The organism is Ruegeria sp. SATB045 (assembly GCF_059613525.1).
Genome location: NZ_JBXWSR010000012.1, coordinates 115344 through 230686, shown reverse-complemented (window position 1 = coordinate 230686; position 115343 = coordinate 115344). Strand labels below are relative to the sequence as shown.

Annotated in this window: 97 protein-coding genes, 1 tRNA gene and 1 pseudogene (2 of these 99 cut by a window edge); 43 read left to right on the top strand and 56 right to left on the bottom strand. The window is 56.7% G+C overall.

Annotation, left to right across the window (positions count from 1 at the left end; genetic code table 11):
* The 4 genes from AC2FNR_RS03000 to AC2FNR_RS02985 all read left to right on the top strand — a co-directional run.
* Window positions 1-72, top strand: partial view of an extracellular solute-binding protein gene (locus AC2FNR_RS03000; RefSeq protein WP_170355124.1) — the 3' end only. Its footprint begins 1053 nt before the window's first position; the window shows 72 of its 1125 coding nt (coding positions 1054-1125); its start codon lies off the left edge, out of view; it ends in the stop codon at window positions 70-72.
* Window positions 73-187: 115 nt separating this feature from the next.
* The gene (locus tag AC2FNR_RS02995; protein WP_496847942.1) at window positions 188-1300 is read left to right on the top strand and encodes an ABC transporter ATP-binding protein; all 1113 of its coding nucleotides are present in this window, start codon (window positions 188-190) and stop codon (window positions 1298-1300) included.
* 10 nt (window positions 1301-1310) lie between these two features.
* Window positions 1311-2231, top strand: a complete 921-nt coding sequence (locus AC2FNR_RS02990) for an ABC transporter permease (RefSeq protein ID WP_170355122.1) — start codon at window positions 1311-1313, stop codon at window positions 2229-2231.
* Window positions 2228-3481: an ABC transporter permease gene (locus AC2FNR_RS02985; RefSeq protein ID WP_496847941.1), complete on the top strand. Its 1254-nt coding sequence runs from the start codon at window positions 2228-2230 to the stop codon at window positions 3479-3481. The genes AC2FNR_RS02990 and AC2FNR_RS02985 overlap by 4 nt, the downstream gene beginning before the upstream one ends.
* A 24-nt stretch (window positions 3482-3505) precedes the next feature.
* Here the strand turns inward: AC2FNR_RS02985 and AC2FNR_RS02980 are convergent, their stop codons facing one another.
* The 10 genes from AC2FNR_RS02980 to AC2FNR_RS02935 all read right to left on the bottom strand — a co-directional run bounded on the left by AC2FNR_RS02980 (window position 3506) and on the right by AC2FNR_RS02935 (window position 14758).
* Window positions 3506-5425 (bottom strand): beta-galactosidase, encoded by a 1920-nt coding sequence (locus AC2FNR_RS02980; RefSeq protein WP_496847940.1) that lies wholly within the window; start codon window positions 5423-5425, stop codon window positions 3506-3508.
* Window positions 5422-6282, bottom strand: a complete 861-nt coding sequence (locus AC2FNR_RS02975; protein WP_496847939.1) for an SMP-30/gluconolactonase/LRE family protein — start codon at window positions 6280-6282, stop codon at window positions 5422-5424. The genes AC2FNR_RS02980 and AC2FNR_RS02975 overlap by 4 nt, the downstream gene beginning before the upstream one ends.
* Window positions 6279-6884, bottom strand: coding sequence for a 2-dehydro-3-deoxy-6-phosphogalactonate aldolase (locus AC2FNR_RS02970; protein WP_170355118.1), 606 nt, complete (start codon window positions 6882-6884; stop codon window positions 6279-6281). The genes AC2FNR_RS02975 and AC2FNR_RS02970 overlap by 4 nt, the downstream gene beginning before the upstream one ends.
* A complete protein-coding gene (locus tag AC2FNR_RS02965; protein WP_496847938.1) occupies window positions 6881-7774 on the bottom strand; it encodes a 2-dehydro-3-deoxygalactonokinase in 894 nt (297 codons plus the stop codon). Before AC2FNR_RS02965 ends, AC2FNR_RS02970 begins: the two co-directional genes overlap by 4 nt.
* A gap of 4 nt (window positions 7775-7778) precedes the next feature.
* A complete protein-coding gene (locus AC2FNR_RS02960) occupies window positions 7779-8543 on the bottom strand; it encodes an SDR family NAD(P)-dependent oxidoreductase (RefSeq protein WP_496847937.1) in 765 nt (254 codons plus the stop codon).
* The gene (locus tag AC2FNR_RS02955) at window positions 8543-10252 is read right to left on the bottom strand and encodes an IlvD/Edd family dehydratase (protein ID WP_353392030.1); all 1710 of its coding nucleotides are present in this window, start codon (window positions 10250-10252) and stop codon (window positions 8543-8545) included. Before AC2FNR_RS02955 ends, AC2FNR_RS02960 begins: the two co-directional genes overlap by 1 nt.
* 13 nt (window positions 10253-10265) lie before the next feature.
* Window positions 10266-11606, bottom strand: a complete 1341-nt coding sequence (locus AC2FNR_RS02950; protein WP_496847936.1) for an alpha-glucosidase/alpha-galactosidase — start codon at window positions 11604-11606, stop codon at window positions 10266-10268.
* 22 nt (window positions 11607-11628) lie between these two features.
* A complete protein-coding gene (locus tag AC2FNR_RS02945) occupies window positions 11629-12477 on the bottom strand; it encodes a carbohydrate ABC transporter permease (protein ID WP_170355113.1) in 849 nt (282 codons plus the stop codon).
* 1 nt (window position 12478) lies between these two features.
* Window positions 12479-13402, bottom strand: a complete 924-nt coding sequence (locus tag AC2FNR_RS02940; RefSeq protein WP_353392034.1) for a carbohydrate ABC transporter permease — start codon at window positions 13400-13402, stop codon at window positions 12479-12481.
* Between the two features lie 96 nt (window positions 13403-13498).
* Window positions 13499-14758: an ABC transporter substrate-binding protein gene (locus AC2FNR_RS02935; protein ID WP_170355111.1), complete on the bottom strand. Its 1260-nt coding sequence runs from the start codon at window positions 14756-14758 to the stop codon at window positions 13499-13501.
* Window positions 14759-14897: 139 nt separating this feature from the next.
* On the opposite strand from AC2FNR_RS02935, the gene AC2FNR_RS02930 reads away from it, so the two are divergent.
* The 8 genes from AC2FNR_RS02930 to AC2FNR_RS02895 all read left to right on the top strand — a co-directional run bounded on the left by AC2FNR_RS02930 (window position 14898) and on the right by AC2FNR_RS02895 (window position 24790).
* Window positions 14898-15704, top strand: coding sequence for an IclR family transcriptional regulator (locus tag AC2FNR_RS02930; RefSeq protein WP_496847935.1), 807 nt, complete (start codon window positions 14898-14900; stop codon window positions 15702-15704).
* On the top strand, window positions 15701-16759 hold the full coding sequence (locus AC2FNR_RS02925) for an ABC transporter ATP-binding protein (RefSeq protein WP_496847934.1): 1059 nt from the start codon (window positions 15701-15703) through the stop codon (window positions 16757-16759). Before AC2FNR_RS02930 ends, AC2FNR_RS02925 begins: the two co-directional genes overlap by 4 nt.
* A gap of 153 nt (window positions 16760-16912) precedes the next feature.
* Complete coding sequence (locus AC2FNR_RS02920) at window positions 16913-17872, top strand: dihydrodipicolinate synthase family protein (RefSeq protein ID WP_496847933.1); 960 nt, start codon at window positions 16913-16915, stop codon at window positions 17870-17872.
* A complete protein-coding gene (locus AC2FNR_RS02915) occupies window positions 17863-18795 on the top strand; it encodes a 4-hydroxyproline epimerase (RefSeq protein ID WP_496847932.1) in 933 nt (310 codons plus the stop codon). Before AC2FNR_RS02920 ends, AC2FNR_RS02915 begins: the two co-directional genes overlap by 10 nt.
* The gene (locus tag AC2FNR_RS02910; RefSeq protein ID WP_496847931.1) at window positions 18792-20030 is read left to right on the top strand and encodes an NAD(P)/FAD-dependent oxidoreductase; all 1239 of its coding nucleotides are present in this window, start codon (window positions 18792-18794) and stop codon (window positions 20028-20030) included. Before AC2FNR_RS02915 ends, AC2FNR_RS02910 begins: the two co-directional genes overlap by 4 nt.
* 9 nt (window positions 20031-20039) lie before the next feature.
* A complete protein-coding gene (locus AC2FNR_RS02905; protein WP_496847930.1) occupies window positions 20040-21065 on the top strand; it encodes a trans-3-hydroxy-L-proline dehydratase in 1026 nt (341 codons plus the stop codon).
* A 111-nt stretch (window positions 21066-21176) separates the two neighbouring features.
* Window positions 21177-22307, top strand: coding sequence for a tetratricopeptide repeat protein (locus tag AC2FNR_RS02900; protein WP_496847929.1), 1131 nt, complete (start codon window positions 21177-21179; stop codon window positions 22305-22307).
* A gap of 269 nt (window positions 22308-22576) precedes the next feature.
* The gene (locus AC2FNR_RS02895) at window positions 22577-24790 is read left to right on the top strand and encodes an NADP-dependent isocitrate dehydrogenase (protein WP_496847928.1); all 2214 of its coding nucleotides are present in this window, start codon (window positions 22577-22579) and stop codon (window positions 24788-24790) included.
* Between the two features lie 227 nt (window positions 24791-25017).
* Here the strand turns inward: AC2FNR_RS02895 and AC2FNR_RS02890 are convergent, their stop codons facing one another.
* The 12 genes from AC2FNR_RS02890 to AC2FNR_RS02835 form a co-directional block, all read right to left on the bottom strand.
* A complete protein-coding gene (locus AC2FNR_RS02890; protein WP_496847927.1) occupies window positions 25018-26124 on the bottom strand; it encodes a peptidoglycan-binding protein LysM in 1107 nt (368 codons plus the stop codon).
* Window positions 26125-26168: 44 nt separating this feature from the next.
* The gene (locus AC2FNR_RS02885; RefSeq protein WP_353392048.1) at window positions 26169-27431 is read right to left on the bottom strand and encodes a transporter substrate-binding domain-containing protein; all 1263 of its coding nucleotides are present in this window, start codon (window positions 27429-27431) and stop codon (window positions 26169-26171) included.
* 19 nt (window positions 27432-27450) lie between these two features.
* Complete coding sequence (locus AC2FNR_RS02880) at window positions 27451-28239, bottom strand: PP2C family protein-serine/threonine phosphatase (protein ID WP_496847926.1); 789 nt, start codon at window positions 28237-28239, stop codon at window positions 27451-27453.
* A gap of 3 nt (window positions 28240-28242) precedes the next feature.
* Window positions 28243-29259 carry an FHA domain-containing protein gene (locus AC2FNR_RS02875; protein WP_496847925.1) on the bottom strand — a complete coding sequence of 339 codons (1017 nt, stop codon included), beginning with the start codon at window positions 29257-29259 and terminating at the stop codon, window positions 28243-28245.
* A 207-nt stretch (window positions 29260-29466) separates the two neighbouring features.
* The gene (locus tag AC2FNR_RS02870) at window positions 29467-31608 is read right to left on the bottom strand and encodes a serine/threonine protein kinase (RefSeq protein WP_496847924.1); all 2142 of its coding nucleotides are present in this window, start codon (window positions 31606-31608) and stop codon (window positions 29467-29469) included.
* Between the two features lie 336 nt (window positions 31609-31944).
* Window positions 31945-33231, bottom strand: coding sequence for a dynamin family protein (locus AC2FNR_RS02865; protein ID WP_496847923.1), 1287 nt, complete (start codon window positions 33229-33231; stop codon window positions 31945-31947).
* Entirely contained in the window at window positions 33228-35270 is a 2043-nt protein-coding gene (locus AC2FNR_RS02860; protein ID WP_170754063.1) for a dynamin family protein, read from the bottom strand. The genes AC2FNR_RS02865 and AC2FNR_RS02860 overlap by 4 nt, the downstream gene beginning before the upstream one ends.
* A 67-nt stretch (window positions 35271-35337) precedes the next feature.
* On the bottom strand, window positions 35338-36183 hold the full coding sequence (locus tag AC2FNR_RS02855) for a hypothetical protein (protein WP_170754054.1): 846 nt from the start codon (window positions 36181-36183) through the stop codon (window positions 35338-35340).
* A 23-nt stretch (window positions 36184-36206) separates the two neighbouring features.
* Window positions 36207-36608 (bottom strand): hypothetical protein, encoded by a 402-nt coding sequence (locus AC2FNR_RS02850; protein ID WP_496847922.1) that lies wholly within the window; start codon window positions 36606-36608, stop codon window positions 36207-36209.
* Between the two features lie 32 nt (window positions 36609-36640).
* Window positions 36641-38344 (bottom strand): dynamin family protein, encoded by a 1704-nt coding sequence (locus tag AC2FNR_RS02845; RefSeq protein WP_496847921.1) that lies wholly within the window; start codon window positions 38342-38344, stop codon window positions 36641-36643.
* 8 nt (window positions 38345-38352) lie between these two features.
* Complete coding sequence (locus AC2FNR_RS02840) at window positions 38353-40365, bottom strand: dynamin family protein (protein WP_496847920.1); 2013 nt, start codon at window positions 40363-40365, stop codon at window positions 38353-38355.
* Window positions 40366-40368: 3 nt separating this feature from the next.
* Window positions 40369-40776, bottom strand: coding sequence for a hypothetical protein (locus tag AC2FNR_RS02835; protein ID WP_174821893.1), 408 nt, complete (start codon window positions 40774-40776; stop codon window positions 40369-40371).
* Window positions 40777-41072: 296 nt separating this feature from the next.
* Here AC2FNR_RS02835 and AC2FNR_RS02830 point away from each other — a divergent pair.
* Window positions 41073-41157, top strand: a tRNA-Leu gene (locus AC2FNR_RS02830).
* A gap of 35 nt (window positions 41158-41192) precedes the next feature.
* Here the strand turns inward: AC2FNR_RS02830 and AC2FNR_RS02825 are convergent.
* Window positions 41193-41435, bottom strand: coding sequence for a hypothetical protein (locus AC2FNR_RS02825; RefSeq protein ID WP_496847919.1), 243 nt, complete (start codon window positions 41433-41435; stop codon window positions 41193-41195).
* 1071 nt (window positions 41436-42506) lie between these two features.
* Here AC2FNR_RS02825 and AC2FNR_RS02820 point away from each other — a divergent pair.
* From AC2FNR_RS02820 to AC2FNR_RS02805, 4 genes are all read left to right on the top strand, one after another.
* Window positions 42507-43712, top strand: a complete 1206-nt coding sequence (locus AC2FNR_RS02820) for a YcaO-like family protein (protein ID WP_496847918.1) — start codon at window positions 42507-42509, stop codon at window positions 43710-43712.
* Entirely contained in the window at window positions 43709-45022 is a 1314-nt protein-coding gene (locus AC2FNR_RS02815; RefSeq protein ID WP_496847917.1) for a TfuA-like protein, read from the top strand. The genes AC2FNR_RS02820 and AC2FNR_RS02815 overlap by 4 nt, the downstream gene beginning before the upstream one ends.
* A 31-nt stretch (window positions 45023-45053) precedes the next feature.
* Window positions 45054-46355 (top strand): gluzincin family metallopeptidase, encoded by a 1302-nt coding sequence (locus AC2FNR_RS02810; RefSeq protein ID WP_496847916.1) that lies wholly within the window; start codon window positions 45054-45056, stop codon window positions 46353-46355.
* Window positions 46356-46494: 139 nt separating this feature from the next.
* Window positions 46495-47067: a pentapeptide repeat-containing protein gene (locus AC2FNR_RS02805; protein ID WP_170355087.1), complete on the top strand. Its 573-nt coding sequence runs from the start codon at window positions 46495-46497 to the stop codon at window positions 47065-47067.
* 54 nt (window positions 47068-47121) lie between these two features.
* On the opposite strand, the gene AC2FNR_RS02800 is transcribed toward AC2FNR_RS02805, so the two are convergent.
* The 6 genes from AC2FNR_RS02800 to AC2FNR_RS02775 form a co-directional block, all read right to left on the bottom strand.
* Window positions 47122-48867, bottom strand: a complete 1746-nt coding sequence (locus AC2FNR_RS02800) for an adenylate/guanylate cyclase domain-containing protein (protein WP_496847915.1) — start codon at window positions 48865-48867, stop codon at window positions 47122-47124.
* 110 nt (window positions 48868-48977) lie between these two features.
* The gene (locus AC2FNR_RS02795; RefSeq protein WP_496847914.1) at window positions 48978-49682 is read right to left on the bottom strand and encodes a GNAT family N-acetyltransferase; all 705 of its coding nucleotides are present in this window, start codon (window positions 49680-49682) and stop codon (window positions 48978-48980) included.
* A gap of 143 nt (window positions 49683-49825) precedes the next feature.
* Window positions 49826-50770: an ABC transporter substrate-binding protein gene (locus AC2FNR_RS02790; RefSeq protein ID WP_170355084.1), complete on the bottom strand. Its 945-nt coding sequence runs from the start codon at window positions 50768-50770 to the stop codon at window positions 49826-49828.
* A gap of 41 nt (window positions 50771-50811) precedes the next feature.
* Window positions 50812-51819 (bottom strand): ABC transporter permease, encoded by a 1008-nt coding sequence (locus AC2FNR_RS02785; protein WP_170355083.1) that lies wholly within the window; start codon window positions 51817-51819, stop codon window positions 50812-50814.
* Entirely contained in the window at window positions 51816-53342 is a 1527-nt protein-coding gene (locus AC2FNR_RS02780; RefSeq protein ID WP_170754014.1) for a sugar ABC transporter ATP-binding protein, read from the bottom strand. Before AC2FNR_RS02780 ends, AC2FNR_RS02785 begins: the two co-directional genes overlap by 4 nt.
* A 39-nt stretch (window positions 53343-53381) precedes the next feature.
* Complete coding sequence (locus AC2FNR_RS02775) at window positions 53382-54935, bottom strand: UxaA family hydrolase (protein WP_170754012.1); 1554 nt, start codon at window positions 54933-54935, stop codon at window positions 53382-53384.
* 84 nt (window positions 54936-55019) lie between these two features.
* Between AC2FNR_RS02775 and AC2FNR_RS02770 the strand changes: the two genes are divergently transcribed.
* The 8 genes and pseudogenes from AC2FNR_RS02770 to AC2FNR_RS02735 all read left to right on the top strand — a co-directional run bounded on the left by AC2FNR_RS02770 (window position 55020) and on the right by AC2FNR_RS02735 (window position 62115).
* A complete protein-coding gene (locus tag AC2FNR_RS02770) occupies window positions 55020-55757 on the top strand; it encodes a GntR family transcriptional regulator (protein WP_496847913.1) in 738 nt (245 codons plus the stop codon).
* A complete protein-coding gene (locus AC2FNR_RS02765; RefSeq protein WP_496847912.1) occupies window positions 55754-56806 on the top strand; it encodes an aldo/keto reductase in 1053 nt (350 codons plus the stop codon). Before AC2FNR_RS02770 ends, AC2FNR_RS02765 begins: the two co-directional genes overlap by 4 nt.
* Window positions 56796-57224 (top strand): RbsD/FucU family protein, encoded by a 429-nt coding sequence (locus tag AC2FNR_RS02760; RefSeq protein WP_496847911.1) that lies wholly within the window; start codon window positions 56796-56798, stop codon window positions 57222-57224. The genes AC2FNR_RS02765 and AC2FNR_RS02760 overlap by 11 nt, the downstream gene beginning before the upstream one ends.
* Window positions 57221-58051 carry an amidohydrolase family protein gene (locus AC2FNR_RS02755; protein WP_496847910.1) on the top strand — a complete coding sequence of 277 codons (831 nt, stop codon included), beginning with the start codon at window positions 57221-57223 and terminating at the stop codon, window positions 58049-58051. The genes AC2FNR_RS02760 and AC2FNR_RS02755 overlap by 4 nt, the downstream gene beginning before the upstream one ends.
* A gap of 1 nt (window position 58052) precedes the next feature.
* On the top strand, window positions 58053-59165 hold the full coding sequence (locus tag AC2FNR_RS02750) for a fumarylacetoacetate hydrolase family protein (RefSeq protein WP_496847909.1): 1113 nt from the start codon (window positions 58053-58055) through the stop codon (window positions 59163-59165).
* 13 nt (window positions 59166-59178) lie between these two features.
* Complete coding sequence (locus tag AC2FNR_RS02745) at window positions 59179-60681, top strand: aldehyde dehydrogenase (NADP(+)) (RefSeq protein ID WP_496847908.1); 1503 nt, start codon at window positions 59179-59181, stop codon at window positions 60679-60681.
* A gap of 105 nt (window positions 60682-60786) precedes the next feature.
* Window positions 60787-61446, top strand: a pseudogene (locus AC2FNR_RS02740) (fumarylacetoacetate hydrolase family protein); the annotation flags it as partial.
* Window positions 61432-62115 carry a helix-turn-helix domain-containing protein gene (locus AC2FNR_RS02735; protein ID WP_496848161.1) on the top strand — a complete coding sequence of 228 codons (684 nt, stop codon included), beginning with the start codon at window positions 61432-61434 and terminating at the stop codon, window positions 62113-62115. The pseudogene AC2FNR_RS02740 and the gene AC2FNR_RS02735, both read left to right, overlap by 15 nt.
* A 7-nt stretch (window positions 62116-62122) precedes the next feature.
* On the opposite strand, the gene AC2FNR_RS02730 is transcribed toward AC2FNR_RS02735, so the two are convergent.
* The 6 genes from AC2FNR_RS02730 to psrA all read right to left on the bottom strand — a co-directional run bounded on the left by AC2FNR_RS02730 (window position 62123) and on the right by psrA (window position 68704).
* Entirely contained in the window at window positions 62123-62773 is a 651-nt protein-coding gene (locus AC2FNR_RS02730; RefSeq protein WP_496847907.1) for a GNAT family N-acetyltransferase, read from the bottom strand.
* 262 nt (window positions 62774-63035) lie between these two features.
* Window positions 63036-63740 carry an NAD(P)H-dependent oxidoreductase gene (locus tag AC2FNR_RS02725; RefSeq protein ID WP_496847906.1) on the bottom strand — a complete coding sequence of 235 codons (705 nt, stop codon included), beginning with the start codon at window positions 63738-63740 and terminating at the stop codon, window positions 63036-63038.
* A gap of 105 nt (window positions 63741-63845) precedes the next feature.
* A complete protein-coding gene (locus AC2FNR_RS02720; RefSeq protein ID WP_496847905.1) occupies window positions 63846-64784 on the bottom strand; it encodes a substrate binding domain-containing protein in 939 nt (312 codons plus the stop codon).
* A gap of 12 nt (window positions 64785-64796) precedes the next feature.
* Window positions 64797-66245 (bottom strand): phosphonoacetaldehyde dehydrogenase, encoded by a 1449-nt coding sequence (phnY, locus tag AC2FNR_RS02715; RefSeq protein ID WP_496847904.1) that lies wholly within the window; start codon window positions 66243-66245, stop codon window positions 64797-64799.
* 13 nt (window positions 66246-66258) lie between these two features.
* Window positions 66259-67503, bottom strand: coding sequence for a phosphonoacetate hydrolase (gene phnA, locus AC2FNR_RS02710; protein WP_496847903.1), 1245 nt, complete (start codon window positions 67501-67503; stop codon window positions 66259-66261).
* Window positions 67504-67576: 73 nt separating this feature from the next.
* Window positions 67577-68704, bottom strand: a complete 1128-nt coding sequence (gene psrA, locus AC2FNR_RS02705; protein ID WP_496847902.1) for an iron-containing alcohol dehydrogenase PsrA — start codon at window positions 68702-68704, stop codon at window positions 67577-67579.
* A 202-nt stretch (window positions 68705-68906) separates the two neighbouring features.
* On the opposite strand from psrA, the gene AC2FNR_RS02700 reads away from it, so the two are divergent.
* Window positions 68907-69581 (top strand): GntR family transcriptional regulator, encoded by a 675-nt coding sequence (locus tag AC2FNR_RS02700; RefSeq protein WP_170356518.1) that lies wholly within the window; start codon window positions 68907-68909, stop codon window positions 69579-69581.
* A gap of 2 nt (window positions 69582-69583) precedes the next feature.
* On the opposite strand, the gene AC2FNR_RS02695 is transcribed toward AC2FNR_RS02700, so the two are convergent.
* The 7 genes from AC2FNR_RS02695 to AC2FNR_RS02665 all read right to left on the bottom strand — a co-directional run bounded on the left by AC2FNR_RS02695 (window position 69584) and on the right by AC2FNR_RS02665 (window position 77352).
* Complete coding sequence (locus AC2FNR_RS02695; RefSeq protein WP_496847901.1) at window positions 69584-70540, bottom strand: ABC transporter ATP-binding protein; 957 nt, start codon at window positions 70538-70540, stop codon at window positions 69584-69586.
* Window positions 70537-71514: an ABC transporter ATP-binding protein gene (locus tag AC2FNR_RS02690; protein WP_496847900.1), complete on the bottom strand. Its 978-nt coding sequence runs from the start codon at window positions 71512-71514 to the stop codon at window positions 70537-70539. Before AC2FNR_RS02690 ends, AC2FNR_RS02695 begins: the two co-directional genes overlap by 4 nt.
* Window positions 71515-71518: 4 nt before the next feature.
* Window positions 71519-72421, bottom strand: coding sequence for an ABC transporter permease subunit (locus AC2FNR_RS02685; protein WP_496847899.1), 903 nt, complete (start codon window positions 72419-72421; stop codon window positions 71519-71521).
* Window positions 72421-73428 (bottom strand): ABC transporter permease subunit, encoded by a 1008-nt coding sequence (locus AC2FNR_RS02680; protein WP_480868255.1) that lies wholly within the window; start codon window positions 73426-73428, stop codon window positions 72421-72423. The genes AC2FNR_RS02685 and AC2FNR_RS02680 overlap by 1 nt, the downstream gene beginning before the upstream one ends.
* On the bottom strand, window positions 73428-74522 hold the full coding sequence (locus AC2FNR_RS02675; protein ID WP_496847898.1) for a M24 family metallopeptidase: 1095 nt from the start codon (window positions 74520-74522) through the stop codon (window positions 73428-73430). The genes AC2FNR_RS02680 and AC2FNR_RS02675 overlap by 1 nt, the downstream gene beginning before the upstream one ends.
* Before the next feature lie 67 nt (window positions 74523-74589).
* Window positions 74590-76173 (bottom strand): ABC transporter substrate-binding protein, encoded by a 1584-nt coding sequence (locus AC2FNR_RS02670; protein ID WP_496847897.1) that lies wholly within the window; start codon window positions 76171-76173, stop codon window positions 74590-74592.
* A gap of 258 nt (window positions 76174-76431) precedes the next feature.
* Complete coding sequence (locus tag AC2FNR_RS02665) at window positions 76432-77352, bottom strand: LysR family transcriptional regulator (protein ID WP_496847896.1); 921 nt, start codon at window positions 77350-77352, stop codon at window positions 76432-76434.
* Between the two features lie 332 nt (window positions 77353-77684).
* Here AC2FNR_RS02665 and AC2FNR_RS02660 point away from each other — a divergent pair, with 332 nt between their 5' ends.
* The 5 genes from AC2FNR_RS02660 (at window position 77685) to AC2FNR_RS02640 (ending at window position 86669) form a co-directional block, all read left to right on the top strand.
* Window positions 77685-81338, top strand: a complete 3654-nt coding sequence (locus AC2FNR_RS02660) for a beta strand repeat-containing protein (RefSeq protein WP_496847895.1) — start codon at window positions 77685-77687, stop codon at window positions 81336-81338.
* A 61-nt stretch (window positions 81339-81399) separates the two neighbouring features.
* Window positions 81400-83157: a type I secretion system permease/ATPase gene (locus tag AC2FNR_RS02655; RefSeq protein WP_496847894.1), complete on the top strand. Its 1758-nt coding sequence runs from the start codon at window positions 81400-81402 to the stop codon at window positions 83155-83157.
* Window positions 83154-84524, top strand: a complete 1371-nt coding sequence (locus AC2FNR_RS02650; RefSeq protein ID WP_496847893.1) for an HlyD family type I secretion periplasmic adaptor subunit — start codon at window positions 83154-83156, stop codon at window positions 84522-84524. The genes AC2FNR_RS02655 and AC2FNR_RS02650 overlap by 4 nt, the downstream gene beginning before the upstream one ends.
* Before the next feature lie 134 nt (window positions 84525-84658).
* Window positions 84659-85423 (top strand): HAD-IIB family hydrolase, encoded by a 765-nt coding sequence (locus AC2FNR_RS02645; RefSeq protein WP_496847892.1) that lies wholly within the window; start codon window positions 84659-84661, stop codon window positions 85421-85423.
* Window positions 85424-85439: 16 nt separating this feature from the next.
* On the top strand, window positions 85440-86669 hold the full coding sequence (locus tag AC2FNR_RS02640) for a glycosyltransferase family protein (protein WP_496847891.1): 1230 nt from the start codon (window positions 85440-85442) through the stop codon (window positions 86667-86669).
* On the opposite strand, the gene AC2FNR_RS02635 is transcribed toward AC2FNR_RS02640, so the two are convergent.
* Both AC2FNR_RS02635 and AC2FNR_RS02630 read right to left on the bottom strand, forming a co-directional pair.
* Window positions 86653-88398 carry a sugar phosphorylase gene (locus AC2FNR_RS02635; protein WP_496847890.1) on the bottom strand — a complete coding sequence of 582 codons (1746 nt, stop codon included), beginning with the start codon at window positions 88396-88398 and terminating at the stop codon, window positions 86653-86655. The genes AC2FNR_RS02640 and AC2FNR_RS02635 overlap by 17 nt on opposite strands.
* 132 nt (window positions 88399-88530) lie before the next feature.
* A complete protein-coding gene (locus AC2FNR_RS02630) occupies window positions 88531-89148 on the bottom strand; it encodes a TetR/AcrR family transcriptional regulator (RefSeq protein WP_496847889.1) in 618 nt (205 codons plus the stop codon).
* 177 nt (window positions 89149-89325) lie between these two features.
* Between AC2FNR_RS02630 and AC2FNR_RS02625 the strand changes: the two genes are divergently transcribed.
* The 5 genes from AC2FNR_RS02625 to AC2FNR_RS02605 all read left to right on the top strand — a co-directional run bounded on the left by AC2FNR_RS02625 (window position 89326) and on the right by AC2FNR_RS02605 (window position 93863).
* On the top strand, window positions 89326-90255 hold the full coding sequence (locus AC2FNR_RS02625) for an AEC family transporter (RefSeq protein ID WP_496847888.1): 930 nt from the start codon (window positions 89326-89328) through the stop codon (window positions 90253-90255).
* A 103-nt stretch (window positions 90256-90358) separates the two neighbouring features.
* A complete protein-coding gene (gene fghA / locus AC2FNR_RS02620; protein ID WP_496847887.1) occupies window positions 90359-91192 on the top strand; it encodes an S-formylglutathione hydrolase in 834 nt (277 codons plus the stop codon).
* A 3-nt stretch (window positions 91193-91195) separates the two neighbouring features.
* On the top strand, window positions 91196-92644 hold the full coding sequence (sthA, locus tag AC2FNR_RS02615; protein WP_496847886.1) for a Si-specific NAD(P)(+) transhydrogenase: 1449 nt from the start codon (window positions 91196-91198) through the stop codon (window positions 92642-92644).
* Window positions 92641-93096: a YaiI/YqxD family protein gene (locus tag AC2FNR_RS02610; RefSeq protein WP_480868233.1), complete on the top strand. Its 456-nt coding sequence runs from the start codon at window positions 92641-92643 to the stop codon at window positions 93094-93096. The genes sthA and AC2FNR_RS02610 overlap by 4 nt, the downstream gene beginning before the upstream one ends.
* Window positions 93097-93242: 146 nt before the next feature.
* The gene (locus AC2FNR_RS02605; RefSeq protein ID WP_496847885.1) at window positions 93243-93863 is read left to right on the top strand and encodes an HAD family hydrolase; all 621 of its coding nucleotides are present in this window, start codon (window positions 93243-93245) and stop codon (window positions 93861-93863) included.
* Window position 93864: 1 nt separating this feature from the next.
* Here the strand turns inward: AC2FNR_RS02605 and AC2FNR_RS02600 are convergent, their stop codons facing one another.
* Complete coding sequence (locus AC2FNR_RS02600; protein WP_496847884.1) at window positions 93865-95100, bottom strand: MFS transporter; 1236 nt, start codon at window positions 95098-95100, stop codon at window positions 93865-93867.
* 147 nt (window positions 95101-95247) lie between these two features.
* Here AC2FNR_RS02600 and zapE point away from each other — a divergent pair, with 147 nt between their 5' ends.
* Window positions 95248-96306, top strand: coding sequence for a cell division protein ZapE (gene zapE / locus AC2FNR_RS02595; RefSeq protein WP_496847883.1), 1059 nt, complete (start codon window positions 95248-95250; stop codon window positions 96304-96306).
* A 74-nt stretch (window positions 96307-96380) separates the two neighbouring features.
* On the opposite strand, the gene AC2FNR_RS02590 is transcribed toward zapE, so the two are convergent.
* The 4 genes from AC2FNR_RS02590 to AC2FNR_RS02575 are packed head-to-tail and all read right to left on the bottom strand — an operon-like array spanning window position 96381 to window position 102620.
* Window positions 96381-97655 carry a bifunctional folylpolyglutamate synthase/dihydrofolate synthase gene (locus AC2FNR_RS02590; protein WP_496847882.1) on the bottom strand — a complete coding sequence of 425 codons (1275 nt, stop codon included), beginning with the start codon at window positions 97653-97655 and terminating at the stop codon, window positions 96381-96383.
* The gene (gene accD, locus AC2FNR_RS02585; RefSeq protein ID WP_496847881.1) at window positions 97652-98575 is read right to left on the bottom strand and encodes an acetyl-CoA carboxylase, carboxyltransferase subunit beta; all 924 of its coding nucleotides are present in this window, start codon (window positions 98573-98575) and stop codon (window positions 97652-97654) included. The genes AC2FNR_RS02590 and accD overlap by 4 nt, the downstream gene beginning before the upstream one ends.
* 59 nt (window positions 98576-98634) lie before the next feature.
* Window positions 98635-99531 (bottom strand): CPBP family intramembrane glutamic endopeptidase, encoded by an 897-nt coding sequence (locus AC2FNR_RS02580; RefSeq protein ID WP_496847880.1) that lies wholly within the window; start codon window positions 99529-99531, stop codon window positions 98635-98637.
* Window positions 99532-99533: 2 nt separating this feature from the next.
* Window positions 99534-102620 carry an ABC transporter transmembrane domain-containing protein gene (locus AC2FNR_RS02575; RefSeq protein ID WP_496847879.1) on the bottom strand — a complete coding sequence of 1029 codons (3087 nt, stop codon included), beginning with the start codon at window positions 102618-102620 and terminating at the stop codon, window positions 99534-99536.
* Window positions 102621-102861: 241 nt separating this feature from the next.
* On the opposite strand from AC2FNR_RS02575, the gene AC2FNR_RS02570 reads away from it, so the two are divergent.
* The 3 genes from AC2FNR_RS02570 to AC2FNR_RS02560 all read left to right on the top strand — a co-directional run bounded on the left by AC2FNR_RS02570 (window position 102862) and on the right by AC2FNR_RS02560 (window position 105626).
* A complete protein-coding gene (locus AC2FNR_RS02570) occupies window positions 102862-103623 on the top strand; it encodes a DUF6478 family protein (RefSeq protein ID WP_496847878.1) in 762 nt (253 codons plus the stop codon).
* Between the two features lie 10 nt (window positions 103624-103633).
* Window positions 103634-103993 (top strand): hypothetical protein, encoded by a 360-nt coding sequence (locus tag AC2FNR_RS02565; RefSeq protein WP_170755750.1) that lies wholly within the window; start codon window positions 103634-103636, stop codon window positions 103991-103993.
* Between the two features lie 88 nt (window positions 103994-104081).
* Window positions 104082-105626, top strand: coding sequence for an MFS transporter (locus AC2FNR_RS02560; RefSeq protein WP_496847877.1), 1545 nt, complete (start codon window positions 104082-104084; stop codon window positions 105624-105626).
* 14 nt (window positions 105627-105640) lie between these two features.
* On the opposite strand, the gene AC2FNR_RS02555 is transcribed toward AC2FNR_RS02560, so the two are convergent.
* From AC2FNR_RS02555 to AC2FNR_RS02525, 7 genes are all read right to left on the bottom strand, one after another.
* Complete coding sequence (locus AC2FNR_RS02555; RefSeq protein ID WP_480868216.1) at window positions 105641-106981, bottom strand: S41 family peptidase; 1341 nt, start codon at window positions 106979-106981, stop codon at window positions 105641-105643.
* A 6-nt stretch (window positions 106982-106987) separates the two neighbouring features.
* Window positions 106988-108118 carry a murein hydrolase activator EnvC family protein gene (locus AC2FNR_RS02550; protein ID WP_496847876.1) on the bottom strand — a complete coding sequence of 377 codons (1131 nt, stop codon included), beginning with the start codon at window positions 108116-108118 and terminating at the stop codon, window positions 106988-106990.
* Complete coding sequence (gene gpmI, locus AC2FNR_RS02545) at window positions 108115-109632, bottom strand: 2,3-bisphosphoglycerate-independent phosphoglycerate mutase (RefSeq protein WP_496847875.1); 1518 nt, start codon at window positions 109630-109632, stop codon at window positions 108115-108117. The genes AC2FNR_RS02550 and gpmI overlap by 4 nt, the downstream gene beginning before the upstream one ends.
* 89 nt (window positions 109633-109721) lie before the next feature.
* On the bottom strand, window positions 109722-111395 hold the full coding sequence (locus tag AC2FNR_RS02540) for a sulfatase-like hydrolase/transferase (protein ID WP_496847874.1): 1674 nt from the start codon (window positions 111393-111395) through the stop codon (window positions 109722-109724).
* A gap of 65 nt (window positions 111396-111460) precedes the next feature.
* Window positions 111461-111703, bottom strand: a complete 243-nt coding sequence (gene nqrM, locus AC2FNR_RS02535) for a (Na+)-NQR maturation NqrM (RefSeq protein WP_496847873.1) — start codon at window positions 111701-111703, stop codon at window positions 111461-111463.
* A 12-nt stretch (window positions 111704-111715) separates the two neighbouring features.
* Complete coding sequence (locus AC2FNR_RS02530) at window positions 111716-112741, bottom strand: FAD:protein FMN transferase (RefSeq protein WP_496847872.1); 1026 nt, start codon at window positions 112739-112741, stop codon at window positions 111716-111718.
* Window positions 112742-112807: 66 nt separating this feature from the next.
* Window positions 112808-112993 carry a hypothetical protein gene (locus AC2FNR_RS02525; protein WP_496847871.1) on the bottom strand — a complete coding sequence of 62 codons (186 nt, stop codon included), beginning with the start codon at window positions 112991-112993 and terminating at the stop codon, window positions 112808-112810.
* A 110-nt stretch (window positions 112994-113103) separates the two neighbouring features.
* Between AC2FNR_RS02525 and AC2FNR_RS02520 the strand changes: the two genes are divergently transcribed.
* The 3 genes from AC2FNR_RS02520 to tviB form a co-directional block, all read left to right on the top strand.
* Entirely contained in the window at window positions 113104-113628 is a 525-nt protein-coding gene (locus AC2FNR_RS02520) for a CBS domain-containing protein (RefSeq protein ID WP_170356554.1), read from the top strand.
* Window positions 113629-113713: 85 nt separating this feature from the next.
* Window positions 113714-114727, top strand: a complete 1014-nt coding sequence (locus AC2FNR_RS02515; RefSeq protein ID WP_496847870.1) for a GDP-mannose 4,6-dehydratase — start codon at window positions 113714-113716, stop codon at window positions 114725-114727.
* A gap of 5 nt (window positions 114728-114732) precedes the next feature.
* Window positions 114733-115343 carry the 5' portion of a Vi polysaccharide biosynthesis UDP-N-acetylglucosamine C-6 dehydrogenase TviB gene (tviB, locus tag AC2FNR_RS02510; protein WP_496847869.1) on the top strand. It continues 673 nt past the right edge of the window, so only the first 611 of its 1284 coding nucleotides appear in the window; the start codon lies at window positions 114733-114735; its stop codon lies off the right edge, out of view.

Sequence of the window (115343 nt, the reverse complement as noted above, 5' to 3'; positions counted from 1 at the left end):
CCGTGGCCGGCTGAGGCACCGTGGTACGCCGAAACCCGGACTGAGTTCGTCAACAAGTTCAAAAGCGCCTGATCGCTTTGAAACGAAGCCCTCCGCGATGTCGCGGGGGGCCATCCATCCGTGCGCTTTGGCGTGACGGACCCAATATCGGTGTGGTCCCTATCCGCACCAGACGGAGATACCTAAAATGAGTGCAGGGGTCGGTGTAGATCTGGAAAACCTGTGGATTCGGTTCGGCGATTTCGTCGCCGTGCGGGATGCTAATGTGAACATCAACGGGGGGGATTTCTTTTCGTTCCTTGGCCCCTCGGGCTGCGGCAAGACGACGATCTTGCGGGCTGTTTCCGGCTTTCTTGATCCCAGCGAAGGCAAGGTTCTGATCGGTGGCAACGACATGCGCGGGATCGGCCCGAACAAACGGCCCACTGCACTGATCTTCCAGAACCTCGCGCTGTTTCCGCTGATGAAGGTCTGGGAGAACATTACCTTTTCCATGGAAATAAAAGGTGCCAGCGCCAGAGAGCGCCGTAAACGCGCGGATGAGTTGCTGGACATGATCGCCTTGCCGGGGCAGGGCGACAAACTGCCTAGTGAACTCTCAGGCGGCCAGCGTCAGCGTGTGGCCATCGCGCGCGCCCTGTGCGCCGAACCCGACGTGCTTCTGTTGGACGAGCCCCTTTCGGCGCTGGATCTGAAGCTGCGCCAGCATATGCGCACCGAACTGCGCGAGATTCAGCAACGTGTGGGGATTACTTTTATTTACATCACCCACGATCAAGGCGAGGCGCTGACCATGTCCGACAACATCGCCGTGATGCGGGCGGGTGTGATCGACCAGATTGCTGACGGCAAGACGATTTACAATGACCCAAACACGGCTTTTGCGGCCTCATTCGTTGGGGAAAACAACGTGTTCCGAGGCAAGATCAAGCAGGTCATGGGGACTGAAGCCGTGATCTCGACCAATCGCACCGGCGATCTTGTAGCGCGGATTTCAACCGCCAATCAGGGTAAGATGCGCGAAGGAGATGAGGCAATGATGTTCGTGCGGCCCGAAGCTTTTGCTATCGCTTCCGATGACGCCCCGGGCGACCACTGCGTTACCGCACGTGTGAAGCATGAGGAATTCGAGGGCAACGTCTTCAACATCTTCACCGAAGGCGAGGGCGGCAAAGAGATCAAAGTGTCCCTGCCCAATGTCGGGCAGTCTTTCGAGGATCACACAGGCCAGACCATCCGGCTGGAATACGAGACCCGCAACGCGGTTCTGGTTCCGGCGGGTGAACTGGCGGCGGAATAGGGGAAATCGCATGCCCCGTTTCCTGAAAGAGTTTTTCAACCGCAACGGCACCGGCATGGGTCTGGCGATCCTGGGTCTGGTGATCTTCTGGACCATCGGTCTGATTATCCTGCCACAGCTGTCGATGCTCGACTTCTCATTCCGGCCGAATCTGCCCCCGCCCGAGATCGGCGGGCCAAAGGATGTCTACACGCTGGAGAACTACAAATACCTGATCTATGGCCCCGAGGGCGGCAGTCAGGACTATAACGCAGTCGATTTGCGGGTGTTCTTCCGAACTCTGCTCGCGGCGGTCTGCGTGACGATCTTCAACCTGATCCTGTGTTACCCGATCGCATATTATCTGGGGCAGTCCAAAGGCAGCCACATCCGCATCTTTGCGATCATGCTGATCATCCCCTACTGGATTAACGAAATCCTGCGTGCCTTTGCTTTGCGGATTATCTTTGGCGAGACAGGTGTGCTGAATACCTTGTTCATGGGGCTGGGCATCTGGGATACGCCGTTTGACTTTATCCGCAACGATATCGCGCTCTATGCTGGGCTTGGCTATGCCTACATCCTGCTGATGATTTTCCCGATCTATAACGTGATCGAAAGTCTGGACCACAATCAGATCGAGGCCGCGCGGGATCTGGGTGCGCCCTGGTGGCGTATTCACTGGCGGGTAGTTATTCCTTACGCCAAGCCGGGGATCAGCTCGGGCTGTACGATGGTGTTCATGCTGTCGGCCGGTGCGCTGGCCGCGCCGCAGATTCTGGGCGGGCCGTCCTCGCTGTGGTTCACGCAGCTGATCTATCAGCAGTTCAACGATAATAATGACTGGCCGCAGGGGGCCGCCTACGCCATCGTGCTGCTGGTGACCTGTATCCTGTTCGTGCTGGCCGTGATGCGCTTGTTCAAGGTGAATATGGGGGATATCGGGAAATGAACCTGTCCTTCCTGCGTATCAGCATCTGGGTCTATCTGGCGATCTTCTTCCTGTATCTGCTGGGCCCGCTGGTGATCATGTCAGTCACAGCCTTCAACTCGTCCGCATTCCCACGGATGACCCCGTGGGAATGCCTGACCTTCCAGTGGTTCGGAGAACTGTTTCAAGATCAGCGTATCCTGAACGGCATCAAGAACTCGCTGATCATCGGGGCCGGTACGGTGGTTTTGTCGGTTGCGATGGGGCTGGCGGGGGCGCTGATGCTGACCCAAATCTGGCCCAAGCTGCGCGCGACTTATTACACTATCATCATCGCGCCGATCCTGATCCCCGGCGTTGTGCTGGGGATTTCGACACTGGTGTTCTGGGACCGGATCAACCGGATGCTCGGGCTGGGCGCGGATAGTGTGTTGTCGAACGGCATCTTCCTGACGGTGATTGGCCAGTCCACCTTTATCGCCAGTTACTGCATGCTGGTGCTGGTGGCGCGTCTGCAGCGTTATGACGTGGCCCTGACCGAGGCCGCGCTGGACCTTGGTGCGACCCATGCGCAGGCATTCCGCAAGATCCTGCTGCCCTTCATGCGACCCGCGATTGCAAGCGCCGCAGTGCTGGCATTCCTCGCGTCGTTCGAGAACTACAACACGACCACTTTCACCTTTGGCGAATACCCGACGCTGACCATCGAACTGGCGCAAAAGGTGCGGTACGGAATCACGCCTTCGATCTCGGCTTTGGCCTTCATCATCGTGGCGCTAACTGTGTTCTTTGCTCTGCTGAATGAGGCCAAGCTGAAACGGCAGGAGCTGGTGGCTGCCGCGCGCAAGAACGCCACGGTCGAGGAATTGGCGGGCAAGATCAAGTTGCCCAGCTTCTTCGCGGGTAACGTGGCGGCCCTTTTGGTGGTTGTCTTCGGCGTGGCCACGATCACCGTGGTTGGTACCGCGACAGCCTATAACCCTGCGCAATGCATCGCCAACGTCAAAGAGCTAAAGCAGCTTGAGGCTGAGCAGCGTATTCAGGAACTGCGCAAGCAACGTGAAGAACGCCGCAAACAGCGCGAAGCGGAAGAGGCCGAACAGGGTGGTGCGCAATCAACGCCGAAACCGTCAAACAATAGCGGGTTTGGCAATGTGTTTGCACCGAACACGTTGGGCGGAGGCGACGAGGAGTCGAGCTCGGAGCCGCAGCCGTCGACAAACGGTGGGTTCGGCGGGGCCTTTGATCCGAACAGTCTGAAGACAGACTAGCGACGTCAATCACGCCCGCCGGGATTATCCTTCGGCGGGCGTTTCTTTCTCAACGATCAGTACATCACAGGCATCAATCACGTGCCCGTTCCATGTGACCGGTGTCGCGTTGTAGTTGATCAGGAACACGTGGTGTTCAGTCTCGCGGCGGCGCAGGCCACCGGGAACAGGATGCAGTTTCAAACCGGTATGTTGGGCCGCCATTTGAACGACGCGATCCCATAGAGGCTCATCGGGAAACCCAGCGAGGTACCAAAGGGTATCTGTACCTGTAAGCGCGGGGGTGCCATCTGCATGAGTCAACAAGGCCGGAGCTGTTCCCGACAACCGCTCAACCCAATGCTGGGTCGCACCACCACCTGTGACGTTTCGTTGGATCGACGGTGGCAAGGTCTCAATCAGATCAACTTCGCTGTCCAATCCGGTTAATCCGGGGCGGCCTGTGCTTGGGATCTGAAAATCGTGTGTGATCGCCCCACTGCGCGGTCCAAGGATCGCCAGAGTGCTTCCCTTTTGGATGCGATGTTCAAGGTCTTTGTCGATTGTCGCCAAGCCCGGTGCCAGAATGATTTTGTATCCGTTCTCTGGGATTGTGTCGGGTGAAAGGAAATCCACCGACAGCCCCGCCCGGCGCAGGGCGCGATAGGCCGAGAACACCAGCCGGAAGTAATCAAACCCAGCGCCTTGAGGCTGTGTCGCCCATGCCCAATCCGAGGCATAGTCGAACAGAATGGCAGCGTCTGCCCTTGTTTGGGCCACCGGACCGATTTCGGCTAAGGTGTCTGCAGTTTCCCGCGCTTCAGTTAATCCGGGGGCCGGGCGATCATTCGGCGTCAAAAGCCCGGCATGCATCTGTTCTTGTGCGAACGGTGCCTGACGCCAGCGGAAGTAGCTGACCACTTCGGCCCCATGGGCGACAGCCTCAAGCGACCAAAGCTTGACCATACCCGGCAGCGGCGCCGGGTTGTATGGGGCCCAGTTCACCGGGCCGGGTTGTTGCTCCATCACCCACCAGCGACCCCGCCCCACCGCGCGGTAGAGGTCGTGGTGGAAGGCTTGCATGTCAGGATCACCCTGTTGCAAAAAGGCGGTCTTGTGCGCCTCATCCTCCTCAAGACGGTCCGACAGAAAACCGATCGGATAGCTATCCCACGTGGCGATATCCAAGTCCTCGCCCACCTTGAAATGGTCGAACTCCAGCACGCGACCCATGTAATTGTGCAACAACGGCGCGTCGGTCAGCCCGCGTAACACGTCCACTTGTGCTTTGTTGAACACCACCACCTGATCCGAGCTGAACCGGCGAAAGGCCAGAACATGGGCGGGGTTGGGTTCAGTCACAGTCAGGTTGGGCAGGTCAATCTGGTCGAACCCGTCATATTCCATCGACCAGAACACATTACCCCACGCCGTATTTAACGTGTCAATCGAGCCATATTTCGCTTCAAGCCAGCTCTGAAACGCGACAAGCGCGACCGGGCTGTAGCTGAGGGTTGTGTCATGGCAGCCGTATTCATTGTCTATCTGCCATGCTGCGATGTGAGGGTTTCGACCATAGCGTTCGCCCATGATACGGGTGATCCGCGCGCATTCCGCGATATAACCTTCATGGCTAAAGCAGTAGTGCCTGCGAGAACCAAATTTGCGTGGGCTTCCATCCGGATTCATTGCCAGCATGTCAGGATGTTTCTCAATCATCCACCGCGGAGGTGTGGCAGTCGGGGTTCCCAGAACCACTTTCAGACCGGCTGCACCGAGTGTTTCAATGGCCCGATCCAGCCAGTCGAATTGCAAATCGCCTGGAGTAGGCTCCATCCGACTCCAGGCGAATTCGCCAATGCGTACCCAGGACAGCCCGGTCTCGACCATGCGGGCGGCATCCTCAGCCCAATTTTCTTCTGGCCAGTGTTCGGGGTAATAGCAGACGCCGAGTTCGGGAGTCATAGGATCACTCTGTGTTCTGGCTGTCCTTGCCCCGCATTTGGTGCGGCAAAGGTCATACCGTTTGTGGGATGGTTTCTAAGCGTTTCGGCATCCAGCCCTTGGCGCGCGGTTGTGCAGAAAAGGGTTGTCAAATCGTCGCCTCCAAACGCCGGGCATGACGTATGCGCCGCGTCAAAGGTCACGGCTTTCAGGAACTGCCCGTCAGGAGAATACACTGCGACGCGATGCGCACCCCATTGCGCGATCCATATCTGGCCTTCGGTATCTACCACCGCGCCGTCAGGGTTCAGGTGATCATCGCGCAGGTCAAGGAAAACGGTGCTGTCGCCTTCCGGCCAGCCAGTCTGAGGGTTCAGCGACCAGCGCATAACCTGTTTGGTCATTGTGTCAGAAAAATAGGCACAGGATCGGTCCGGCGCGAAACAGATGGCGTTAGAGATCGTGACATCTGGCACCAAACGGCGGACTTCGCCGCGCCAGAACCGATAGATCGATCCAGCCCCATGTTCCGCGTTCTTGCCCATCGTTCCGATCCAGAACCCGCCCCACGGATCAGCCCGGCCATCATTCGAGCGCGTTATGGAATTCTCTGCCTCTAGTGTTGCGATCAACTCTTTTTCGCCAGTGTCCAGGCTGAACCGCCACAGGCCGGTTTCAGACGCAATAAGCAGCACGCCCCGGGTGACCCACCCTGCGGCTGAGACATGTTCATCGAATTGCCAGCTTTGGGGCACACCGTCACGTTGCGTGAGCAGCCGTTTGCCAAGAATGTCGAACCAGAACAGCTGTCGCCGACCGGGGTGCCACAGCGGCCCCTCGCCCAGCTCGCAGGGGCGTTCGTCGTAGACGGAGTTCATCCAACCGCCTTGTCATAGGCCGCAACGATCTTGCGGGCGCGCTCGGCAATCTCGGACACTGACATACCCGGTTTGAACAGGGCTGATCCTATGCCGAACCCATCTGCGCCGGCGTTGATCCACTCGCCAAAGTTTTCAGGGCCTGCGCCACCGACGGCGAAGACTTGTGTGCCTCCAGGCAAAACGGGGCGCAATGCAGCCAAACCCGCGGGGCCTGCCATTACGCCGGGAAACAGCTTAAGGCCGGTTGCCCCGGCCTTGAGAGCATTGAACGCTTCGGTAGGTGTATAGATGCCAGGCCAGCTTTGCAGGTTCAGACTGACCGATCGTTTGATGACATCGATGTCGCAGTTCGGTGAAACGATCAGCTTACCTCCGACAGCGGCCACGGCCTCCACTTGATATGTGGCCAAGACTGTACCAGCGCCAATCAGGGATTTTTCGCCGTATTTGTCGGCTAGAATCCCGATGCTATCGAGCGGGTCGGGAGAGTTCAGCGGAACTTCGATTTTGTCGATGCCAGCGTCGATCAGGGTGGCGCCTACATCTGCAGCTTCGGTAGGACGCAGCCCTCTGAGAATGGCGATGATGGGTCTGCTCATGCTGTTTGCCTCGTGCGGTTCCGGGCTTGCCGCAGACCCTCCAGAGTGGCCTGGGTATTGTTCGCAATTTCAGCAAATGCGCCCTGCTGTTTAAGCGCGTGCGCATAGATTTTAGAAAGGTTGTCGGCGCCGATGATTGCGATTTGTTGCCCCAGCCAGTAGGGGCGCGTGGCGGCCAGTTCTGCCCCGATGAGGTAACCTGACAATCGCGCGCGCGCGGCGCCCGGATCATCTGCGTTCAACAAATCCGATGCGCGCAGCCCAAACAAGCGCGCCGCCATCTGTTCGGGTTTCGACAGGGTGTCCGCCGTGGCCTCGGCAAAAGCGTCCAGATCCCAGCCGTCACTGACTGAGTGTCTGAGAACAGATTGCTCACTAAGCAGACTGAACATCTCGCCTGTCATGAAAGTTCGGAAGCTGACGACCTCGTCGGCGCTGACTTGGACCCATTTGGTATGCGTTCCGGGCAGGCATATCACACCATCCCAGTTCTTGCGCCCAGACAGGAAACCAGCGATTTGCGTTTCCTCGCCACGCATCACATCTGGCGGGGCAGCCTGTTTCAGGCCGGGCACCACAAAAGCGCGAATGCGGGGGTCTGTATTTGGTACACGAATAGGCGTTTCAGGCACCGGGGCCGTTGGCACGGCCGAGTAGGGGGCCTCAACCCAACCCTGGCGCGCACCGACCATGCCGCAGGCGACGACATCGACCGGTGCGTCCCCTAACCAGTCATCGATCAGTTCCAACAGCGCGTTTTGAAACCCATCTTTCGGAAGCTTACCCATCCCTTTGTCGGATTGAGCCTGATCCAGAACGTTGCCGCCCTGCATGGCCCAAACCCGCAAGTGAGAGGTGCCCCAATCCGCTGCAATCCATTCAATACTCATGCTGCTACCCCGTTACCACGACGCCGCCATCTACCACCATGCACTGTCCGGTCATGGCGCGGCTGGCGTTTGAGGCCAGAAACAAGGTAGGCGCAATCATGTCTTCGGGGGTCAAGTGCTCCTTGAGGCACTGCCGTTCCATGTGGGCGGCCAGATCGTCGGGCGTGGCCCACATATCCAGCTGTTTTTGCGTCAGAACCCAGCCGGGGGCTAGGGCGTTGACACGGATGTTCTGGGGCCCGAGCTCACGCGCAAGCGACCGGGTCATGCCGGTGATACCGGCATTCGCGGTGGTGTAGATGGGATAGCCCCCATTCCCCATCATGTAGCTGATGGAGCTGAAATTGATGATCGCCCCGCCCGCCGTCATCTGCTGCGCGGCCTGCTGGCAGGCAAAGAAATAAGCCTTCAGGTTGACTTCGATCATCCAGTCCCAGAATTCGGGCGTGGTTTCTTCAAGCGAGTGGCGCTTGTCATTGGCAGCGTTGTTGACCAGCACGTTCAGGGGGCCATGTGCCTGGGCGGCCTGTTGCATGGTGTCGTGCAGCAAGTCGATATCGGTCATGTCGCCTTGCAGGAATAAGGGTGCGCGGCCGTGCTTGTCGCGCATCTGCTCGACAAATTCGCTGGCGTCTGAGCGTCCGATAAAGGCTACATTGGCCCCTTGAGCCATAAACCCATCGGTCAGGGCTGCACCCACGCCGGACCCACCGCCGGTGATGTAGACCGAGGCCCCGTTCAGGTCGTGGAAGGTGGCGGGTTGGGTCATCAGTGGCTCTCTCGGGTGACAAGGCGGGTGTCTTTGCCCACCAGAAAATCAAGATCCGCGCCCTGATCGGCTTGCAGCACATGGTCGATGTAAAGCCGGGCATAGCCGCGGGTGTAATGCGGATCGTCCGGTTGCCACGCGGCGCGGCGGGCGTCCAGCTCCTTTTCATCCACCAGCAGTTCCAGTTCGCCATTGCTGGCCGATACACGGATGCGGTCACCGGTCTTGACCAACGCCAGCGTGCCGCCCGCCTGCGCCTCGGGGCTGACATGTAGGATGACGGTGCCGAAAGCGGTGCCCGACATGCGCGCGTCCGAGATGCGGATCATGTCGCGCACGCCTTCTTTGACCAACTTGGCCGGGATCGGCATGTTGCCGACCTCGGGCATGCCCGGATAGCCCTTGGGGCCGCAGCCCTTGAGCACCAGAATGGTCTCGGGCGTCACTGGCAGATCATCGCGGTCGATATTGGCCTTCAGGTCTTCGATGCTTTCAAAAACATAGGCTTCGGCTTCGGTTTCCAGCAATTCATCTGTCGCCGCCGAGGGTTTCACGATGGCTCCGTTGGGCGCGAGGTTGCCGCGCAAGACCCGAAGCCCCGCCGCAGGTTTGACCGGATCGTCAAAGGGCCGGATAACATCGGAGTTATAACACTCAGCACCGTCAAAATGGGCCGAGATATCCTTGTTCAGAACCGTTTTCGCTGGCCGCAGGAAGGGTTTGAGTTCGTTCAGCACCACCGGAACACCACCGGCATAGCAGAAATCCTCCATCAGGTATTGCCCCGAGGGCATACAGTTCACCAGCAGCGGGATCTCTGACCCGATTTCAAAATCCTTCAGCGTCAGGTCCACGCCGACGCGACCCGCCAGCGCCAGCAGGTGAACCACCGCGTTGGTCGACCCGCCCACCGCAGCATTGGTCAGGATAGCGTTCTGGAACGCCTCTTTGGTCAGGATATCCGAGGGTTTGAGGTCTTCGTCCACCATCTCGACAATCCGTTTTCCGGTCAGATGCGCCAGTGCCATACGGCGCGCATCAACGGCGGGCAGAGCGGCATTGGTGGGCAGGGACATGCCCATTGCCTCAACCAAGGACGCCATAGTGGAGGCCGTGCCCATGGTCATGCAGACACCCTTACTGCGCGACATGCCGGATTCTGCGTTCATGAAATCCTGCAGGGTCATTTCGCCCGCGCGGACCTCTTCCGAGAACTTCCACACATCCGTGCCCGAGCCGATATCTTTGCCCTTGAACTTGCCGTTCAGCATCGGGCCGGAACTGACCACAATCGATGGCAGATCGACCGAGGCCGCGCCCATCAACTGGCCCGGCGTGGTCTTGTCGCACCCGCCCAGCAGGACAACACCGTCAATGCCATAGGCGCGGATCGATTCCTCGACATCCATGGCCAACAGGTTGCGAAACAGCATGGCGGTGGGCTTCATCTGGGTCTCGCCCAGCGACATGACCGGGAATTCGACAGGGAAGCCACCTGCCTCCCACACGCCGCGTTTGACGCCTTCAGCCAGATCGCGCAGACCCGAGTTGCAGGGTGTCAGTTCCGACCATGTGTTGCAGATGCCGATGATGGGGCGGCCATCAAAAGCGTGGTCTGGAAAGCCCTGGTTTTTCATCCACGAGCGGTGGATGAACCCGTCCTTGTCCAGCTTTCCATACCAGTGTTCTGATCGGCGTTTCTTGGTCATTTGCGAAGCCCTTTCAAGCGGCTTTGGCGGGCTGGCACCAGTCCGGCAACCAGTCGGAATGCGCGGTCAGCAGATCACTGACCAGATGGCGGATCTGGCGCAGGTCCAGCTCGGCGGCGGTGTGGGGGTCCATCATCGCGGCGTGATAGATGTGTTCGGGGTTCTGGTCGAGCAGCGCGCGGACTGTCAGTTCCTGCACGTTGATCTGGCTGCGCATCAGCGCGATCAGTTGCGGCGGGATGTCGGTCACGACCGAAGGCTGCACACCGTTGCTGTCCACCAGACAGGGGGTTTCGACCGCAGCGCCCAGCGGCAATTGCGGGATTTGGCCCGTGTTGGGCAGGTTGCCGTAAGCGACATAGGGCGTGTCAGTGACAATGGCGTTCATCAGGTCGGCGGCGAATTCATGGCTGCGGGTCACGTCGATATCGCGCCCATCCGTCAGGGTCTTGGCCTGTTCCTGCCAAGCGGCGACCTGCTCCTCGCAGCGGGTGGGATATTCGTCCAGCGGGATCGAGAAATGCTCGATCAGGTCTGGGCGTCCGTCCTTAATGAACCATGGCACATATTCGGCCAGATGTTCAGAACTTTCAGTGCAGAAATACCCCAGATGATCCATCACCTCATACCGCACCTTGTTGGGGCATCGCGGCATAAGCAGCGGTGGCTTCGGAATTTGCCCACTGGCATATCCTTGCCGCAAGGCGGGGTAGAGGTCGCGCCCCTGATGCTCTAGCCGCAGGAAGAAGGCAACGTGGTTCACCCCGGCGACCTTGTAACGGATGTCGTGCTTGGGCAGATCCAGATCATGGGCCAGCTCTTCGACTGTGTTCTGGACCGAATGGCACAGGCCTACATGCTTCAGCGCCGGAAATTGCTCGGCCAAGGCCCAGGTGTTGATGGCCATCGGGTTGACATATTGCAGTAGGGTGGCGTTGGGGCACAGCTGCATCATGTCCTGTGCAATGTCCCACAGCACAGGCACCGTGCGCAGCCCGCGCATGATGCCGCCTACGCCCAAAGTATCGGCAATGGTCTGGCGCAGGCCGTATTGTTTGGGAATTTCGAAATCCGTTACCGTACAGGGTTTGTAGCCACCGACCTGAAAGGCGGTGATCACGAAATCTGCACCCTCCAGCGCCGCACGGCGTTCGGTGTGGGTGGTGACACTGGCCCCTGTGCCAACTGATCGGATCATGGCGCGAGCGACGACCTCGCTTTCGGCCAGCCGGTTGGGGTCGATGTCCATCAGGGCAAAGTGGCCGTCGGCCAGAGATGGGGTCAGCAGCGCGTCACCCACGATATTGCGCATGAAGATGGTCGAGCCCGCGCCGATAAAGGCAATCTTTACCATGTTGCAAACCTCTGATTTGATGTCATTTCACGGCCCCCAGCGTCAGGCCTGCGATGAAGTGTTTCTGCATCAGGAAGAACATGGCCACAGGCGGCAGGGCGGCGACGATCGAACCCGCGCTCATCAGTTGGTAGGCTGCGCGGAACTGGGCGTTGAAGCTGGTAATGCCCGCCGTGACCGGCTGGCTTTCGGCGCCTTGGGTCAGCACGACGGCCCAGAAATAGTCGTTCCAGATGAAGGTGAAGATTAGCACGCTGAGCGCGGCAATCGCCGGTTTCATCAGTGGCAGGACCACGTACCAGAAGATGCGGACCTCGCTGATGCCTTCAACCCGCGCGGCTTCGATCAACTCGAACGGCAGGGCGCGGATGAAGTTGCGCATGAACAGCGTGCAGAACCCGGTCTGGAACGCGATGTGGAACAGCACCAGCCCGGTTTTAGTGTTATAGAGGCCAAGTTCCAGCGTCAGGTCGCGCACAGGTACCATCAGGATCTGGAAGGGTACGAAATTGCCGGCGACGAACAGAAAGAAAATCCACAGGTTCGAGCGGAACTTGTAGATGCCCAATGCAAAACCGGTCATGCAGCTGAGCGCCACCGCGCCGATCACGGTGGGGATGGTGATCAGGAATGAATTCAGCAGGTAGCGCGGCATGTCGGAATTGAAGAACACCTGCCCATAGTTGACTGCGCCCTCAAAGCTGGAGGGCAGGCCCCAGTAGTTTGCATTGGTGAAGTCTGCCGCCGGTTTGACCGAAAACAGCGCCACCGCCAGCAAGGGCCCCAGCCACAACAGCAGGGCAATGGGCAGCATGGCCTGATAGGTGATCTGGGCCGCGCGGGGTTGTTTTTCTATGGGTTTGGGGAACATGTCAGTGCCCCCTTTCTTCGCGGTACATCGACCACAGGAAATAGGCGATGAAACACAGCATGATCAGGAACAGGATCACGGCGATGGCAGCGCCATATCCCATGCGGAAGCCGTATTCGGACAGGGCGACCTCGAACATGTAATAGGCCAGTACGCGGGACGATCCGAACGGGCCGCCTTGGGTCATGATCGAGATCAGGTCAAAACTGCGCAGCGCGCCGATGATTGTGACGACAAAGGCGATGAAGGTGGCGGGGCGCAGTTGGGGCAGGATGATGTGCCACAGCATCCGCCAGCCTTTTGCACCGTCCAGACGTCCGGCCTCGATCTGTTCGGGGTCCACGGCGTTCAGGCCGGTCAGGTAGAGGATCATGCAATATGCCGTCTGCGGCCAGAGGCCCGCGACGATGATGCCATAGGTCACGAACCGCTCATCCCCCAGCACGTTCAGCGGACCTAGGCCGAAGAAGCCCAGAAACTCGTTCAGAAGGCCGAAGGTTGGGTCGTAGAACCATGTAAAGACCAGCCCCACCACGACCTGAGAGATTACGAAGGGGAAGAAGAACAGAGACTTATACAGGCGAATGCCCGCAACTGTCTGATTCAAAAATAACGCGATGAACAGGCCCGCCGGGATCGCGGCCAGATATAGGATCAGCCAGATCAGGTTGTTCTTGAGCGAGGTATAGAACGCATCCCGGTCGACCCATTCCCAATACAGGTCTTCGTAATTGCGAAACCCCACATATTCCGCCGCGCCCAGCCCGTCCCATTCGTAAAGCGACAGGTTGAAAGACTGAAAGACCGGGATGATCACATAGACCATGAAGAACAGCAGGCCGGGGGCCAGAAACAGCCACGGTGCGATACGCTGTTGGTTTCTATGGAACCAGCTTTCTTGTTCGGGAACGTCGACAGCGGACATTTTGGATCTCGGGGTTTGGTCAATGGAGTAAGGCGGGTTGGCACCCGCCTTACGCAGGTTCTGGATCAGAGCGGGCTTTGCCCCGCTCTGCCCGGATTAGTTGTCGTAAATACGCTGGCGTGCGCGTTCCAGCTTGGCCAGGATACGGTCAGCGTTGTCTGGCTTGACCATGAATTCCTGGAACCCTTCCATCGATACTTTGGCCATTTCAGCAGGCGCATCACGATCCCAGAACTGGGCAACGCCGCCGGGGCTGTTCGATGACAGCATGTTGAAGCCCTGCTGCAGGAACTTGTCATTGTCCACCGAGGATTTGGCGTTCACCGGCAACTGACCAAGGTTCGAACCGTTGTTGATTTCGGTCTGTTCATCAGCCGAGACCACAAAGCGCAGGAATTCACGTGCGGCTTCTTTGTTCGAAGCATTGGCAGGGATGTGGAACGTGTCGGTCGGCGCGTCCTCGGCCAGTTCAACGTCCGGGTTAATGGCCACGAACTGGTAGAAGTCCAGCTGGTCGTCGGACAGGCCTGCTTCACGCAGCGGCGCCACGGCGAAGTTACCCATCAGATATGCCGCTGCTTCGCCATTGACCATGAAGGGCAGGGCTTCTTGCCAGCTATAGGTCTGGTGATTGTCGATGAACGCGCCCATGTCGATCAGCTGTTTCCAGTTGGCGAAGGTCTGTTTGACGCGGTCGTCTTCCCAGCTGATTTCGCCATTGGCGAGCTGGTTGTGAAAATCGAAGCCGTTGGTACGCATGTTCAGATAATCGAACCAGCCACCTGCGGTCCAAAGGAACTTGGTACCGATCGTGTAGCAGGCGCGGCCTGAATCGACGATCTTCTGGCAGTTCGCCAGTTCTTCTTCCCAGGTGGTCGGCTCGGACAGGCCCAACTCATCAAAGATGTCTTTGCGGTAGTAAACGCCCCACTGGTAATAGGTATAGGGCACGCCCCACTGCTTGCCGTCGATGGTCATCGCACCTTTGGTCGAGGCAAGGTTTTCCGCGATCTCAGGCTCCGCCCACAGGTCCGAGACATCTTCGAACAGGCCAGCTTCGACATAGGGTTTCATACGGTTGGCCGCATACCAAGTGGCAACATCAGGCGTGTCAGCCGTCAGGAAGTTGCGGATCTGCGTTTTGTACGCCTCACGGTCGATCACCGTGGTTTCGATTTCCAGTCCGGGGTGCTCGGCTGCGAAACGGTCGATCATCGCTTCCATCGTCGCGCGGGGCGCCGGGTTCGATGTATCGAGGAAGATTCGCAGCTCGCCGGTCAGTTCGGCATATGCCGGAACAGCAAGTGCAACGCTCATGGCCAGCGCGGCCGTTGTGCGCTTGTAGATGGAATGCATGGTTTCCTCCCTTAGCTTCCATATGGTTCCATATTGTGGAACTCAGTTTTATATGTTGAAAACTACACATCGACTCGGTTAGTCTTGTCAAGACCCTCGTGGCCTCGGCCATTGGGTAAGTGGAGGAGAATGCGCGCCCGTGGCTGGTGACGGAACGATAGGTAAAGCTTGTGATGTGCTGGATCAGGTTGCGGCTTTCGCGCGTCCGGTTCGCTTTGGCGAATTGCTTGAACACAGCGATTTCCCAAAGGCCACGCTATATCGGTTTCTCCAATCGCTGACCAATCAGGGTATGTTGTCTTATGACCCCGACAGACAGACCTATGCGCCGGGGCTGCGTCTGGTGCGTCTGGCCCACGCAGCGTGGACCCAAAGCTCGCTCGCGCCGATTGCCCGGCCATTTTTGGACGCTCTTAGCCGTGAAACCGGGGAAACTGTTCATTTGGCGCAGCTGGATTCCGGTCAGGTTCTGTACGTAGACAAAAGAAACGCGACGCAGCCGGTCGAAATGTATTCGCAAGCGGGGAAGGTGGGTCCTGCCTATTGTACGGGTGTCGGCAAGGCAATGATGGCACATTTGGAGCCTGACCAACTGGCCAAAGCTCTTTCACAGCAGAGCTTTCACCGCTTTACAGACAAGACGCTCGCTTCCGAGCAGCTATTGTGTGCTGATTTGGTTGCGATCCGAGAGCGCGGATATGCTGTGGACGATGAAGAGCATGAGCCCGGCATTATCTGCGTTGCCTGCCCGGTCTTGACAGAAGGGGGGCGCATGCTGGGGGCGATCTCGATCACTGGGTCAACCGAGCGGATGAGTTTTGCCCAACTACAAGCTTGGGTGCCTCGGGTCCGCCGTGTGGCCGATCAGATCGGAGCTGAGGCGCAATCATGGCGGTTCCCGGAAACCCGCCCAAACGGAAATAGCGACAGGATGCAAGGGACATGACAGGGGTCACTCTGAACGGTGCGATCAAGCGATATGGCGAGACGCAGGTTATTCATGGAATCGATCTGCAGATCGAAGACGGAGAGTTTTGTGTTTTCGTTGGCCCTTCAGGGTGCGGTAAGTCCACACTGCTGCGGATGATTGCTGGACTTGAGGAAACCACCGAAGGCGAAATCCACATCGGCGCAAGAGATGTGACACATCTGGACCCAGCCAAGCGTGGCGTTGCGATGGTGTTCCAGACTTACGCACTCTATCCGCACATGACTGTGGCCGAGAATATGGGGTTCGGTCTGCGCATGAACGGCGTGGCGAAAGCCGAGATAAACCAAAAAGTTCAAGAGGCTTCAGCTATTCTGAAGTTGGATCAATACCTGAAACGGAAACCAAAGGCCTTGTCCGGCGGTCAGCGTCAGCGTGTTGCCATTGGCAGGGCCATTGTACGCGGTCCCGACGTGTTCCTGTTCGACGAGCCGTTGTCGAACCTTGACGCCGAATTGCGGGTCGAAATGCGGGTTGAGATCGCGCGCCTTCACAATGAAATCGGCGCAACCATGATCTATGTGACCCACGATCAGGTCGAGGCGATGACTATGGCCGACAAGATCGTTGTTTTGCGAGACGGTCGGATCGAACAGGTTGGTGCTCCGATGGATTTGTACCGCGACCCGGACAACAGATTCGTTGCCGGGTTCATTGGTTCGCCAGCGATGAACTTTTTGGAATGTGACGTGGTTGATGGCCGTGTAACGCACCCCGCGTTCAATCATCCTGTACCGGTGACGTCTTCTGTCCCCGCAAATGCGACGAAAGTGACGTTGGGGATACGGCCTGAGCACCTTCTGGTCGATCGTACAGGTGATACCTGCACCGTGGACCTGACCGAAGCGCTTGGCGGTGTCAGCTATTCTTATCTGTTGACCGCAAATGGCGACAAGCTGATCATCGAAGAGCGTGACGATGAACGCAGCAAGCAAGGCGCACGAATCGGAATCTCGTTCTCGGCCGAGCGGGCGATGTTGTTTGACAACCAAACAGGCGAACGGCTGCGATAGTCTTTGTAGATTTTGGGCTAGAAGGGCGTCGTGCATTGAGTTCGACGCCTTTTTAGCTATTTGAGTGTGGATTTTGTATCCAATATCCGATAACGCAAAGAAAAGCAGCGCATGCGCTGCGTTCTCAAACTTGTGTTTTCGAAGGATTGTCCGATGGCCACCAACGTTTTTACCGGCACTATGCCCGCGCTCATGACCCCATGCACAGCGGATCGCCAGCCGGATTTTGTCGCTTTGGTTCGCAAAGGACGTCAGATGATCGACGCAGGCATGTCGGCGGTTGTCTATTGCGGCTCGATGGGGGATTGGCCGCTGTTGACTGATGCCCAACGCATGGAAGGGGTAGAGCGTCTGGTCGCTGCCGGTCTGCCCGTCGTTGTCGGCACCGGGGCAATCAACACCAAGTCCGCTGTTGCCCATGCCGCCCACGCACAAAAAGTCGGAGCTGTGGGGCTGATGGTGATCCCACGTGTTCTGTCCCGTGGTAGCTCTCCGACTGCGCAGAAGAACCACTTTAAGGCGATTCTGAATGCCGCACCCGACGTGCCCGCGATTATTTACAATAGTCCCTATTATGGGTTCGCAACGCGCGCTGACTTGTTCTTTGCTTTGCGCATGGAACATCCCAACCTGATCGGTTTCAAAGAGTTCGGGGGCAAGGATGACCTTCGATATGCGGCTGAGAACATCACCAGCCAAGACGATCAAGTCACGCTGATGGTAGGGGTTGATACCGAGGTTTACCACGGTTTTGTCAATTGCGGTGCCACCGGCTCGATCACCGGGATTGGGACTGCATTGCCGCGCGAAGCGCTATTGCTGGCCGCGTTGTCTAAAAAGGCAGCCAAAGGCCACGCGGAAGCCCGCCAACGCGCACAAGAGTTGACCGAAGCCATTCATGTATTGTCCAGCTTTGACGAAGGGCCGGATCTGGTGCTCTACTACAAACACCTACTGGTTCTGAACGGGGAAGAGGAATATCGTCTGCACTTCAACGAAACAGATGAACTGACAGATGCACAACGCAACTATTGCGAACAGCAATACGCGCTGTTCGGTGCATGGTTCGCAAACTGGTCGAAACAGGGTGGAGTGATCGCTGAATGCATGTGATCGACAGCCATACCGGCGGGGAGCCCACGCGGGTCATCCTTGACGGCGCGCCGGATCTGGGGACTGGTCCATTGGCTGACCGTGCACGGAGGTTGGAGTCCGATCACAGAGAGTTCTACCGCTCCGTCCTTCTTGAACCACGTGGACAACCGGCAATGGTCGGTGCTTTGTTGGTTGAACCGGTCGACCCGACCTGCGTGACTGGTGTGATCTATTTCGACGTGGATGCGGTGTTGGGCATGTGTGGCCACGGCACAATCGGGCTGGCGGTTACACTGGCTCATCTGGGTCGCATTGATGTCGGAGAGCACCGAATTGAAACTCCTGCCGGTGTAGTGGCGGTTACTCTGCATGACGAAAACACTGTGACAGTCAGAAATATCGAAAGCCGACGGGTCCATAGTGACGTGACAATAAGCGTACCGGGCCACGGTGAAATCGTGGGCGACGTTGCCTACGGGGGCAATTGGTTCTTTATCGTTGATCCCAGCCCGATCCCCGTAACGTCTGACAGAATTCGCGCGTTGACCGATCTGACTGTTGCCATCCGCAAGGCGTCGATCGCTCAGGGCATCGGGGGCGAAAAGGGCGAGCTGATTGATCATGTCATCCTTCAGGACACGCCAATCGAGCCGGACCTTCACAGCCGCAACTTTGTGCTGTGCCCGGACGACAATTACGACCGTTCGCCTTGCGGGACGGGATGCTCGGCCCTGTTGGCTTGTATGGCGGCAGATGGTGCTTTGGTCCCAGGCGAGGAAATCGTTCAACAAAGCATTATTGGTAGCACGTATCGCCTGTCGTATCAGCCTGGCAAAGAAGGTGGAGTTATCCCTTCGATTACCGGGCAGGCTCATATAATGGCTCAGGCCAATTTGATTTTTGCCGCAGCTGATCCGTTCCGCAACGGCATTCAGTTATGAGTCAGCAAGTTGTTGTCATTGGGGCCGGAGCCATCGGCATCACAACCGCGCTGGAGTTACAGCGCCGGGGACACTCGGTGCTGGTGCTGGACAAAGACGGAGTCGCCGCGCAAACCTCGGCCGGAAATGCCGGGGCTTTTGCCTTCCCCGAGGTCGAACCGCTGGCGACTCCAGGCATCATGCGCAAAGCGCCGAAATGGTTGCTGGACCCGCTGGGCCCGTTGTCGATACCTCCAGCCTATGCGTTCAAGATTGCACCTTGGATGTATCGCTTTTGGCGGGCTAGCCAGCCGTCGCGCTATACGGATTTGTTGGGCGCGCAGTCGAACCTTATGAAGATTTCCAGCGCCGCTCTGGAGCGACTGATCCCTTCTGTCAATGGCGAAGAGATGATGCAGCGCGATGGGCAACTGCAATTGTATGAGTCCCAGACCGAATATCGCGCCAGCCTGCCAACCTGGGATCTTAGACGCGCGCACGGAATCGAATTTGAACTGCTTGAGACACCCGAGGCGATCGCCGAGAAACAGCCGGGACTTAGTCGACGGTTCACCCATGCTGGTTTCACCCCAAACTGGCTTAACGTGATCGACCCAAAGCAGTGGGTCGACCGTTTGGCCAAATCGTTTCGTGAAAGGCAGGGGCGGATCGAAACGCGCAATATTCGCGCGTTGACTCCGTTAGAACATGGTGTGCGGATAACCGTTGACGACGGGACACTGGACGCAACAAAAGTTGTTGTGGCTGCGGGTGCCTGGTCGCATCATCTGGCGCAAACACTGGGCGACCATATCCCGCTAGAAACCGAGCGCGGCTACAACACAACCTTGCCACCCGGCGCTTTCGATCTGCGGATGCATCTGACCTTTTCAAGACATGGGTTTGTCGCCAGCCGCATCAACGGCGGCGTGCGCATTGGTGGTGCGGTCGAATTGGGTGGGCTGACTTTGCCTCCTAATTTCAAGCGCGCCGACACGCTGCTGAACAAAGCGACTCAATTTCTGCCGGGGTTGAACACGGCGGGGGGAACGCAATGGATGGGCTTCAGGCCGTCCCTGCCGGATAGTATCCCGGTCATTGGGGCGGCTGCGCACGCACCTGATGTCATCTACGCCTTTGGGCATGGGCATCTGGGGCTAACTCAATCGGCGGGTACGGCTGAACTTGTAGCAGGGCTGGTCGACGGCGATGAACTGCCCATCCCGATGACGCCTTACGCGGCTACTCGATTTTAGAGAGGTCAAATGCGCAGCGTCAAAACACTCCACGTCATATCGGCCCATGCAGAGGGTGAAGTGGGTGACGTCATCGTAGGGGGTGTGTTGCCCCCGCCCGGAGATACCCTGTGGGAACAGCGCTCGTTCGTTGCGCAGGATCAGACTTTGCGCAATTTTGTTCTCAATGAACCCCGCGGTGGTGTCTTTCGCCACATGAACCTTTTGGTGCCGCCCAAACATCCCGACGCGGATGCCGCATTCATTATCATGGAACCCGAAGATACGCCGCCCATGTCCGGTTCGAACGCGATCTGCGTTGCCACCGTTTTGCTGGACAGCGGTATGATCCCGATGCAAGAGCCGGAAACGCATCTGACGCTGGAAGCGCCAGGAGGTCTGGTCCGGGTTCGTGCTGAATGTCGCGATGGCAAAGCCGAACGTATTCATGTTCGGAACCTCCCCAGTTTCGCGGACAAAATTGCCGCTACACTGGATGTGCCCGGTGTGGGGGAGCTGGTCGTTGACACAGCATATGGCGGCGACAGCTTTGTCGTGGTCGACGCGGCGACATTGGGTTTTGATATCGTAGCGCACGAGGCTCGGGATCTCGCGCGCATTGGGGTAGCGATTACCAATGCTGCGAATGAACAGCTGGGTTTTACCCACCCTCAGAACCCGGATTGGACCCATATCTCATTCTGTGCGTTTTGCGGCCCGGTTCAAGCGACTCCGACTGGCTTGACCGGAAAATCTGCCGTGGCGATTCAACCGGGCAAGATCGACCGCTCGCCAACGGGAACGGCTGTCTCGGCTCGAATGGCCTTGATGGCCGCCAAGGGAGAACTGGCTGTTGGTCAAACATTCGAGGCCGTTTCGATCATTGGTTCGCGTTTCACAGGCTGCGTTACCGGGCATGCGGATCTGGAAGGCAGACCTGCTATTATCCCCGAGATCAGTGGCCGAGGTTGGATCACCGGCACCCATCAGCACATGCTGGATCCCGATGACCCATGGCAAGGCGGGTATCGGTTAAGCGACACTTGGGGCGTTTAGACGACACTGTGCCTTGCAGGCATCACGTACGATCTGTTGCACGGCTCAAACCTTTTTAGCGGCAGGCCTCATTACTACCTTAAGGAGAGTTGTCTCTGCTAAGGGATACTCATGAAAATTCGAATTGCCGCCCTGTTTTTTGTCGCAACCGCGCTGCTGTTATCAGCAAACGCGCCGTCTCGATCCTCGGTCAATTATTCCGAGCTCTCGTTGACTTGTTTCGGCGGCAAGGCAAAGCACACCGAGGCAGTGTCTGCGTGTACGACACTGTTGAATGGGAACGGAGCCAACGAGGCCAATCTTAATGCGCTTTTTAGATTCAGAGGGTGGGCGTATCACCGCGACCGGCAATTTGACATGGCGGTTGCGGATTACACTCGTGCTTTGGCCGTGTATCCCAATGACGCAAATTCACTCTTAAGACGCGCGTTCGCCTATAACGCCCTTGGTGACACTCAGGCGGCAGCAGCGGATTATGACAGCGCGTTGCAGATAGATCCTGACAGTTTGTTTGCCCTGTACCGCAAATCCAGTTTTGACAGACGGAACGGGCGCCCGCACGCTGCAAGGCGCGGGTTGCAAGCGGCCCTGAAGATCGACTCGGGCTATGGCAAGGCGGGTTATGAGTTGCTGGATCTAAGCTATGAATTGAACGGCTTTGACGGGGTTGAGGCGTTCCTAAAACAGGCCAAGGATCGCTGGCCGGACGAAGATTGGGTGTATTTCTCTCAACTGCTTTACGACCTGAAATACACCGGGAACCACGACAGTGCGCTTGAGGCAGCACATAACCTTGCGCGGCTAGAGCCGGGCAAAGCTTCAGATTTGTACTGGCCGGCTTTGGTTCATCTCAAGATCGGTGATGAGAACAAGGGGATCGAATATATTAAGAAGATTGCCGTCCTTCAGAAGGGTGACGTCGAAAAAGATAAGGGCATCTTTTTCACGCGATGGTATGACGCAGCGATTGATTGGTATATGTGGCGCGGCGAAAGAGAGTTGCTATCGAGCGGTCGGCATTTTGCTTTGGCAGGCAGGCCTGACTTGGCGAAATCAGAATTGGAATCGGCGCTGCAAAGGTTCGGATATGCCGGGCGAAAGTGGGTTTTGAACTGTTTGTTTGCCCCGGCTGGCGTTTCCGTTCCATGGGCGGCTTATGCCGGGTCCGAAGATCATTTGGATCAGTTGGTCCAGGACTACGTCCAGCGAGTTGCCTGGGACATGAGCTTCTTCCAACTTTAGAAACCGGTATCGGAATCGACTGACCAATAGTTGCGTTTTTTCCATCGGTTTGTGTTTTTGTCGTGTTGGATGCGGAACAATCGACCTACCCGTGTCAATTTGCGCCCCAGATAGGGAATTGATCCCAAGGCGATCCTGATTTAAGGGAGGCCCTGTCAAATCAGAGTCACCGTTGGGGCGGTAATCTTGTCGCGCCCCGCTTTGGCCACACAGAAGTGGCCAGCTCTTGGAACGCACGCCCCGAAAGGCTTTAAAAAAGGTAAAAGAATATGGCAGATAAATCAGACTTCGACATATTGTATACCATTGTAGACGAAGCGCCCGAACTGGCCAGCGCCTCGTTCCTGCCCATCATTCGCAAATTCGCATCCGCCGCGGGCGTGAGCGTTGGAACCAAGGATATTTCTCTGGCCGGGCGCATTTTGGCGACCTTCCCTGAGAACCTGACAGACGCGCAACGCATCACCGACGATCTGGCCGCTTTGGGTGAGCTGGTGAAGACGCCAGAGGCCAATGTGATCAAGCTGCCCAACATCTCGGCCTCGGTCCCGCAATTGGTAGCCGCCGTCGAAGAGCTGCAATCGCAGGGTTACGACATTCCGAACTATCCCGAAGAACCCTCGAGTGACGCAGAAAAGGCCATTCGTGCGCGCTATGACGCCATCAAAGGTTCGGCCGTGAACCCGGTTCTGCGTGAAGGTAACAGCGACCGTCGCGCCGCAAAGGCCGTGAAGAACTACGCCCAGAAGAACCCGCATTCGATGGGTGAATGGGTGTCGGACAGCAAAACCAAAGTGTCGTCCATGTCCGGCAATGATTTCTACGCAAACGAGAAATCGGCCACCATCACCGCCGCACAGGCAGGCGATGCCAAGATCGAATTCGTGGGCAAAGACGGCACCACCACCGTTCTGAAAGACGGCTGGCCGCTGGCCGAGGGCACCGTGGCCGACGCGACATTCATGTCCGTCAAAGCTCTGTCCGCGTTTCTTGCTGAGGCCATTGAGGACACGAAAAAAGACGGCACAATGTTCTCGCTGCATATGAAGGCCACGATGATGAAGGTCTCGGACCCGATTATCTTCGGCTATGCGGTTAAGGCGTGGCTGGCTCCGGTGTTTGACAAATTTGGTGCTGAGCTGGATGCGCTGGGTGTGAACCCGAACTCGGGCCTTGGTGATCTGCTGGAGCGGGTCAAAGACAATGCCGAGATTGTAGCCGCCATCGACGCGATTAAGGCCGACCGTCCGTCCATGTATATGGTCGACAGCGACAAGGGCATCACCAACCTGCACGTACCGTCGGACGTGATCATCGACGCCTCAATGCCCGCCGTGATCCGCGCGGGCGGTAAAGGCTGGGATGAGGCCGGTGCCAAAGGTGACACCAACTGCGTGATCCCCGACCGTTGTTATGCACCCGTCTATGACGAGACGATCAACTTTTTCAAAGCCAATGGCGCACTGAACCCGGCCACTGCCGGTGCGGTCGCCAATGTGGGCCTGATGGCGCAGAAGGCTGAGGAATACGGCAGCCACCCGACCACGTTCCAGGCACCTGCCGACGGCACTATCCGAATCGTTCTGGCCAATGGCGAGACGCTGCATTCGCACGACGTCGAGCAGGGCGATATCTGGCGGTCCTGCACCGTCAAGAAAGCCCCGATCGAGAACTGGATCCAGCTGGCCATGGACCGTCAGCGCCTGACCGGGTCCGAAGCGATCTTCTGGCTGGACGCCAATCGCGCCCATGATGCTGAACTAATCAAATACGTCACACCGGCGCTTGAGGCGGCAGGCGTGGCTGACAAGTTCATGATCCTGGCCCCGCGTGAAGCGACCCGTCAATCTCTGGAGACGATCACCACAGGCAACGACTCGATTGCGATCACCGGAAATGTGCTGCGCGACTATCTGACCGACCTGTTCCCCATTCTGGAACTGGGCACCTCGGCCAAGATGCTGTCCATCGTCAAACTGATGAATGGCGGCGGCCTGTTTGAAACCGGTGCGGGCGGTTCGGCCCCAAAACATGTGCAGCAGCTGGTCGAGGAAAGCCACCTGCGCTGGGACTCGATGGGTGAATTCTGCGCGCTGGGTGAATCGCTGAACTTCCTGGCCGACAGCAAAGGCAACGCCAAGGCAGGCGTTCTGGGTGCTGCGGCCGAGGCCGCAACGCAAGGTATTCTGGATCACAATCGCTCGCCCAGCCGCAAAGTTGGCCAGCCCGACAACCGCGACAGCCACTACTGGTTCGCCCGTTACTGGGCTGAGGCTTTGGCCGCGCAATCGGACGATGCCGAACTGGCCGCCGAATTTGCACCATTGGCGACGGCACTTGCAGACGGAGAAGAGACGATTCTGGCGGAACTGGCATCCGCGCAAGGCAGCGCTGCTGATCTGGGTGGTTACTATCACACCGATCCGGCTAAGACCGCAAAGGTTATGCGCCCGAGCGCAACTTTGAACGGTTTGATCGATTAACATCGGTTGGCCCGCGTTATGGCGTGAGGCGCAAAGAAACTAGAAAAGTAAAAGGGGCCGACCCCCAAAGTCGGCGCCTTTTAGAGTGAGTGGAGAGTTCGAAACCTCACCTGGTGTGTTAGCTGCATCCTGTACTTCCAGAAAAGTCTGGTAATTGGAGGATTCCTTTTAGGGCTTGGTGATCTAAGAAAGGGCGGGTTTTTCAACCAGCCCTTTCTTGTTTAGCCTTAGTTGGACGCTGCGTTGAGCTTTTCGTTCTGCTCGCGCAACGTATCCGAGATGATCGCGTACCATTCGCCGGATTCACGCATCTCATTAAGACCCTTGTTCATCATCGCGATGTATTCACGAGCGAACGGGTTGGTGCGGTGCGCCAGGAAGCTCATCGACGACAGTGTTGAGACATAGGGGTTTTCTACGATGTCGCTCGAGGTCAGGCCCATGTCTTTCATGGTCGCAGCGAACAGTTCCACTTCGAATGCGGCGACATCTGCAGTACCGGTCAAAACCGCATCCAGGCATTCGCGTGCCGAGTTTGGTTGAACCACAGTTGTGTTGTCGTAGTTCAGGCCAACTTCTTCAAGAACGACCATGCTCCAACCCTGCATACGGCAGACAGTTGCACCTTCGAAATCTTTGAAAGTGGTGGCGTTTGTGTAGTCACTTTCGGGCAAGGTATAGAAGCCGCCAACCACATCATAAACCGGCACCGAGGCCACGAATTGCGTACAACGTGCTTCGGTTTCGGAGGACCATTCATAGGTGCGGTTCGTGCAATCCGGCACAGTCCAGGCGATCGAAATGTCAAACGCGCCGAGTGGCAGCAGAGTTTCCAGGTGCGAAGACCAGTCATCGACAAAGCTGACAGAATAGTCACGCTGGTTGCCCGCACGTTGTAGGCTGGTTGTCGCCAGACGGGTCATAATGCCGCCGCCGCTCAGGCCTTCCGTGGTGAAGGGCTCCCAGCCGTTGCCCGCAACCATTTTGATGGGAGGCGCATATACGTTCGAACGTTTGACGCTTGCCGCGCGTTGTTCTTCGGCTGCAATAATCTCTTGCGCGGACTGACCGTTGGGAAGGCTGCCATCTTCACAGGGCAGAGCCAGAACAAGGCCGGGTTCCAGAGCGTTCGGGTTGGTGATGATGTTGCGGTTCGCGTTGAAGATCGGCTGGTAGTTCGATGTGCCATAGGCTGCGATTGCAATGGTCGCCATCGTGTCGCCATCGGAAACGGTGTAGTTTGTGCAGGCTTCCTGTGCCGCGGCAGCTCCGGCGCTCAGGGCAGTGACGGCGGTGGCCGACAGCGCAACTTTCTTCAGATCAATATTAAACATGTCCTCATCCTCCAGACATTATTGTTGTTAGGCCAATTGGGGCCTTAGCCATTTTCCATTTGATACCGCAGAGCGTTTGACACGATGTCGCGCCACTCTCCGGATTGCTGCATGATCGCCAGACCCTGGTTGAGCGTCTCAAGGATCGCTTCCCCATCCGGATTATCTTTGTGGGTCATGACGTTAAGCGACTTGATCGCCGCAAGGTTGGGGTTTTCGATGATGCGGTGTTCGTATCCCAGGCGCGATATCGCCTCGACAGCCAGGTGGGCTTCGATTGCGACGATATCTGCGCGGCCTTCCATGACTGCATGGAAACAGTCGTCAGGGGACACTGGGCGCAAAAGTGAGATTGCGGGTTCGTAAAGGCCAACTGCGTCCATATGTGACAACGTCCAACCTTCGGGGCGGCAGATCGTGGTGCCGGCGAAATCAGCATAGGTCAGGGTCTGCTCATAGCCAGAACCTTCGCGTGCGAAATAGGTGTCGACCACTTCGTAGAATGGGTTCGAGAAGTCGTAGGTTTCGCAACGGCTGCGGTCTTTTTCCGACAAGGCCGCGGGTTCGTCGCAATTCGGTCGCGACCAAGGGAAGGTTGCGTCAAAGGCCAGTGTCGGCATCAGAAGGTCCAGATGCGAGGACCAGTCGTTGACGAACTGGATCTTGTATCCCTGTTCCGGCGCTGCACGTAGCATCGCGGTTTCCACAAGGTTTGTGTATAGCCCCCGATGCGGCAGAGCTTCGTCTGTGAAAGGTGCATAGTTGCCGCCGGTAATCAGCAACAGCTGACGGTCGCGAATTTCAGGCTGCTCGCTTTCATCCGCATCCCGGATCAGCGCGGCCGCTTCGGCGCGAGCAGCTTCAATTTCCTGCCGGGCTGCAGCTTTGGCTTCCAAAACCGCTTCCTGGCTGGCTTGCTCGGCTTCCGCCTCTGCTGCCGCGACGCGCGCTTCAGCTTCAGCAATGGCCTTTGCAGCACGTTCCTCTGCGGCCTTGACCAGTTCGGACGCCATCTCGGCGGCCATTGCCTCAGCCTCGGTTGCAGGGGGTGTGGGGGCCCGGCCTACATCTTCAAGACAAGGCAGGGTTAGTACGTCACCCACACGAATTATGTTCGGATTGTTCCCGATTACATCGCGGTTGGCGTCAAAGATGATGCCAAAATCTTCGGTCGAATAAACTTGAATAGCCAGCTCGCGCAGACTGTCGCCGCGCTGAATTTCGTAAGTCGAGCACGCCTCTTGCGCCGAGACGGTGCCGGTCGCAGCCGCAAGAGCCAGGCTGGAGATGATCAGATGAGGTCTCATGTGTCCTGTCGCTTTGCCTTTAATCGTTTCTTGTCAGTTTCAGAACTGCGATGGACGCATTGTCCTGATCGGGGTCGTTTTTGTCGCGCAAGCCGCGCCACAGCGCGTCTGCGATATCTTGTGCCAAAGCCTTCGACTGCGTCTGCAGGATGTGCTCAATCTCGGGGTTGCTAAGATACTGAAGCCCATCGCTGCCAGCGATCAGTACGTCTGATGTGGTCAGTTCCAGCGGGAGTTCAGGGCAATCCACTTTCGGGATAGCGGCACCCATGATGACCGAGGTCAATTGGTTCCGATCCGGGTGCGACAGCGCCTCTTCTCGGGTCAACTTGCCCTCGGCCTGTTGCGCGTCGATGATCGGCGCCATCGAGTGATCTTCGTTGACTTGCCGCAACATTCCGTCCCGAAACAAGTACAAGGGGCTGTCGCCAATCGAGATCCAAAAAACCCGCTGTTCCAAAAGCAGGATGCCCAGCATGGTTGAACCCATGTTGAACCCCTCACCCTGTTCTTCGGAATGCTGTGCCACGGCGGCATTGGCCTGCATGGCGGCCAATGGCAACGCGTCGATCAGCGCACTCTCGGACGGTACGGTTTCTTCCAGTTCAGCGTCCAGCGCCTCGCGCCATGCGGTTATGACAAGTTCTGATGCTACATCGCCCGCCGCGTGCCCTCCCATGCCATCGGCGACCACGATATACCCGGCTCCCGCTGCATCGAACATGCGCGCAGCGACCGCGTCTTCCTGCGATTCACGCCGACCCTGATCTAGGATCAGCGCAATGTCATATGCCGGGGTTGCCAGCATCTATCAGGTGTCCCGCCAGTCAAAGCCATCATCGCAGAAGGCCGCGAACCGAACTGAGGTTTCGCTGATGCGGATCAAGTCGCCGCTGTTCAGCGCTACGGTGCTAAGGACGGGCTTGCCGTTCAGGCGCACCAGATTGGCCTTGCCGCCATGACCCAGATAGCATTTGCGATCTTCGGGGTCATAGGCGATGACAGCGTGGTTGCTGCGGGAAATGCCGGTGTCGCCAAAGTCCAGCTGAATGGCCTGATCGTCGTTGCGCCCGATTTGCATCAGGCCCTCTGTCAGCGTTATGCAGGCTCCGCGTCCTGGGCCGGCCGTCACAACCAACCAACCAACCGGGAATGTTTGCTGCGCGCTTTCCGTCTTGGCCACTGGTTCGGATGTTTCCATCAGATCCTGCACATGCGTGTCGGCACGCTCAAAGCCCAAGAAGGTGGTTTTGACCCGTCCACGACGATCCGATTGTACCGGTTGCGGGGCGGGAGGTGTCTCAACCACCTCGGCTGTGGTTTCTTCTGACTGAGGCGCCAGAGGTCCATCGACCACTTCCGCGGTAACTTCTTCGATCTGGGCTGAGGGTTCCTCGGCAACGACTTCGATCACGGGTTCCGAAGTGGTGGCGTCGACCAGAACGACCTCGGTTTCGGCAATGGTTTCCTCGGTGGCGACGTGGAGCGTTACAATTGGGTCTTCTTCAACCTGTTCTGGCTCAATCTCGTCTGCAGGCTCGTGCGCTTCGGCAACAACTTCAGACAGGATTTTGTCATCCGATGCGTCGGCCACGGGTTCATTCTCTGCGAACTCTGGCATGTCCTCTTCGGGAAGCAGATCTTCTGTGTCTTCGTAGCTACCCGATGACGGCATGTTGTTACCCGCCAGTGCGACTCGCAGCGCATTGAAATCCGCAATCGGTTCGGGTTTGTCAGCGCTGACCTCGGCGACCTCTTCGGTTTCGGGTTCTTTCGGCTTGCCGGCACCTTCTAGAAGCCGGCTCAGAGGGCTTTTGTATTTGAACATGGTGACGACACCTTTGCTTCTGTGCACGGGACTTCAGTCCCATGGGGCTGCTACTCACCTTCGCGCAGGTCTGCGCAATGGCACTGATGATTGGAAACCGTAGTCACTGTTACTTTCCGCGACGGGCCGGGCCCCGACAGAGATGTACGAACTTGCGCACGTTCCTCAGCAAACACACACTGGCGGATACAAAATGAACCGGGTGAATTACTCCTGCGCTAGTTGCATGACGGCATCGGTTTGGGCTCCGTTGCGCAAAACGGTCAGGCGGGCTTGTGGCTGGTTCTCGGCGACCAGAGCCGTCAGCATTGCATCCAGGCTTTCAGGGCCATCCAACACATTTCCTGTCTGCGCTTCCGATACCAAAACATCGCCTTCGCGCAGTCCGCCTGCAGTCTCAGTCGGTACTGTCTTAACTATCGTTGACCACCCCTGGCCGTCTGAATTTCGGATTGTCAGGCCATAGCCGTTTTCCAGGCCGACCATACGCATTGCCGGCAATGCCAAAAGGCCGTTCATCGCTCTTTTTTCACCCAGCGGACGATACCGAGCTGTAACGCGGATATAGCCATCGGGGTCGACGTTCAGGTCGTTCAACACCTGTGCTGCAAAACTTGCGTCGGACTGTACTGGCTCTCCGTTGAGGGTATAGATTGCGGCGCCACGTTCGACCCATTCGCCGATCACCGACATATCTTGAGTCGGGTCGATTCCAGTGACGGCGATTACATTGCCAGTCGAGACACGCCGTTTGGAAATCTGAAATGGGATTTCCACGTCCCAATGCGAAAAGGCGAATTGAACCTCGGCAAGGGTAATTGGGGTGTCATCCGCAGGGGCAGGGAGTTTGGCTGTCTGGGCTTCTGCCTCTTGTGTGACAGCCAGTTCAGCCAGGGTCTGCTCGACAGGTTCCGGCTCTGACTCCACCTGCTTGGGTGTTTCTTCGATCGCGACGTTGACTGCGTCGTCTATTGTGGCTGGTTCTGCAACTTCGGCTTCATCTATAGCGGCGGGTTCCGGGATCTCGGCGGCCGCCTCAATCTGCGCGAGGGCGACCTCGGGGTCGGTTGGCTGTATTGCAGGCTCGTCTTTGCCCGACATTGCGAAATAGCCGCCCGCGGCTAGGGCAATAGCAACAACCGCAACACCGGCCATCATTTTAGCCCCGCCGCCTGAGCCGTTCTTTACGATCGTGTCAACTGCGACCGGAGGCTCCTCGGGTGCTTGAAAAGTCGCCAGTTCGTCCTCTTTCTTGTCTTCATGACCCAGGGCGATGTCAGGATTACCCGCAAGCAAGGCTGTCACGACAGCCTCGGCGTTTTCGCTTTCTGCTTTGACCCGAGCTTTTTCTGCCTCTTCGTCCAAACGATCCATCGCGACGATGACGGAAACAGGGCGATATTCAAACGTATCGAACATCACGCCGGGGCCGCGGAACATACGCAACCAGTCCAATGCTGTTTGCAGACGGTCCGTAGCGTGAACCTCCATCGCTTTGTCGATCGCTTCCAAGAAGCCGTCGGGATATCCCTTGTACCGTCCCGACAGAGGAAGGTACGGATCTTTGGTGCCAATGTTGAATGCGTTCAACCGGGATTGCCCATCGACCGGACGCTCGCCACTGATCGCGTGATACAAAGTCGCTGCCAGTACATAGAGATCGCTGCTGGGGCCTTGTTCTGCCCCGCGTACGTAAAACTCATGCGGAGAGTAGCCGTCTTTGATCACCCGCAGTGTCAAAAGCGCAGCAGACTGGTTCGCGGCCTGCTCGCGGGCGGCGCCAAAATCGATCAGTTCAGGTTCACCGTTGCTGTCAATCAGGATGTTGTCGGGCGAGATGTCGCGATGCAACATTCCACTTTGGTGGATGAATGACACCGCCGACAACATTTTCTCGGTTACCTGAACAATAAAGTCAGGTCCGGCGTTGTTGTCGGGATTCTCGACGTAGTCCAGAAGATCGCAACCCTGGATGAAGTCCATTGCAATGTAGGCGGTGTCGTTGTCTTCGAACACCTGATGCACGTCGACAATATTGGGATGGACCAGCCGTGCGTGATTGCGGGCTTCCTGAATGAACAGATCAATGATTGCGCGCAAGTCTTCTTTTTGCCGGGGGTCGATGGGTTCGACCGCATCACCGTTACGCTGGCAAAGAGCGCCCGGATAGCATTCCTTGATCACGACCTCACGGTCCAGGCTGTTACGCGCCAAATATGTGATCCCAAAACCGCCATTGCTGAGAAACCGCAGGATCTCGTACTGGCCGCGCAATAGCTTTGCGCCCGGTTGCAGACCTTCAATTTTAGGTTCGTCGTGCGTCGCATCGACAGCCTGATTATGGCTCATTTCTTCCCGCCCATTCTAATCATTTTGCGGCCGCATTTTTGCTGAAACAGCGCGTCAACTCACAAACAAACACAACCGCAGGACAACTAAGAATGTTAGACGATTCAAATTTGACTTTATTGGGGCCGCCTCATGGCTTCACTGAGAACGGGAAGGTGCAATAATCAACATCTGGTGGTGCGCTAAGGCAGAAATCTAAATGTTGATGTGTTGGTGCAAAAGAATGCGGACTGAAGGCCGGTTTTGGAATGATTGTTCACTGATTCCGAAACAATGAACGCATGATTCTTGACACGACGAATCGCAGCTTAAAGGCACAATCCTAACGTGATTGCGTTAAGTGCCGGTACGCGGTTGTGATGACTCAACCCGGCTGCCTGCCCAAGCGAGGTTATCGCTGAGCTGGGCCAGAATACTTACCGCATCCTTCAAAGGCGCATCGCCGCTTTCAAATTGCAGCAGCAACAGCAAATCCGTGGCTTTTTCGAATTCAGCTGGAATCCAATCGGCCTGCGGATCTATTTCTCCGCCCTGTTCCAAACGTTCGGCGAAATCCTCGACGATTTCTTGGCAACTGGTCAAAAAGGCCGTGGGTTCAATTTCGGAGGATTCTCGCAAGTCCTCATAGATACTGGCGATCGCGGCAAGCCAGTCTTCAAGGATCGGATTTTCCAGCGGTGGCAGCGCGGATTCCAGGACCGCCTGCATCTTGGCTGTGTCAGGCTGCGCTGGTTCGGGTTCGTCAATATCCAGCGTTTGCAGATAGGGTAAAAAGTCGTTTTCAAGATCTCTTTGCGCAGCGGAGATGTCATGCAGGCGGCGGTTTGACGCGATTTCCAATACCTGTTCGGCCAAGTTCTGCCCGCCGCAAGTTTCCCAAAGGGCGAAGTCTGGTTCGGGTTCCTGCGCCATGGCCCGTACTGCCACCGGCGTACCAATTGGCACCACCGAACGGAACGTTTCGCCGTTTTCCTTGTTCAATCGCGCAAGGACCCGGTCCAGCGCATCACGGACAGGTGGCAAATCGGCATGCGTTACGGCAAGCAAACTGTTAGCGCGCAGTTCCTGAGGAACCTGGGACCACAGATGGCGCTCGGTCTCACGCCAGGCGTGGGTCCCGTTGGTACACCAGATCGCGCAATCGACGAATTTCAGCAAATCCAGTGTTGGCTTGTAACTGTCGTCCAATGCGCCGGTTCCAGGCAAATCAAACAACGAAATCTCCTGCAGGGCAGGGGTGTTAATCCCCACAGAGATAAAATCTGGATTTTCCTGAGCCGCCTTTTCCAGCGCAATACCGGAATACACTTTGGGTTCCTTGCCCCACCACCCCACTGTCGTTTCAGGAGTTTCGGAATAGGCAACGATCACCAGCGGCAGTTTCAGATGCTGCGGGCCGGTCGGTAGAATGTCGGCACCCGCCAGCATATTGGCAAGGCTGGATTTCCCGGCACCAAATTCTCCGGCGAAGCCGATATTGACCGCGTTCGAAAGGCGCTCGGCATGGGCCAATGCGCGATTGCGCATTTCGTCCAGCTTGGCGTCAGTGGGAAGGTCTTCAGTCGCGGTCAGAAAGTGCTCAAGCTTACGCACTTCCTTCTCGGTTCCCGGAAATTCGATCATTCAGCTGCCTCAGGTAAAGTCTCGTTCGCGGCGTCAGCTCCGAAAACGGTGTCCAGTTCGTCTGCAACACGCCGGGCATTGTTATACGCCTCTTGCGCTTCGGCCTTGGCATTTGTTTCGCTTGAACCAGAGCGACTTTCAAGGTGCCCTGCCAAAAGTGCCATGTAATGATCCAGAACTGTGTTCAACCGCTCAAGCAAGTCACTGCGAGCAGTGTCGACCAGATCATCCCCGATCATTTCAAATTCCTGAACGATCATGTTCTCAGCGCGGGTAACAACGCTTTTACGCGAAATCAGGCGCGACAGCCATGTCACGCGCAGCTCAACCGTAATTCCGCGTGTCAGCGCCGTTGTGTCAGGCCGGAACCACCGTACAGCGCTTGTGTTCATTCGGTTGTCGGTCTGATCCTGCCAGCCGGGCAGGGCGCGCAAGGCGGCGTTGCTTTGCATGTCGATCGCGTATAATTCACTGAGCATTCGCTGGCGAATAACCTGAGTGGCGCCTTGGACTAGTTCGCGCATACGATCGCGCAGCGGGCCGAAATTCAGTTCCGTCTCGCCGCCCTTTGCCAGCAAGGGTGAATCCCCATTGGGTCCACGCACCACGTCCGATACCGCTTCGGCCACTGTATCGTCCATGACACCGCGCAGATTGGCTAGAACTTCATCCATTCCGTCGATGATCTCAGACGTCTTGTCAGCCACTTTCGCGCGCAACCCGGCCAGAGTTTTGTCGTTGTCATCTTCGCTTTCCGGTTTGCCAGAAATTTCTTCCTCGATGGCCCGCAGATGCGCACGAGACCGTTCCAACTCTCCCTTGGCGAAACTGTCCAAGTGTTGCCATGCCATACGAAGCTGTTCATCGCGCGGGCCGTGGGTCAAAGCGCTGGTAACGTGGCGACGCAGATCGGGAAGCCCAGATGCGATCATCGCAGCAAACCTAAGGACGCCTTCGCGGCTGATCGGACCGGGACCTTGTTTGATTTCTTCAACACCGTCCAGATATTGCTTCATCTGTTCGGGATGGGCGCGAAGCCATGCAAGGACGTGGTCATGGTTGACGCCAGTATCGTCGCCCGTAAGCGCGTAGTGGGCCCACTGCGCACTGCCCATCAGCACATCGATGTCCGAATTGCCAAGCGCCTTGTCCAGCCCATCTATTACGTCGGCGCGCACCTTGACGGCATCCTCTGCACCACCGCCCAACTCGTCCACGCGGTTGATAAACACTACGATTTGACCCAGTTCGAGCGCCTGCATCAAGCGGAACAATTTCAGGTCCGCCCGTGACAAGGCTTGGTGCGCCGACAATACGACAACGAAAAAGTCTGATTCTTTAAGGTACTGGCGCGAAATTTCTTCGCGGATCAAAAGCGGGTCGTTTACTCCGGGCGTGTCCGTGACTGTCAGCGGAAAAGGAAAATGGCCGATGTCAAAATAGACCTCAGCCTTTCGGGTAATGTCGCTGTATAGACCGCGGTCCGAGCCGGGGTCATGGTTCCCGTCGTCAGTCGGGTCGTCGCCTGCACAAACGTACCGCGCCAAATCGTCGGTCGTCAGATTATCGAGGTCGTGGTGCTGACCCAACAGGTCCTTGTAACTCATACCCAGACGCAGTTTGGCGCGCGCTTTCATCGCATCAACCTGCTCTTCGATCATCTCGCGCTTATAACTGTCCTCGTCATCGGGGAACATATTGCGCAGCTCTTCACCTTCGGCGATCAGAGATTGCCACTGCCGGTTGTCAAAGAAATGAAACTCGGCCCCTCTGGTGCGGCCCGAAGGATGCCCGAAATGCATGTCGGTAATGACCGTCGTCCAAGGATTCACATCCGAAGGCAGAAACTCTGCCTGACCGGTGAACCCGTTAATCAGCCGCGATTTGCCCGCTTTGATCTGCCCGACAAAGGCAATAGAGGGCTTGAGATCCGTAAGATCAGCGACAATACGGGAAATAAACTGACGTGTTTCTTCGTTGCTTAGACCTTTCAGATCTTCGGCAACCCTTATTAATTCGCGACGTTGATTTTCACTCATAACATTTACCCTGGTTACTCGAACTCACAGATTGAATTCGCCGAAAATTTGAACGTTTCAGGCTCGGTCATCTGCCTGAGCCTGTTAGAGACTTCCACAAGTTTACCGCGGCACCCAGTTTGCGGCTTTCATGGATCACAATAGCGGTCTGTTGACCATCTTTGAGCGCGGCCAGCGCAGTTCCCTTGCCGCCGGCTGGTCGCATTACGATCAACTGAGGACCGCGATCGTCATTTGTAGAATCCTCGCTCCAACCGACTAGGTCTTTGACGAATTGTTCCAAAACGGTTTGGTCGGCGTAGGCTGGCTGCCCTGATGCACAAACGCCGTCGGTGTGGACGTCGAACTTATCCCCGATATGGATACGGCCAAGCGCGAAAGATGCCGCGCCGTCAAAGAACCCGCTCGTAAGTACAGACTGTTCGTCGGCTGGCACGTCGTCTGTAGCGGGCTCTGGCACGATTGAAACGATCGGTTCAGATGGCAGTTCGACCTGAAAACAGGCTTTCGATATCTCGCTGAAAGTGATGCCGACGTCGTCGGCTTCTAGCACGGCGTCTGGTTGCAACGATATCAAACTCAGCGGTCCAGGAGCTGACGCGATATCCGTAACGATTTCGGCCAGTTTCTTAGCCAGTGTATCACGCGGTTGGGTTTCGAAGTCAGGGGCGATCCCGGTTCGAACGCGAAATACATCCGTCACCCTAGAGCTGTTCACTTCGATAGCCAGGCAATCGCCATTTGCCGCTGTAAACTCCAGACGGCGCGGTAGTATCGTTCCCCGAATGGTACGCAGGACCTGATCGCGCCGGGTCTGCGCTGAATCACCTGTCAACGTAACGGCGGGGTTCTGGCGTGCCACGGACGAACGTCCAATATCCTCGAGCAGGTCGAGTATTTCCGCATCCATCATACTGTGACCTCCTCTGGTCTCGCTCAAACCGCCGCCGTAACCGGCGCGAGGCTTAGATGTGATTTTGTAAGGGCCAAACCGATATTGGCGCTGCTGCGGCAGATGTAGCAGACAACGTGATCCGGGTACGCAGGAGTGCGCAGGAAGATATTGATCCGGTCGCCAGCCAATACCGCGATTTCGCCAAAGCCCTCTTCCTGTGTGTCTTTCGTTCCAATACTGCGCAAAAGCGCCTCAAACCCACGGACACCGCGCCCCTGAAACAGGTTGGCAACAGCAATTGCCAGAGTGTCCAGAACACTCTGATCTTGCGGGTCGGGCGCATGAGCACCCAGCAACATGCCCGTTTCCATATCGACATACCCGGCTGCGATGCAGTCGGGTATGGTCTCGGTGGCTGTGATCAAAGCGGCTTCGATTTTCATCTTATGTACTGCTTTTCTAATTCAGAAACCTGTTACAATACATGCCACTCGGCCCCGCCGTTTTTGTTTGCCTCAGGCAATGGCGTCACCGTGGATTTGGTGCCGCGCGCAAAGTGTTCCGCCGCGATCTGATCGTATTCGTCCAGGAAAGACATGAACATTTTTTTCAAACCTTCGGCGTCCTGCGGCAGCTCCTCATCTTCAGAGATCTCGCGCCACATGGCGGCGGCGCTGAGAGGAGAGCCCGCGGGAGCGTTCAGTACATCCTCCAGTCGCTCCTTGTGGACCGGTGGTTCCGACCCGTTCGGCAGCGAAACGACCTGCATATCGATCAACCCCGAGGTCTCGGGTTCTGGCTCGAACTCTTCGCTATGTTTCGTCTGCTCGGCCATGAGCGCCGTGATAGAAGAAACCGATGTTTCAGCGAGTGTTTCTTCTGCAGCTTCCCGAGTATTTTCCGTCTGTTCAGGTGTCGCCGACAGTTTATCTTCAAGCGAAACCATAAAGGTGTCGGAAACGTCTTCATCCTGTTCAGCGTTTTCAGCCGCGACCTCTGCGACTAAGTCTTCGTCTTCGAAGTCCTCTTCATCCAACAGGTCATACTCATCTTCGTCGGACGTGTTTAGCGGTGCATCGGTCAGATTCAGCGTAGGGCTCGGCGACTCGCGGAAGAAAGCGCGCAGATCGTCCTCTTCTTCCTGCGTGTCCGCAATCGGTGCCGCGTCAACTGTACTGGTGGTCATCTCGGCCCTCAGGCGATCTGCCTCATCGGGCTCGATACGAGGAGCGCGTTCACTGTCGTCAGCGCGCAATTCCACGCGGGCAGGGCGCACGGGGAAACTGGTGACAACTTCGTCGCGATCCAGTTCGAATGGATCGACTTCCGGGTTCACCAACTGCAATGGAGAAGACTGGCCCTGCTGAATCTCGTCAACACGATCATGCAACGCCATGGGAGATAGGCTGTCGTCGATCTGGTACCGCGCCAGAAGATCGGCGCGATGGTCCATGATCTGTTCCGTAATCTCAAGGAAGCTGTCGACCATCTTGCCGCCGCCGCTGCGTGCCCAAAGCTCGGCATCGCCGCTTTTGTCGCGTGCGGTAATTGCATCACGAGCCGAGAACAAGATCGAACGATTGAACAGATGCCCGGCCTCGCGATTGACGCGGCGCAGGACTTTTTGGCGATCCTTGGGGCCCAACACGTCGGCACGCGTCACCAACAGTAACGAGTTATTCTGAAGCCGTTCTGGCAACGCCACCCATGTTGCGCGTTCGGTCTCGCGCCAGGCCTGGGTCGCGTGGGTACACCACAACACACCATTGGCCTGACCAACGGCGCGCCGCCAGACATCGTCCGAGATTTTGGGGTCCGAGATACCGGGCGTGTCAATTAGATCAACGGCCTCCAGAATGTCAGCTTCAAGGAAAATCCGAATGAACTGAGCATCGTTCACTCCGACGGTTTCCAGTTGATCCAACGTGATATCATCGCGCGAGCCATCGTCGCGCTGAACGTAAGCAGATTGATCGCCCCAGCTGAACCAAACCGGCGGCAGTTGAGTTGCCGTCACCTGCGTTGGCAGCGTGTGCGACCGCAGTAGAAAGTTCATCAAGGTGGATTTGCCGGCGCTGAATTCGCCCATAAGAGCGAAGATAGGTTTGCGGCGGGACCATTGCTCGACGCGTTCCCATGCCTTGGATGAAACGAAGCGGGTTTGTGAATCTTTTGCCATGTCGCTACTTATGCTGCCTCGTTGCTAAGATCTTTCAGGATATCGCCCAGGATATCGTCCCGCGATTTCTGGGGCGCCCCACCCGCCAACAGTGCTGCGTTTGGATTTGGAACGGCTTCGGCCGAGGCCGAAATGCTCAGCAATGTCTCTTTCTGCTCACGCAAGAAGTCTGACAGAACAGCACGGACATTTTCCAACACCGCAGCAACCTGGTTTTCTTCGATGTCTTTGGTGATCGAATTCGCCTCGGAAGCTATCAACCGCGTATAGTCCGCAGCATAGGCTTCGAACCCTTTACGACGCTGCCACCAACGACGCCACCATGTGCTTTGCAAATCCAGTGCGATGGTCCGGCCAATTCCCAATGGGGGCGGGACCCGTGGCACGATGGGGGCTTCGATGGCAAACTCGCCTAGATGATTGCCCAAGAGCTTCTGATACAGGGCTTCGACATCCGAGGCCGCGGTTGAGTACAGCGAACCGGCTTCCTTGCGCATCGAGCGTGCAAAGCTGAAATAGGCTGCTTTTTGCAAGGTGCGTAATCCTGCCGGATCATATTGCCACGTGCCTTCTTCTCCATTCTGCTCGAGATGAGAGATCAAAGAGTCCGTTGCACGTTTGACAAAATTGGATTCCGCCGACTTCAGACGTTCGATCACTTTGTCACGTAGTGACGTGGTCAGTTCCGCCACGTTCTTTTCGTATTGTTCGGTGATCTTTGCGATTGCCTCTTCGGTCGACACACCATCCAGGTCTCGGACAATGCCGTCGCTATTAGACAGGCTCTTGGCGACTGCAGTGGCGCGGATTTGGCTTGCAATATTGCGCGCCCTGTGGCGGACGCGCTCGAGAAGGCGGTTGCCTGCCCCCTCTGCGATCCGTTCATTCATGGCCAGCAAAAGGTCTGGCAAGCCCGAAAGCGCCCAGATTTTGTCGAGTGAGGGTGCCTGATCGCCAAACCCGGCGGCCAGATAGAAAGTGTTCAAAGCCTCGCGCGATTCCTCGGTCAGGATATCGGGATTCCCGGTGATCGCTGCCTCGGCCCAGAGCGCGCTGCCAAAAACGACGCTGGTGTTGGCGTCGATGTTGTTTTGCTTGAGCGTGTCTTGGATGCGATCTCGGATTTCCGGAACCTGATTTACAGGGTCCGCCAGTTCGTCAATTCGGTTGACGAAAAGGATAATCTGGCGGTTTTCAAACTGCGCGATAATGCGCATCAGCGCCATATCCATAGTTGTCAACGCCTGGCTTGCAGCCAGAACGACAACGCAGACTTCGGACCCCCGCAGGCTGCGCAGAGTGATCTGCTCGCGCACCATGAAGGTATCGTTCACGCCGGGTGTGTCGCAGAGCTTCAACGAAATGGGGTACTGCGGAATGTCCATGAACAGGTCAGCGGACTTGGTGACGTCGGCAAATCGTCCGGTTTTCGGATTGATGTCCGGATCATCCTCATCACCCAGACAGACATAGCGCTGGATAAGCTCTTCGTCGAAGTAGTCGTATTGGTGGCTTTGCCCTAGGATCAGGTCGAAATGCTTGCCCAAGCGTTCTTCTGACTTATCCTTCATCTCGCCGATTTGACGGCGGATATCGTCCATTTCGTCGTCTGCCCCAGCACGATTTGCCAGTTCGCCCAAACGACCACCACCGATCATCAGGTTGTCCCATTCTTCCTGCTCGAAGAACGTGAACTTGGACCGTGTATCGCCTTCGGTCCGGGTGTTGATGTTCAACGTCGTGACCACCGACGTCCACGGGTTTACATCAGAGGGCAACAGGGCAGGGCGCCCGGCCAAAATGTTCACAATCGAAGACTTGCCCGCCTTAACCTGACCAACCAACGTAACGCTGGCAGTGAAATTTTCGATCTTAGTTTTCAGCGTGGCAAGCCGGGCGGTCGAGCGCGCGTCTGCCACCTCAGTCAGCTGGTCGATCTGCGTCGTCAGCGCGGACATGGCCGACGTCATAGGCGTCAGAGCTTCGTTGCCAACGGACAAAAGATGGTCATTGCGCGCCATAGTTCAGCCTCCGGTTCCGGTCGCGGCGATATGGTGTGGGACCTGATCGGGCTGGGTGCTGGTCAGCGTATCGATGCGTGCGATCAGGTTCAAAGCATTCCCCAGTATCGCCGCTTCGTCGACAGGGGTGATTGTTTCATAGGCTCCGGAATCGGCAAGCACTTCGATCGAGCTGAAACACTCACTGTTTTCCAGGCAGGCAAGACGACGGCCGGTCGGGAAACCTGCGGATTTGGTCTTGGGCAGAGGCATCCGGGAATTGGCTAACAGGTAGTGGCCACCCGAATGGGTCCGCAATGAGATACCAAACCCTGTGTCGGGATGATCTTTGGTCAGGGTTTTGAGTTCACCAAGAAAACTTTCGCGTGCAAGACCAACGGCGTCTTGCTCAGTAGCAGCAGAGTTCATCATGTTGGTCACAGTTACGACCCTTTTGTTGAAGTTGAGCTGGAAACTCGTATGTGGCCCAGAGGCAAAAAGACTCGGTAAGTCCTCAGCCCCCATCAACTACTGGCAAGGCGGTGTTATTTTGACGCGAATAAGATTTTTTGGCGTTTGAATTGTGGCGCAAATGTGGTGCGTGAATTTCGTGCGTAGGATTCTTTGAAAATCGTGGAATAAACCTTTGCTCTGGATGAAATTCCCTCTCGCACTTGCTTTCAAGCTTTGCTATTCACCCGATCACTCTGACAGGTTCTGTCTAGGATGCGGGTGTGGCGAAATTGGTAGACGCACCAGATTTAGGTTCTGGCGCCGCAAGGCGTGGGGGTTCAAGTCCCTCCACCCGCACCAAGTATTCATTGTAATCATTAATTAAATTAGTGTTTTTATAGTTTTGGCCCCCGCTGTGGCCCCGCCTTTTCACACGCTAGGGGCTGAAAAACGGCGTCGATTTCTTCCACGTAGTAGAGCGGCCGGGCGCCGGCATGCGCGAAATGCGCCTTTACGAGATTCGCTTTAACCATCTCATGGAATTTGCGTCTGTCGAATGGCCAGCGGGTTGACCTAATGGCTTGAATGCCTGTCACGAACTTAGCTTCGTCTGTGATTATCGGTGTCTGAATCGTCATCCTTCCCCTCCTGTGTTGACTAGGGCGGCATCCATCGCCTTAGCGGCTCAAATGGTGGAGGGGCAGGGCGAATGAAGGACTTTGCCGAAGTTGTTGCCTCCTGGCCCACAGAGCTGGCAAAACTGGACCGCAGGGATCGCGCCATGATGACTACAAGGGCCTGTTTTGTGCTTGGTGATACCGAAAATTGGCTAAGGTCTCAGAACGTCCTTGCGCGCCTGTTGTCCGAAGAAGATTTGGCAGGATTGGCTTACATTTGCCTCAGATCGTTACCCACTGAGACCGCGTATGACGTAGCAGAGAGAGCCAACGGACACCACAGCGACTGGTTCCGCCATTGGACCTCAAGGTGCGTCAGAAGCGCTGAGTATCACGCTTCTATGGGCAGCTGGTGCCTCTGATACAGAGCTAAAGGCCGCAGCAATGGTTGCTGTAAAAAATGGCTCCAAGATCTCGTGGCGGCTTTGTGGGCTGGCTTAGAAAGAAGGGGCTGCTATGAACGCAAAGCACCAGAATTTGAACATGGCCGAAAGGTTGGCAACAACCAATGCTCAGGGTGTCGAGCGAGCTTTGGTAAAGAAAATGCTCGTCGGTTTGAGACGGGTTTTACCTGTTGCGGACAGGCAGCAATTCCACGGCAGGGCCGATATCAACTACTCCTGCGACTTTGTCGGGTGGGACAAGCGGTTACCGATTCCGATGACCTTGACCTGGAAAAAGTGGCCCGCCATTGGGGCCGTACGATGAGCCAGAAACTCGCTCATATCAAATCGACCCGAACTGTCCCATTGGCGCTGACATCAGACAGACACTCACATAGACTGAGCTCTGTTTGGGCCCATCCTCGTTTCAGTTGCTTTGAGCAAGGTAGGGTATTTGTGGCGACCCTAGTTTAGGACGTGTTCGCTTCCTCTCGCCAGATAGGCGTAATGATAGTTATGTTAAAAATCGTGACAACTCTGCTTGGCTCTACGTGTTACTGTTGACCGCTGATCTTTGATCAACCATCGTGTTTCATATTGATTTCAACATCATGTTAAACACCTGATTGGTTTGTTCTGGGTTCGTCTCATGTCCTTAAACTCACAGAAAAAATACATTTTGGACACGCATCGGGCGCGTGACCCTGAACAAACGCTCAGCTTGGTCAAGCCACACCTGAAGGCGATGGGTATTACGCGAATGGCCAACCTGACAGGTCTGGATCGAATAGGCTTGCCGACGGTTATGGTGACGCGACCAAACTCTCGGTCGGTTGCAGTGTCTTTAGGAAAAGGCTTGTCGCTTAGCGCGGCCCGGGCTTCAGGCGTCATGGAGGCGATCGAGTCCTGGCATGCAGAACAGATTCAACTTCCGCAACAGTTGGCCCGTTACAATGATCTGATCCGGCGGGCCTTTATTATTGACATTGACGCCCTGCCCCGTGTGACCGGAGGGCGTTTCGATCCAGATCAAGCTATTATGTGGGTTCAGGGCCATGAACTGAATACACAGCTAGACTGTTGGGTTCCTTTAGAGATGGTAGACACGGATTACACCAGTGCCCCAGTTGGAGGGCATTGCGCTTTTCCAAGAACCACCAATGGGCTGGCGTCTGGAAATACGGTGACCGAAGCAAGTTGCCATGCAATCTGTGAAGTGATTGAGAGAGACGCGACAACCCTCTGGCATCATATGGTAAATCCACGTCGGATAGATGTCAGGACAATTGAAGACGACCGATGCCAACAGGCTCTGAACATGATCTCACATGCGGGGTTGGAGATTGGTCTTTGGGACACGACGTCTGATGTTGGCATCGCTTGTTTTCGCTGTGTGATCTGCGAACCAGAAGGTAAGACCGGCCATATTGGCATCGGAGATGGGTGTCACCCGGATCGTGCGATTGCACTTTTGCGCGCGGTGACCGAAGCTGCGCAGACACGTCTGACCTATATCTCTGGGGCACGGGATGATTTGGATCCGTCAGAGTTTACTGATCAGGCAAAAATTGATCGGAGCGCTTTTGTACAGAACCTGATCAAAGAAACCTCTCCGCTGCAGGATTTTTCAGAGTGCGCCACCTACTCAACCGATTCATTTGACGAAGATATAGAATTGTTACTGAACCGTTTGCGCGAGGTTGGACTTGCTCAAACAGTAGTCGTCAATCTGTCTCGCTCAGAATTGGATATTTCGGTTGTCAGGGCGATTATTCCCGGTCTTGAGGCCCCGCATGATGACCCCGATTATGTTCCGGGACGCCGTGCGAACGCTGTTGGCGGTGCCCAGGCATGAGTGTCGTTGTATTTGTCGGCCCCACTCTGCCCCATGAAAGGATAGCAGAGTATTTGGAGGCCACGATACTCCCTCCGGTTCGGCAGGGGGATGTTTATCGGGCCGCGCGCGACCGACCAAATGCTATCGGGATTATCGACGGATATTTCGAAGGGGTGCCGTCGGTTTGGCACAAGGAAATTCTTTGGGCTATGGAGCAGGGTATACCAGTCTTCGGAAGCGCCAGTATGGGTGCGCTCAGGGCTGCAGAGCTGTCGGACATGGGAATGATCGGTGTCGGGCAGATTTTCGAAGACTACCGCGCGGATGTTTTGCAGGACGATGATGAAGTTGCCGTCCTGCATGGACCAGCAGAGCTTGGATATCCTGCGCTTAGTGTCCCGATGGTGTCGGTGCGTGCGACGGTGGCAAAGGCGGTGGCCGACGGGCTGGTGTCTTTGGCGAATGCTGATGAAATGCTAGGCGTGGCAAAAAGCATTCATTACCAGCAAAGAAGCTGGGCAAGTATCTGCCAGGCCCTCAGTCATCTTAAGGGTATCGCTGACTTCCAAGCTTGGGTGCAAACCGGGCAGGTCGATGCGAAGGCTCAGGACGCTTTTGCAATGCTTCGAAAGATGGCCGAACACTTGGCCAGATCTACCCCATCATTAGAAAACCCAATTCGAATGGAAAGGACGCTGGTTTGGAAGGGGTTGCGCGCCCGGGTTGATGGAGAAACAACCAACGGTCACGCGGTGTTGGATGAATTGCGTCTGAACCCTCAGCTTTTTTCCAGATTGCGCGAACGCGCCACGCTAAGCCTATTGGCGGAGGAAGCGGATGTGCGTACTGGAAACTCGCTAGACCGAGACGCGGTCATGCACCAAATGTCGCTCCACCGGGCCAGCGTGGGTCTGCCACGTCATTCCGATTTAATGCGGTGGCTCGATGACAACGATCTAAGTCTTGATAGCTACGAGGCCATGCTGATCGATAATACTCGAATTGAAGGGGCGATTGCCGATAGAAAAAACCGGATTGAGGTTCAGCTCATTTCTGAACTATGCCGTGCCGGCCGTTATGCCGAGTTTCGCGACCGGGCAAAAGAAAAGGCAGCCTTATCCCTCTCGACCAGCCAAATGGCGAACGCCGAAAGGTTGTCGATGGTGTTGTGGTATTTTGAAACAATACTTGACCGGGACATACCGGATGATTTTGACTCATACGCAGTTTCATTGGGACTTCCCGATCGGGATGCCTTGTTCGATTTGATAGAAGCCGAGTTTTTATTTTGCCATAGGACCGATAGCTCGTCGCCTTCTGACGCGTGACGGACCAGCGAACCAAGCGGGAGGGCGCATTATGAACTTACCCGAAGAAACGGAGAATGAGGAACCAGGCACTCGGTTTTTGCTTTTTCCACAGTCGCCTTTTCTCGAACCTGACGCAGAATTGGAACTGGTCGAGATATCTGCACCACAAGGCAGCATCGGTCCCGGACCTTCTGGTCCGCGTATGTACACGGTGAATCCGGTTGGTAAAACGACACCCTATGGTGCCATTGTTCCAGGTCCCAACGGACCGGGCATGTACCTACCCCCGTGGGATGGATATATACAACCGCCTGCAATGCCAGATGAACTGGGAAATTTCATCCATATCGACCCATCCGATCCGTCCTTCGAAGCGGCGCATCTTTTCGGTTCCGCTCATTTCACCATGGATGTGTGGCAAGGCTATTTCGACCGCCCCATCCCGTGGCATTTCGCGCGTGATTTCGACCGTTTGGAACTGTCTTTATTACCCAGCCTAGACAATGCTCATATTGGGTGGGGCTTTCTGGAAACCGGTGGAACACATGAGCACGGTAACGAATACCGACCCTACAGTCTGAATTTCGATGTCGTGGCGCATGAAATTGGTCACGCCATAATTTATAGCGTGATTGGAATGCCAGCCGATGGCGACGCTTCGGGCGAGTATTACGGGTTTCATGAATCCGCTGCCGATCTGGTCGCGCTGTTGGCGTCTTTGCATTTTGGATCAGTTGTTGAAAAGCTGTTGGAAAACACTCGGGGCAATCTCTACACATTCAACCGATTGAATCGATTTGCAGAATTGTCCGAAAACGCGCAAATCAGAACGGCGGCTAATAACAGATCCCTCTCGGAATTTTCCTCGGGTTGGTCCAGCGAACATGCCCTTTCTGAGCCGTTGACCGGAGCAATGTTCGACATTTTCGTCGACATCTATCACGAACGCCTTTTGCTACACGGTCTGATTTCACCTGAGGAAGAGGATCTGTCGGACCAATTGGAAGACTCGCCCGATTACAGCGCTATCATGCAAAACGTTTTTGACAAGCGATACGCGGAAAACCCCGAGGGTTTCCGCGTTGCCCTACTTGAGGCGCGCGACTACTTGGGGACCTATTTAGCTGATACCTGGAGCCTATTGGATGCTGATACTCTCAGCTATTTTGGTGTCGAAAAAGCACTAGTTATTGTGGATCAGGAAATTACCGGCGGCGCATTCCGGCAAATAATCGAGGGTAATTTTCGGATGCGCGATATCGGTTTGACGACGGCAGGTCCGCGCTTGCCGAACCCAGACGAAGACAGTCATGCCAATTCGGTTCGAACTTTGGTGCCGGATACAGAGTGAGTAAGTTCTTTTTTTTCAATTCAAATTATGGCATTTAGGAATAGGATGATTTTTTGGATTTGTTGGCCCGTCTATAATTTGGGTCGTGGTGGAGGGCGAGGTGGTTGGTGCATCTCGACCGCAATTGGGAGATGAGTTTATGGCGGAGACATTACTCAGTTTTTCAGAAGTGTTGATTTACGGAAGAGTATTGGAAGACTTAAGCTATACAGCAAAGTCGAACAACGGCCAGGGCAACAACAAGCATCTGGAAAAGCAATTGGGCGATGAAGGAAACAACAAAGCACAATTCGCAAAAATTTATGGGTTTGCTTACGAAGGCACATATTATGACCTTCCCGAACCTGTGATTTTTCTAGTGCATGGTGACGGTAAGGAAGTTGCAAAAGCAAACGTTCCAGACGACAACGCATCACGGGCCCCGAAAAACCCGTCTATTGGTGGGGTTGCAGCCGCAGACTATCAGGTTGCTGATGACATACGTGTTTGGAACTACGACAAGTCCGATCAGACCATGCGCATGGATGTGATGGCTGGCCAGTTCGAGCAAGTCCTACTGGATATCTATTTCGGCTTCGATAGCCCGGCGATCAGTGGCGCAAAGGTATCTGGAGCCAAAGTGAGCGGGGCTAAGGTAAGCGGTGCCAAAGTATCAGGCGCAAAGGTTAGCGGCGCCAAAGTAAGTGGGGCCAAAGTCCGGGGCGGCGACTGAGGGTCGCTTACGATCAATGTAACGAGGGCGCGCTCGTCGCGCCCTTTTTCTTATTCAGAACCCGGCCTTTTTCAATCCTTCGACAAAATGCTGGGTATCGTCTTCCAAACGGTCGGGCATAACCTTGGCCCACCGTTGCAAAGAAAAATTTGGATGCGCCTCACGGTGTTTGTCAGCAATCAACCGGGCCATCTCCATATTGCCCAACTGGGCGTGACTCGCTGCAAGCATTCGTTGACCTTCGGTTGGGTTGTTCATTTTGTTGACTGTTTCGATAACATCCTCGTAGCGGCGAAGGTTGTAATATGCCCCGCCAAGGTGCCACAGATACTGATCCGGGAAATACGGGTTCAGCCGCATTGCTTGTTGCAGATGGGTGATTGCTGTTTCGTTGTCGCCCGAATGCGCCAGCGCGTCGGCATAGTCCGAATGCATATCTGCATCATTTGGGTTCAGCGCCAAGGCGCGCTGGTATGACTGGATCGATGCATCGTGATCTTTGCGATACAGGTGGACATAACCCAGTTCGCCAAACCCACGCGCGTCAGTCGGGTCGAGCTCGATAGCACGTTGCGCAAATCTCAGAGCCTGATCCAACGCGGTGCTTGGGTCTTCTGTCCAGGAATACCGCCAGTCTATATTCAGGGTGCGCGACAGCGCCGCGGCCGCGCGGGCATACCCTTCGTCGCGTTCCAGTGCCGATTGATAGAAGCTTTGCGCCTTGCGATTGTCGTTTCGCGTGTACTTGAAGATGTGATGCTGCCCCTGAAGAACCGAGCTGTACGCTTCGAGGTCGGATGGCATCGCCTGGATCATTCGCTGCTTTTCATGGGACTCGATCATCACGGCGGTCGCTGCGACGATGCACTCGGTCACCTCATCCAATATGTCGAAAATATCGTCGATTCTGCGGTCGAACCGTTCCGCCCAAATCGTCCGTTCGGTGGTGGCGTCCACCAGTTCCGCCGAAATGCGAATTCGACTGGCCGACCGGCGGACGCTACCCCGCGCGATGTAGCGTACATTCAATCGCTGGGCGGCCTCTTTTGGAGGCATCGATTGTGCGTTGAAAAAGAAAGAGGAGTTTCGCGCGATTATGAAAAGGTTCCTGAACTTTGACAGATTCATGATGATGTCGTCGGTCATGCCTTCGGCAATCCAACTGTCGGATTCATCTCCGCCTTGGCTGCCGAAGGGAAGCACCGCAACGGACGGAGTGTCCGGTCGTTCCAGAACCTGACTCGTGGGCGTTTCCGGGCGCATGGTGCCGGCCATTGTCGCGCCTGCAACTTCGCTGCGCACACAATAGGTCGAGACAGGATTGAGTATGTTTTTTAACTGCTTGGGGCCCAGGAATTCGTAGCCGTACCGCAGCCTGTTGCAGACTTGGTCATAGACTGCAGAGCTGACGTAAACACGCTCGGGTTCTGCAATTTCCTGCAACCGCGCCGCGATATTGACATTGTCGCCGTGAATGCCGCGATCATCGATCAGAATTTCACCGAGATGAACGCCTGCGCGGAATTTGATTCGCTGATCATCTGTTCGAGTTTCGTTGTGTTGGCTTGCGATCCGATGCAGTTCGATGCCAAATTCAACTGCGCTTGTGGCCGTTTCAAATAAGGCAAGCAGCCCATCTCCACGTACTTCGACGACCCGCCCCTGATATTTTGCACAACATGTTTCAAGATGAGATAGTAACGATTTCAGAGCGTTATATGTGTCCAGCTCATTCTCGCTCATCAAGCGGGAATAGCCGACCACGTCGGCGAACAAAACAGCACCGAGCTTTTGCGTCATTGAAAAATTCGGACTAGAGGTATTCACAGGCAATACTCGTTTAATTGGTGCCAAATAGGCACCCGTTTCAACATATAGCAATTTTTAGTTTTTTCGACTGTCGGCTGTTTCTACCTTTCGCTGCCTGTTGCCAACCTGGGTGGCCATGACCAGTTTGATGAGGCCGATGCTCCCATTTCCACGACAGTATCCGTGGATAATTCCGAGGCGAGAACTTCTCTGTGCTGTATCCAGTCGTCCTTTAGGATGCCCACAACAATCATGTCGTGGAACTCTCCATCCGCAAACCAAGCTTGCCGCATTGTACCTTCGACCTGGCAGCCAATTCTACTGACAAGGTCACGGCTGCTGTGGTTGTCGGCGCGGTAATATGAAGTCAAGCGATTCAGGCCGAGTTGTCGGAACGCAAAGTCAACGATCATCGCGGTTGCTCGGATTCCAACTCCGTGTCGACGTGCGGACTTGTGTACAAACATTGCAACGACCGCGTCGCGATTGATATTCGAAATCCCCTCGAGACCAGCCATGCCCAAGGCTTCTTCTTCCTCGGACTCAACAATGAACCAGCATTTGCAGCCGGAACCTTCAGATGTGAAGGCATCTTTCCAACTGTCTTCAGTCTGGAGGCGGTTTTGGGGAATGCGGGATGTTCGATCAAACAGAGCGAGGTCTTCAATGTTTTGGAACCAAGGCGCGACGGTTTCTACATCAGCCCTTTCCAAAGGTCGAAGCCGAAACAGATTTTTCGATTTATCGGACACAGAAGCAATAACCTTTAACGTATAAAAACAACTATATCGGGAACAGTAGCACATTCCTTGCGCAATTTCTAAGTTTCATTGCGAAACTGGCAGCGATCGCCAGATCGATTCTTTAGTTTAAACTGCGTTTTGAAAATCCAAACGACATCCGGCCCGCCAAATTGGCGGGCCGGAAAAGTCACCGTGAGTGGATGGCTTTAGTCGTACAGAACGGCCGAGATTTTCGGATCATCCATGTTCGACGCGTCGTAGTAGTAGAAACCAGTGTCAATCAGGGCCGGGACTTCTTCACCATTCAGCGCGGAGACCGCTGCTTTTACAGTCTCGTAGCCGATGCCGACGGGATTTTGCGTGATCGCGCCAGCCATCAGGCCGCTTTTGATCGCATCCTTCTGCGCTTTGCCGCTGTCATAGCCAATGATGACCAGACCTTCGGTTCCCAGTTCCTGAACACCATTCACAACGCCAATGGCCGAACCTTCGTTGGTGCCAAAGATGCCGTCCAGATCAGGGTTGGCCGTCAGGATCGCTTTGGTAACTTCAGTCGACTTCAGGTGGTCGCCCTGACCGTATTGAACGGTGACAACTTCGATATCGGGATATTTTTCTTCGATACGGTTCACAAAGCCATCACGGCGGTCGATACCGGTCCGGCTGGTTTGGTCGTGTGCTACAACGGCGACTTTGCCTTTGCCGCCGATTTTCTCAGCCATTTTGTCGGCGGCCAGCCCGGCCGCAGCAAGATTGTCGGTGGTAGCTGTTGAAAGCGGGATGTCGCTGTCAACACCGCTGTCGAACGCGATGATCGGGATACCCTTGTCATTCGCCTGACGCAGCAGCGGGATAGCCGCCTGGCTGTCTAGTGCAGCAAAGCCGATGGCTTTGGGGTTGTTGGCCAGTGCAGCGGCCAGCATGTCGATCTGACGGTCCACCATGGTTTCGTTATCGGGGCCTTCAAAAGTAATGGTGACGTTGTATTCGTCTGCCGCCTGCTCGGCCCCGGATTTCACGGCCTGCCAGAACTGGTGCTGGAAACCTTTGGATACCAGCGGGATATAGATTTCCTCTGCAGTGGCCATCGAGGCCGGGGCTGCAAGGGTGGCAGCGCTCAGCGCCCCCAGAATGAAACGACGTGAAAACATGTTTTTCTCCTCCACAGTTGGTCGTTTGTTATTTGGTTTCTTCAGCCGGACTTTTTGCGCCGCGCCATGTCGGCATAGACCGCCAGAATGATGATTGCGCCGGTGACAACGGTTTGCCATTCCTGCGCCACGGACAGCACGCGCAGGCCGTTGGTCAGGACCGCCATGATCAGTGCGCCGATCAGCGTGCCTAGAATGGTACCGCGTCCACCCGACAGCGACGTGCCGCCGATCACCACGGCCGCGATGGCCTCAAGCTCGTATCCCAGACCCAGCGCAGGCTGCGCCGAGTTCAGGCGCGAGGCAATCAAGATGCCGCCGATGCCGCAGATTGCGCCCGCCAGAGCGTAAATGCGCATCTTCCAAGCGTCGGTGTTCACACCGGACAAGCGAACTGCTTCTTCGTTCGAACCCAAGGCAAAGGTGTAGCGGCCAAGAACCGTGCGGCTCAGGATGTACGACGCTGCAATCGCCACCAGGAACAGGATCAGCACGCCGTTCGGGATGGGCAGAGCCGGGAAGATCTCTCCGATCAGCGACCCGCGTGAGATCTGGTCAAAGCCCGGCGTGTCGTTGAAATAGATCGGCCGCGTACCTGAGATGACCAGCGAAAGGCCTTTCAGGATCAGCATCATGCCAAGCGTGGCGATGAAAGGCGGGATCTTCATTTTGGCAACGAAAGTGCCCGAGCAAAGCCCACAGAACGCGCCCGCCGCGATGGCTGCCGCCACGCCCAGCAGCAGGGGCATCCCCAGATAGGTCAGCACCACGCCTGCAATTACGGCGCAGAAGGTCATCAGCGTGCCCACCGACAGGTCGATCCCGCCGGTGATGATCACCAGCGTTGCCGCCACTGCCAGCACCCCGTTGACCGAGGTTGCCTGCAAAATGGCGATCATGTTCGAGGTCTGCATGAAGTTTGGCGACGCGATCGAGAAGCCGATCAGCAGCGCGATCAAACTGGCGAATGCCAGTAGTTTTTGATACGCGCCGCTGTCGGACAGTCCCGCGAGTGGTTTCTTCTTTTCAACGTCTGTTGCCGTGGTCATTGTGGTGCCCCCGTTACCTGCATCGCCGCCGCACGTTGGGTGGCCAGATGCATGATGTCTTCCTGAGTGGTGTCTTTTCCGCCGGGCAGAATGCCGGTCAGTCGGCCTTCGCACATCACAGCGATGCGATGGCTCAGGCGCATGATCTCGGGTAGTTCCGACGAGATCACGATGATAGTCTTGCCCTGCTCTGCGAGTTCTTCGAGCAGCTTGTAAATCTCGGACTTCGCACCGATGTCGATGCCCCGCGTGGGTTCGTCAAAGATCAGGATATCGCAATCGCGCAGCAGCCATTTTGCAATCACAACCTTTTGCTGATTGCCCCCTGACAGCAGTCGGACCTCTTGCACGTCCGAGGGCGTGCGAATGCCCAGCTGTGCGATATATCCCTTGGCCGTGGTGCTGATTTCACCGTCATTCAACACCCCTCCGGTGCCGGTGAACAGATCCATCGAAGCCAGCGCGATATTGTCGCGCACGTTCATGCCGGTGGCCAGCCCGAAATGTTTGCGGTCCTCGGACAGATAACCGATGCCCGCAGTCACGGCATCCTTGGGCGACTTGATCGAAACCTCTTGGCCATGAACGCGGATCGTTCCGCTGTCCTTCACATCCGCGCCGAAGATCGCGCGCGCAACCTCGGTCCGACCGGCCCCCATCAGGCCCGCGAACCCAAGAATCTCGCCCTTCTGGACCGAGAAGCTGACATCCTTGATCTCTTTGCCGCGATTTAGACCGGACACCTCAAGCGAAACTTCGGCGTCGCCAAGATCGGGCACGTCCAGAGGTTTCTCGTTCACCTCACGCCCCACCATCATGGCGATGATCTGGCTGATTGGTGTCTCAGCCGCGCCTACGGTGCCCACATATTCGCCATCGCGCATCACGGTGACGCGGTCGGCGATCTGCTTAAGCTCGTCCATTTTGTGACTGATATAGACGATGCCCACGCCCTCGGCCTTGAGGCGGCGAATGATCACGAACAGCTCGGCTATCTCGGCATCGTTCAGGGCCGCTGTGGGTTCGTCCATGATAAGAACCTTGGACCGGAAAGACAGCGCCTTGGCAATCTCGACCATCTGCTGTTTCGCAATGGTCAGGCTGCCTACCAATGTCTTTGGATCCAGCGACAGGTTCATCGAGGCGAAAATCTCGGCCGTCTGTGCGTTTAGCGCGGCCTCGTCCAGTCTACCAAAGCTCTTGCGGGGCTCTCGACCGATAAAGATGTTCTGCGCAACGGTCAGATCATTCATCAGGCTCAGTTCCTGATGGATGATACCGATGCCCAGATCCTGCGCTTCGCCGGGCGTGGTCGGGCTGACCGACTTGCCTTCGATCACCAGATCACCACCGTCGCGCTGATAAATCCCCGACAGGATCTTCATCAGCGTGCTTTTCCCGGCACCGTTCTCGCCCATAAGTGCGTGAACCTCGCCCGAAAACAGATCGAACTGCACTGTTTTCAGCGCGTGCACGCCGGGGAAATACTTTTCGATCCCCGTCATGTCGACCAGTTTTGTCATGTTCCCTCCCATGCTACCCTCATCCCCCAGGGTGCGTAATTACATTACCGCGCCGATCTGCCAGGGGACAAACTCGACCCCCCCAAATCCAAGCTCTTCGCTTTTAGTTTTCTCGCCCGAGGCAACGCGGATCAGAATTTCGAACAATTCCTCTCCTTTCGCCTCGATGCTGACCCCATCGGTGACGATGTCACCGCAGTTCAGGTCCATATCGTCGGCCATCCGTGCGTACATCTCAGAGTTCGTTGCCAGCTTGACGCAAGGCGTCGGCTGATAGCCAGAGACCGAACCCCGTCCGGTGGTGAACACGATCAGGTTTGCGCCTGAGGCCACCTGCCCCGTCACCGAACACGGGTCGAAACCTGGGCTGTCCATGAAGACAAAGCCCTTCTTGTCCACGATCTCGCCAAACTTATAGACGTCCCGCATCGGAGCAGTGCCGCCTTTGGCAACCGCGCCCAGAGATTTCTCGAGGATGGTTGTCAGTCCACCGCGCTTGTTGCCGGGGCTTGGATTGTTGTCCATCTCGCCGCCGTTGCGTTCGGTGTAGTCTTCCCACCACTGGATGCGCTCGATCAGCTTGGCGCCAACTTCGGGCGTTTCGGCGCGGCGAGTCAAAAGATGCTCGGCGCCGTATACTTCGGACGTTTCCGACAGGATTGTCGTTCCGCCGTGACGCACCAGCAGGTCGGATGCATATCCCAATGCAGGGTTTGCAGTGATGCCCGAATACCCGTCCGAGCCTCCGCATTGCATCCCTACCGTAATTTCGCTGATTGGCGCGGGTTCGCGCGTCACTTGATTGGCAAGTTCGGCAATACCCTTGATCTCGGCCAAGCCTCGGTCAATCGTGCGCCGCGTGCCGCCTTCGTTTTGAATAGTCATATAGCGCAGAGCACCATCGGGGCGGATCGGACGACCCCCCACCAGATCGGCCACCTGCATAACTTCGCATCCCAAACCGATCAGAAGAATACCCGCAAAGTTAGGATGCTGCGCATAGCCCGCAAGAGTGCGGAACAAGGTCGCGTACCCTTCATCCTTACCGGACATCCCGCAGCCTGTGCCATGCACAATCGGGACCACGCCGTCTACATTGGGAAACTCGTCAAGCATTCCGGATTTCTCGGCTGCCTCGGCGATGAACCGTGCAACCGAGCCCGAGCAGTTCACCGTGGTCAGAATCCCGATGTAATTCCGTGTTCCCACTTTGCCATCCGCGCGGTGGTAGCCCAAAAACGTCCGCTCTTCCGCAATTGCGGGTAACGCGGAGTTTGCGGACGCGTAGGCATAATCCTGTTGATGCGCGCCCATGCCCAGGTTGTGGACGTGAATATGGTCACCGGGCGCAATATCCGATTTCGCCTGACCAATGATCTGACCATAGCGGATCACGTTCTGCCCCTTGGAAATTGGCGCAACCGCGATTTTATGGCCTCGCGAAATCTGAGAGACCAACGGAACCGGCACGTCATTGGGCTGCTCGCCTGCTTGCAATTCACGCAGTGCGATAACGACATTGTCATCGGGGCTCAGCTTCACCGTATCGCGAGTCGGGGGCGTGAAAGCCTTTATTTCTTGATCTGCTTGCATCGTTTTCCTGCTTGCTTGCCAGTGATTGCTAAACTGCGATCACATACTTGTCAACTAACATGTTAGTATGCTAGATCAACTTTCATGAATAAGCCACAAGATATCGACGCGACGCTTTTGCGTGACATTTCATCGACCGAAGGTTCGTTGGCCAACCGTGTTTATTTGTCTATCAAACACGCAATCCTGTCTCTGGACTTTGCGCCCGGAGCGAACCTCAGGAAAGCGCCGATATGCGAACGGCTTGGCGTGTCCCGCGCGCCGGTTGCCGAAGCCATCGCGCGACTGGATGCAGAAGGGTTGGTGGACGTCGTTCCGCAATCCGGAACCCGAGTTTCTTATTTCTCGATGTCAGAGATACGCGAAGGCATGTTTCTGCGCGAAGCGTTAGAATTGGCGACAATTGCCAAAGTCGCCCGCGACCTAACCGAGGATCAGCGTCGCAGGTTAAGTCGCAACATGCGTTTGCAAGAGCTTCTGGTCGAGGATGAGGATATCTCGGGCTTTTATCAGGCCGATGAGGAATTTCATGCTCTGCTGATGGATTTCACGGGTTTCCACCGTTTGGCAGATGTTGCGCAGACCGTTTCCCTTCAGGTTAGCCGCGCACGTATGCTGCTGCTGCCGACGCCAGGCCGGATCGTTGAAACGCTTGATGAACACCGGTCGATATTCAACGCAATACTAGAGCGCGATGAAGACATGGCGCAGCAGGCCATGCGCCGCCATATGGGCCAGCTCATGCCTCGGATCGAAGTTTTGCGTCAGGAAAAACCCCACCTTTTCAACTTATCGCTCCAAACCGAACGAGAGGCAGGATGACCGCTTCAACTACAGAATTACTGAACAACCGCACGGCGCGCCCTGTACTATTGACCCGTATGGGTTTCGGTGGCGCACCATTGGGGAACCTCTATCGTAAGGTTTCCGACGAAGACGCCCAGGCGGCCCTGCAGGCGGCCTTTGATGCGGGTATCCGCTTTTTTGATACGGCACCGCAATACGGGCTTGGACGCTCCGAGCAACGCTTTGGCGAAGCAATCGCCCGCTTTGGACGCGAAAATATCCAGCTGTCGACCAAGATCGGGCGACTTCTGCTGGATTGTGAACCGCATGAAGTGACCCCTGAGGCTTTTGTTGACGTGCCGCAAAAGCGGATCGTGTTTGACTATACCTATGACGGAGTGATGCGTTCCTACGAGGCCAGTCGCGAACGGATCGGGGTGGCCAACGCGGATATTCTGCTGATCCATGACGTCTGCGTTTTCAGCCAGGGCAGTCAGGAGATGTCCGATGCCAAGGTGCGCGAGCTGTTTGACGGCGGCGGCTACAAAGCGCTGGTAGAGCTGCGTGACGCCGGTGAAATCGCAGCCATCGGAGCGGGCGTGAACGAATGGCAAGTTTGCGAAAAACTACTTGGTCTGGGCGATTTCGATGGCTTCCTTCTGGCGGGGCGCTACACCCTGTTGGAACAAGAGGCGCTGGACAGCTTTTTGCCGCTTTGTGAAAAGCGTGACGTAGGAATTATCCTGGGCGGTCCCTACAATTCGGGGATTCTGGCAACCGGTGCAGTGCCGGGCGCAAAATACAACTACGATGATGCACCAGAAGAGATTTTGCGGCGCGTCCGCAACATCGAAGCTGTATGTCAGGCGCACAAGACACCTCTGATCGCGGCGGCATTACAGTTCGTGTTGGGGCATCCGTCCGTCAAAACTGTGATCCCGGGCGCGGTAAACGCCGCAGAGGTGCAGGCCAATGTCGCGTTGCTAGATCGCGAGATTCCTGCCGGCCTTTGGTCCGACCTGCGGGGCGAAGGGCTGATCCGGCCTGATGCTCCACTTCCTTCGGAGGCCGCCGATGCTGCGTGACATCGACCCGATCCTGTCACCCGAATTACTGCACACCTTGCGTGCGATGGGCCATGGCGATGAAATCGTGATCGCGGACGCTAATTTTCCGGGAACGAGTACAGGACCGCTCTGCATTCGGGCCGACGGATCGTCGGCCAGTGAGATTCTGCGCGCAGTTTTGTCGGTGATGCCACTGGACAATTTTGTGCCGGACCCAGCGGTGACGATGCAGGTGGTCGGAGACCCCGATGCTGTGCCAGAGGCGGTCGCGGATTTTCAGCAGATCATCAATGAAACGGCAGACAACCCGGCTGTGGTGCAGGGTCTTGAACGCTTCGCGTTCTATGATCGCGCCGCAACAGCTTTTGCCGTTGTTCAGACAGGTGAGCGCAGGTTGTATGGCAACATCATCCTGAAAAAGGGTGTGATTGGATGAAGATCGACGCGCACCAGCATTTCTGGGCTTTGGCTCGGGGCGATTATGGTTGGCTCACTTCGGAACTGGCCGCGATTTATCGGGACTTTGGTCCGTCAGACCTAGCCCCTTTGATCGAAGCGGCCGGGATCGAGGGGACCGTTCTAGTACAGGCGGCGCCGACTGTGGCCGAGACGGAATATATGTTGTCTCTGGCTGACCACACGCCTTTTATCAAAGGGGTAGTCGGGTGGGTCGACTTCGAAGCGAAGGACGTGGCCGATCAGATCAAGGCGCTGTCCGCGCATCCGGCGCTTGTCGGTTTGCGGCCGATGATTCAGGACATAGCTGATCCCATTTGGATGTTGGACGACGCATTGTCTGCTGCGTTTTTTGCCATTCAGCAGAACGACCTGACATTTGACGCTCTGACTTTGCCCCAACATCTGGCCCCTCTGCGTCAGTTGCTGGCGCGCCATCCCGAGATGCGCGTGGTCATCGACCACGGCTCCAAGCCTTTGATACGCGATGGTGTGATCGACGGATGGGCTCAGGATATGGCGACCTTGGCGCAGGAAACCTCGGCCTATTGCAAATTGTCCGGCCTTGTGACCGAAGCAGCTGCGGATTGGAGCACTGACGACTTGCGCCCGTATGTTCAGCACCTCTTGGACACGTTCGGCCCTGAACGCCTGATCTGGGGCAGCGACTGGCCAGTTTGTACCTTGGCCAGCACATATCAGCGCTGGTTGGACACCACCGACACACTTCTGAGCGATCTCTCGGAAAACGAACGCAATGCGGTTCTGGGCGGTAACGCCGCCCGTGCCTATAACCTCAGGGACTGAAATGACTTCTCCTAAACTGGATTCAGACGGGCTGTGGCTCGGGCGTGTTGAACGCCCCGGTATTGGCCCTGCTGTCGTAACCCTGCGCGATGGTCAGGTTGTCGACATCACCTCGAAAACTGCGCCGACCGTGCGCGACATCCTCGAAATGGACGATGCCGCGGGGTACGTGCGCTCGGCTTCGGGCGAGACGCTCGGGCCGCTAGATGGGGAACATCAATGGCTGGCGCCTTGTGACCTGCAGGCGGTGAAAGCCTGTGGTGTCACGTTCGCCGGCTCTATGGTTGAACGTGTCATCGAAGAGCAGGCAGCGGGCGACCCGGCCAAGGCCGAAGCCATCCGCAAGCGCATTGGTGCCCGTATTGGTGACAGCCTGTCCAATATCGTGCCCGGTTCGGAAGATGCGGCACAGGTAAAGGCGGCGCTTATCTCGGAAGGTCTGTGGAGCCAGTATCTGGAAGTTGGCATCGGGCCAGACGCCGAAGTGTTTTCCAAGGCGCAGGTACTGTCCTCGGTTGGATTCGGTGCGGATGTTGGGCTCCACCCAATTTCGACGTGGAACAACCCCGAGCCCGAAGTCGTGCTGGCTGTGACGTCCAAGGGTGAAATCAAGGGGGCGACGCTGGGCAATGATGTGAACTTGCGCGACGTTGAGGGGCGCTCAGCCTTGCTGCTGAGCAAAGCCAAGGACAACAACGCCTCTTGCGCCATCGGACCCATGATCCGCCTGTTCGACGACAACTTTGATCTGGACGACGTGCGCAATGCCGAATTGACCCTGACTGTTACCGGCCCGGATGGGTTTGTGCTGAACGGAAATTCGTCGATGTCCCAAATCAGCCGTGATCCCGCGGATCTGGTGAAGCAAACCGTCGGGCGTCATCACCAATATCCGGACGGGTTCATGCTGTTCCTCGGAACGCTTTTCGCTCCGACGCAGGATCGTGACACTCCGGGTGGCGGGTTCACTCACAAGATCGGTGACGCTGTCACGATTGCAAACGACCAACTGGGCGCTCTGACCAATACGGTGCGCCTGTCGACGGAATGCCCGGAATGGACGTTCGGGGCGTCTCATCTGATGCGAAACCTGGCCCAACGCGGGCTGATTTAAGGAAAATTTGAACATGTTGACCGGAAAACACCTGATCGCGGGCGAATGGGTCGCGACCGACGCTTCTTTTACCTCGGAACCGGCGCACGGGCCCAGCCACGACTTTTGCGTGGGCACGCCTGCGTTGGTCGATGCAGCCGTCGAAGCCGCTGAAGAGGCATTTGCCAGCTTTGGTTGGTCTTCGCGTGCGGATCGCGCCGCGTTGCTGCGCAAAATCGCTGATGAGATCGACGCCCGCGGCGATGCCATCACCGAAATCGGAACGCAAGAAACCGGCCTGCCCGAGGCGCGTCTGCAGGGTGAGCGTGGCCGCACCGTCGGCCAGCTGCGCCTGTTCGCAGATCATATCGAAAAGGGCGACTATCTGGACCTGCGCCACGACCCGGCTATGCCGGACCGCGCGCCCCTGCCCCGCCCCGACCTGAAGATGATCCAACGCCCGCTGGGCCCCGTCGCCGTGTTCGGCGCATCGAATTTCCCGCTGGCGTTCTCGGTCGCGGGTGGGGATACCGCTGCGGCGCTGGCCGCAGGTTGTCCGGTGGTGGTCAAGGGCCATTCGGCGCACCCCGGCACGGGTGAGATCGTGGCGCAGGCCATTGATGCCGCGATCAAGGCGACCGGTGTGCATCCGGGTGTGTTCTCGCTGGTTCAAGGCGGTAAGCGCGATGTGGGCACTCGTTTGGTGCAGCACCCTCTAATCCGGGCCGTGGGTTTTACCGGCAGCCTTGGCGGTGGTCGTGCCCTCTTCGACCTGTGCGCGCAACGCGATGAGCCGATCCCTTTCTTTGGTGAGCTGGGCTCGGTCAATCCGATGTTCATCCTGCCTCAGGCCGCCGCTGCGCGCGGGGCCGAGATCGGGACGGGTTGGTCGGGTTCACTGACCATGGGTGCGGGGCAGTTCTGCACCAATCCGGGTATTGCCGTTGTGATCGATGGGCCGGATGCAGATGCGTTCCAGTCGGCGGCCGAAACCGGCCTGTCCGCTGTTGCCAACCAGACCATGCTGACAGACGGAATTGCCGCCGCTTATCGCGATGGCGTTTCGCGCGTTGCGTCCGGCACCGGCGTGACTCAGATCATTGGCACCAGTTGCGAAACCCGCGACGCGGCACCCTATCTGTTCACTGTCTCGGGCGACGATTGGCTGGCCGACCACAAGCTGCAGGAAGAGGTCTTTGGCCCTCTGGGTATAGTTGTTCGTGTTCGCGATGCCGACCAGATGCTGCAGGTGGCGCGCGCCATCGAAGGTCAGTTGACTTGTACCCTGCATTTAGACGCGGGTGATACAGCCGACGCACAGGCGCTGCTGCCGTTGCTAGAGCGTAAAGCAGGGCGTCTGCTGGCCAACAGCTTCCCTACCGGGGTGGAGGTGTGTGATACCATGGTGCATGGTGGCCCCTACCCCGCGTCGACCAATTTTGGTGCAACTTCTGTGGGCACGCTGTCGATCCGTCGCTTCCTGCGTCCGGTCTGCTATCAGGATATTCCTGTCGCGCTTTTGCCCGAGCAGATGTAACCGAAGGCAAGTCCGCCCGCTCCCATTTATGATGTATGTAGCAACCCATCTTTCGGGTGCCGCGGTCATCGGGGGCGGGTAATCACAGTTTAAAAGGATGGTGGAATGAAACTGCTGCGCTATGGGCCTGTTGGTCAAGAAAAGCCGGGGCTTTTGGACGGAAACGGCGCGATCCGTGATTTGTCGGGCGAAGTCGGTGATATCGCAGGCGCCGCGCTGAGTGATGACAGCCTCGCACGTCTGCGCGCGATCGACCCTGCAACCTTGCCGCTGGTCGAGGGCGACCCGCGCATCGGCGCGTGTGTGGGCCAGGTTGGCAAGTTCATTTGCATTGGCCTCAACTATGCCGATCACGCGGCGGAATCGGGCATGGATCTGCCCGCCGAGCCGGTGATTTTCTTCAAGGCCACATCCGCCATTATCGGCCCCAATGACACGGTCGAAATCCCCCGCAACTCGGTCAAGACCGATTGGGAGGTTGAGCTGGGCGTGGTGATCGGAAAAGAGGCCAAATACGTCTCGGAAGAGGACGCGCTGGACCATGTGGCGGGCTATTGCGTGGTCAACGATCTGTCCGAGCGTGACTTTCAGCTGCACCGCTCGGGGCAATGGGTCAAGGGCAAGTCGGCGGACACGTTTGGCCCCATTGGACCCTGGCTGGTGACCCGCGATGAGGTCGCGGACCCGCAAAACCTGCCGATGTATCTTGAGGTCAACGGGCATCGCTATCAGGGCGGCTCGACCAAGACGATGCATTTCGGCGTTGAGTTTGTGCAGGACGAGGGTGCTGAAGGGTGGGGTTTTGAGCCTGTCCCGGCCTCTTACGCCGGAAAAGAGTTTTACGAATTCCTCGTCAATCTACAGTTGGGCATCTACAACTCGCTGCACAGGGATGTCATGGGCGCTGGTTTTACCTCACGCCGTATCGAAGTCAGATATTCAAATGACAGCGCATACACCTTGCCGGCTGATGCAGCAGACGAGATCATTCTGAACGCAGGACGGAACCGGTTCCATGTCGGAGTGGAATGGTTGGATCATAAAGTCGAACTGGGAAACCAGTTGACTTTCAATCAGCTCGTTCGAATTTGCGAAAACGAACTGTCCGAGATCACCCAAAAAGACGGTGTCAGTGGTCAGGTCCGTCGGAGCTTGATTCAAAATGTTGCACTTTCGTCAAGTATGGATACCGTCGCTCAGAGCCTTGGTTTGACCAGTCGTACCCTCAGGCGGCACCTGAAGCGAGAGCAAACGACTTTTAGTGCAATTGTGGACGCTGTTCGAATGGAGCTTGCGCTAAAGTATTTGCGCGAAGCGACACTGAGCACCGAGCAGATCGCGCACGTTCTGGGGTTCTCAGAAACAGCTAGTTTCGTCCGCGCGTTCCGGCGATGGACCGGACGCACGCCTAAATATTATAGAATCTCACAATAAATGTGCTTTATGGGTTTGACCACGGAACGCCTATTGTGGGGCTGGGATCCGCAGAAGTTCGCAGCGCGTGCATAAACTGCGCCAAAGAATTTGGATGACCCTTCCGTTCAATCGTCCGTAAGAGTGAAGGCAATTCCATGCGATACAACAGTGTTTCGTCGCTTTCCACGAGGTCGGCATTCAACCCTTCGAACAAACCCTTGGCCTTATAGTTTCCGAACAGAACTTCAGCATGAGCGAGCTCGACCCCTAAAGCCAGACAGTCGAACACGGTGGCCGCCAGTAAAAGGTGGGATATGCCGTGACCGTGATAGTCGTCCAAAACCGTGCAAGCGATTTCGACATCCTTGTCTTGCGGGTTACCCCGGATTGCATGCACGGCGGCGATGGGCCGCCCATTCTGTTCAGAGTCTACGGCACCCCAAGCTACGTGCTTGTCGCCATCCACGTTGGCCAGAAGGTCCAAAACAGGTTCTGGGGCGTCGTGAAACGCAGAAAAGAAGCGCATGTATCGGGATTGGTCGGACAGATTATGGATTGCTTGCGCAATCAGATGTTTGTCGGAAATGCCCATTGGGCGCACGTAGATGCTGACACCGTTGTCCAACCTTGCCTTGAAGCCTCGGTCATTGTCCAGATGTAGGGAAGTTGAACCCATTGCGCCGCCGCTTTCGTTTGGTTCCCCGTTTTTCTTGTCTTCGCGGATCTTTCAAATCACGTTCTGTAATTTAGTCTTATGACGCATTTGGCAAACTTTTTCGAACTGACCTAGCGTTCCAGATGCTCTCTGTCCTGAGCTGTCAGTAGATTGTCCGATTATGCTTGTTTGATACATGAGTCAGCTATGCACCATGCGCCTCGTGCTGTGTGTTTGTGAGGTAGCAGGCGGGGTGCCCGGCACGTCGTGCCGGGCATATACGTCACACCCATGTGACGATATCGGCCATCTCGCGGCGCGTTTTGGGGAACATCGGACCATCCGCACGATAGCCGAACGCCACCATGACGGCGGGTTTGTGGAGGTTGGTATCAATCCCGAAATGATCGCGCAAAACAGCTTCGGTTTTGTCCAACTCGAACCCTTCGATGGGGCATGAATCAATTCCCATAAGCGCACCGGCGGTCATCATGTTGCCGAGAACGATGTAAGCCTGCCGCGCAGCCCATTTTTCGATATCCGCGTCGGTTTCCAATTTGAAATCATGCGCTTGAAACTTGGCGTAAGCCCCCCCGAGCATCTCGATGACTTCTTCGGGGAACTGTTTCACCTCGCGGTTGTGCTGGGCCAAATAATCCGACCCTGCTTTCATGGTTGCGCCGGTATGGGACAGGATGATCACGTAATGGCTTGCGGTTCCAAGCTGTCCGGCAGTACCATTCGTGGCGCCGTTCGCGCCCCAGGTGAAGTCACGAAACAGCTCTCGTTTCTCGGGTGATTGCACAACCAGCAACTGGAACGGTTCGGTCCCGAACGAGGTCGGCGACAGGCGTGCCGCTTCCAGAATTGTGTTGAATTCGCTCTCAGTGACTTTTCGCTCAGGATCGAACACTTTAGTTGCGTGGCGGAAATTGAAGGCGTCGATGATCTGAGTCTGAACATCGCTGGTTTCGATGAGGTCTTTCATGGAATGAGGCTCCGAATTGGTGATGAGCCGCATCTATGCCCTTCCATTGTCTGCCGCTATCTGCAGAATTCGGAAATGATAATCCCGTATACCGGAAGAATAGCTTCAGATCAGGTCGGCGTAGAGCACCTTGTTGGCGGCGATGATCCGAACACGCATGAAATCCAAAAACGCGCGGACTCGGGCATGCATCAATCGGCCCGGTGGGCGCACGGCCCAGATTTTCGAATCCGGCCAGGCGCGCAGATGTGGCAGAACCCGAACCAGACGCCCGGATCGAATATGATCTCCGGTCTGCCACAAGCAGGCTTTGTTGATCCCCAATCCGGCCAGCGTCCAATCCATCGCTGCATCACCAAGGCTGACGGTCGCGGGGCCAGACACGCGCACATCATGCATGGTGTCCGATTGATCAATCAGGTGCCAGACCTCGCGCGGGTGCATTGTCAGGCAAGCGTGATTGGCCAGGTCGGCCGCAGTTTCAGGCGTCCCTGCATGTTCCAGATAGGAAGGTGCCGCAACCAGTAGACGCGGATCATCGTCCAGTTTCTGGGCCAACAGGCTGGATGGGCCAAGATCGCCTAGACGAAACGCCAGATCGTACCCCAGTTCCACAATGTCGAGCACCGAGTCGGTTAGGTTCAGATCAAGCTCTACATGCGGGTAGAGCCGAAGGAATTCGGGTACATGTGGCACTATATGTGACTGCCCGAATGACGCGGATGCTGTTACCCGCAGTTTGCCTGATACTGTTCCAGAGTTTCCAGACAGCATGGTGCGCGCATCTTCGACGTCTTCGAGGATGCGCTTGGCATGCTCCAGAAACAGCTCTCCGTCCGGGGTCAGGGATACAGCCCGCGTGGTGCGGTTCAGCAGTTTGACATCCAGTTCGGTCTCAAGCGCCTGCAGGCGTTGTGAGGTGTTGGTGGCCGAGAACCCGAACTCCGCCCCTGCCCGTCCAATGGCACCCAGGGTGGCCACTCGGACAAACAGGTTTAGGTTTTTCAAATCAAATGACATGCCGTCAGGGATAGTACGAAACACCCATCTGCGCCACTAGCCGGGCCAGGGCAGCGAATAAGTTTTGACGTTGGTAAAGAACTTCATCGCTTCGATTACGCCTTCTTTCACGCCGTTGCCGCTGTCCTTGATCCCGCCAAAGGGCGACATCTCGATCCTGTAGCCTGGTTGTTCCCAGATGTTGCAAGTGCCGACATCCAACCCGTTGATAAAGGCGATTGCCCGGTTCAAATCGTTGGTGCACACGCCCGAGGACAGGCCGAACTCGGTACCGTTCGAGATTTCCATAACCTTCGCATCGTCATCGGGCACGCGCACGATAGGTACGATGGGCCCAAAAGTTTCTTCCATCACCAACTCGCTGTCATGGGGAACCTTGTCGACCACAATCGGAGGCAGCAATGCCCCCTGGCGACCGGGGTGGTACAGGATTTCCGCACCTTCGGCTTCGGCCATGTGGACGCGTTTTTCAAACAGCGCGGCGGCTTTGTCATGGATCACACAGCCCAGTTGAGTTTCCGGGTCCTGAGGGTCACCGAACCGGATCGCCTTCGCTTTCTCCAACACCAGAGGAACGAATTTGTCGGCCACGCTTTCTTGTACCAAAATGCGTTTGATCGCAGTGCAGCGCTGGCCCGAATTGCCGGTTGCACCTGCGACCGCGATGGTGGCGGCCTTGTCCAGATCAGCATCGCTGAGATCGTTCAGAACGATCAATGGGTCATTTCCGCCCAACTCCAGCGCCTGGCGTTTGTATCCGGCTTTCGACGCGATCAATTTGCCAACCGGAACACCTCCGGTGAAGGTGATGATGTCGATGTTTTCGTTGGTGATCATCTCGTCACCAATGTCCTGCGGCCAACCGGTTACAACCTGGAACATCTCGGGCGGCAGACCGGCCTCATACAGAATATCGGCCAGCGCCAAACAAGTTAGCGGCGTCAACTCGGTGGGTTTGCAAACCATACAGTTATTGGTCGCAATTGACGGAGCGATCTTGTGGCTGACCATGTTTAGCGGATGGTTGAACGGTGTGATGGCGCTGATTGCCTTGACGGGTTCACGTTTGGTGAAAATCCTACGCTCTTTCCCGTTATGGGTCAGATCGCACGAGAAAATCTCCCCATCGTCTTTTAACGCCTCGGCAGCGGCAAACTGATAGACGTCCTGCGCGCGTTTCGTTTCGTAAATCGAATGCTGATGGCAAATGCCCAGTTCCAACGTCAACCATTTGGCCAGGTAGTCCCGCTTTTCACCGATCAACTCGCCCGCGCGCTGCAGGATCTGGCTGCGTTCGTATCGAGTCAGTTTCGGCGTGTAGTTTGCGGCAATCTCAAATGCCTTGCGTGCGTGTTCCGCTGTCCCTGCCGGGACGGTGCCCACGACCTCATTCGTATAGGGGTAGTGGACCGGTACAGTGGCATCGGTAAAGACAACCTCTCCTCCGATGCGCATTCCTTCGTGGCGAATGTCTGAAGCGTTCATGATCCCGTCCATTTTATTGCGCTGCGGCGGTGGTAGCATAGAAAAACGCGTCAAAGTTCTTCAGTTTTGGTTGCGAGGGTAAATCCAGGACGCGGTTGACGATAAAGGGAACTTCTTGCTCGGTCAGGCCGCCATGGCTGCGCAACGGTTCTTTCAAGGCCGCCAGATCATGACGATCCTCGGAGGTGCCGATGCAGATATTCTCACCCGAGACCATGACAATATCCCCAATCCGATCACCAGGAAGTTCGTATTCCGCGATGGCTTCTTCCTTGGTCAGGACATGGGTGATACCGTCGGTCGCTTTCAGCTTGTCCACAATATCGGAACGGTTCGCACCTTCAGGAAGATAAGCGGTGGCAAAGCTGCCAAGCGCGCCATGGTGAACCACATAAGGGTCAGTGATCGGCAGGATCACACGGGCTGCATCCTTCCCCATCCAGTCGTCCATTAGATCCTGGACATAGACTACGTTAGGTGTTCCGTCCGTATGGTGTTTGGGCTTCATGCCATGATCTGCAGTGACGACGATGGCTGCGCCCATAGCATCCAACTGCGCCAGATACCGGTCGAACATCGCGTAGAAATCCAGTGCACCCTGCTGGTCAGGCGCGAATTTGTGCTGAATGTAGTCTGTGGTCGAAAGGTACATGATATCAGGCTTGAACTCCTCCAACAGCTTCACACCCGCAGCGAAAACAAATTCCGACAAGTCCGCCGAGTACACTTCGGGCACAGGCATTCCCAGCCATTGGCTTGCGTTGTCGATACCGTGTTCGGCCTTTGTCGTCTCGCCCGAGCGTTCGGACGAGAACGCGACGGCGCGCTCTTCGTCAAACTTCAATCCGGCACCAAGCAAAGCGCGCAGCTTGTCCTTGGCAGTCACCATGGCGACCCGGTATCCAGCCTCGTAGAACTTTGAAAAGATAGTAGGCGCGCGCAGAAAACGAACGTCATTCATCATTACTTCTTCACCGCTGTCGGGGTCGATCAAGTAATTCCCACAGATTCCATGAATACTTGGCGGACGTCCGGTCGCGATTGACAGGTTGTTGGGGTTGGTAAAGGACGGAATGACCGAGTGCGCTAGTCGGTCCGTGCCGGTCTCACGTATTCGCTTGAGCGTGGGCATCAGCCCTTTGGCGATGGCTACATCCAGATACTCTGGCTCGCAGCCATCGAGACAAATCGCAATCGCGGGAACTTTGGGCGTCGGATAAACTCGTTCATTTGCGGTGATCGGGGTTTGAGCTGTCATAGGGCGGTCCTTGCGTATGAGCGTAAGTCAGATCAACAGTGGCTGACACACGGGGTCTATTTTGAAAGATGGTTCAGGCGACCTTGGATTTTTTGCCATCCTGCGCGTCCAGCGTTTTCAGGAATGCCTCTTTTGTGCCCGCAAAATTACGGCCGCGTTCACCGGCAAAGGCTTCATCAACAATATCCATTCGTTGAGCGTCGGATATGCCGTAGTCTGCAAACCGGGTGGAAACACCTAGCCGATTCAGGAAGGTCGTCAGTTCAATCGAAGCGGAACTCAGATTCGAACCGAAAACATCGTGCAGGGCAGCCTGTCTAAACCCGCCAATGCCGTCGACCGAACTTAAGATCACTGGCAGCGTGAACGAACAAGCAATTCCGTGCTGTATACCCCATCCGAGGGTTATTGGATAAGACAGGTTATGGGCGATGGCAGTCTTTGTATTGGAAAAGGCCAGCCCGGCGCTGAGTGCTGCATCTGCGATCTGCGTGCGCAGACTAAGGTTGCCTAGATCGTTTAGCAGATCGGGCAAAGTGTCTAGAATGGTGCCAGCTGCATGGACGGCATGTCTGGCCGAAATAGGGTTTGCATTGATATTCCATATGCTTTCCAAAGCATGGGAAAGTGTGTCCAACCCAGTGGACAGGGTCAGTTCATGGGGTTTGTTGACCATAAGTTCAGGATCAATCACCGCAGCTTCTGGGTAGAGATTTTGTCGTGAAAGTGAGTATTTTCTGGCGCGCTGCTCGTCCCAAACTGTGGCCCAACATGTAACCTCACTACCGGTGCCAGCAGTCGTCGGAACCGCAATAATGGGAATGGTTCCCAAGTTTGCCGCGCCGCCGCCGGTTTCTAAATACGTCACTACATTGTCAAAACTGCCATCTGCGGCCGCAAAAACCTTGGCCGAGTCGATTACGGACCCACCTCCTAAGGCTACAATCACCTCGATTTGGTGCCGTATTCCAGCTAACTGCGCGCACTGCTGCCCAAGCAGCTGGAAATCCGGGTTGGGTGCGATGTCGTTTATTACTACCGCAGCTGGTCCAGCCGCTTCTTCAACCCGCTGCGCCAGGCGCTGGAAGGGATCACTTGGATAAGTGACCAAAGCATAATTTCGGCCGCCAATCAGTTTTGGCAGTTCCGAAACAGAACCGGCGCCAAACATGATTTCAACCGGATTGGAATAGCGCCACATTGGACCCTCATAGGAAATTGGCCTACTTTGTTGGGCGGCAATCTGGATCACTTTGTTCCATCGGTCCAATAGATTGTTTGGATGCTAAGTATTGAGTGTTGTAATAGGATTGCAAAATTCCGACATTACTGATTGAGAGCCTTGGAAATACGCAAGTGACTTTGTATTTTGGATACACACTCCACCACTCGAGATACAACATATGAGCGGAACACGCGCGATCCCACGGCAAAGCCTGCCCGATGTCATAACAAACGATCTGCGCGAGCGGATACTAAGCGGGGAGATGGCCGAGGGAGAGGTTATTCGGCAAGAAGCGCTGGCCGAGGATTACGACGTTTCTCGCATGCCAATCCGCGAGGCACTCAAACGACTGGACGCCGAAGGTCTTGTTCAATTGACGAACAACCGTGGCGCGTCGGTGACCACACATTCTCTGTCCGAGATCGCCGAGATTTTCGATCTGCGCGTTTTGCTTGAGGTCGATCTGTTCCGGCACGCAATACCGCGGATGACCCTAACCCATTTTTCCGAGTGTGAGCGCATTCTGGATGAGATGGAGAAGTCTTACGATGCCAATGACGTGGGCCGTTGGGGCGGGTTGAACAATGCTTACCATATGGCGCTATATGCTGCGGCTGATCGCGGGTTGAGCAATGAAATCCTGCAACGTGTCAACTTGCAGTCGGACCGCTATGTCCGAATGCACCTGAGTGTAATGAAACAGCGAGAGCCTGCTAAGAAAGACCACCGCGAGCTGTTATCGCTGGCTCGAGCCGGACAGGTCGAGAGCGCCTGCGCTCTGTTGACCCGCCACATAGCACGCACCAAGGATCAGTTGCTGGAGATGGTGACTGCCACGCGCAACGGTGACTAAGGTCAATCCAGCGGGTGTAGGCAAGCCACCTGATGCGACTCACCACTCAGATCTGGTGGTGCGGCGCGGCATTCTTCGGTTGCAAGCCAGCAGCGTTGCGCGAAAGCACAGCCCAAGGGGATGTTCATGGGTGAGGGCAACTCGCCCTCCAGCTTGATCCGTTCCTTGCGCGCCTCAGGGTCCGCGCGCGGCGTGGTCGATAACAGCGCCTTGGAATAGGGATGACGGGGGGCGGCGAACAGTTGGTCTTTCGTGGCGTGCTCGACCGCGCGGCCCAGATATATAACGATCACATCATCGGCGAAGTGTTTAACTACCGACAGGTCATGCGAGATGAACAGATAGGCAAGGTTCAGGCGTTCCTGCAACTCGACCAGCAGGTTCAGGATTTGGGATTGGATCGATACATCCAATGCCGAGACCGGTTCGTCCAGGACCAACACTTTAGGGTTCAACATTAGAGCGCGAGCAATGGCGATCCGCTGGCGCTGACCGCCCGAGAACATATGCGGATAACGGTCGTAGTGTTCGGGACGCAGGCCGACAAGGTTAAGCATCTCGCGCGCCCGCGCCTCGCGGTCGGAGGCGGACATGTTGGGGCGGTTGATGGTCAGCGGCTCCTGTAGAATCTGCCCGATCCGTTGCCGGGGATTGAGCGATCCATACGGATCCTGGAATACGATCTGAACGGTCTCACGCATTTCGGCCCATTTCGATGGGGTGACATCAGTGCCGTCTATTGTAAGTGTTCCGGACGTTGGTTCTTCGATCATAGTGACGACACGTGCCAATGTGGACTTGCCGCAGCCGGATTCTCCGACGATGGCAAGTGTCTTGCCAGGTTTCAGTTCAAAATCTACTCCGGACAGGGCTTTGACTGTTGCGGATTTCGACAACAGTCCACCTCTCACCTCGTAGTGCCGAGCCAACGCAGTTGCCTGAACGATAGGGGCCGTCATGCGATTTCTCCGGCTGCAATTCTTTCGACATGGTGACACCGGGCTTTGCCGAATGATTCACTATGTGGTGTGGGGGGGATAGATTGGCAGGTGTTATCCGCAAACCTGCACCTCGGGCTGAATAGGCACCCCTTTGGTCGGTCAAACTGGCCGGGAACGACACCGGGGATGGTCGGCAGCATTTTCGAAGTTGCCCGTTCCGGCAGTGCGCTTAGCAACGCAGAGGTATAAGGGTGGCGCGGGGTGCGGAACAGATCTTTGACGGGCTGTTCTTCAACCTTTTGACCGGCGTATTGTACCTGCACGCGTTCGGCGGTTTCGGCTACCACGCCCATATCGTGTGTGATCAGCACCAGACCCATCCCCTGTTCATCGCGCAGCCGCACCAGCAGGTCCAGAATTTGCGCCTGAATGGTGACGTCCAGCGCTGTTGTTGGCTCATCAGCGATCAGCAGCTTGGGGTTGCACGCAATCGCCATGGCGATCATGACCCGCTGGTTCATCCCCCCAGACATCTGGTGTGGAAAGGTGTTCAGCCGGTTTTCCGGCGCGGGAATGCCGACCTGATCAAACAGCTCGATCGCGCGTTGGTGACGATCTTTGCGGTTCATGCCCAGATGGATGCGCAGCGCCTCTTTGATCTGGAACCCCACAGTGAAACAGGGGTTGAGCGACGACATCGGTTCCTGAAAGATCATGGCGATGTCCTTGCCGATGATCTTGCGCCGGTCGCGGGCCGAGATTTTGGTCAGGTCGATGCCTTCAAAACTCAGCTGATCGGCGGTGATTGTGGCGGTCCAGGGCAACAGGCCCATCAACGCCAGCATAGACACGGATTTGCCCGAGCCGCTTTCGCCGACGATGGCCATCAGCTCGCCCCGGTCGACAGAGAGGTCCACCCCGTCGACGGCGCGGAATTTACCCGAGGCGGTAGCGAATTCGACAGTGAGGTTTCGGATGTCCAACAAACTCATATCGTCAGCTCCGCTTCAGTTTCGGGTCCAGCGCGTCGCGCAGGCCGTCGCCCATCAGGTTGATCGCCAGCACCGTGACCAGAATGGCAAGGCCGGGGAACGTGACGACCCACCAGGCGCGTAGAATGAACTCGCGCGCTTCGGCCAGCATGGTGCCCCATTCCGGCGTGGGGGGCTGTGCGCCCATTCCCAGAAATCCAAGGGCGGCGGCGTCCAGAATAGCGGTTGAGAATGACAGCGCCGCCTGCACAATGATCGGGGCCAGACAGTTGGGCAGCACAGTCTTGAACATCAACCGCGCCTTGCCCGCGCCCGCGACACGGGCCGAGGTGACATAGTCTTTCTGCCGTTCAGACAGAACCGAGGCGCGGGTCAGGCGCACATAATGGGGCTGGAACACGATGGCGATGGCGATCATGGCATTGGTCAGTGAGGGGCCAAGGATGGCCACCAATACCAGCGCCAACAGCAGCGAGGGGAAGGACAGGATGATATCCATCACCCGCATGATCAGCGTATCGACCCATTTCGGCGCAAAGCCGGACAATAGCCCGATGAATACGCCGCCTGTCACGGCCACACAGACCACAACGATGCCCACAAAGAAGGAATAGCGTGATCCCATGATCAGCCGCGACAGCATGTCCCGGCCCAATGGGTCGGTGCCCAGCGGGAAGGCCCAACTGCCGCCCTCTTGCCACGCGGGGGGTTGCAGAATGTTGTCGCGGAACTGCTCGGTCGGGTCATAGGGCGCCAGCAAAGGCGCAAAGGCCGCGCAGATTACGAAGGCCATGAACACATACAATCCGATTACCGCGCCGCGGTTTTCGCTGAAATAGAACCAGAATTCGCGCAGGGCGCTTGGGCGGTCCTCGGTCTTGGGCGTAGTTGCGGAAAGCTCGGCCATCACCGTCTCCGGATTTTGGGGTTGATGATGCCGTAAAGGACATCGACCAGCAGGTTCACCAGCATCACGATCACGGCGATCATCAGCAGCCCGCCCTGCACCACCGGATAGTCGCGGCGGAAAATACTGTCGACCATCCACTTGCCGATGCCCGGCCAGCTAAAGATTGTCTCGGTCAGGATCGCGCCGGCCAGCAGCGTGCCGACCGACAGGCCGATCACTGTTATCACCGGGATCAGAGCGTTGCGCAGCGCATGCAGCCCGTTGATCCGCGTGGGCGAAAGACCCTTGGCGCGGGCGGTGCGAATGTAATCCTCGCCCAAAACTTCTAACATGGCCGAGCGAGTCTGGCGCGCGATCACCGCCAGCGGGATGGTGCCCAGTACGATGGTCGGCAGGATCAAGTGACGCACGGCTGACGTAAACGCACCCTCCTGCCCTGACAGCAGGCTGTCGATCAGCATGAAACCGGTCACGCTGGGGAAGTAATACAGCAGGTCGATCCGCCCCGATACCGGCGTCCAGCCCAGATTACCTGAAAACACGATGATCAGAAGCAGGGCCCACCAGAAGATCGGCATCGAATAGCCAACCAAAGCCGAGGACATCAGCGCGCGATCAAAGAACTTGCCTCTGTTCACGGCAGCAATCACACCCGCAGGCAAGCCAAGAGCCACGGCAAAGATCATCGCACAGATCGACAGTTCCAGCGTGGCTGGGAACAGGGCAAAGAACTCATCCCAGACCGGTTTCTTGGTGACAAAGCTTTCACCCAGATCGCCATGCATAACGCCGACCAGATAGTCCCAGTATTGCTGCAGTACCGGTTTGTCGAAGCCCAGCTTGACCACCATCTCCTGATAGCGTTCCTCGGTCATGCCGCGTTCTCCGGCCATGACGATGATGGGGTCGCCCGGTAGCACCCGGATGAACATGAAGGAAATCAGCGTCACGCCCAGAAATGTCGGAACGAACATTCCAAGGCGCGTAAGGAAGTAGCCAAACATCAGCGACCTATGATTGTGAGATCTTTGGGAAAGCGGGTCAGTGACCTGCAGCCATCCTGCGTCACCAGAACATCATCTTCGATCCGAACACCAAAATTTCCGAGGTCATAAAGCCCGGGCTCATTGGTCCAGACCATGCCGGGAAGGATGTCCTGATGATTTCCACGCATGATATAGGGCGCTTCATGTACGTCGCGGCCCAGCCCGTGCCCGGTCTTGGTGCGGATACGATCGGCATAAGGCGATGCCTCAAGCACGCGAGTGACGGCATCGTCGATGTCATGCGCAGTAGTGCCCGGGCGGCAGGCGTTGAACCCTTCTAGGTTGGCACGCAGGACGGTGTCGTAGACATCCCTGCCCTCGTCCGAAACCTCGGCCACAAAGAACGTACGGGTGATATCAGCGGCAAAGCCGTGTTTGCGCGCGCCAAAATCGAACAACAACGCATCGCCGGGTTTGATCTGATAATCCGCTCGCGCCTTGCCATGCGGTTGGGCCGAGTTGTCTCCGGCTGCCACAATTGGTGCGAACGCCAACGAGGCCGCACCTTCGGCGAACAGTGCCTGAATCAGCGCCTGTTCGATCTGTTTTTCCGTCTGTCCGACGCGCATGTCGGCTATCACACGCTCCAGCGCGCGTTCCGAGATATCAATTGCCGCTTGCAGTGCCGCGATGTCATCTTCGGTCTTTATAATCCGCAAGCCCGAGATTTCGCGTTCGGCATCGACAATGCGCAGATCGGGCAGCGCGTCGGTGAAAGCCTTCGACACAAAGACCCGCATCACCTGCCCTTCGACTGCCAGCGATTTCAGCGGCATGTGCGCAGCCAAAGCGGCAAAAGCGCTGTTATAGCCCGTCTGGTCCATCCAATCGAACACGGCACCGTCAAAGCCGACCAGCGCCCAGGTGCCAAGCTCCAGATTGGGGACAATCGCGGCGGGACTACCTTGGGCCGGGATAACGACCACAAAGGGTCGCTCGTGGCTCATGAAGGGTTTCCCCAACGCGCGGGTGAAATTGGGACCGGGCACGAGGGCCACGGCATCGACTGACATGTCCTTTGCCAGTTGACGGTACTCGGACAAATCCGGCATGGGGGCCGACCTCCAAAAAAGAAAACCGGAGCCGCCATGCGGGCGGCTCCGATCCGTGAGTGATGATTTATTCGACGCTGACGCCGTAGAAGATGTGGCCGCCCAGCGGGTGGACTTTGTAGCCCTGCACTTCGTTGCGCATCGGCATGTAAACGACCGAGTGTGCGATGGTGGCCCAGGGGGCTTGCTCTTTGAAGATGACCTGCGCCTCTTCATACAGCTTGGTGCGCTCGGCCTGATCGGTGGTCTGCTTGGCCTTCAGGATCAGATCTTCGAAAGGCTCGTGGCACCATTGTGCACGGTTCGAGGCTTCGCGGCCGTCACAGCCCAGCAGCACGGCCAGGAAGTTGTCCGGGTCGCCGTTGTCACCGGTCCAACCCAGCAGCACAGCTCCGTCGCGGTTCAGCTCTTTTGAGCGCGACAGGTACTCGCCCCATTCATAGGAGACGATCTCGACATCCACGCCGATCTTGGCGAAATCTGCCTGGATCAGCTCGGCCATGCGGCGGGCGTTCGGGTTATAGGGGCGTTGAACCGGCATCGCCCAGACCTTCATCGACAGATCGTTGACGCCTTCGGCTTCCAGCATCGCCTTGGCCGCTTCGGGATCATAGGCATCGTCGGTGATGGCGTCGTTATAACCCCACATGGTCGGCGGAATCGGGTTCTTGGCCGCTTGCCCCGAACCTTGGAACACCACGTCGATAATCGCCTGCTTGTCGATCGCCATGTTCAGCGCTTTGCGCACCTTCGGGTTGTCGAACGGCTCCATCGTGGTGTTGTAAGCCAGATAACCCACGTTCAGGCCTTCTTGCTCCATCATGTTGATGTCCGCGTCATCCTGCATCGCTTGAATGTCGGCGGGGTTCGGATAAGGCATGATGTGGCATTCACCCGCCTTCAGCTTTTGATAACGGACCGACGCATCAGGCGTAATCGCAAAGATCAGATTGCTCACATCCGCCGGTGCTTTCCAGTAATCAGCGTTCTGCGCATAGCGGATAACGGCGTCTTTCTGATAGGCCACGAATGAGAACGGGCCGGTGCCGATAGGCGCGGTGTTCAGCTTTTCAGGTGTGCTCGCTTCCATCATCGCATCGGCGTATTCCGCCGACAGGATCGAGGCAAAGTCCATCGCCATGTTGGCGACAAAAGGCGCTTCGGGTTTAGACAGCGTGAATTTCACTGTGTAGTCGTCGATCTTTTCTATGGACTCGACGAGATCGGGCATACCCATGCCCTGGAAATATTCCCACGTACCGCCAGACACCTGATTATATGGGTGGCCTTCATCCTTCTGGCGCATGAACGAGAAGATCACGTCATCGGCGTTGAAGTCGCGGGTTGGGGTGAATTCGTCATTCGAGTGGAATTTGACGCCCTGACGCAGCTTGAACGTATATTGCAGACCGTCATCGCTGGCCTCGACGCTTTCGGCCAAGCCTGGGATCACATTGGTGGTGCCGGTCTCAAATTCCAGCAGGCGGTTGTAGATCGGGTGCGAGGACGCATCAAAGGTGGTGCCAGCGGTGAACAGCGCCGGGTCAAAACCTTCGGGCGAGCCTTCCGAGCAATAGACCAACGTATTTGCCTGTGCCGCAGCGCTGGACAACGCAATCGCTGCGGTTGCGGCCAAAAACTTAAGTTTCATGAGTTTCTCCCAGTAAATATTGCTTGATTTTCGCTTAGCGCTTTTTTGTCAGAACACTCTTTGGCAACGCTTGCCGTCGCGAAATCACTGCTTAATGTATCCAAAATACAAAATCCATTGTCAACAAAGTTAACGATTCCGCGAACACGTACCCGCAAAGACAGCCATCCGTCTCGGGACGGCCCGGTTCAGTTCCTAGCTTTGAGGGGAATCAGTCGCGCCGACTTTGATACAACGCAAGTTTCCGGCTTTCCGCGATCACATCTGGAATGTTGGGGTCACACCGATCGGAGGCTGTTCCAGAATGAAAGCCCCGATCCGATCCAAGAGCGGCCGTCTTGGACAGCCCGGACGGGTCGCCGCGCCCAGATCACGCAGGTTGCCCGGCGCGTCAAAGGGGATAAAACACAAAGGCCAGCGGTCGCGTTTGAATTGCTCGGCGGCCAGGGCCGACACGATTGTACAATCGTCGGAATGACAAATATGCCGACAGATCGTCTCGAAACGCAGCGCGCTCAGGTCGAACCGCTTGCTGGCGCGATTTGCCGGGTCGATTTTGGGCAAGCGGTTTTCCAGTTCATAGCCGAAACTATGCGGCAGTCGGATGAAGTCGTGACGGGGCACGTCCTCTGGGGCAATCGATGGCAAGGTGCTTAGCGGGTGACCGTTACGAACAGCCAAGAACAGAGGTTCGGACCAGATCGAGGTAAACTCGAGCGCTTCGGAATTGTTGACCTTGGCGACCAGAGCAAGATCCAACGTGTGGTCTTCGACCATACGCAACATATTCTGTGGCAAATCCTCGATCATCGTCACGCGCATATTGGGAAACAATGCGCTAAACAGATCTGAGAAATATTGTGTCAGGTAGGGCGCGAGGGTCGGCGTCATTCCGATCGTGTATGGAACCGCCTCGGGGTCGCGGAACTGGGTCGCCGTATCGCGGATCTTTTGCGCATCGTTCAGAATGCGTTCGGCAATGCGCAACACCTGAACACCGCACAGTGTCGGTCGAACCTCGTTATTGAGGCGCAAAAACAGTTCGGCCCCTAACTCCTGTTCAAGTTTTTTGACCTGATTGGACATCGCAGGCTGAGAGACGTTGCAAGCTGCTGCCGCCTGACTGAACTGCCCATATTTGGCGATGGCCAGAACGTATTCCAAGTCTCTGAAATTCATGATCACCAACTACTGATACAAGTCGCGCATCTTGATGCACCTTCGGATTCATACCCTGACGGTGAGTGTTGCGCATGAAGAAACGATCACTTTCAAACACATAAGTGTCAATAGCCGCTAGTGAATAGGCGGTCAAAGTGATTAGAGACACGATAACTTATTGATTTAACTTACTACTAACTCACAGATTTTGTGAGTATTCGCGTTGGTTATACCCCTAATTCGAAGGATGAATTTTAGCTGGCCGAAGCGGCTGACTACCCATTGGATACGTGGAACGCCCAAAGCAGCGGGCGGCCCGCAGAATGCAACAATTCTTGACGGAGTATCCCATGCTGTCCCAACTTCTTAGCAGTCTTCGCGCCCGTCTCTTGACATCGTCCACGCTGGCGCAAGAGACCACCCGCGATGGTCAAACCCTTATAAACAACTTTTTCCAGAGCACTGTGGTGGATGACACCCCGGCTTTTGTGCTGGCGAATGATTTTTCGCGCCTGTTGAACTTTGGCGAAATCATCACAAACAACGCTGTTGCTGCAGTGCAGGCGCAAGGTCAGGACGTCGACATCTTTAACTTTCGGTCCGGTCGGATCGAAGCCAATAACGGTCCAGATGCGCTTGCAACAGGCGTTCAGGTCACTGGAAGCGCATCGATCAGAAACTTTGGCGAGATTGTAGGCGAGTTTAACGGCGTTCAGTTTGCGGGGGCTGAAAGCTCGGGCAGTCTGGATAACTTCCGCGGCGGTGTGATCAGTTCTGACAGTCGCGCTGTCGACATTCAGGGTCAAGGTATCGATGTTCGTAACTTTGGTGACATCATCGGTACAGGTGATCAGCGTAACGGAACGATTTACACCAATTCAACTGCGGAAGACATTTCGATCTCGAACTTTTCGGGCGGTACGATTGACGCAGGCGAAGGCAACCAAGGTGCAGGGGTTTCTCTGCAGGTCGGAGATGAAATTGGCGACCGTGTCGAAACCGATATCTTCAATGGTTTTGGTGCAACAATCCAAGGTCGCGGTCAGGCGGCTTCAAACACGTCGCTGGCCGGCGACGGCGTGCGCATCGATGACGGTGCCGAGGGAGCCATCCTGGAAACCGAGATCGTTAACAGCGGGGTCATCTCGACCGAAAGCGATCAGGGTACGGCAGCAGGTCTGCGCATCGCTGATGGCGCCAATACCGAAGGTGAGATCCTAAACACCTCGACCGGTGTGATCGAAGGGCCGCGCAACGGTCTGTACATCGGAGATGGCGAACATGATCTGGACGTTCTGAACTTTGGAACCATCCAGTCCGGCAGCCGCGCTGTGAACATCGATGGTTCCGGTGTTGATCTGATCAATGGTGGCGACATTCTGGGCACCGGAGATCAGCGCAATGGTACAGTCTACGCTGATGACACTGCACGCGACTATTCGATCCAAAACCTTGCATCGGGTACTATTGACGCGGGCGAACACAATGATGGCGCGGGCGTTTCGTTGTCACTTGCCGTCGAAGGTAATGGCGACGTTTCGATCACCAACGACGGCACGATCGCGGGTCGGGGCAATGCAGGTGCAGCTTTGGGCACCGCTGGCGACGGTATCCGTCTGGAGGGTGTCCGGCAGGAAGGCGGCGGCTTTGGCCCGGCCCTCTTTGAAGGCACTATCACCAACACCGGTACAGTGACGTCCGAAGGTGCAAACGGCACGGTCGGTGCGTTCCGTGCGGTGAACAACGTCAACTTCCGTGGCCAGCTGATCAACGAAGAAACCGGCGTTTTAGCAGGCGACCAGAACGGTGTGTACTTTGGCACCGGTGATCACACAGGCGGCTCGTTCGTCAACCGCGGCACTGTGACATCGGACAGCCGTGCGGTGAATATCGACGGGATCGGTCTGGATGTTGTCAACGAAGGCGAAATCCTTGGCACTGGCGATCAGCGCAACGGCACCGTCTATGCCGATGGCACTGCTGACAACTACAGCTTCACCAACTCGGGTCTGGTCGATGCAGGCGAAGGCAATAACGGCTCCGCCGTTTCGCTGCAAACCGGCGACGAGTCGGGGGACATCGTGTCCGCTGCAGTCATCAACGAAGGTACGCTGCAAGGTCGTGGCGATGCGCTGGAAGGCAACCAGGTCGGTGACGGTCTGCGCCTGTTCACTAGCCAGGACGACGCCTCTTTCGCGGGTGTTGTGATCAACGAAGGCCTGATCGCCGGCTCCGAGGACTCTGACGCCGCAGCAGGTATCCGCGTTGATGGCGGCCTGAACCTGGTTGGCGCGATCCTGAACGAAGGCGAAATCCGCGGCACGGTCAATGCGATCGACGCATCGGACGCAGGCTTCGTGACCATCGTCAACGACGACGAAGGCGTGATCAACGGCAACGTTCTGCTGAGCGACGGCGACGACATCTTTGTCGACCTGGGCACCACCAACGGTGATATCTCGGGCGGCGGAGGAGATGACGTTCTGATCGCAGGCGACGCAGACAACGTCATCACCGGCGGTCTGGGCAATGACTTCATTGACGGTGGTGAAGGCATCGACACAGCCGATTTCTCGGATCTGGATGTCGCGGTCGAAGTCAGCCTAGATGCAAACGGCAATGGCACTGCCACACGTGACACAGGCTTTAACGTCACCGTCACCGACGCGGTTGTTTCGGCACCTGATCAATTTGGCTCCTCCATAGCCAACGGAGCTGAATTTGTGGAGCAAGCTGTTCAGGGCAACCTGTACTACAACATCCACACATCGGATTTTCCCGGTGGTGAGATCCGCGGCCAGTTGCTGGTAGACAGCGATGTAACTGTCGAAGGCATCCGCACAGTAACCCTAAGCGGTGGACTGGATGCTGCGCAGGAGCCTGATCCGCTGTCGGATAGTGAGGCGACCGGTCAGGCCACTTTGGTCGTGACCCAGAACCTGTTGACCGGCGAGGTTACGTATTCCAGCGAACTCAGCGTTACCGGCCTGAACGAAGCAGACTTGCAAACGCCGATCCCGGGTGTTGTCTCGGCCATCCATCTGCACAATGCGCCTGCCGGTCAGAACGGCCCGGTGGTGCAGGACACGTTGGTTGACGCAGGCGCCACACTGGATACCGAAGCCACTGGTGGCACAGGTGTCATCGGCGAGGACGTCATCGACAACCAGATCGAAGTGGACATCCTGCGCTCGATCGAGCGGGTTGTCGGCTCGGATGACAGCGACATGATCGACGTCTCCAGCTTTGACGGTGTAACCGTTGATCTGGACCTCGGCGGTCCTTCGCCGAACCCTGCTGGCAGCGGTGATGAAGGTCCGCAGGACGGTGCCATCATCCAGAATGGCCAGATCGTCGCCGAAGTTGATGACTTCGAAAACGTTGTAGGCTCGGACGGGGATGACCTGATTCTTGGCAACAACGAGTTCAACATCCTCGACGGTGGTGCCGGCAATGACGCGATCCATTCCTTCGGAGGTGCCGACGTGATCATCGGTGGCGAAGGGATCGACACCGCGCTGTTCACTGCAGGGCCGGGCGTTGTTCTGGATCTGGATGAAGAAGGCAACGGCGTTGCACAGGTCAATGCACCCGATGGTGCAATCCTGGATCAGGTGTTTGGGTTCGAAAACATCAACGGCTCGAACAATGCTGGCAGCCCGAATGGTGGCAATGACATCCTGTCGGGCAATTCAGGGGCCAACACTCTGAATGGGCAGGCTGGCGATGACGTCCTGAACGGTGAGGGTGGCGACGACATTCTGATCGGCGGCGCTGGCAATGACACTTTCGTCTTCGAGGGCAACTTCGGTAACGACGTCATTCAGGACTTTGAAGTCGGTCTGGATCAGCTTCAGTTCGGAGACTTTGGGCCCGACTTTGGCGGCAGCGTCGGCGTTGCTCAGGATGGTGATGATGCCGTGATCACCTTCGGCAATGAAGGCTCGGTCCGCCTTGTCGGTATCAATAGCGCCGATCTGAACGACGACGACTTTGTCGCGTAACTGACCAACAGCGGGGCGGCTACGTGCTGCCCCGTTTTTCAAACCGGAAAGGGTCAAGGAAATGTTCAAGCAAGCCAATCCCGTCAAAACTGCCTGGGGGTCACTGCGCAAGGGCTTTGTCGCTGTCGCCTTCTTCAGCCTGTTCCTGAACTTGCTTATGCTGGCCGGGCCACTTTACATGCTTCAGGTCTATGATCGCGTTCTGACAAGCCAAAATGCAGACACCCTGATCGCACTCTCCGTGCTGCTGGCGGGTGTATTCGTCGTGATTGCGTGCCTTGATCTGATGCGGATGCGCATTCTGGGACGTTTGGCGGCCCGTTTTGAATTAAGCGTTGGCGCACCGGTTCTGAACGCAGCCATGCGTCGTCGGGTTCAGGGCGAAACCTCCAGTGGGGAAAACCTGGTCGAAGACGTCAACGGGTTTCGTGAGTTTATTTCGGGCACCACCTTAACGGCCTTTTTCGATGCTCCATGGATCCCGATCTACTTGATGGTCCTGTACGTCTTGCATCCGCTTCTGGGCCTGCTGGGTCTGGTCGGAGCAGTTACCCTGTCAATCATGGCGCTGATCAACAACGCCCGTGCGCGTGGTCCGATGGAGCAAGCCTCGCAGGCCCGAGGTCGCTCGGACGCTCTGTTCGACACAAGCGACCGGAATGCGGAACTGGTTCATGCGCTGGGAATGAAGGGCGATTTGGTTCGCCGTTGGACTGCTTTGCAATCGGACGCGCACCGTTACAAAACAAGCGCAGCGGATCGTGTAGCAAGCTTTTCGGTGGTGTCCAAGACCGTTCGGATGGGTCTGCAATCGGCCATTTTGGGTTTGGGTGCTGCGTTGGCTATTTCGGGCGAGTCGACCGCAGGTGTCATGATCGCCGCAACTATCGTTCTGGCCCGAGCGCTGTCGCCCATTGACCAACTGATCGGCCAATGGCGCACCTTCCTAGCTGCGCGCGGGTCGTATTCCAAGCTTAAGCAGTTGACCGAAGATTACGCGGATGCGCCGCCGAACCTGAACCTGCCCCGAGCCTTCAAGACCCTAGACGTCAAGATCGCGCAGGCTGGCCCGCCGCGTGCTATCAATGCCAACATCCGCAGTATCGATTTCAGCCTTAAAGCCGGGGATGTTCTGGCCATTATCGGCCACAGCGGATCTGGCAAAACCACCTTGGGTAAAATGCTTGCCGGTATCTGGTTTCCTCAACGCGGAGAGGTCTTGCTAGATGGAAGTCCGATGTCGAAATGGAACGGCGAGGATTTGGGCAAACAGATCGGTTACTTGCCGCAGGATGTTGAGCTGTTCGACGGGACCATCCGTGAAAACATCGGGCGTTTTTCCACCGCGATAGACGATGTCGAAGTGCTGCGCGCGGCGCGCGAGGCCGGGGTCCACGAGATGATCAGCAGCTTGCCGGAAGGTTATGAAACACGCATCGGTCAAGGGTTTTTCCTGTCAGGCGGGCAACGTCAGCGTCTTGCTCTGGCCCGCGCCTTATACGGTGATCCGTTCGTTCTTGTGCTGGATGAGCCCAACTCGGACCTTGATGCCGATGGCGAGCAGGCTCTGCGCGATGCGCTGTTGGCGGCTCAAGCTCGTGGTGCCATCGCGATCGTCATGACCCACCGTCCGGCGACATTGCAGGCGGCAAACAAGGTCATGGTGCTGCGCAATGGGAACCAGACCCAGTTCGGCGAAAAAGACGATGTCATGAAGGTCAACCGCCGCAACGTTTTGAATACCCCGACGCAATCGGGCGCGGTTAAGCCGGTTGCCTACCCAGCAAATGAAACTCAGATCAGCGGAGCAGCCCAATGACCGACCTGGTGAAGTATTCCAAATCCAACACCGCCGTGTCCTTTCACGAGGCACAGCTGAAAGAGATCAATGAAACCTCGGCGGGCATCGGGCGCTATGTTCTTTTCGGCCTGTTCACTCTGGCGGTTTTCGTAGGCGGCAGCGCCTATTGGGCGGTCGTGTCCAAGCTGGATGGCGCTGTGGTTGCCCCTGCCTCATTCGTGGTCGAAGGCGATCGCAAAACGGTCGAGCATCTGGACGGCGGCATCATCCGCTCGATCCTTGTGGCAGACGGGGAATTCGTGCGGCAAGGCCAACCTTTGGTTCAGTTAGACAGCACCGAGATCGACGTTGAACTGAGCGTGCAAGGTAGCCAGTTGGGAGAGCTGTCTGTTCGCCGCGCGCGCCTACTGGCGCAAATGAGCGGGCAGGAGCAATTCGACGAAACCACTGCGATGTCAGGTTATCGGGACGGTATGGATCGCTTGCACTGGGTCTCGCCTTATCTGACACAAAAACAATTATTCGACGCCGAAGCGCGCGCAAGGCGGACCGAGGCGCAGATCAATGCTCAGCGTATCTCGGCTCTGCGTAACCAAATTGCTGGCCTTGAGGAACAACGTCGCAGTACAAAAAATCAGATCGACATTACCAATGTCGAGTTGGCGAACCTTCAAAAGCTGTTGGACAAGGGTTTGGTCGCGGTCACGCGCGTCAGCGCACGCCAGATCGAGCTTGAGCGTCTAAACGGCGCAGATGCATCGTTGCGCACTCAGATCGCGCAGGCCGAAGACCAAATGCAGGAACTGGAATTGTCCCTGCTGAGTCAAAAGAAGCTGCGTGATGAGGTGATCGCCGGAGAGCTGGCTGTGGTTGAGGCGCAGCTTGATCTGGTTCGGCCTCAGTTCGCGGGAACGCTGGCGCGGATGCAACGTACTCAAGTTCTGGCCCCAACCAGTGGTCGGGTCGTAAACCTTGCGGTGTCCACCAATGGCGGCGTAATCCGTCCGGGTGAACCCATCATGGACATCGTTCCGGCGGATCAGAACCTGATCGTAGAAGCACGGATAAAAACGGGTGATATCGACAAGCTCTATATCGGTCAGACCACTCGTATCCGTCTGTCCGCCTTTGCCCAAGCCGATGTGCCGGAGGCCAGTGGCGAGATCTTTGATATCTCGGCTGACGCGCTGGAAGACGACCGCACTGGCGAGGCATACTACAAGGCGCGCGTCAAACTCGACGCCCGGCAGCCCATCGCTGTAACGGCGCTGGACCTCGTGCCGGGAATGCCCGCCGATCTGTTTGTGAACACAGGAGAACGAGCAGTGTTCACCTATCTGGCTCAACCTATCAGCGACCGTCTTGCTAAGACATTTATCGAGTAAGCCAGATCGCCCGCGCCTAATTTTTGGGCGCGGGCAACTCAATTGACCGGAATTTCGACAGAATGGATTTACATCCCACAAAGCGGGATTTTACCGTTTCAGGGGATGATACAACGAATTGACTTAAGCCCGAGATGAAACGCCCGCTGCCTATACTGGTGTTTTCTGATTTGGATGGGACGTTACTGGACCACAGCAACTATAGTTGGTCTGCCGCCAAGCCGGGATTGCAACGCCTTGCTGAGATAGGCGCCGGTGTAGTTCTTGCCAGCAGTAAAACAGCGCAGGAAATCGTCCCCCTACGGGACGTTATGGGACAGGCAGATATGCCTGCGATTGTGGAAAACGGCGCTGGAATACTTTGGCCGGGCGATGCCGATGAGGGTGAAGATGACTATCCACGCTTGCGCGCCTTGCTGAAAAAGCTGCCCCAGGGATTTGTCGGCTTCGGCGATATGACGATCGATGAGGTTGCGCAGAAAACCGGGTTGAGCTCCCAGCAAGCAAACTTGGCGCGTCAACGAAAGTTTAGCGAGCCCGGAGTTTGGACCGGTTCTGATGTAGATCTCGCAGAATTTCTGGAGGCGGCTCGCGCTCATGGGCTTTACGCACGAAAAGGCGGGCGGTTTCTGACTATTTCCTTTGGTCAGACCAAAGCGGATGCGATGCGTGAAGTCGTGCGGCATATGCGTCCTGTCCGCACGATTGCGCTGGGTGATGCGCCCAATGATATCGAGATGATACAGGCCGCAGATCAGGGCGTCGTGGTCGCCAATCCGCACGGCCCCAACATATCACCTTTCCCTGCGCCGGTAGAAGCGCGGGTTCTCAGAACACAACAGAGTGGACCGCAAGGGTGGTCGGATGCGATCCTGACCCTGACGGCGGACCTTCGATAAGAACGGGGCATTTCATATGGCAGATTTCCATCAGAACGGAAACATCACGACGCTGCATAATTTGCGCAGCCGACCGGCCGGGCATCTGACGCATGAAATCTCGGTTTTTGCCGAGACCCGAAAAATCACGCTCATTCTGCCTTGCCTTTATTCCGAACTGGAAGGCCCTGCGCTGACCGGAATTCTAAATGAGCTGGCACAGGTGCCTTACCTCCACCGGATCATCATCGGACTGGATCAAGCGGATGAGGATCAGTACCGCCGTGCCCGAACCTTCTTTGCCGATCTGCCGCAAAACCATGCGGTCATCTGGAATGACAGCCCCCGCCTGACCGCGCTGGAATCCCATCTGCGTGAAATGGGTCTGGCCCCGCAAGAGCCGGGCAAAGGCAAAAACGTATGGTCCTGCATCGGTTATCTTCTGGCCTGCGCCGACAGTTCGGTGATGGCGATCCATGATTGTGATATCGTCACCTATAACCGCGAGATGTTGGACCGGCTGGTCTATCCGGTGGTCAACCCGACTTTCCCCTTTCAGATGGCCAAGGGGTTCTACCCCCGCGTCGGCAACGGCAAGCTGAACGGCCGCGTCACGCGCCTGTTGGTAAGTCCGCTGCTGATTGCGCTGAAAAAGGTCATTGGCGACCGGGATTACCTCGATTACCTGCGCAGTTTCCGTTATCCGCTGTCGGGCGAATTCGCCATCCGCACCCCTACCCTGCCCGACTTGCGTATCCCCTCGGATTGGGGGCTTGAGATCGGCGTGTTGTCCGAGGCGTGGCGCAATCTGGCCCCGAAATCCGTCTGCCAAGTGGAAATTGCCGACAATTATGACCACAAGCATCAGGACTTATCACCCGAGGACGCAAATCGGGGATTGTCGCGTATGTCCACGGATATCTGCAAGGCGATCTTTCGCAAATTGGCCGCCGACGGCACGGTGTTCACGCCGAACACCTTCCGCACTCTCAAGGCGACCTATTACCGCTCGGCGCTGGATCTGCTAGAGGGGTACTATACCGATGCCAAGATGAACGGGTTGGAGCTGGATCGTCATAAGGAAGAGAAATCCATCGAGCTGTTCGCCGAGAACATCATCCGTGCCGGGCAAATATTTCTGGACAACCCGCATGAGACGCCCTTCATCCCCACGTGGAACCGCGTGCATTCGGCTGATCCAGAGTTTCTGCTTCGTCTGAAAGCCGCCGTTTCCGACGATCTGGACGAATTCAGCCCGCGTTCGTGATCCAACGACACTGATATGGGGCCAGCACGATGTCGGGACCGTTGGTGGTAAGGATTTCGCCCGTCAATGCGTCAGTCCAGACCTCTTCGGCGATCATGTTGATCTCGGCGGGGCTGACATGGACCTGCTCGGCCGAGACATTGTGCAGCGCAAAGATCGACTGGCTGCGATCCAGACTCTGCCGCCATATGCCAAAGACGCGATCATCCAGCCGCAGAGTAAACTGCGTGGCGTTGGGGTGAAACGCCGGTTGCTGCGACCGCAGGCGCAGACGTTTGGACAGCTCCGACAACACCAGCGCCTGATTTGACCCCGGATCAGCCAGACGTGCCAACAAATCGGGATAGTGCCAGCGATGCCTGTTGATCGCCCGGTTCATGCCGCGCCGTTCGACCGCCTCGTGATCATTCGGCGTGGCCAACAGGGAATGAATGTAGAAGGCCGGTATCCCCTCTAGCGACATCACGATGGTCTGCGAGCAGATGAACCGCGCCAGATGGTATTGATCGGGGCCATGAAATGTCTCGGTCATGGCTTCAAAATAACCGCAGTTCAGCTCGTAGGGTTCTTCGCGCCCGTCCGGTAGTGCGCGCATCGAGACCAGACCTCCGATCCTACGGACCGTGTCGATCATGCGGTCTTTTTCGTCCGGCGGCAGCAATCCCTCGGCAGGGCGCATCCCGATACCGTCATGAGATGCGGTGAAGTTCAGATATGCGCAACCTAATTGCGCCGGGGGCATGGCGGCCTGCCATTCGCGTAGAAATTGCGCTGTGCCTGATTGCAGCGCGTGCAGGATCAACGGTGGCAGAGGGAAGTTGTAAACCGCGTGCGCCTCGTTCCGGTTGCCGAAATAGCTCAGGTTCTCGGTCCGCGGCACGTTGGTTTCCGTCAACAGAACCAGCGTTTCGGTCGCATAGTCGCACAGCAGCCGCAGCAGCTGTACGATGGCATGGGTTTGCGGCAGGTGAATACAGTTTGTTCCAATTTCCTTCCAAACAAAAGCAACTGCATCAAGGCGCAGAATACGAACGCCTTTGTCGATGTGCAGTCGTATGATCCGCAGCATTTCGATCAGAACCGCGGGATTTGAGAAATCCAGGTCAACCTGATCGTGGGAAAATGTGCACCAGACGTATTTCTCACCTGCGCTGGTCTCGACTTGCCGCAGCAAGGGCGTGGTGCGCGGCCTGACAACTTGCGACAGGTCGTCTTCGGGAGAGGCTTCAAAGAAAAACCGATCGTGTGGCGCTTTGCCCTGCAAGTAGTTTGTGAACCAGCTGCCCTGACTGGACACATGGTTCAGGACCAGATCGGACATCAGATGAAAATCAGTAGCGATCCGGGTGATATCAGGCCAATCCCCAAGCTGAGTGCTGACGCTGTAGTAGTCTGAGACTGCAAAACCGTCATCGGAGGTGAATGGAAAAAACGGCAGGATATGCACACCGTTGACTACCCCACTTAGGTGTCGCACCAAAAAGTCGTGCAGCAGGTCAAGGGGCTTGTGGACCTGATCTTCGATAGAGTTGCCATAGGTGATCAAGACGCTGTCTTTTTCCGACCACAACTTGTTTCCCGGCTTGCGACCTTGTCTGCGTCTGTGCGTTTGCGACGGCCAAAATGCGTGTGTGATCTGCTCGGCGAGTGCGACCTGATCGTGATCCGGATAAATCCGGTCGAGCAACTCGCCCAACCGGCGCGAAAAACTGTTAGAGTCACTGGTCAATGGTCGAATACCCTTAGCTTGCTGGGATCAAGGGTTCTTCAGAACGCGCAACCTGTCAAATCTAAGGACGGCGCTGTGCAGGATGTTGAAACAAGTGCTTAAATTTTGGTCAGTTCAGGTTGTGCCCGGTCGTCATGCACCGTACCGCGCCATGAACATGTCGACTGCTTGCGAAGCTATTTCATCAATTTCGTTTTGTGAGAAGCTTGTCTGAATACCAAAGGCCGACAATGTCCAAATCCGCACCTTGCACAATTCCGAGAATTGTTCAGCAGCAAATTGAACATCGTCAATAAGCAGTTCCCCTTTGTTTACCGCTTTTTGCAGATACTCGGCGATGTGGCCGGTGCCGTGTTTTGGTCCGGCCTCGTAGAATGCTTCGCCCAGTTCTGGGAACCTGTCGCGTTCGGCCACGCAAATGCGAAAAACCTGCTGCGCAAAATCTGAGACCAAGAAGGCCGTCAGTTGTTTGGCCGTGATCATCATGACTTCGCGTGCCGGAAGTGAGTCATCGACCAGGGACACCACATGCTCGGCCATACGTGTGCATTCGGTTTGGGCAACTTCCATGAACAAAAGGCGTTTGTCGGGGAAGTAACTATAAAGTGTTGCCTTCGAGACGCCGGCAACGCGGGCGATGTCATCAACGCTTGCACCTTCGAAACCATCGGCCATGAAGACTTCTCGTGCGCCTTTCAGAACCTGATCGAATTTGCGACCTGTGCGCAGAATGGCTGCGGTTTCAGACATGCTCTCTCCCAACAGTATATGTAGGAGTTTATAAACCGGTCAGTTCAGATACAACGATTCGCACCAAAGCAATTCTGAACGCGCAATCAAATATTGTAATTTCGCCAGTCAGGCTGTCGAATATCGGACCTTGCGATGGAGCTTGCCGCGCGATCAATCTGTGCTAACACTTCCGGCATGGTCGATATCTTTCTGCGCACGCTTCCTTTCTTTGCGATCATCGGCCTTGGATATTGGGCGGGTCGTACCCGGTTCTTCACCGAGGAAGCGACGGCTTATCTGACCAAATTCGTGTTCTATTTTGCCTTGTCGGCCATGTTGTTCCGCTTTGCCGCGACCCTGCCCTTTGCCGAGATCTTCAACCCCAGGCTTGTTATCGGGTATCTAGCGGGAACAGTAGTGGTTTATCTGCTGGCAACGCTTGTCGCCTGGTTCCGAGGGCTGGACGTGCCGACCGCAGCGGTAGAAGCACAGTGCGCAGCCATCGGCAATGTCGGTTTCCTCGGTTTGCCTATGCTGGCCCTTCTTTTCACAGAAGCTGCAATTGGCCCCGTGATGCTGGTTCTGACGGTTGATCTGGTGGTGTTTTCGTCATTGATCGTAATCCTGATCAACGGGGGCAGAGACGGACGGCTCACCCCAGCCACTTTCAAACTGATTGGGTTGGGTCTGGTAAAAAACCCGATGATCGTCTCGATTTCGGCGGGGATGCTTTGGTCCGCGTTTCAGATGCCTGTTCCCGCGCCGCTTAATGATTTTCTCACGATCCTTGGGGGGGCTGCTACGCCCGGCGCTCTGTTCGCTATCGGAGCCTCGCTGGCCAGCAAGTCGGCTGAGCGCGTGCATGTGGCCGGTTGGCTGAGTTTCTGCAAACTTGTCATCCATCCGGTATGTGTGGCCATTGCGTTGCTTTGGATCTTTCCCATTGCGCCCTTCCCCGCTGCTGTCGCGATTGCGGCGGCCGCGCTGCCGGTCGCTGGGAACGTCTATATGCTTGCGGCGCATTACAACGTTGCGCCACATCGGGCGTCGGCCGCGATCTTGTTGTCAACTGCAGCCAGTATCCTGACTGTGCCATTCGTGATCGCTTGGGTCGGAACGCCCTGATCTTCACCTTTTTAAAAATGCCAGCAGTATTGACCACCGCACTTTACGAGCCGTGTTGGGAACGTTAGCCATGGCGCAAACCTAACGTAAGGACAAAAGCCAGATGGAAACCGTTTCGGAAAACACCTGCTTCGGAGGCGTTCAGGGCGTCTACCGCCATGCCTCGACTGCTTGCCAATGTGACATGACCTTTGGCCTGTTTCTGCCGGCCGAGGCAAAGGACGGCCCCGTCCCGGTCCTCTGGTATCTTTCGGGCCTGACCTGCACCCATGAAAACGCCATGACCAAAGCGGGCGCGCAGGCCTGGGCGGCGGAACAAGGCATCGCAGTGGTGTTCCCCGATACCTCGCCCCGTGGTGCAGGCGTGGCTGATCACGAGGACTACGATCTGGGTCAAGGTGCGGGCTTTTACGTGAACGCGACCCAGACCCCCTGGGCGCCACATTTCAACATGTGGGATTACGTGGCCGAGGAGCTGCCCGCCCTGCTGGCCGAGAACTTTGCCATCGACATGGATCGTCAGGCCGTCACCGGCCATTCGATGGGCGGCCACGGTGCGCTGACGCTGGCTATGAACCTGCCGGGGCGTTATCGCTCGGTCTCGGCCTTTGCGCCGATCTCGAACCCGACGGGGGCCGATTGGGGCCGCAAGCAGCTGAGCGCCTATCTGGGTGAGGATGAGGCCGCATGGGCCAAACATGACGCCTCGCTTATGATGAAGGAAAAGGGCTTTGACGGCCCCGTCCTGATTGACACCGGCGCTCGCGATCAGTTCATCGACCTGTTGCGCCCCGAGGCGCTGGCGCAGGCGATTGCAGAGCGTCGCCAACAGGCAACCTATCGCCTACAGCCGGGCTATGACCATTCGTATTTCTTTGTGTCGACCTTCATGGAAGACCACATCACCTTCCACGCCGAGGCGCTGTACGGGGACTAACGCATGAGCGATTACGATTACGACCTGATCATCATCGGGTCTGGCCCCTCGGGGCGGGCGGCCGCGATTCAGGCAGGCAAACTGCAAAGACGCGTCTTGGTGATCGACCGCAAGGATAGGCTGGGCGGAGTATCGGTACATACTGGCACCATCCCGTCAAAGACCCTGCGGGAAACGGTTCTGAACCTGTCAGGCTGGCGCGAGCGCAGCTTTTACGGCCGTTCCTACAGGGTAAAAGATCAGATCCGGGCCGAAGACCTCAAGGCGCGTCTGCATATGACGCTGGATCATGAGGTGGACGTGCTGGAACATCAGTTCAACCGCAACCACGTGGAAACGCTGAACGGTCTGGCCAAATTCATCGGCCCGCATGAAGTTGAAGTTGCGACGGACGCGGGCGAGACTACCCGCCTGACCGCCGCGAAATTCCTGATTGCCACCGGAACCAAGACCTATCGGCCCGATTACGTGCCCTTCAATGGCAAGACCGTGGTCGATGGCGACGATTTCCTTGAGATGGCCGAGATCCCTCGGTCGCTCTGCGTGATCGGCGCGGGCGTGATCGGGGTGGAATATGCCACCATGTTCTCGGCGCTGGATGTGCGGGTCACGCTGATCGAACCGCGCGAGACATTTCTGGACTTTATCGACAGCCGGTTGATCCATGATTTCACCCATCAGATCCGCGAAAATGGCGTGGATCTGCGGCTGGGCTCGACGGTCGAAAAGATTGAGGATGCCGGAGGTCATGTGGAAGTCACGCTGGACAACGGACGCCACGTGCGGGCAGAGATGCTGTTGTTCGCCGCCGGTCGCATGGGCGCGACCTCGGCCCTGAACCTGTCGGCTGTTGGGCTGGAGACCGACCACCGCAACCGGATCAACGTAGATCGCAAGACCTATCAAACCGCCGTGCCGCATATTTATGCCACAGGAGATGTGATTGGGCACCCCTCGCTGGCGTCAACGTCTTTGCAACAAGGTCGCGTCGCCGCGTGCCACGCGTTGGAGACCCCGACCCTGCCGGAAAGCCCGTGGTATCCTTATGGTATCTATTCGGTGCCCGAGATTTCCACTTGCGGCATGTCCGAGGAAGAATTGCAGGAACGCGGCATCCCATATGAGGTCGGCGTGGCGCGGTTCCGCGAAACCTCGCGTGGGCATATCATGGGGCTGGAACACGGGATGCTAAAGATGCTGTTCTCGCTGAAAACCCGCCGTGTTCTTGGGGTGCAGATCGTTGGCGAAGGCGCGACCGAGTTGATCCACATTGCGCAGGCCGTGCTGAACCTGAAGGGCACCGTGGACTATTTCGTGCAGAACACGTTCAACTATCCGACGCTGGCCGAAGCCTACAAGATCGCCGGATTGGATGCGTTCAACCGGATGCCGATCCCCGAGGAGTTCAAGGTTAAGAAAAAGCCCGCTGAGAAACAGGCTAAGAAATCGTGACGACGCTCTATATCGACGGCGACGCCTGCCCGGTGAAAACAGAGGCAGAGCGGGTCGCCACCCGCCACAAAGTACCTATGGCGCTGGTTTCCAATGGCGGGCTGCGGCCGTCGGCCAACCCGTTGGTGCAGGTCGTGATCGTCTCTGAGGGCGCGGATGAGGCGGATAAATGGATCGCCGAGCGCTGTGGGGTCGGGGATGTAGTGGTGACGTCCGACATCCCCTTGGCCGCGAAATGCGTTGAGGCTGGCGCGCGGGTGCTACGCCCAAATGGCGAGGCGTTCACGGCGGCCAATATAGGCCAGCAACTGGCGATGCGCGATCTGATGGCCGATCTGCGCGCAGCCAACCCCTTGGGAGCGGGCGGCGGCGGTAAACCCTTCGGCAAGGCCGACCGGTCGCGGTTTCTGGATGCGTTGGAGCGGGAACTGAGGGCGGCGCTGCGGGCGTAACCCTCCCGCCGGTCGTCTGCGCATCAAAGATGCACGTCCTCTCGTTGGGCCGGGCAGCGCGTTCCGCGCTGCGGTTTTGCCTTGTAAATCCGGTAGGAGATTGGTTCAGTCGGCGCAATCACAGATTGATTTGACAGGGGCGGATCATGCCGATTGAAGCCGTAGTTTTCGACATAGGAAATGTTCTGATCGAGTGGCAACCCGAGCGGTATTACGACAAGACCATCGGCGAGAATCGCCGTCGCGCCATGTTTGCCGAAGTGGACTTGCACGGCATGAACGATCTGGTCGATCAGGGGCATCATTTTACCGACACCATCTATGACTGGGCCGAGAAATACCCGGAATGGCGCGATGAGATCCGTATGTGGCATGACAAATGGATCGAACTGGCGGCCCCTGAAATTCCGCACTCGGTCCGGCTGCAGCGGGCGTTGCGGACCAAAGGTGTTCCGGTCTTTGCGCTGACCAATTTTGGGGTGCAGAATTTTGACTATGCCACCACGGTTTATCCGTTTCTGAATGAATTTGACCGGCAGTATGTCTCAGGGCGGATGAAGGCGGTCAAACCTCATGCGCCGATCTATGAAATGGTCGAGGATGATTGCGGGTTATCGCCTGCATCGCTGCTGTTCGCTGATGACCGGCTGGAAAATCTCGAAACAGCACGCGCGCGCGGCTGGCAGACGCATCATTTCGATGGTCCGCAGGGTTGGGCCGACCGGCTGGTGGCTGAAGGATTACTTGACTCGGAAGAGGCGCTCTAGCTCAGGCGGCGACTGCACTGCGGTTTTCGCGGATCGGTAGGTGGACGATGGCGCTGAACGCGCCGATGGCGACGCCGATCCACCACACCATCGTGTAATCTCCGTAAACGTCGTACATGCGCCCGCCCAGCCAGACACCCAGAAAGCTACCAAGCTGATGGCTGAAGAAGATGATGCCATAAAGCGTGCCCATGTAACGCAGCCCATAAAGATGCGCGACCAACCCCGAGGTCAGGGGCACCGTTGCCAGCCACAGCGATCCCATCACCAGCGAAAAGACGATGACCGAGATTGGCGTGATCGGAAAGACGATAAACGCTGCCGCCGCAAGTGTGCGCGCGGTGTAGACCCCTGCCAGCAGGTATTTCTTGGGAAAGTGGTTACCCGCCCAACCGGCCAGCAAGGTGCCGCCGATATTGGCCAGACCGATCAATGAGATCGAGATGGCCCCCAGTGCGGATGTCGAGGTGATGCCGACCGAATGGAGGACGCCGCCAGGCTGAATGGGGCCACACATCTCGGTCACAAAGGCGGGGAAATGGGCAGTGACAAAGCCCAATTGATAACCGCAGCTGAAAAAACCCAGAAATATCAGCGCATAAGACGGGTCACGGAAGGCGCGACCGACGATCTGGCCCATGCTCTCTTCCAGCTGCGCGCGTGTGGCGAGATGCGGCGCACGCATGAAAGGCAGGGTCAGCACAAGCGCCAGAATCGCCACGGCAAAAACGATGAATACCTGTTGCCAGGGCAGAAAGCTCAGCATCCACTCGGCAGCGGGCGCGCCCAGTACCTGTCCGAAACTGCCCGCTGCCGTGACGATGGCCAGCGACATCGAACGGTTTTCGTCTGACGAGGCCCTGCCTACGACGGCCAGAACCACGCCAAATCCGGTGCCTGCGATGCCAAACCCCACCAGCCACGCATAGGTCTGATGTTCAAACGGGGTCACGGACCAGGCAGACAAGACCATCCCAGCCGCATAAGTCAGCGCACCCAGTATGATCGCGCGTCTGTCACCCACTTTTTCGGCAATCGCACCAAAAATCGGTTGGCCGATACCCCAGGCCAGGTTCTGGATGGCAATGGCCATCGAGAAATCGGTACGTAACCAGCCGAACTCCTCGGCAATGGGGATCTGAAACACGCCGAACGAGGCGCGCACGGCAAAGCTGACTGTGATGATGATGCAGCCCACGATCAGGATCGGATTAAAAAGACTCGCAGAGTGGGGCATTCAGACCTCGAATTTCCTTTGCCAGAACGCTAGAGGTTTTTGGCTATTGGTCAAATCAGCAGATTTGCCGCTTCAGTTAAGGAAATTTGATGCGTCAGGAAAATGCCCGCTTTTCAAGCGGCAACCCGGCGGGTAAGGCTCGGGCCTATGACGGATTTGATTTCGCTGTACGAGGCCCGCGTCGCCGATGGCACTTTGACGCGAGATGACGCGCAAGAGGCTGTGCTGCCCCATTTCGAACGCATCCGCGCGGCCCTGTCCGTGCCGGTCAAGCGGGGGTTTTTCCGCAAGGCCCCGCCCGCGCCGCAGGGGCTTTATCTGTGGGGTGGTGTCGGGCGCGGTAAGTCGATGCTGATGGATATGTTCTTGGACGCGCTGGACGATATCCCGGCGCGGCGGGTGCATTTTCACGCCTTCATGCAGGAAATCCACGCCGGGATGCATAGGGCGCGGCAGGAGGGCGTCGAGGATGCGCTGGCCCCGGTCGCGCAGGAGGTGATCAAATCGGTGCGCCTGCTGGCTTTTGATGAGATGCAGATCACCGATATCACCGATGCGATGATCGTGGGGCGGTTGTTCGACCTGCTGCATGCTGGAGGCGTTGTGGTCGTCACCACGTCGAACCGGCACCCGGATGAACTATATAAGGACGGCTTGAACCGGCAGCTGTTTCTGCCCTTCATCGCGCATATCAAAGAGCAGTTGCAGGTGTGGGAGCTGGTCTCGCCCACCGATTATCGCCAGAACCGGCTGGAGGGCGTTCCGGTCTATTTCACACCGATTGGCCCCGAGGCGCGGCAGAACGTGCGCAGCGTGTGGAATGACCTGTCGGGTGGGACGGCAGAACCGCTTGTGCTGCACGTCAAAGGGCGTGCGGTTGAGTTACCGGCCTTCCGCAACGGCGTGGCGCGGGCTTCGTTTTATGATCTGTGCGGGCGGATGCTGGGTCCAGCGGATTATCTGGCCATTGCCGAAGAGTTGAAGGTGTTGGTGCTGGAGGATATCCCCCGCCTGTCGCGCAACAATTTCAACGAGGCCAAGCGGTTTGTGACGTTGATCGACGCGCTGTACGAGGCAAAGGTCCGGTTGATTTGCTCGGCTGCCGCAGAGCCCGAGATGCTGTATGTCGAAGGCGAAGGGACGTTTGAATTTGAACGCACCGCGTCACGCCTGCGGGAGATGCAAGATCGGGACTGGGGGAAATAAGGGGGCTCTGCCCCCGTCGCGTTGCGCGCCTCCCCCGAGGTATTTTTAGCCAGATGAAGCTACGCGGATTTGTTTCATCCGTTTTCGCGCAGGATGTGACCGGCCAGATAGAGTGAGCCACAGATCAGGACGCGGGCCTGCGGGTCTTTGGTGGTGATGGCGTTGAGGGCATCAGCGACGCTGTGTGCGGTGGTGGCTGGCAGGTTGACTTTGGCAGCAGCGGATGCGGTGTCTTCCGCGCTGAGTGTTGCGGCCTCACCGGGGATGGACACGGCGGTCAGGCTTTGGGCCTGTTGGGCCAGCGGGGCCAGATAGCCGGTGACGTCTTTGGTGTTGAGCATCCCGCAGATCATATGCGTGGGGCGTTGCGGCAGTTTCGCCAGCACATCGGCCAGAGCAATCCCGGCTGCGGCGTTGTGCCCTCCGTCCAACCACAGTTCGGCCTGGGCGGCGGCCTCGACCAGCGGACCTGTTTTCAGGCGCTGCATTCGTGCGGGCCATTCGGCACGGGTCACGGCAGCCTCATAGGCGTCATCGCCCATATTTAGGTGGCGCAGAACTGCGATTGCAGCGCCTGCATTCTGAATCTGGTGTGCGCCCAGCAAGTTCGGCAGCGGTAGGTCGCGCAACCCAGTTTCGTCCTGATAGATCAGGCGTCCGTTTTCCTCGTGCACATGCCAGTGTTGGCCGTTGATCAGCAGCGGAGCGCCCAGACGAGCGGCGGTGTACTCGATAACCTCGAGCGCCTCATCCTGCTGCGGCCCGACGATACAGGGCACGCCGGGTTTGATGATGCCTGCCTTTTCTGCGGCAATCTTGCCAAGCGTGTTGCCAAGGAACTGTTCGTGGTCAATGGACACGGGCGTGATCACCGTCACAGCGGGCTCATGTATCACGTTGGTGGCGTCCAGACGGCCACCCAAGCCCACCTCGAGCAATGTGTAGTCCGCTTGCGTTCTGGCAAAAGCCAGCAGGGCGGCGCAGGTCGTGATTTCGAAATAGGTGATGTTTTCGCCATTATTCGAGGCGTAGCATTCGTCCAGTAACTCGGTCAGAGCGGGTTCCGAAATCAACTGTCCGGCAAGACGGATGCGTTCATGAAAACGAGCCAAATGCGGTGAGGTATAGGCATGAGCCGATAGCCCTGCACGTTCAAGACCGGCTCGGATCATGGCCTGTGTTGAGCCCTTGCCATTGGTGCCCGCGACATGGATCACCGGTGGCAGTTTGCTCTGGGGATTGTCCAGTGCGGCCAGCAAACGCCAGACGCGGTCCAAGGTCAGGTCAATGATCTTGGGGTGCAGCGCCATCATCCGGTCAAGGATGACGTCAGAAGAGGAGGATATCATTTTTCAGCCGAGGGTGCGGCCGCTTCGGCCTCTTGGGGTGTGGGTGCAGGCAGATCGCCTTTGACCGCGGGCGGCTCGTTCATCAGCATACGGGTGATGGTGATCAGTTCGTCGCGCATTTCGGTCCGTTTGGTCACACGGTCCAGCATTCCGTGATCCAGAAGGTATTCGGCCCGCTGGAACCCTTCGGGCAGTTTTTCACGAATAGTCTGCTCGATCACGCGGGGGCCGGCGAAACAGATCAGCGCGTTGGGCTCGGAAATATGCACGTCGCCCAGCATCGCATAAGACGCGGTCACACCCCCGGTAGTCGGGTGGGTAAGGACGACGATATAAGGCAGGTTCGCTTCTTTTAGCATCTCAACCGCGACCGTGGTGCGGGGCATCTGCATCAGGCTCAGTATGCCTTCCTGCATCCGCGCTCCACCGGCTGCAGAAAACAGGATCAGCGGGCGTTTCAGCTTTACCGCCTCTTGCGCGGCAGCGATGATGGCATTGCCTACGTACATGCCCATCGAACCGCCCATGAACGAGAAGTCCTGAGCAGCGGCAATGATCGGGGTGCGGCCAATTTCGCCAGCGGCGACCAGCATCGCCTCTTTTTCGCCGGTCTTTTTCTGCGCCGCCTTCATGCGGTCGGGGTATTTTTTCTGATCGCGGAACTGCAGCGGATCATCCTGGGGGGCGGGTACGTCGACTTCGGTGAAAATGCCGCCATCAAAGAGATGCGCAAAGCGGTCGCGCGGGGTGATTGCCATGTGATGGTCGCACTGGGTGCAGACATTCTGGTTTTCTGCCAATTCGCGGTGAAACAACATGGTTCCGCATTCGTCGCACTTGTGCCAGAGATTTTCTGGCACTTCCCGGCGAGAGAAAATCGAGTTGATCCGGGGGCGGACGTAGTTTGTGATCCAGTTCATATCGGAACCTTGCTGATGCGGCTTTGACGTCAAATAAGACGCTACGGAAAGAAATGCAATCAACGCCTGAGTGCAAGTCGTGCAGCGAGCCATCCGACAATCATCAAAGCGAAATCGACAAGTAGCCACTGCCGCAGAACATCGGTATCCGACATGTCGTATGGTAGCACGTAAAGCGCAAGGCTGCTGAGGCTATCAGGCAGCGAGATAAACAATAACGCAATGATGTTATTAAAGAAGTGTAGCGCGATTGCGGGCCCCAATGTGCCTGCTCGGGCCGTTAGGTCCGCGGCCAAAACGCCAAACATGCAGGACCACAGCGCAATAAGACCAGCATTGGAACCGGCGGTTCCGGGTGCGTAGTGACCAGCTGCAAATAAAATGGACGGCACACCGATCCAAATAAATGGCGACCGGAATCGCGCCGCCAAAGACTGTTGTATATAGCCGCGGAACAGGATCTCTTCGGCGCTTGTTTGAATCAGGACAGCTGCAAGCGACAAAGGTAAAAACATCAGCCATGTCGCAAGTGGTGTATTGGAGATCAACTCGGTGCCCATGTCGTAAGGTGGCAAAACGGCAACGACCGCTCCAAGCAAGAGCAATGTTCTGAAAACGCGCCAGAATTGGACAAGGGTTTCCGGAAACGGGCCCAAGACCGATCGCAAGTTTCTGTGGTGTACTTGCCGTACGGCCAATCTTACTCCGACAGTCACGAATGCAAAGCTTCCCAGCAACACAAGCAGCGCGAATGGTGTCGATCCGGTCAAAAGCCCAGCGGCCCAAGCGGAGGATCCCACCCAAGCCGCGAAAGCGAAAATCACAAGGTTCAATGCGATAACGACCGCCACGATCAATCCTAGACCCGCAAAAAGCCTCCACAATTCAGGGTTTGATCTGGCCTGTGCCACCAGCACTTCATGGGCCGCATAAGTCGGACGTGTTCGCTTACCCATTTTCAAGTTTCCGGACCTGCAGCGTCGGTGCCTTCAAAGAAGATGGTCGAGTCCTTTTCGTTTACACGGACGGCGAGTGATGTCAGGTACCCGGCCACTGTTTGCAAAAGCTGCGTTGCGACTTTTGCGTCGCTATCAACAACAGCGCGTAGTTCTTCGGCCCCTATCCGCAAAAAAGAACAATCGCTAACAGCCACGAGGTCCAATTGGCGCGGATCGCCTGTGATGACGGACAGATCCCCAATCAATCGACCAGGTTCGACGTCTGAGATCGGCCGCGCTTCTCCGCCTTCTTCGGGCCATTCCAGCCTCGCTTGACCAGAAATACACAAATAGGCGGCATCTGGAGCCTGTCTGCGTGAAAAGATCACCTGACCGGCGGTTGCGTCATACCATTGGGCAGAAAAGGCCAGCAGTCTTTGGTTGCGGCCATCGACGCCCGAAAACAGCTCGGTCGAGGAAATGATCTTGAGCTTGCGGCTCAAATCGGCCGTGGCATCCGGCTCGTCTTCAACGCGAGCTTTAGATACGCCGTCAATCCGACCGTCCTTGATTTCCACAAAAAGGTCATAGGCTTCGGGATGGTCAAACCGGTTTTCCATGAAAATCATGATTGAGTCGGGCAGCAATTCACGCAGCTTAAGACGTGTACGCAAACGGCTTTCCGAATCGTGGCTTGCCAACGCTGTGTCCAGAATCAGAACGTCGGGCCGCTTGATCCCTGCACGGGAAAAGGCCGCACGTTCCTGGAATACTGTCGGGAGATTGTTCCCGCCCAGACCCGATGGCAGGTCATAGATGATGGCCGCTGCGCGGCGGCGCAGACCCGCTTCGTTCATCGCTTCGGCGACTACATCTTCGATGTCTTCGGCGTGGGCACCCGCTGTAAGAGAAATCCGTCCGAACAGTGCGTTTTCCATAACGGTCATGCGGTCGATATAGGTGTCTGGGGCGACAGGAATGAACATGCCATTCATTGAGGCGCGCAACCTTTCGGCCTGACCGCTGCGGATGGAAAGAATCTTTTCCTTATATTCATCGGGAAAGTCGGGGCCAATTTGCTCGGCAGTCAACAAAAACGGAACGGTTAGCAGCAATGCACGCTCACGTTCGTTGATGGCATCGTCGCCCTTGGCCTTACGGCGATCTTCGATGTCCAGCAGACGGTAGTACATGTCCTTTGTCATGCCCAGCCGCAGAAACAGAGGGTGATCTGTTCCATCGCGCCCGAAAGTCTGGTTCAGCGTGTGCAGAACGGCCCGGGCTATAGCCATTGCTTCGTCATCCAGATCATGTGCCCGCAGCATTGCCAGAAACCGCCCGTCACCGGCCAGAATGTCCGGAGAAATATCGCGGGACGGGGCTGCATACAGCAAGTTGCCGCCCAACGGCACAGCCGGGTTAAACCGGTCGGGATCGAACCGGTACACATATCGGTCCAGGTTCTTTTCGCGCAGCCGCTGCGCGACGCTCTCGCGAAGCGCTACAACGTCGCGCGCCAGCGCCGGATGTTGCGCTGGATCAAACTGTGTACGCAAAGTGCGGCGGAACATGAACTCGTCGATCCCCATCGCTTCGACCAGCTCGAACCACCAGTCGCGAATCTGGTCAGCGTTTTCCAGCCCCGCAAGGCCCGGATCAATCCATTCCGCGGAAAGTGAGTCGGTTGGGTTCCCGGATCGCTCGGCTTCTATCTTCCACCGTGTTGGGGTATTCGCTTCATCATCTGATTGTTGCGGATGGGTGCGCAGCGGCATCAAGAGGTTGTCGCCCAATGTCCCGTCAAACAAGTACGGGCGTGAATAGGCGTATCCGATACGGGCGGCAATTACGGCTTGATGCAGGCTCGCAAGGTTATGGCCTGCGATCTTGATATCGCCCTGAACTGGTAACAACTCGCGTGTCAGCACCTGTGCCAGAGCACTTCGTTCTGCTGCGCTCGACGACTTGATGGCGACCCGAGCGCCACTTGGTATCGTCAGGTCGATGTCTTCGAGGATCGTTTTGCCGTCATCGTCGCGGACAGTCACATTGTGCAACTCGATGTCGCCTGTAAGGCGCGGGATCGTTTCAGGCTCACCTACGAACAGCTCTTGCGGGATCATGTTGTCCGGCGCAAAACGCTCGGTCACGATTTCCCAGCGCAATGACATGTCCTGAACTTGATTGTAGTAGGTCAGAAGATCCTTCCAAGGGCCACTCAGATCTTTATACGCGCCCAGAGCCGCAACAAGCGCGCCGACCGTGACCTCTCCGGTGATCGCAAGATAACCGCCGACCGAATAAAACAGAAAGGGCGTCAACTGAGTGATCAGATTGTTGAGGAACTTCATGAAGAACTTTTTGTTGTAAATCTTGAAGCGGATCTCGAACAAAGTCCCAAGTCGGTAACTGAACTGCGCCAGGCGATAACGCCATCCACCGTTCGCGCGCAGATCACTGATGCCAGCTGCACTTTCGCCAATCTCCGAGCTCAGCTGTCGCACCTGCTGAATACGATCCTTGTTCAACAGGTTAATCTGGCGCTGCAGTTTTGGGATCAGCCACGCCTGCAATGGGATCAGGGCGATACTGGCAAGGCCGAACCACACACTTTGCATGAACAAAAAGGTCACGATGGTCATCATCTGGCCGAATTGGAACACTGGCTGTGCGATGGCGTCACCCATCAGCCCACCCATCGGTTCGGCCTCAGACGTGATCATCGACACCAACTCACCCTGACTGGTAGTGGCAAAGTACGATTTGGGGAACCGCATGGTGCGGTGGATCAAGGTGAATCGCAGACGCCGCAGCATCCGCTCGGCCAGCACGCCCTTCATCGTGTTGATGCGCATCTTCATCAACCCGCTGGCGATGACCGTGGCCAGAAATGCCACACACAAGATCAGCAGGTACTGAACTTGTGTGACCGTTATTCCGAACACTGTGACGGTATCTGCCGGCGCGCCAATCGCGTCATTTATGATCTGTTTCGGCAACTCCAATGAGGCGTAGAGAAAAGGAAAAGACAAGACGGTGAGCACCAACAGAATTAGCTGCTGTTTCTTGGAATATTTCCAAATGAATGAAAAAAGAGTGGGTTCCATGCCCCGGCCCTGCCTCACGGTTTTGGTACGTAGTATTCGGATGATCCACGGCAATCAGGTGCCGGACGGTACGCATTGGCCCGACCGATTGCAAGAACGGTGGACCGCCTATCAGACAACAAACTGCCTGCCCACTAGAAAGCGTTAGCTAAAAATCAAAATTTAATCCCCGCTACACCGTTTGCGCCTTATCTTTGACCCGGTCTTTGATTAAAGAAAGGCAATTTCAGGCGATGGGACCATGGGCAAACTTCTGGATCGCTATATTCACCAACGGGTTCTTGCCCGTTGGCGCCAAGCTGCGCAGGATGCGTCGGCTACAAAAACGCTGCAGTTGAGAAAACAACGTGATGAAGCCCGCAAACTGCGCTCTCATCTGGACAGTTTGATTTCTCAAGCTGACAGTAGGTTAAGGTGGCCGTCGGTCGGGTCCGAGCAGTTTCCCAAACCTCTTGGAACGGATTGGTCCTGGCGTCCGGATTTGTGGCGTCGGCCCCTGCCCCGCCGAGGCGTCGCGTCGGTCCCGCGCAAAGCAGAGTTGGACGGTCAGGTGACATTGTTCCATGACTGCGCCCTGTGTGAGATAGCCGCGCGACAAATTAGAAATGCCAGGGATAAAGACCTCGCTCCATTCGGCCTAAGCACAGAGGTATTTGCGTTCAGCGGGTCGTTCCTATCGGTATCAGTGGAACTTCCATCTGAAGCGACCTGGAATCTGACCAAAGAGCATCTTTTCCGGGTCGATCTCGGTTTGCAGGCGGAACGCGAGATAAGCGCCATGGCCCGGCTGAACATACAGCACGGACCGAACACAGATCAGGTGCTGCGCGGGTTAGAGCGATGTGATATGTCCCACGCGATCGATTTTGACCTGGCGCATCTGCCTTTGAATGAACAGCGGATTCAGAAGGTCTGGTTGGACGTGATTTTTGACCGTCCTTCTATGAACAGCGTTGTGCTGCACGATCTGACTTTCTGCCGACACCACCGAGCCGATTTGTGAGGCCCCGTCAATGAAACAGCTTTCTCTCACGCCTCTATTTCTTGAAAACGGCATTTGGCAAGCTCATCTGACCGCAGACGAAGAACCTTGCGTTAAGGTCAGATACCGTGATCAGGAAATCGTGGACACCGAACTGACAGAGATGGATGACGGATGGCGTTTAACTGTGCCGGTCCCCAATTCAGCTTTATCGGATGGGGTGCACACATTTTTAGTTGTCGATGAAGCGACCTCGGAAAAGCTAGGCGATTTCTCGATCATTGCAGGCTCACCGGTTGAAAATGATCTGCGGGTCGAGGTTGAGCTGTTGCGTGCCGAGTTGGATATGTTGAAGCAAGCGTTCCGCAGGTCACACAGCGCTTCGGACTAACCTTCTGCGAATACGTTCCCTCTTTTTTCTATCTTAAAAACCAATTTCATGCATCACTGGTTCCATTTTTTAGACTCAGGATGTTTACATGGATCGCACCAGCATAATCAAAGTCATCGCGTTGATGGTGACTGGGTTTGGCATCGGAATAGATTTTACCGGTGCATTGATCCTGGTACCGGCGATCGAAAACAGCTTTGACGCGGATATCACCAGTACTCAATGGGTTTTGAACATCTATGCTCTGTTCTTTGCGATGACGATGGTCGCCGGAGGGCGGATGGGAGATATGTTTGGCCATCGTCGTATGATGCTGAACGGCCTTGTTATTTTTCTGTTCGCGTCCCTTATGTGCTTTTTTGCGCCCAGTTTGGATTTTCTGATCGTGTCTCGGGCGTTACAGGGCATCGGTGCGGGCTGTGTCTGGCCGTGTACATTGGCCTTTGGTGCGACCAAAATATCGAAGCCTGAACATCGCGCGATGATTATGGGGATGATCCTCGCTGGCGTCACGACCGGGAACGTCATCGGACCGCTGATCAGTGGCGCGGCGGTCAGTTTTGGTGACTGGCGTTTGTTTTTCCTGGCTAACGTGGTGTTCTCAACCATTTCAATGGTCACCGCGCTGGTGCTGATGGAGCGGGAAACCCAACACAAACAGGGCGAACATTTGGATTTTGCCGGGATGGCCGTTTTGTCTTTTGCCGTTTTGCTTTTACTTTACGGGCTGGACGTTGGTGCGGATTGGGGATGGGTGTCGCCGCCGCTTCTGATGCTGTTCTTCGTTAGCGCTACTTTGTTCGTTGCCTTTCCAAAGGTCGAAAAGCGCGTGAAAGAACCGTTGCTGTTGCCTCAAATGATGCAAAATCGCGAGTTTCGGATCACGTTGGGCCTGAATATGTTCAATGTGTCGGCGGTTTTTGTAGGGTTACTTTATTTCCCTCAATACATGCAAAAGGTTCTGGGCTGGTCCGTCTTTCACTCGGCGCTGGGATTGGCGCCCCTCACCATGTTGCTGGCAGTCGGATCCATTGTTTCCGGTACTCTGTACAACGACTTCGGTCCCAAACGCCTGTTGCTATGGGGGTATCTGTTCGCCACGTTTGGAGCAATCAGCATCGTGGTGATGCCAACTGGGCTTGGATATTTCCAGATATTGCCAGGCATGGCCATGATCGGGCTTGGTGCAACATTAACGGTCGGGCCTTCGGGTACAGCCGCCGTCAGCGCAGTCAAGCCTGAACGCGCCGGACTTGTAGGCGGGTTGAGCTTTATGGCCCATCTCGTGTACGGGGCGATCTCGGTCGCGATTGCCACGGCCATTATGTACGTCACCAGCTTGTCCAGCCTTGCCAGACAGCTTGGCGCGGACGGGATTCAGATGTCTGAGACCGATCAGAGGGCCATAAACGGTGGCACGCTCACCACGGACTCTGCAAAAGCTGTCATGGCTAAACTCAGCTCGGCCGAAGGTGAAAAGGTTAAAGCCGCGATCGCTTCGGCGTTTGATGCTGGAATGAATATGGCGTTTGTTTTTGCCGCCCTCTCCGTTTCGGTCGGAGTTATCCTTTCTCTACGGTTGAACGAAGAAAAATTACGAAAGATCGAGGAGTTAAAAAGGGCCGCCTTTTGAGCGGCCCTTTCTTGTTATTGGGATGGGCCGTTCGGGTTGAAGGCTGACAAACCCTTGAGGATATCTATTGCGTAAGCCAACTGATAATCCTCTTCGCGCAACTCCGCTGTTGCTTCGGCTTTCGCGCGATCTTCTTCGATTTGCCGGATTTCATCTTCGCTGAGGCTGTCATTGTTCAGGCTTCCACGAAGGTCAGCTTCGGAGCGTGAGGGACGGTTGTCTTCCTCTTCTTCGGTTGCCGGCGCAGGGCGTGGCTGTTCCACGATGATATCCGGGCTGACCCCAAGTGCCTGAATCGAACGTCCTGAAGGAGTGTAGTAGCGCGACGTGGTCAGACGCATCGCACCATCGCCACGCAACGGCATGACCGTTTGGACCGAGCCTTTGCCAAAGCTCTTGGTGCCGACAACGATAGCGCGGCGGTGATCCTGCAGTGCGCCGGCCACAATCTCGGAGGCCGAGGCAGAACCGCCGTTGATCAGAACCACGATCGGCTTGCCCTCAGCCAGATCGCCAGCGGTGGCGTTGAACCGTTCGCCCTCGCCCGGATCGCGACCACGGGTCGAGACGATTTCGCCTTCGTTCAGGAAGGCGTCCGAAACCTTGATGGCTTGTGTCAGCAACCCCCCAGGGTTGTTTCGAAGGTCCAGTACGACCCCGTTAACTTTGTCGATTCCACCGATCTCTTTGATCTGTTCGTCCAGACCGGCCTGCAGGTTCGGGAAGGTCTGATCATTAAACGTGGTCACTCGCAACACAACGCTGGTGCCCTCAGTCCGCGCACGTACGGCGGTCAGTTTGATAGTATCGCGAACAATTGTGACGTCGAATGGTTCCTGCTCGCCTTCGCGCACCACGGTGATCACGATCTCGGACCCAACCGGGCCACGCATCAGATCAACGGCCTTGTCTAGCGTCAGACCCAGAATGCTTTCACCATCGACATGCGTGATGAAATCGCCCGCCTCGATTCCAGCTTCGTCCGCCGGAGTGCCATCTATAGGCGAAACGACTTTCACAAACCCTTCTTCTTGGGTGACTTCAATTCCCAGCCCGCCAAATTCGCCTCGGGTCTGCACGCGCATCTGTTCCGCGTCATTCGGGGACAGGTAACTGGAATGCGGGTCCAACGATGTCAGCATCCCGTCAATTGCAGCTTCGATCAAATCTTCCGAGTCGACCTCTTCCACGTACTGTGCGCGAATGCGTTCAAAAATGTCGCCAAACAGATCAAGCTGTTCGTAGACACTGGCCTTGCTTTCGGCCTCTTGCGCCAGCAACGGCCCAGCGATCTGAGTTGTTGCAATTACGCCTGCCAAGGTTCCGGCCAGACCGGCCATCACAAATTTCTTCATACTCGTTTATCCATCCTTGTCGGTCCGAAACCAAGATTCCGGGTCCACGGGGCTATTATCCTGTCTTACCTCTATATAGAGCGTTTCTGACCGTTCAGTTCCAGTGCCATCACCGCTTGTTGACAAAATAGCGCCTATTTCGGGTGTCTCACCGGGCATCAAGCCAACCGGAGAGCCTTCGGGGATGACCTGTCCGGTCTCACCGTAAACCTCCTGCAGGCCCGAAAACACGAACAAAAGCCCAGGTTGAGGTTCGAGAATTACCAGATTCCCTAAATCCAGCAGTGGTCCGCGGTATCGGATCGTTGCCGCAGTCGGGGATGTAACAATTGCCCGAGGCCGTGTTGCAAGCACAATACCGGGACGTGTTACACCCGCAGCATCTGTTTCGTCCGCGTGATGCAGAATGACACCCTGAGTTGGCAGCTGTATCTGCCCTTTCTTACCAGAGACATCCGCGTTTGTGGCTGCAATCTCACCCTCGGAAATCTGAGACAACCCGCTGGCGAACCCGTCCAGAGTTTCGGTGGACGAGATCAGGATCGCTGTGCGGATCGGATCTTCGACAAAGCGGCGAGGCAAGTCGGTGCGGTCGGCGATGGCTTCGCTTAAACGGGTGCGCGCGGTTTGTACTCCAGCCAACCCCTCGACCAGTGTCTCGGATGCATTTTGCTGCAGCAAACGTAGTGTTTGTACTTCTTGCAGGTCTCTCGCAAGCGACTGCGCGCGGGCGTTCAGGCCGGGTGTGACCTCGGACAGCATCATCCCGGCGCGCGCCGACCCGAGCGGGCCGGACGGGTGCAGCATCAAAACAGGCGGGCTTGTTGTTTCTATGGTTTGTAAAACACCAAGCAGCTGCGCGACGTCCTTTTCGCGTGCCCGCAGCTCGGCGGACAGTTGCGCTTCGCGTGTGGCCGCTTGCCGAAGCCCGTCGCGCATGGCCGTCAATCCAGCCTCATAGGCCTGAATAGTTGCTGTCAGGGCGCGAACCCTGTCGCGGGCGCTGTCTGCCTCGGTCAGGGTGATTGACGCTTGCTCCAGTTGCCGGGCTGCATTCAACGCCGCCGTAGCAGGATCTGTCTGCGCGTAAACGGGTGATCCAAGAATAACAAAAGCAAGAGCCGCACGTAGCCTCATGACAGCAGGCTCTGCCCAGTCATTTCCGGCGGTTGGTCCAACCCCATCAGGTCTAGCAAAGTGGGGGCCAAATCGGACAGGCGTCCGTCGCGCAAAGCCGCGCCCTCAGGACCACCAACCAGGGCAACGGGCACCGGATTCAGCGTATGCGCCGTGTGCGGTCCGCCGGTTTCGGGGTCGAACATCATTTCACAGTTGCCGTGGTCGGCGGTCACGATCATCGCACCCCCTGCCTTGTTCAGCGCCTCGATCACCTGCGCCAGCCCCTGATCCACCGCCTCACACGCCTTGATCGCCGCCTGCAGATCGCCGGTATGGCCGACCATATCCGGGTTGGCATAGTTGGTGACGATCAGGTCGTACCCGGCCTCAATCGCCTCAACAAATTTCGCCGTCACCTCGGCCGAGGACATCTCGGGCTGCAAATCATAAGTAGCGACTTTGGGCGATTTAGGCATGAAGCGGTCCTCGCCCACTTCAGGGGTTTCTTTGCCGCCGTTCAGGAAGAAGGTGACATGGGGGTATTTCTCGGTCTCGGCCAAACGGAACTGACGCAGACCTTGTTTGGCCACCCATTCACCGAGGGTGTTCACGATGTCTCGCTTGGGGAATACAGTGGTCATATAGGCGTTGTGGCCGTCTGAATATTCCACCATCCCCAGCAAGGCCGACAGATGCGGACGCGGCCCGGTGTCGAAATCGGCAAAACCCGGCTCGCCAATCGCGCGCAGGATTTCGCGGGCGCGGTCGGCGCGGAAGTTCAGGCAGAAGAAACCGTCGCCATCCTTCACCCTGTCGAACCCCTCCAGCACCGTTGGCACGATGAATTCATCGTTTTCCGATTGATTGTAGGCGTGGTCGATGGCCCCATGCGCCGTGCTAGCCGCCCGCCCCTGCCCGTTGATCATGGCAGCATAGGCTTCGCTGACACGCTCCCACCGATTGTCGCGGTCCATCGCAAAATAGCGCCCGCTGACGGTGACGATGCGTGCGCCTTTGGGCAGACGCTCTTCCAGCTCGGCGATATATGTGAAAGCCGATTTGGGCGCCACGTCCCTGCCATCGGTCACCGCGTGAAGCGCCACGGGCACGCCCGCATCTGTGATCGCCTTGGCCGCCGCGACGATGTGGTTTAGGTGCCCATGCACACCCCCGTCCGAGACCAAACCCATCAAATGCGCAGTTCCATTCGCCGCCTTAACGTTGGCGATGAAATCCTGAAGGGCCGCGTTGTCAAAAAATGACTCATCCTCGATCGCCAGATCAATCTGCCCCAGATCCATCGCCACCACGCGGCCTGCGCCAATATTGGTATGGCCAACCTCGGAATTTCCCATCTGGCCGCTGGGAAGACCCACGTCAGGCCCGTGTGTGATCAGCTGCGCGTGCGGCCCCTGCGCCATGATCGCATCAAATGTTGGAGTCTGCGCCAGATAGGGGGCGTTGGCCTTGGTGTCCTCGGACAGACCCCAACCATCAAGAATGCACAGGACGACAGGTTTGGGGGCGGTCATTCGGACTCTCCGGGTTTGCTGCTCTTGCCTGACCTTTTACCCCTTGGCCGACGCCGGGTGAACCGCCTTTTGGCGTAGACGCGGTGAATTTAATCCTTGCCGACAATCTCCCGATACGGGCGCGCTTTGCGGCCTCGGTATTTCACCGTCAACTCCAGCGGCATGTCGTTTTCATCATAGATGCCGACAACAACCCCCCGGCCCCGGCTTTTGGTGCGCATCTCGATCAGTTGCGCCTCGGACCGCGTGGTGCGCTGAGACTGCCTGCGGGTCCACGTAAACAGATGGTCATACATCTGCGCGATGATGTCGGCGTGGTCGGCGCTGTCGCCCAGATCGGTCAATTCCTGCGGATCATTTTCCAGATCAAACAGCAAAGGACGATGGCCGCCCTCGCAATGGATCAGCTTCCACTTCCTGTCGGCGACCATGAACATCACCGCATCGCGGACCGAGGCATTCAGTTTCTCCGCTAGCGGCGAGGCCGAATAATCATATTCGCAAATCACCACATCTCGCGGAGTTTCCGCCTGTGTCCCATGCAGGATCGGCAACAGGGAATGCCCTTCGAGGATATGTGAGGCATCTGCGCCGCTCGCCACATCCAGAAAGGTCGGGGCCAGATCGATGGATTCCACCAGCGCATCGCTGGCCGTGCCGCGCGTGGCGTCAGCGGCGGACGATGGATCATAGATGATCAGCGGCACTTTGGTCGAAGCGTCGTGGAAGAATGTCTTCTCCCCCATCCAGTGATCGCCCAGAAAATCGCCGTGATCCGAGGTCAGCACGATCATCGTGTCCTCCATCTGGCCGGTTTTTTCCATCCAGTCGAACAGGCGGCCCATCTGATCGTCGGCCTGTTTGATCAGACCCATGTAGGCGGGGATCACCGCCTCGCGCACATCCTGCCGCGAGAATGTCTGGCCGATCTTTGTGTCCATGAAAGCGCGCAAAACGGGATGCGCGTTGTCACGCTCGGCTTCAGACCGGTTTACCGGCAGCACGTCATCGGGGCCGTAAATTGAGGCATAGGGTTCGGGCACGATATAAGGCCAATGGGGTTTGATGAAGCTCAGATGGCAGCACCAGGGGCCGTTATGAGTATCCATGAACTCGATCCCGCGCCCGGTCAGGTATGGGGTTTCGCTGTCTTCCTCGGCGATATTTGCCGCCTCGGTCGAATGCTTCAGGAACCAGCCAGACAGTACGTTGCCATCTGCGTCCAGACCAGAATTGGCAAAATCGTGCCACGGGTTGTCACTCTCATACCCTTTGGCAGTGAGGTACTTGTTGTACTCTTTCGCGCCGTCCGGATCGTAATAACCATCCGGCCCCTCGGGCAGCATCCCGTCATCGCGTTCGAACACGTCAAAACCGCATTCGGCCACACGGGCCCCAATCAGGCTGTCAGGCTCCAGACCCAGCCGGGCCATCCCCTCGGCATCCGCGCGCATATGAGTTTTGCCGACCAGCCAGCACTCCATTCCGGCCTTGCGCAGGTGATCGCCCATCGTCATCTCGCCGACCTTTAGCGGGATGCCGTTCCACGAGGCACCGTGCGAATGCACATAGCGTCCGGTATAGGTCGACATGCGAGAGCTGCCGCAAATGGGTGATTGGATATAAGCCCTGTCAAATCGCACACCGCGCGCCGCCAAGCGGTCAATATTCGGCGTGTGCAGGTGCGGGTGGCCGTAGCAGCTCAGGTAATCCCAGCGCAGCTGGTCGAACATGATGAATAGGATGTTTTTGGCTTTGGCCACGGATGCGCCCCTTTGATCGTCCGGGGCTGAGGCTAACCAATTCCGCGTCAGTGGCGAAGCGGAATTTACGCCTGCGCTTCGCGTTCCATCTGTTCCAGCACCTTCTTGGCGCGCTTGCACTGCAACTGATCACGCAGCGGGCTGTTTGGGTCGACATCTTTCTGACAGACTACGCATTTATCCGCACCCGAGATCGCGTTCAGACCGCCACAGCTGCCCTTGATGGTCTTGCCCATCAGCATCACGCCCAGCGACATGCCGACCATCACAAGAGCCAGCAGTATGAAGGCCAGAATAAAGGTGCTCATGATCCGTATCCGTCAGTTGCTGCCCAACGCGTCTTTGAACGCGCTGCTATGGACCGTGATATAGGCATCTTCGCCCCCTGTCACATCCCGCGAGATGAAATACACGGCAAGTTTATGCTTTTCGGCCAGTTCCAGCCCTTTTTCCTGCCCCAGCGCCAACATGGCCGTGGCCCAGGCATCGGCCATCATCGCGTTTTCCGCTAGCACCGTGACCGAGGTGGTCCGGTGCGTGATCGGGCGGCCTGTCACCGAGTCGATAATATGCGAATAGCGCACACCGTCCTGTTCGAAGAAGTTCTTGTAATCTCCCGAAGTCGCCATCCCCAGATCGTCAAGCTGAACGATCAACTGGATGGCCTGCGCGCCAGTTTCAGGTTTTTCGATCCCAATCCGCCATGCCTCACCCTTGTCATTCTGACCCATAGTGACCAGATCGCCGCCGATCTCGACCATGTAATTCTCGATCCCGGCGTCGCGCAGCGTTTCGGCCACTGCGTCAATGCCATAGCCCTTGGCAATGGCCGACAAGTTGATGCCTACACCCGCATCCAATTTGGCCAACGTCCCGGCTTCGCGGTCCAGCGTCAACAGGCGGGACTGACCGACGCTGTCTAACGCGGCCTGAATTTCGACATCCGATGGCACCGGGTCTTCGGGTTTGCGTGGACCAAAGCCCCACAGCTCGATCAGCGGGCCAAGAGTGACGTCAAACGTACCGCCCGATTTCTGGTGCACGTCATTTGCCGCATCGATCACCAGCGCAAATTCGTCAGATACCGCAACGGGATCGGTGCTGTCCGACGCGGAAAAGGTCGACACCTCGGAATTCGGATCCCAGTTGGACATCTTGGCGTTGACCTCGGCCAGAGTCTCATCGACCGAGTCTGCCAAGGCTTCTTCGTCCACGTCCACGCCGATGGCGGTGATGTTGAAGGTCGTTCCCATGGTTTCGCCAGACAGGCGCACGACCTCTGGTTCTTTGTCGAACAAACAGCCAGACACCAGCGCGGCAACAGCCAAAACGGGGACAAGACGCATCACAGCACCCTCTTAGGAAAACGTGCTCGGCATATGCCAGCGCCTCTGATCAGAGTCAAACCGACGTCAGAGTTTCAGCGGCATGAAGCCTAAAACCAAAAGGCCAATGCCAGCAGGCAAACCGAACAGCCAGGCTTTCTTTTGCCAACCCGGCGTTTGCTGTTTCCATGTCATGCGAAAGTTGTGCCCGCAGACCACCACTGCCAAAAAGATCAATGCCGCGATGGGCGGTGTCAAATAGAAGTCGGACAAAAGATCAGATATCCTTGGTTTTTGGCAGTTTTCCCCGGATAGGGCAATTGCACCCTATACAGGTCGCTCGGCTGCGCTAAGGTGAATAGCAAAAGAAAAGGAGATTGCCCATGGCCCCAAGCTCTTACCAGCCACCGACCCGCGGCGATAAAGCCGATACCAGCACTCGCAGTCAGTCGGTCGACTCGAACCTGTCACACTCGCAGACGACCGTGGCGAAACTGCTTGAGGGCAAGGGCGACGCGGTCTTCTCGGTGCGTCCGAACGATACGATTCACTCGGTGGTGAACACGCTGAAGGAAAAGAAAATCGGGGCGGTTCTGGTGACAGACCAAAACGGCGCACTGCAAGGCATTCTGTCGGAACGCGATATCGTGCGCCGCATGGCCGACACCCCCGGTCAGACGCTTCCTCAATCGGTCGAGGACCTGATGACGCGTGAGGTCAAAACCTGCGCACCTGATGACCCGTTGAACCAAGTTCTTAAAACCATGACCGAGGGGCGGTTTCGCCACATGCCCGTTCTTTCTGACGGTGCCTTGCGCGGTGTGATCACCATCGGCGACGTTGTGCATTTTCGTCTGAAAGAGCTAGAATACGAAGCCCTTCGCATGAAGCAGATGATTGTTGGCTGATCGAATACGGCGAAAATCCCCTTGACCTTGGCCCCGTGACAGTATCCCTGATGCAGCATCAAACGGCGATGAAACAGAGGGTTGCATGAAACGGGTTCTTGTCACCGGAACGGCCGGGTTCATCGGGTTCCATCTGGCCAAGCTTTTGCTGGCCGAAGGCTTTCGTGTGCACGGCTATGACGGGATGACCGACTATTACGACGTCACACTCAAACAGCGCCGCCACCAGATGCTTCTGCAAAATCCGGGCTTTTCTGCAACCGAGGACCTGCTGGAAATTCACGACCGCCTGAAACAGATCGCCGATGACTTCAAGCCCGAGGTCATCGTCCACCTCGCCGCACAAGCCGGGGTTCGGTATAGCTTGGAAGACCCGCGCAGCTATATCAACTCGAACGTCGTGGGCACGTTCAACGTTATGGAGGTCGCCCGCGAACACAAAGTTGCGCATCTGCTGATGGCCTCGACCTCATCCGTTTACGGCGCCAATGAAGAGATGCCCTTTACCGAGGTCGAAAAAGCCGACACCCCCCTGACCATCTACGCTGCCACGAAGAAAGCAAATGAGGCGATGGGCCATTCCTACGCTCATCTGTGGAACCTGCCGACGACGATGTTCCGCTTTTTCACTGTCTACGGCAGTTGGGGCCGCCCCGATCTGGCGCTCTATAAGTTTGTGGACGCCATTCTGGATGACCGCCCGATCGACATCTATAACCACGGCGACATGTACCGCGACTTTACCTATGTCGAGGATCTGGTGCGGGGTATCCGCCTGCTGATCGACGTGCCGCCCGAGCGCCCGGACAGTGCGGACCAGATTGCCGAGGGCGACAGCCTGTCTCCGGCAGCGCCTTGGCGGGTGGTGAATATCGGCAATGGCGACAAGGTGCGGCTGATGGACTTCATCGAGGCCATTGAGGATGCCTTGGGCAAAAAGGCTATCCGAAACTACATGCCTATGCAGATGGGCGATGTGCCTGCGACATGGGCCGATAATGATCTGCTCCAATCCCTGACAGGGTACCGCCCGCAAACCGATTTCAAAGAGGGCATTGCCCGGTTCGTCGCGTGGTTCCGCGACTATCATGGTAAATGACGACGATGTTTGAAACAGACCCCAACGCGCGCAAGATCGCCGTGATCGGACTGGGCTATGTCGGCCTGCCGCTGGCTGTTGCCTTCGGCAAAATAGGCCCTGTGATCGGCTTTGACATCAACACAGCCCGGATAACCGCCCTGCGTGCCGGTCAGGACGCAACCCATGAGGTCGAGCCCGAGGATCTGCGCGCCGCAACCGGCCTGTCCTTCACCACCGATCCGGCAGATATCGCGGAATGTGACACCTATATCGTAACCGTCCCCACCCCGATCACAGCGGGCAAGCAGCCTGACTTAACACCGCTGCTCAGCGCGTCTGAAACGGTTGGACGCGTGCTGAAACCTGGTGATCTGGTTATTTACGAATCCACCGTCTACCCCGGCGCGACCGAGGAAGACTGTGTGCCAGTTTTGGAACGCGCCTCGGGCCTGGTGTTCAACCGCGATTTCTTTGCAGGCTACAGCCCCGAGCGGATCAACCCCGGTGACAAGACGCATCGGATCGCGGATATCTGCAAGGTTACGTCCGGCTCGACCCCCGAGGTGGCCGATCTGGTGGATGCGCTTTACGCGCGGATCATCACGGTGGGCACCCACAAGGCGGAAAGCATCCG

Excerpts from the sequence above, each read along its gene's own strand:
- AC2FNR_RS02995 (WP_496847942.1), top strand. The coding sequence starts at position 188 with ATGAGTGCAGGGGTCGGTGTAGATCTGGAAAACCTGTGGATTCGGTTC.
- AC2FNR_RS02990 (WP_170355122.1), top strand. The coding sequence starts at position 1,311 with ATGCCCCGTTTCCTGAAAGAGTTTTTCAACCGCAACGGCACCGGCATG.
- AC2FNR_RS02985 (WP_496847941.1), top strand. The coding sequence starts at position 2,228 with ATGAACCTGTCCTTCCTGCGTATCAGCATCTGGGTCTATCTGGCGATC.
- AC2FNR_RS02980 (WP_496847940.1), bottom strand. The coding sequence starts at position 5,425 with ATGACTCCCGAACTCGGCGTCTGCTATTACCCCGAACACTGGCCAGAA.
- AC2FNR_RS02975 (WP_496847939.1), bottom strand. The coding sequence starts at position 6,282 with ATGAACTCCGTCTACGACGAACGCCCCTGCGAGCTGGGCGAGGGGCCG.
- AC2FNR_RS02970 (WP_170355118.1), bottom strand. The coding sequence starts at position 6,884 with ATGAGCAGACCCATCATCGCCATTCTCAGAGGGCTGCGTCCTACCGAA.
- AC2FNR_RS02965 (WP_496847938.1), bottom strand. The coding sequence starts at position 7,774 with ATGAGTATTGAATGGATTGCAGCGGATTGGGGCACCTCTCACTTGCGG.
- AC2FNR_RS02960 (WP_496847937.1), bottom strand. The coding sequence starts at position 8,543 with ATGACCCAACCCGCCACCTTCCACGACCTGAACGGGGCCTCGGTCTAC.
- AC2FNR_RS02955 (WP_353392030.1), bottom strand. The coding sequence starts at position 10,252 with ATGACCAAGAAACGCCGATCAGAACACTGGTATGGAAAGCTGGACAAG.
- AC2FNR_RS02950 (WP_496847936.1), bottom strand. The coding sequence starts at position 11,606 with ATGGTAAAGATTGCCTTTATCGGCGCGGGCTCGACCATCTTCATGCGC.
- AC2FNR_RS02945 (WP_170355113.1), bottom strand. The coding sequence starts at position 12,477 with ATGTTCCCCAAACCCATAGAAAAACAACCCCGCGCGGCCCAGATCACC.
- AC2FNR_RS02940 (WP_353392034.1), bottom strand. The coding sequence starts at position 13,402 with ATGTCCGCTGTCGACGTTCCCGAACAAGAAAGCTGGTTCCATAGAAAC.
- AC2FNR_RS02935 (WP_170355111.1), bottom strand. The coding sequence starts at position 14,758 with ATGCATTCCATCTACAAGCGCACAACGGCCGCGCTGGCCATGAGCGTT.
- AC2FNR_RS02925 (WP_496847934.1), top strand. The coding sequence starts at position 15,701 with ATGACAGGGGTCACTCTGAACGGTGCGATCAAGCGATATGGCGAGACG.
- AC2FNR_RS02920 (WP_496847933.1), top strand. The coding sequence starts at position 16,913 with ATGGCCACCAACGTTTTTACCGGCACTATGCCCGCGCTCATGACCCCA.
- AC2FNR_RS02915 (WP_496847932.1), top strand. The coding sequence starts at position 17,863 with ATGCATGTGATCGACAGCCATACCGGCGGGGAGCCCACGCGGGTCATC.
- AC2FNR_RS02910 (WP_496847931.1), top strand. The coding sequence starts at position 18,792 with ATGAGTCAGCAAGTTGTTGTCATTGGGGCCGGAGCCATCGGCATCACA.
- AC2FNR_RS02905 (WP_496847930.1), top strand. The coding sequence starts at position 20,040 with ATGCGCAGCGTCAAAACACTCCACGTCATATCGGCCCATGCAGAGGGT.
- AC2FNR_RS02900 (WP_496847929.1), top strand. The coding sequence starts at position 21,177 with ATGAAAATTCGAATTGCCGCCCTGTTTTTTGTCGCAACCGCGCTGCTG.
- AC2FNR_RS02895 (WP_496847928.1), top strand. The coding sequence starts at position 22,577 with ATGGCAGATAAATCAGACTTCGACATATTGTATACCATTGTAGACGAA.
- AC2FNR_RS02890 (WP_496847927.1), bottom strand. The coding sequence starts at position 26,124 with ATGTTTAATATTGATCTGAAGAAAGTTGCGCTGTCGGCCACCGCCGTC.
- AC2FNR_RS02885 (WP_353392048.1), bottom strand. The coding sequence starts at position 27,431 with ATGAGACCTCATCTGATCATCTCCAGCCTGGCTCTTGCGGCTGCGACC.
- AC2FNR_RS02880 (WP_496847926.1), bottom strand. The coding sequence starts at position 28,239 with ATGCTGGCAACCCCGGCATATGACATTGCGCTGATCCTAGATCAGGGT.
- AC2FNR_RS02875 (WP_496847925.1), bottom strand. The coding sequence starts at position 29,259 with ATGTTCAAATACAAAAGCCCTCTGAGCCGGCTTCTAGAAGGTGCCGGC.
- AC2FNR_RS02870 (WP_496847924.1), bottom strand. The coding sequence starts at position 31,608 with ATGAGCCATAATCAGGCTGTCGATGCGACGCACGACGAACCTAAAATT.
- AC2FNR_RS02865 (WP_496847923.1), bottom strand. The coding sequence starts at position 33,231 with ATGATCGAATTTCCGGGAACCGAGAAGGAAGTGCGTAAGCTTGAGCAC.
- AC2FNR_RS02860 (WP_170754063.1), bottom strand. The coding sequence starts at position 35,270 with ATGAGTGAAAATCAACGTCGCGAATTAATAAGGGTTGCCGAAGATCTG.
- AC2FNR_RS02855 (WP_170754054.1), bottom strand. The coding sequence starts at position 36,183 with ATGATGGATGCGGAAATACTCGACCTGCTCGAGGATATTGGACGTTCG.
- AC2FNR_RS02850 (WP_496847922.1), bottom strand. The coding sequence starts at position 36,608 with ATGAAAATCGAAGCCGCTTTGATCACAGCCACCGAGACCATACCCGAC.
- AC2FNR_RS02845 (WP_496847921.1), bottom strand. The coding sequence starts at position 38,344 with ATGGCAAAAGATTCACAAACCCGCTTCGTTTCATCCAAGGCATGGGAA.
- AC2FNR_RS02840 (WP_496847920.1), bottom strand. The coding sequence starts at position 40,365 with ATGGCGCGCAATGACCATCTTTTGTCCGTTGGCAACGAAGCTCTGACG.
- AC2FNR_RS02835 (WP_174821893.1), bottom strand. The coding sequence starts at position 40,776 with ATGATGAACTCTGCTGCTACTGAGCAAGACGCCGTTGGTCTTGCACGC.
- AC2FNR_RS02825 (WP_496847919.1), bottom strand. The coding sequence starts at position 41,435 with ATGACGATTCAGACACCGATAATCACAGACGAAGCTAAGTTCGTGACA.
- AC2FNR_RS02820 (WP_496847918.1), top strand. The coding sequence starts at position 42,507 with ATGTCCTTAAACTCACAGAAAAAATACATTTTGGACACGCATCGGGCG.
- AC2FNR_RS02815 (WP_496847917.1), top strand. The coding sequence starts at position 43,709 with ATGAGTGTCGTTGTATTTGTCGGCCCCACTCTGCCCCATGAAAGGATA.
- AC2FNR_RS02810 (WP_496847916.1), top strand. The coding sequence starts at position 45,054 with ATGAACTTACCCGAAGAAACGGAGAATGAGGAACCAGGCACTCGGTTT.
- AC2FNR_RS02805 (WP_170355087.1), top strand. The coding sequence starts at position 46,495 with ATGGCGGAGACATTACTCAGTTTTTCAGAAGTGTTGATTTACGGAAGA.
- AC2FNR_RS02800 (WP_496847915.1), bottom strand. The coding sequence starts at position 48,867 with ATGACGCAAAAGCTCGGTGCTGTTTTGTTCGCCGACGTGGTCGGCTAT.
- AC2FNR_RS02795 (WP_496847914.1), bottom strand. The coding sequence starts at position 49,682 with ATGTGCTACTGTTCCCGATATAGTTGTTTTTATACGTTAAAGGTTATT.
- AC2FNR_RS02790 (WP_170355084.1), bottom strand. The coding sequence starts at position 50,770 with ATGTTTTCACGTCGTTTCATTCTGGGGGCGCTGAGCGCTGCCACCCTT.
- AC2FNR_RS02785 (WP_170355083.1), bottom strand. The coding sequence starts at position 51,819 with ATGACCACGGCAACAGACGTTGAAAAGAAGAAACCACTCGCGGGACTG.
- AC2FNR_RS02780 (WP_170754014.1), bottom strand. The coding sequence starts at position 53,342 with ATGACAAAACTGGTCGACATGACGGGGATCGAAAAGTATTTCCCCGGC.
- AC2FNR_RS02775 (WP_170754012.1), bottom strand. The coding sequence starts at position 54,935 with ATGCAAGCAGATCAAGAAATAAAGGCTTTCACGCCCCCGACTCGCGAT.
- AC2FNR_RS02770 (WP_496847913.1), top strand. The coding sequence starts at position 55,020 with ATGAATAAGCCACAAGATATCGACGCGACGCTTTTGCGTGACATTTCA.
- AC2FNR_RS02765 (WP_496847912.1), top strand. The coding sequence starts at position 55,754 with ATGACCGCTTCAACTACAGAATTACTGAACAACCGCACGGCGCGCCCT.
- AC2FNR_RS02760 (WP_496847911.1), top strand. The coding sequence starts at position 56,796 with ATGCTGCGTGACATCGACCCGATCCTGTCACCCGAATTACTGCACACC.
- AC2FNR_RS02755 (WP_496847910.1), top strand. The coding sequence starts at position 57,221 with ATGAAGATCGACGCGCACCAGCATTTCTGGGCTTTGGCTCGGGGCGAT.
- AC2FNR_RS02750 (WP_496847909.1), top strand. The coding sequence starts at position 58,053 with ATGACTTCTCCTAAACTGGATTCAGACGGGCTGTGGCTCGGGCGTGTT.
- AC2FNR_RS02745 (WP_496847908.1), top strand. The coding sequence starts at position 59,179 with ATGTTGACCGGAAAACACCTGATCGCGGGCGAATGGGTCGCGACCGAC.
- AC2FNR_RS02735 (WP_496848161.1), top strand. The coding sequence starts at position 61,432 with ATGCATTTCGGCGTTGAGTTTGTGCAGGACGAGGGTGCTGAAGGGTGG.
- AC2FNR_RS02730 (WP_496847907.1), bottom strand. The coding sequence starts at position 62,773 with ATGGGTTCAACTTCCCTACATCTGGACAATGACCGAGGCTTCAAGGCA.
- AC2FNR_RS02725 (WP_496847906.1), bottom strand. The coding sequence starts at position 63,740 with ATGAAAGACCTCATCGAAACCAGCGATGTTCAGACTCAGATCATCGAC.
- phnY (WP_496847904.1), bottom strand. The coding sequence starts at position 66,245 with ATGAACGCTTCAGACATTCGCCACGAAGGAATGCGCATCGGAGGAGAG.
- phnA (WP_496847903.1), bottom strand. The coding sequence starts at position 67,503 with ATGACAGCTCAAACCCCGATCACCGCAAATGAACGAGTTTATCCGACG.
- psrA (WP_496847902.1), bottom strand. The coding sequence starts at position 68,704 with ATGTGGCGCTATTCCAATCCGGTTGAAATCATGTTTGGCGCCGGTTCT.
- AC2FNR_RS02700 (WP_170356518.1), top strand. The coding sequence starts at position 68,907 with ATGAGCGGAACACGCGCGATCCCACGGCAAAGCCTGCCCGATGTCATA.
- AC2FNR_RS02695 (WP_496847901.1), bottom strand. The coding sequence starts at position 70,540 with ATGACGGCCCCTATCGTTCAGGCAACTGCGTTGGCTCGGCACTACGAG.
- AC2FNR_RS02690 (WP_496847900.1), bottom strand. The coding sequence starts at position 71,514 with ATGAGTTTGTTGGACATCCGAAACCTCACTGTCGAATTCGCTACCGCC.
- AC2FNR_RS02685 (WP_496847899.1), bottom strand. The coding sequence starts at position 72,421 with ATGGCCGAGCTTTCCGCAACTACGCCCAAGACCGAGGACCGCCCAAGC.
- AC2FNR_RS02680 (WP_480868255.1), bottom strand. The coding sequence starts at position 73,428 with ATGTTTGGCTACTTCCTTACGCGCCTTGGAATGTTCGTTCCGACATTT.
- AC2FNR_RS02675 (WP_496847898.1), bottom strand. The coding sequence starts at position 74,522 with ATGCCGGATTTGTCCGAGTACCGTCAACTGGCAAAGGACATGTCAGTC.
- AC2FNR_RS02670 (WP_496847897.1), bottom strand. The coding sequence starts at position 76,173 with ATGAAACTTAAGTTTTTGGCCGCAACCGCAGCGATTGCGTTGTCCAGC.
- AC2FNR_RS02665 (WP_496847896.1), bottom strand. The coding sequence starts at position 77,352 with ATGAATTTCAGAGACTTGGAATACGTTCTGGCCATCGCCAAATATGGG.
- AC2FNR_RS02660 (WP_496847895.1), top strand. The coding sequence starts at position 77,685 with ATGCTGTCCCAACTTCTTAGCAGTCTTCGCGCCCGTCTCTTGACATCG.
- AC2FNR_RS02655 (WP_496847894.1), top strand. The coding sequence starts at position 81,400 with ATGTTCAAGCAAGCCAATCCCGTCAAAACTGCCTGGGGGTCACTGCGC.
- AC2FNR_RS02650 (WP_496847893.1), top strand. The coding sequence starts at position 83,154 with ATGACCGACCTGGTGAAGTATTCCAAATCCAACACCGCCGTGTCCTTT.
- AC2FNR_RS02645 (WP_496847892.1), top strand. The coding sequence starts at position 84,659 with ATGAAACGCCCGCTGCCTATACTGGTGTTTTCTGATTTGGATGGGACG.
- AC2FNR_RS02640 (WP_496847891.1), top strand. The coding sequence starts at position 85,440 with ATGGCAGATTTCCATCAGAACGGAAACATCACGACGCTGCATAATTTG.
- AC2FNR_RS02630 (WP_496847889.1), bottom strand. The coding sequence starts at position 89,148 with ATGTCTGAAACCGCAGCCATTCTGCGCACAGGTCGCAAATTCGATCAG.
- AC2FNR_RS02625 (WP_496847888.1), top strand. The coding sequence starts at position 89,326 with ATGGTCGATATCTTTCTGCGCACGCTTCCTTTCTTTGCGATCATCGGC.
- fghA (WP_496847887.1), top strand. The coding sequence starts at position 90,359 with ATGGAAACCGTTTCGGAAAACACCTGCTTCGGAGGCGTTCAGGGCGTC.
- sthA (WP_496847886.1), top strand. The coding sequence starts at position 91,196 with ATGAGCGATTACGATTACGACCTGATCATCATCGGGTCTGGCCCCTCG.
- AC2FNR_RS02605 (WP_496847885.1), top strand. The coding sequence starts at position 93,243 with ATGCCGATTGAAGCCGTAGTTTTCGACATAGGAAATGTTCTGATCGAG.
- AC2FNR_RS02600 (WP_496847884.1), bottom strand. The coding sequence starts at position 95,100 with ATGCCCCACTCTGCGAGTCTTTTTAATCCGATCCTGATCGTGGGCTGC.
- zapE (WP_496847883.1), top strand. The coding sequence starts at position 95,248 with ATGACGGATTTGATTTCGCTGTACGAGGCCCGCGTCGCCGATGGCACT.
- AC2FNR_RS02590 (WP_496847882.1), bottom strand. The coding sequence starts at position 97,655 with ATGATATCCTCCTCTTCTGACGTCATCCTTGACCGGATGATGGCGCTG.
- accD (WP_496847881.1), bottom strand. The coding sequence starts at position 98,575 with ATGAACTGGATCACAAACTACGTCCGCCCCCGGATCAACTCGATTTTC.
- AC2FNR_RS02580 (WP_496847880.1), bottom strand. The coding sequence starts at position 99,531 with ATGGGTAAGCGAACACGTCCGACTTATGCGGCCCATGAAGTGCTGGTG.
- AC2FNR_RS02575 (WP_496847879.1), bottom strand. The coding sequence starts at position 102,620 with ATGGAACCCACTCTTTTTTCATTCATTTGGAAATATTCCAAGAAACAG.
- AC2FNR_RS02570 (WP_496847878.1), top strand. The coding sequence starts at position 102,862 with ATGGGCAAACTTCTGGATCGCTATATTCACCAACGGGTTCTTGCCCGT.
- AC2FNR_RS02565 (WP_170755750.1), top strand. The coding sequence starts at position 103,634 with ATGAAACAGCTTTCTCTCACGCCTCTATTTCTTGAAAACGGCATTTGG.
- AC2FNR_RS02560 (WP_496847877.1), top strand. The coding sequence starts at position 104,082 with ATGGATCGCACCAGCATAATCAAAGTCATCGCGTTGATGGTGACTGGG.
- AC2FNR_RS02555 (WP_480868216.1), bottom strand. The coding sequence starts at position 106,981 with ATGAAGAAATTTGTGATGGCCGGTCTGGCCGGAACCTTGGCAGGCGTA.
- AC2FNR_RS02550 (WP_496847876.1), bottom strand. The coding sequence starts at position 108,118 with ATGAGGCTACGTGCGGCTCTTGCTTTTGTTATTCTTGGATCACCCGTT.
- gpmI (WP_496847875.1), bottom strand. The coding sequence starts at position 109,632 with ATGACCGCCCCCAAACCTGTCGTCCTGTGCATTCTTGATGGTTGGGGT.
- nqrM (WP_496847873.1), bottom strand. The coding sequence starts at position 111,703 with ATGAGCACCTTTATTCTGGCCTTCATACTGCTGGCTCTTGTGATGGTC.
- AC2FNR_RS02530 (WP_496847872.1), bottom strand. The coding sequence starts at position 112,741 with ATGCGTCTTGTCCCCGTTTTGGCTGTTGCCGCGCTGGTGTCTGGCTGT.
- AC2FNR_RS02520 (WP_170356554.1), top strand. The coding sequence starts at position 113,104 with ATGGCCCCAAGCTCTTACCAGCCACCGACCCGCGGCGATAAAGCCGAT.
- AC2FNR_RS02515 (WP_496847870.1), top strand. The coding sequence starts at position 113,714 with ATGAAACGGGTTCTTGTCACCGGAACGGCCGGGTTCATCGGGTTCCAT.